The 115,343-nt window shown below is 61.7% G+C and carries 93 protein-coding genes and 2 pseudogenes (1 of these 95 cut by a window edge); 51 read left to right on the top strand and 44 right to left on the bottom strand.

Translation table 11 applies throughout. From position 1 onward, the window contains the following. Positions 1-270: 270 nt before the first annotated feature. A pseudogene (locus CAG29_RS28250) lies at positions 271-387 on the top strand (IS3 family transposase); the annotation flags it as partial. A gap of 16 nt (positions 388-403) precedes the next feature. Here the strand turns inward: CAG29_RS28250 and CAG29_RS16100 are convergent. Further along, positions 404-1,234, bottom strand: a complete 831-nt coding sequence (locus CAG29_RS16100; protein WP_085694802.1) for an ATP F0F1 synthase synthase — start codon at positions 1,232-1,234, stop codon at positions 404-406. 2 nt (positions 1,235-1,236) lie between these two features. Further along, on the bottom strand, positions 1,237-1,794 hold the full coding sequence (locus CAG29_RS16095) for a hypothetical protein (RefSeq protein WP_085694801.1): 558 nt from the start codon (positions 1,792-1,794) through the stop codon (positions 1,237-1,239). 275 nt (positions 1,795-2,069) lie between these two features. On the opposite strand from CAG29_RS16095, the gene CAG29_RS16090 reads away from it, so the two are divergent. Next, positions 2,070-2,264, top strand: a complete 195-nt coding sequence (locus CAG29_RS16090) for a hypothetical protein (RefSeq protein ID WP_178081568.1) — start codon at positions 2,070-2,072, stop codon at positions 2,262-2,264. 322 nt (positions 2,265-2,586) lie between these two features. Here CAG29_RS16090 and CAG29_RS16085 read toward each other — a convergent pair whose 3' ends face one another. From CAG29_RS16085 to CAG29_RS16075, 3 genes are all read right to left on the bottom strand, one after another. Beyond that, a complete protein-coding gene (locus tag CAG29_RS16085) occupies positions 2,587-5,553 on the bottom strand; it encodes a DEAD/DEAH box helicase (protein WP_085694797.1) in 2,967 nt (988 codons plus the stop codon). A gap of 316 nt (positions 5,554-5,869) precedes the next feature. Further along, the gene (locus tag CAG29_RS16080) at positions 5,870-6,439 is read right to left on the bottom strand and encodes a hypothetical protein (protein WP_371916630.1); all 570 of its coding nucleotides are present in this window, start codon (positions 6,437-6,439) and stop codon (positions 5,870-5,872) included. A 64-nt stretch (positions 6,440-6,503) separates the two neighbouring features. After that, positions 6,504-7,415, bottom strand: a complete 912-nt coding sequence (locus CAG29_RS16075; protein WP_256576795.1) for a WYL domain-containing protein — start codon at positions 7,413-7,415, stop codon at positions 6,504-6,506. Between the two features lie 84 nt (positions 7,416-7,499). On the opposite strand from CAG29_RS16075, the gene CAG29_RS16070 reads away from it, so the two are divergent. Genes CAG29_RS16070 through CAG29_RS16055 form a run of 4 tightly spaced genes read left to right on the top strand, consistent with a single transcriptional unit; the run spans position 7,500 to position 15,029 of the window. Then, the gene (locus CAG29_RS16070; RefSeq protein ID WP_139831498.1) at positions 7,500-8,972 is read left to right on the top strand and encodes a hypothetical protein; all 1,473 of its coding nucleotides are present in this window, start codon (positions 7,500-7,502) and stop codon (positions 8,970-8,972) included. Continuing rightward, entirely contained in the window at positions 8,965-9,675 is a 711-nt protein-coding gene (locus CAG29_RS16065; RefSeq protein WP_043243004.1) for a hypothetical protein, read from the top strand. Before CAG29_RS16070 ends, CAG29_RS16065 begins: the two co-directional genes overlap by 8 nt. A gap of 12 nt (positions 9,676-9,687) precedes the next feature. Beyond that, positions 9,688-14,022, top strand: coding sequence for a hypothetical protein (locus CAG29_RS16060; protein WP_085694794.1), 4,335 nt, complete (start codon positions 9,688-9,690; stop codon positions 14,020-14,022). Between the two features lie 2 nt (positions 14,023-14,024). Then, entirely contained in the window at positions 14,025-15,029 is a 1,005-nt protein-coding gene (locus CAG29_RS16055) for a Wadjet anti-phage system protein JetD domain-containing protein (protein ID WP_256576794.1), read from the top strand. Positions 15,030-15,856: 827 nt separating this feature from the next. On the opposite strand, the gene CAG29_RS16045 is transcribed toward CAG29_RS16055, so the two are convergent. From CAG29_RS16045 to CAG29_RS28785, 3 genes and pseudogenes are all read right to left on the bottom strand, one after another. Beyond that, positions 15,857-17,701 carry a chemotaxis protein gene (locus CAG29_RS16045; RefSeq protein WP_085694791.1) on the bottom strand — a complete coding sequence of 615 codons (1,845 nt, stop codon included), beginning with the start codon at positions 17,699-17,701 and terminating at the stop codon, positions 15,857-15,859. After that, positions 17,698-19,458: a hypothetical protein gene (locus CAG29_RS16040; protein WP_085694789.1), complete on the bottom strand. Its 1,761-nt coding sequence runs from the start codon at positions 19,456-19,458 to the stop codon at positions 17,698-17,700. The genes CAG29_RS16045 and CAG29_RS16040 overlap by 4 nt, the downstream gene beginning before the upstream one ends. A gap of 132 nt (positions 19,459-19,590) precedes the next feature. Continuing rightward, positions 19,591-19,761, bottom strand: a pseudogene (locus CAG29_RS28785) (DoxX family membrane protein); the annotation flags it as partial. Positions 19,762-20,456: 695 nt separating this feature from the next. Between CAG29_RS28785 and CAG29_RS16030 the strand changes: the two are divergent. After that, positions 20,457-21,479 carry a restriction endonuclease gene (locus CAG29_RS16030; RefSeq protein ID WP_139831497.1) on the top strand — a complete coding sequence of 341 codons (1,023 nt, stop codon included), beginning with the start codon at positions 20,457-20,459 and terminating at the stop codon, positions 21,477-21,479. 315 nt (positions 21,480-21,794) lie between these two features. Here CAG29_RS16030 and CAG29_RS16025 read toward each other — a convergent pair whose 3' ends face one another. From CAG29_RS16025 to CAG29_RS15985, 8 genes are all read right to left on the bottom strand, one after another. Then, positions 21,795-24,788, bottom strand: coding sequence for an AAA family ATPase (locus CAG29_RS16025; protein WP_085694785.1), 2,994 nt, complete (start codon positions 24,786-24,788; stop codon positions 21,795-21,797). Then, the gene (locus CAG29_RS16020) at positions 24,785-25,378 is read right to left on the bottom strand and encodes an ABC-three component system middle component 1 (protein WP_085694783.1); all 594 of its coding nucleotides are present in this window, start codon (positions 25,376-25,378) and stop codon (positions 24,785-24,787) included. Before CAG29_RS16020 ends, CAG29_RS16025 begins: the two co-directional genes overlap by 4 nt. Positions 25,379-25,380: 2 nt before the next feature. Then, positions 25,381-27,333, bottom strand: coding sequence for an ABC-three component system protein (locus CAG29_RS16015; protein WP_085694782.1), 1,953 nt, complete (start codon positions 27,331-27,333; stop codon positions 25,381-25,383). Between the two features lie 133 nt (positions 27,334-27,466). After that, on the bottom strand, positions 27,467-27,745 hold the full coding sequence (locus tag CAG29_RS16010; RefSeq protein WP_085694781.1) for a helix-turn-helix domain-containing protein: 279 nt from the start codon (positions 27,743-27,745) through the stop codon (positions 27,467-27,469). Between the two features lie 1,072 nt (positions 27,746-28,817). Beyond that, positions 28,818-29,228: a hypothetical protein gene (locus CAG29_RS16000; RefSeq protein WP_085694778.1), complete on the bottom strand. Its 411-nt coding sequence runs from the start codon at positions 29,226-29,228 to the stop codon at positions 28,818-28,820. A 515-nt stretch (positions 29,229-29,743) separates the two neighbouring features. Continuing rightward, positions 29,744-31,366 carry a hypothetical protein gene (locus tag CAG29_RS15995; RefSeq protein WP_256576793.1) on the bottom strand — a complete coding sequence of 541 codons (1,623 nt, stop codon included), beginning with the start codon at positions 31,364-31,366 and terminating at the stop codon, positions 29,744-29,746. Next, entirely contained in the window at positions 31,353-32,873 is a 1,521-nt protein-coding gene (locus CAG29_RS15990; RefSeq protein WP_085694776.1) for a tyrosine-type recombinase/integrase, read from the bottom strand. Before CAG29_RS15990 ends, CAG29_RS15995 begins: the two co-directional genes overlap by 14 nt. Positions 32,874-32,884: 11 nt before the next feature. Then, on the bottom strand, positions 32,885-34,138 hold the full coding sequence (locus CAG29_RS15985; RefSeq protein ID WP_085694774.1) for a site-specific integrase: 1,254 nt from the start codon (positions 34,136-34,138) through the stop codon (positions 32,885-32,887). Positions 34,139-34,542: 404 nt separating this feature from the next. Between CAG29_RS15985 and CAG29_RS15980 the strand changes: the two genes are divergently transcribed. Then, positions 34,543-34,812 carry a hypothetical protein gene (locus tag CAG29_RS15980; protein WP_085632559.1) on the top strand — a complete coding sequence of 90 codons (270 nt, stop codon included), beginning with the start codon at positions 34,543-34,545 and terminating at the stop codon, positions 34,810-34,812. 73 nt (positions 34,813-34,885) lie between these two features. Here CAG29_RS15980 and CAG29_RS15975 read toward each other — a convergent pair whose 3' ends face one another. Together CAG29_RS15975 and CAG29_RS15970 are read right to left on the bottom strand one after the other, a co-directional pair. Continuing rightward, on the bottom strand, positions 34,886-35,386 hold the full coding sequence (locus tag CAG29_RS15975; protein ID WP_085694773.1) for a cupin domain-containing protein: 501 nt from the start codon (positions 35,384-35,386) through the stop codon (positions 34,886-34,888). A gap of 67 nt (positions 35,387-35,453) precedes the next feature. Beyond that, positions 35,454-36,440 (bottom strand): AraC family transcriptional regulator ligand-binding domain-containing protein, encoded by a 987-nt coding sequence (locus CAG29_RS15970; protein WP_085582993.1) that lies wholly within the window; start codon positions 36,438-36,440, stop codon positions 35,454-35,456. Positions 36,441-36,508: 68 nt separating this feature from the next. Here CAG29_RS15970 and CAG29_RS15965 point away from each other — a divergent pair, with 68 nt between their 5' ends. Further along, the gene (locus tag CAG29_RS15965; RefSeq protein WP_085582995.1) at positions 36,509-37,363 is read left to right on the top strand and encodes a sterol desaturase family protein; all 855 of its coding nucleotides are present in this window, start codon (positions 36,509-36,511) and stop codon (positions 37,361-37,363) included. After that, positions 37,360-37,956, top strand: a complete 597-nt coding sequence (locus CAG29_RS15960) for an NADPH-dependent FMN reductase (protein ID WP_085694771.1) — start codon at positions 37,360-37,362, stop codon at positions 37,954-37,956. Before CAG29_RS15965 ends, CAG29_RS15960 begins: the two co-directional genes overlap by 4 nt. Positions 37,957-38,011: 55 nt before the next feature. Here the strand turns inward: CAG29_RS15960 and CAG29_RS15955 are convergent, their stop codons facing one another. Further along, the gene (locus CAG29_RS15955) at positions 38,012-38,914 is read right to left on the bottom strand and encodes a helix-turn-helix domain-containing protein (RefSeq protein ID WP_085582999.1); all 903 of its coding nucleotides are present in this window, start codon (positions 38,912-38,914) and stop codon (positions 38,012-38,014) included. A 162-nt stretch (positions 38,915-39,076) separates the two neighbouring features. Here CAG29_RS15955 and CAG29_RS15950 point away from each other — a divergent pair, with 162 nt between their 5' ends. From CAG29_RS15950 to CAG29_RS15930, 5 genes are all read left to right on the top strand, one after another. Further along, on the top strand, positions 39,077-40,435 hold the full coding sequence (locus tag CAG29_RS15950; protein WP_085694770.1) for a glutamine synthetase family protein: 1,359 nt from the start codon (positions 39,077-39,079) through the stop codon (positions 40,433-40,435). A gap of 480 nt (positions 40,436-40,915) precedes the next feature. Then, the gene (locus CAG29_RS15945) at positions 40,916-42,004 is read left to right on the top strand and encodes a polyamine ABC transporter substrate-binding protein (RefSeq protein ID WP_085694769.1); all 1,089 of its coding nucleotides are present in this window, start codon (positions 40,916-40,918) and stop codon (positions 42,002-42,004) included. Continuing rightward, entirely contained in the window at positions 42,001-43,302 is a 1,302-nt protein-coding gene (locus CAG29_RS15940; protein WP_085694767.1) for an FAD-binding oxidoreductase, read from the top strand. The genes CAG29_RS15945 and CAG29_RS15940 overlap by 4 nt, the downstream gene beginning before the upstream one ends. A gap of 105 nt (positions 43,303-43,407) precedes the next feature. Further along, a complete protein-coding gene (locus CAG29_RS15935; RefSeq protein ID WP_085632549.1) occupies positions 43,408-45,063 on the top strand; it encodes an intermembrane transport protein PqiB in 1,656 nt (551 codons plus the stop codon). Positions 45,064-45,079: 16 nt separating this feature from the next. Continuing rightward, complete coding sequence (locus CAG29_RS15930) at positions 45,080-45,628, top strand: membrane integrity-associated transporter subunit PqiC (protein ID WP_085583009.1); 549 nt, start codon at positions 45,080-45,082, stop codon at positions 45,626-45,628. On the opposite strand, the gene CAG29_RS15925 is transcribed toward CAG29_RS15930, so the two are convergent. Beyond that, entirely contained in the window at positions 45,586-46,899 is a 1,314-nt protein-coding gene (locus CAG29_RS15925) for a HAMP domain-containing sensor histidine kinase (protein WP_085694765.1), read from the bottom strand. The genes CAG29_RS15930 and CAG29_RS15925 overlap by 43 nt on opposite strands. Before the next feature lie 397 nt (positions 46,900-47,296). On the opposite strand from CAG29_RS15925, the gene CAG29_RS15920 reads away from it, so the two are divergent. From CAG29_RS15920 to CAG29_RS15895, 6 genes are all read left to right on the top strand, one after another. Then, complete coding sequence (locus tag CAG29_RS15920; RefSeq protein ID WP_085583013.1) at positions 47,297-47,908, top strand: histidine phosphatase family protein; 612 nt, start codon at positions 47,297-47,299, stop codon at positions 47,906-47,908. Positions 47,909-48,189: 281 nt separating this feature from the next. Further along, complete coding sequence (gene arnT, locus CAG29_RS15915; RefSeq protein ID WP_085694764.1) at positions 48,190-49,911, top strand: lipid IV(A) 4-amino-4-deoxy-L-arabinosyltransferase; 1,722 nt, start codon at positions 48,190-48,192, stop codon at positions 49,909-49,911. Continuing rightward, positions 49,908-51,443 carry a glycosyltransferase family 39 protein gene (locus CAG29_RS15910; RefSeq protein WP_085694762.1) on the top strand — a complete coding sequence of 512 codons (1,536 nt, stop codon included), beginning with the start codon at positions 49,908-49,910 and terminating at the stop codon, positions 51,441-51,443. The genes arnT (CAG29_RS15915) and CAG29_RS15910 overlap by 4 nt, the downstream gene beginning before the upstream one ends. A 209-nt stretch (positions 51,444-51,652) precedes the next feature. Continuing rightward, a complete protein-coding gene (locus CAG29_RS15905; protein WP_085639584.1) occupies positions 51,653-52,666 on the top strand; it encodes an iron ABC transporter substrate-binding protein in 1,014 nt (337 codons plus the stop codon). A 3-nt stretch (positions 52,667-52,669) separates the two neighbouring features. Then, the gene (locus tag CAG29_RS15900) at positions 52,670-54,265 is read left to right on the top strand and encodes an iron ABC transporter permease (protein ID WP_085632539.1); all 1,596 of its coding nucleotides are present in this window, start codon (positions 52,670-52,672) and stop codon (positions 54,263-54,265) included. Further along, entirely contained in the window at positions 54,262-55,317 is a 1,056-nt protein-coding gene (locus CAG29_RS15895) for an ABC transporter ATP-binding protein (protein WP_085694761.1), read from the top strand. Before CAG29_RS15900 ends, CAG29_RS15895 begins: the two co-directional genes overlap by 4 nt. Positions 55,318-55,334: 17 nt before the next feature. On the opposite strand, the gene xerC is transcribed toward CAG29_RS15895, so the two are convergent. Further along, complete coding sequence (xerC, locus tag CAG29_RS15890) at positions 55,335-56,225, bottom strand: tyrosine recombinase XerC (protein WP_085583023.1); 891 nt, start codon at positions 56,223-56,225, stop codon at positions 55,335-55,337. Between the two features lie 429 nt (positions 56,226-56,654). Between xerC and arnB the strand changes: the two genes are divergently transcribed. Genes arnB through CAG29_RS15840 form a run of 10 tightly spaced genes read left to right on the top strand, consistent with a single transcriptional unit; the run spans position 56,655 to position 67,642 of the window. After that, positions 56,655-57,803: a UDP-4-amino-4-deoxy-L-arabinose aminotransferase gene (arnB, locus tag CAG29_RS15885; protein WP_085583025.1), complete on the top strand. Its 1,149-nt coding sequence runs from the start codon at positions 56,655-56,657 to the stop codon at positions 57,801-57,803. After that, positions 57,800-58,834 (top strand): undecaprenyl-phosphate 4-deoxy-4-formamido-L-arabinose transferase, encoded by a 1,035-nt coding sequence (gene arnC, locus CAG29_RS15880; protein ID WP_085583027.1) that lies wholly within the window; start codon positions 57,800-57,802, stop codon positions 58,832-58,834. Before arnB ends, arnC begins: the two co-directional genes overlap by 4 nt. After that, the gene (gene arnA / locus CAG29_RS15875) at positions 58,831-60,837 is read left to right on the top strand and encodes a bifunctional UDP-4-amino-4-deoxy-L-arabinose formyltransferase/UDP-glucuronic acid oxidase ArnA (protein ID WP_085583029.1); all 2,007 of its coding nucleotides are present in this window, start codon (positions 58,831-58,833) and stop codon (positions 60,835-60,837) included. The genes arnC and arnA overlap by 4 nt, the downstream gene beginning before the upstream one ends. Then, positions 60,837-61,721, top strand: a complete 885-nt coding sequence (gene arnD / locus CAG29_RS15870) for a 4-deoxy-4-formamido-L-arabinose-phosphoundecaprenol deformylase (protein ID WP_085639587.1) — start codon at positions 60,837-60,839, stop codon at positions 61,719-61,721. The genes arnA and arnD overlap by 1 nt, the downstream gene beginning before the upstream one ends. Then, positions 61,718-63,367, top strand: coding sequence for a lipid IV(A) 4-amino-4-deoxy-L-arabinosyltransferase (gene arnT / locus CAG29_RS15865; RefSeq protein ID WP_085694759.1), 1,650 nt, complete (start codon positions 61,718-61,720; stop codon positions 63,365-63,367). The genes arnD and arnT (CAG29_RS15865) overlap by 4 nt, the downstream gene beginning before the upstream one ends. Further along, positions 63,364-63,708 (top strand): 4-amino-4-deoxy-L-arabinose-phosphoundecaprenol flippase subunit ArnE, encoded by a 345-nt coding sequence (gene arnE, locus CAG29_RS15860; protein ID WP_085583035.1) that lies wholly within the window; start codon positions 63,364-63,366, stop codon positions 63,706-63,708. Before arnT (CAG29_RS15865) ends, arnE begins: the two co-directional genes overlap by 4 nt. Beyond that, on the top strand, positions 63,705-64,118 hold the full coding sequence (gene arnF / locus CAG29_RS15855; RefSeq protein WP_085583037.1) for a 4-amino-4-deoxy-L-arabinose-phosphoundecaprenol flippase subunit ArnF: 414 nt from the start codon (positions 63,705-63,707) through the stop codon (positions 64,116-64,118). The genes arnE and arnF overlap by 4 nt, the downstream gene beginning before the upstream one ends. Beyond that, positions 64,115-65,494, top strand: coding sequence for a UDP-glucose/GDP-mannose dehydrogenase family protein (locus CAG29_RS15850; protein ID WP_085583039.1), 1,380 nt, complete (start codon positions 64,115-64,117; stop codon positions 65,492-65,494). Before arnF ends, CAG29_RS15850 begins: the two co-directional genes overlap by 4 nt. After that, positions 65,491-67,086 (top strand): glycosyltransferase family 39 protein, encoded by a 1,596-nt coding sequence (locus CAG29_RS15845; protein WP_139831370.1) that lies wholly within the window; start codon positions 65,491-65,493, stop codon positions 67,084-67,086. Before CAG29_RS15850 ends, CAG29_RS15845 begins: the two co-directional genes overlap by 4 nt. A gap of 37 nt (positions 67,087-67,123) precedes the next feature. Further along, positions 67,124-67,642 carry a GNAT family N-acetyltransferase gene (locus CAG29_RS15840; protein WP_085583043.1) on the top strand — a complete coding sequence of 173 codons (519 nt, stop codon included), beginning with the start codon at positions 67,124-67,126 and terminating at the stop codon, positions 67,640-67,642. A 2-nt stretch (positions 67,643-67,644) separates the two neighbouring features. Here the strand turns inward: CAG29_RS15840 and CAG29_RS15835 are convergent, their stop codons facing one another. Next, on the bottom strand, positions 67,645-68,610 hold the full coding sequence (locus tag CAG29_RS15835) for a LysR family transcriptional regulator (RefSeq protein WP_085583045.1): 966 nt from the start codon (positions 68,608-68,610) through the stop codon (positions 67,645-67,647). 297 nt (positions 68,611-68,907) lie between these two features. On the opposite strand from CAG29_RS15835, the gene argH reads away from it, so the two are divergent. From argH to CAG29_RS15790, 9 genes are all read left to right on the top strand, one after another. Further along, positions 68,908-70,335, top strand: coding sequence for an argininosuccinate lyase (gene argH, locus CAG29_RS15830; protein ID WP_085583047.1), 1,428 nt, complete (start codon positions 68,908-68,910; stop codon positions 70,333-70,335). A 148-nt stretch (positions 70,336-70,483) separates the two neighbouring features. Next, positions 70,484-71,362 carry an amino acid ABC transporter permease gene (locus CAG29_RS15825; RefSeq protein ID WP_085583049.1) on the top strand — a complete coding sequence of 293 codons (879 nt, stop codon included), beginning with the start codon at positions 70,484-70,486 and terminating at the stop codon, positions 71,360-71,362. A 20-nt stretch (positions 71,363-71,382) separates the two neighbouring features. Then, positions 71,383-72,147, top strand: a complete 765-nt coding sequence (locus CAG29_RS15820; protein WP_085583052.1) for an amino acid ABC transporter ATP-binding protein — start codon at positions 71,383-71,385, stop codon at positions 72,145-72,147. Between the two features lie 39 nt (positions 72,148-72,186). Further along, the gene (locus tag CAG29_RS15815; RefSeq protein ID WP_085583054.1) at positions 72,187-73,011 is read left to right on the top strand and encodes an ABC transporter substrate-binding protein; all 825 of its coding nucleotides are present in this window, start codon (positions 72,187-72,189) and stop codon (positions 73,009-73,011) included. Between the two features lie 237 nt (positions 73,012-73,248). Next, on the top strand, positions 73,249-74,097 hold the full coding sequence (locus CAG29_RS15810) for a polysaccharide deacetylase (protein ID WP_085583056.1): 849 nt from the start codon (positions 73,249-73,251) through the stop codon (positions 74,095-74,097). After that, the gene (locus CAG29_RS15805; RefSeq protein ID WP_085694757.1) at positions 74,090-74,977 is read left to right on the top strand and encodes a polysaccharide deacetylase; all 888 of its coding nucleotides are present in this window, start codon (positions 74,090-74,092) and stop codon (positions 74,975-74,977) included. The genes CAG29_RS15810 and CAG29_RS15805 overlap by 8 nt, the downstream gene beginning before the upstream one ends. Then, positions 74,974-76,323 carry an MmgE/PrpD family protein gene (locus tag CAG29_RS15800; RefSeq protein ID WP_085694755.1) on the top strand — a complete coding sequence of 450 codons (1,350 nt, stop codon included), beginning with the start codon at positions 74,974-74,976 and terminating at the stop codon, positions 76,321-76,323. The genes CAG29_RS15805 and CAG29_RS15800 overlap by 4 nt, the downstream gene beginning before the upstream one ends. Before the next feature lie 310 nt (positions 76,324-76,633). Next, positions 76,634-77,812, top strand: coding sequence for an MFS transporter (locus CAG29_RS15795; protein WP_085639607.1), 1,179 nt, complete (start codon positions 76,634-76,636; stop codon positions 77,810-77,812). Between the two features lie 169 nt (positions 77,813-77,981). Beyond that, a complete protein-coding gene (locus tag CAG29_RS15790) occupies positions 77,982-78,677 on the top strand; it encodes an HPP family protein (protein ID WP_085583064.1) in 696 nt (231 codons plus the stop codon). A 13-nt stretch (positions 78,678-78,690) separates the two neighbouring features. Here the strand turns inward: CAG29_RS15790 and astA are convergent, their stop codons facing one another. From astA to CAG29_RS15755, 7 genes are all read right to left on the bottom strand, one after another. Beyond that, positions 78,691-79,713: an arginine N-succinyltransferase gene (astA, locus tag CAG29_RS15785; RefSeq protein WP_085694754.1), complete on the bottom strand. Its 1,023-nt coding sequence runs from the start codon at positions 79,711-79,713 to the stop codon at positions 78,691-78,693. Then, on the bottom strand, positions 79,710-80,660 hold the full coding sequence (gene ctlX / locus CAG29_RS15780; RefSeq protein ID WP_085639618.1) for a citrulline utilization hydrolase CtlX: 951 nt from the start codon (positions 80,658-80,660) through the stop codon (positions 79,710-79,712). The genes astA and ctlX overlap by 4 nt, the downstream gene beginning before the upstream one ends. Before the next feature lie 184 nt (positions 80,661-80,844). After that, positions 80,845-81,324, bottom strand: coding sequence for an Lrp/AsnC family transcriptional regulator (locus tag CAG29_RS15775; RefSeq protein ID WP_085583070.1), 480 nt, complete (start codon positions 81,322-81,324; stop codon positions 80,845-80,847). 12 nt (positions 81,325-81,336) lie between these two features. Then, on the bottom strand, positions 81,337-82,098 hold the full coding sequence (locus CAG29_RS15770) for an ABC transporter ATP-binding protein (protein WP_085583072.1): 762 nt from the start codon (positions 82,096-82,098) through the stop codon (positions 81,337-81,339). A gap of 56 nt (positions 82,099-82,154) precedes the next feature. After that, positions 82,155-82,865, bottom strand: coding sequence for an ABC transporter permease (locus CAG29_RS15765; RefSeq protein WP_085632514.1), 711 nt, complete (start codon positions 82,863-82,865; stop codon positions 82,155-82,157). Beyond that, positions 82,862-83,587 (bottom strand): ABC transporter permease, encoded by a 726-nt coding sequence (locus CAG29_RS15760; RefSeq protein WP_085694753.1) that lies wholly within the window; start codon positions 83,585-83,587, stop codon positions 82,862-82,864. Before CAG29_RS15760 ends, CAG29_RS15765 begins: the two co-directional genes overlap by 4 nt. 78 nt (positions 83,588-83,665) lie before the next feature. Further along, positions 83,666-84,445 carry a transporter substrate-binding domain-containing protein gene (locus CAG29_RS15755; protein WP_085583079.1) on the bottom strand — a complete coding sequence of 260 codons (780 nt, stop codon included), beginning with the start codon at positions 84,443-84,445 and terminating at the stop codon, positions 83,666-83,668. 454 nt (positions 84,446-84,899) lie between these two features. On the opposite strand from CAG29_RS15755, the gene CAG29_RS15750 reads away from it, so the two are divergent. Both CAG29_RS15750 and CAG29_RS15745 read left to right on the top strand, forming a co-directional pair. Continuing rightward, positions 84,900-86,006 (top strand): enoyl-CoA hydratase/isomerase family protein, encoded by a 1,107-nt coding sequence (locus CAG29_RS15750; protein ID WP_085694751.1) that lies wholly within the window; start codon positions 84,900-84,902, stop codon positions 86,004-86,006. 3 nt (positions 86,007-86,009) lie between these two features. Then, positions 86,010-87,161 carry an acyl-CoA dehydrogenase family protein gene (locus CAG29_RS15745; protein ID WP_085583083.1) on the top strand — a complete coding sequence of 384 codons (1,152 nt, stop codon included), beginning with the start codon at positions 86,010-86,012 and terminating at the stop codon, positions 87,159-87,161. Between the two features lie 193 nt (positions 87,162-87,354). Here the strand turns inward: CAG29_RS15745 and CAG29_RS15740 are convergent, their stop codons facing one another. From CAG29_RS15740 to CAG29_RS15715, 6 genes are all read right to left on the bottom strand, one after another. Beyond that, positions 87,355-88,128 carry an enoyl-CoA hydratase gene (locus CAG29_RS15740; RefSeq protein ID WP_085694750.1) on the bottom strand — a complete coding sequence of 258 codons (774 nt, stop codon included), beginning with the start codon at positions 88,126-88,128 and terminating at the stop codon, positions 87,355-87,357. 14 nt (positions 88,129-88,142) lie between these two features. Next, the gene (locus CAG29_RS15735; protein WP_085694749.1) at positions 88,143-89,270 is read right to left on the bottom strand and encodes an acyl-CoA dehydrogenase; all 1,128 of its coding nucleotides are present in this window, start codon (positions 89,268-89,270) and stop codon (positions 88,143-88,145) included. A gap of 141 nt (positions 89,271-89,411) precedes the next feature. Continuing rightward, complete coding sequence (locus CAG29_RS15730; RefSeq protein ID WP_085583089.1) at positions 89,412-90,605, bottom strand: acetyl-CoA C-acyltransferase; 1,194 nt, start codon at positions 90,603-90,605, stop codon at positions 89,412-89,414. 12 nt (positions 90,606-90,617) lie between these two features. Then, positions 90,618-91,379, bottom strand: coding sequence for an SDR family NAD(P)-dependent oxidoreductase (locus CAG29_RS15725; protein WP_085583091.1), 762 nt, complete (start codon positions 91,377-91,379; stop codon positions 90,618-90,620). A gap of 16 nt (positions 91,380-91,395) precedes the next feature. Beyond that, the gene (locus CAG29_RS15720) at positions 91,396-93,060 is read right to left on the bottom strand and encodes an AMP-binding protein (RefSeq protein ID WP_085694748.1); all 1,665 of its coding nucleotides are present in this window, start codon (positions 93,058-93,060) and stop codon (positions 91,396-91,398) included. 186 nt (positions 93,061-93,246) lie between these two features. Next, positions 93,247-94,263 (bottom strand): AraC family transcriptional regulator, encoded by a 1,017-nt coding sequence (locus tag CAG29_RS15715; protein ID WP_085583095.1) that lies wholly within the window; start codon positions 94,261-94,263, stop codon positions 93,247-93,249. 281 nt (positions 94,264-94,544) lie between these two features. Between CAG29_RS15715 and efeU the strand changes: the two genes are divergently transcribed. The 4 genes from efeU to efeO (CAG29_RS15695) are packed head-to-tail and all read left to right on the top strand — an operon-like array spanning position 94,545 to position 98,770. Next, positions 94,545-95,396, top strand: coding sequence for an iron uptake transporter permease EfeU (gene efeU, locus CAG29_RS15710; RefSeq protein ID WP_085656815.1), 852 nt, complete (start codon positions 94,545-94,547; stop codon positions 95,394-95,396). A gap of 8 nt (positions 95,397-95,404) precedes the next feature. Further along, entirely contained in the window at positions 95,405-96,604 is a 1,200-nt protein-coding gene (gene efeO, locus CAG29_RS15705; protein WP_085694746.1) for an iron uptake system protein EfeO, read from the top strand. A gap of 17 nt (positions 96,605-96,621) precedes the next feature. Next, entirely contained in the window at positions 96,622-97,926 is a 1,305-nt protein-coding gene (gene efeB, locus CAG29_RS15700) for an iron uptake transporter deferrochelatase/peroxidase subunit (RefSeq protein WP_085694745.1), read from the top strand. 19 nt (positions 97,927-97,945) lie between these two features. Then, positions 97,946-98,770, top strand: coding sequence for an iron uptake system protein EfeO (gene efeO / locus CAG29_RS15695; protein ID WP_085632504.1), 825 nt, complete (start codon positions 97,946-97,948; stop codon positions 98,768-98,770). Positions 98,771-98,986: 216 nt separating this feature from the next. Here efeO (CAG29_RS15695) and pssA read toward each other — a convergent pair whose 3' ends face one another. Then, positions 98,987-100,330 (bottom strand): CDP-diacylglycerol--serine O-phosphatidyltransferase, encoded by a 1,344-nt coding sequence (gene pssA / locus CAG29_RS15690; protein ID WP_085583105.1) that lies wholly within the window; start codon positions 100,328-100,330, stop codon positions 98,987-98,989. A 237-nt stretch (positions 100,331-100,567) separates the two neighbouring features. Here pssA and CAG29_RS15685 point away from each other — a divergent pair, with 237 nt between their 5' ends. From CAG29_RS15685 to CAG29_RS15670, 4 genes are all read left to right on the top strand, one after another. Continuing rightward, entirely contained in the window at positions 100,568-101,134 is a 567-nt protein-coding gene (locus CAG29_RS15685; RefSeq protein WP_085583107.1) for a TetR/AcrR family transcriptional regulator, read from the top strand. 52 nt (positions 101,135-101,186) lie between these two features. Next, a complete protein-coding gene (locus CAG29_RS15680; RefSeq protein ID WP_085583109.1) occupies positions 101,187-101,666 on the top strand; it encodes a nuclear transport factor 2 family protein in 480 nt (159 codons plus the stop codon). Between the two features lie 133 nt (positions 101,667-101,799). Further along, positions 101,800-102,411 carry a Yip1 family protein gene (locus tag CAG29_RS15675; protein WP_085583111.1) on the top strand — a complete coding sequence of 204 codons (612 nt, stop codon included), beginning with the start codon at positions 101,800-101,802 and terminating at the stop codon, positions 102,409-102,411. A gap of 27 nt (positions 102,412-102,438) precedes the next feature. Further along, positions 102,439-103,794: a sodium:proton antiporter gene (locus tag CAG29_RS15670; RefSeq protein ID WP_085632498.1), complete on the top strand. Its 1,356-nt coding sequence runs from the start codon at positions 102,439-102,441 to the stop codon at positions 103,792-103,794. Here CAG29_RS15670 and CAG29_RS15665 read toward each other — a convergent pair. The 4 genes from CAG29_RS15665 to CAG29_RS15650 form a co-directional block, all read right to left on the bottom strand. Next, the gene (locus CAG29_RS15665; RefSeq protein WP_085694744.1) at positions 103,772-105,310 is read right to left on the bottom strand and encodes a PAS domain-containing sensor histidine kinase; all 1,539 of its coding nucleotides are present in this window, start codon (positions 105,308-105,310) and stop codon (positions 103,772-103,774) included. The genes CAG29_RS15670 and CAG29_RS15665 overlap by 23 nt on opposite strands. Positions 105,311-105,400: 90 nt before the next feature. After that, positions 105,401-106,309 carry a zeta toxin family protein gene (locus CAG29_RS15660; protein WP_085583117.1) on the bottom strand — a complete coding sequence of 303 codons (909 nt, stop codon included), beginning with the start codon at positions 106,307-106,309 and terminating at the stop codon, positions 105,401-105,403. Positions 106,310-106,467: 158 nt separating this feature from the next. After that, a complete protein-coding gene (locus tag CAG29_RS15655) occupies positions 106,468-108,768 on the bottom strand; it encodes an ATP-dependent DNA helicase (protein ID WP_085694743.1) in 2,301 nt (766 codons plus the stop codon). Then, positions 108,765-110,417: a VRR-NUC domain-containing protein gene (locus CAG29_RS15650; protein ID WP_085694742.1), complete on the bottom strand. Its 1,653-nt coding sequence runs from the start codon at positions 110,415-110,417 to the stop codon at positions 108,765-108,767. The genes CAG29_RS15655 and CAG29_RS15650 overlap by 4 nt, the downstream gene beginning before the upstream one ends. Positions 110,418-110,618: 201 nt before the next feature. Here CAG29_RS15650 and CAG29_RS15645 point away from each other — a divergent pair, with 201 nt between their 5' ends. Beyond that, positions 110,619-110,846 (top strand): YgdI/YgdR family lipoprotein, encoded by a 228-nt coding sequence (locus tag CAG29_RS15645; protein ID WP_085583123.1) that lies wholly within the window; start codon positions 110,619-110,621, stop codon positions 110,844-110,846. 45 nt (positions 110,847-110,891) lie between these two features. Here CAG29_RS15645 and CAG29_RS15640 read toward each other — a convergent pair whose 3' ends face one another. From CAG29_RS15640 to CAG29_RS15625, 4 genes are all read right to left on the bottom strand, one after another. Beyond that, entirely contained in the window at positions 110,892-111,275 is a 384-nt protein-coding gene (locus tag CAG29_RS15640; protein ID WP_085656805.1) for a hypothetical protein, read from the bottom strand. Positions 111,276-111,511: 236 nt separating this feature from the next. Further along, complete coding sequence (locus CAG29_RS15635) at positions 111,512-113,365, bottom strand: polyurethanase (protein WP_085583127.1); 1,854 nt, start codon at positions 113,363-113,365, stop codon at positions 111,512-111,514. A gap of 201 nt (positions 113,366-113,566) precedes the next feature. Continuing rightward, complete coding sequence (locus tag CAG29_RS15630; RefSeq protein WP_085583129.1) at positions 113,567-115,255, bottom strand: polyurethanase; 1,689 nt, start codon at positions 115,253-115,255, stop codon at positions 113,567-113,569. A gap of 33 nt (positions 115,256-115,288) precedes the next feature. Beyond that, on the bottom strand, positions 115,289-115,343 hold the end of the coding sequence (locus tag CAG29_RS15625; RefSeq protein ID WP_085694741.1) for an autotransporter serine protease. It continues 3,032 nt past the right edge of the window; 55 of the gene's 3,087 nt are visible here — the last part of the coding sequence; its start codon lies off the right edge, out of view — the gene reads right to left on this strand; its stop codon occupies positions 115,289-115,291.

The raw sequence follows: 115,343 nt of genomic DNA, 5'->3' as shown, positions 1-115,343 counted from the left end.
TTGAGGTGGTCAGTTAAGCTCAACGAGCATAGCGAGATGATGAAAGAAGCAAGCACCTTATTTTTCTCAGTCGATTGTGTCTGTAGTGGTCTAATGAAACCAGACACCCATTTAGGCGAGAATGCTCGACAGATCGAGGTGTCAGATAACCAAACAACTGCGCTCCTTTATTCCTGAACTCAAGCGCGAGGCCGCCGACCTCGTGCTCAAACAAAACTGCAGCTACATCGAAGCCAGCCGTTCACTCGGCATTGGAGGGCTATCGAACTGCGCGAGATCAGCCATTTTTTGATGCATCGCTACAACTGGATTCGGCCTCACCAATTCAACGAGGGGTTGGCACCAGCGCGGTCCGAGGAAAAACTTAACGTCGTGTCCGGGATTAGTGACCACTACAACTCACCTACATCAGTTGTACAGAGTTTGCCAGGCGCCTCTCATTTCCGAAAAGCGTTGTGTAAAAGCGTTGCTCGATGCCGTAGATCAGCAGCTTTAACTGATGATCGCTGCCAATATCGAAGACGCCTTTGGCTTTGTCGAAATCAAGGAGGCCGGCGCAGTAGTCGTCGATGTAGCTGACCATCGCAGCTCGCTGGCTAGACGGAAGCGCTGCAAGGGTCGCCATCGCCAATCCAATGCGCTTCCTGTTCGGTGTAGACACACGTGCCGCCTCAAAATTGTTTGAAAGCTCAATAAAGGGCTCATCAAGGAATTTTTCCACTTCCTCATGAGTTGCTTCTTTGAACAGCTGGCCGATCCCTTTAAAAATGCTAGAGATCGTGGCCAGACTCTTGAAAACCAGCGAATCTGTTTTGGGCAGGTAAATAGCGTCCGGCGTTGCGTTAATCACAATTCGCAACTGTCCGTCGTCTAGCTCCGCGACCTCTCCGAAAGTGATGCTTTTTCGGGACACTAGCAGAGACGGTGTCACTTTTTGAAAGTAGAAGGAGTCATTCTGGATACTACACAGCCATGTGATTTTATCAAACTGGTTTTTCTTGAGTTCGACATGATTTTTGCTGTCGAACGGCTCTTTCAGAAAATCGATGCAGAACGGCTGCCCTGAAAAACCAGGAATCACAAACCAGGAGTCTTCATCCAGATTATGGTCAGGCTCATAAGGTACGCAGGCTGCCGCGTCGATAACGATTTCTGCATAAAGTTTACTGTCCGAGAGAACCTTTACGATGGCATTCTTTTGGAGACGTTTGATTTTAGCGAGGACAAAGTCCATTTTCAGCCTCTATCGATTAGAGTGTAGTCATTAATGCGGTACACCTTGTCAATCACGACCTCCTTAGGAGTCCGAAAGCTTTCCTTGCTAATCAAGAAAAGCGTGACATGAGACGAGGTGCTCACGTTGTAAAACTCATATCCGTATAGCAAGAATAGAGGATTGAAATACAGCGCTTGTGATCGGTATGTGAAGATAAATAGTATCAAATACACAAACACTAGAGTCTGAAAGCTATTGATGCTGAGCGCCACGAAGAAATACCCCAAATAGCTTGGCAAAAAGCTATTATTCGCATGCTCAATGCTCACAACCTGCCCAGATTGAAAGGTGTCACTTCCCAGTCGTCTGCTTAGTCTTAAGCTGAGGCCTGTCAGTACGATAGGAATGGCAAGATACAGGACATAGGAGAGTCCATTAATGGCAGTTTTCAACCCGGACAAGCTCGGATCTGCGATAAACCCACCAAACGTGATTTCACGCTGAACCAGATACACAATCACCAGCAGGGACGTCGCGTTGAAGGTCAGCAGTAATCTGAATAGCGTGTTGAAGTCCACTCAAAAATCATCCGTAATCATTTTCATCCTCTGATGGCAGGATGCTACCAAGAAGCGTCGGGGCTCGCCAGTTCTGGCCTATGACTGTCCATTAGCTTTTTTACACCCTTTATCTAAGCCCGAGATGCCCTGCATGAGCGGACACGTGCGTTGAGATGATAGGTTCCAGGCGCGCAGGCCTACCGGATTGAAGACGCACGGGAAGGTGAGCACGTCCGCGTGCTTGTCGCGGATTCAGCTGAGTAAATCAATCAGGTACCCGCAAGATGCCGGATGTGAAGGAGATCGTCGCGGTGCTTGCAGCACAGTTCATCCATGACCCCGGACTCCAGATTCGGGTCAATGGTACGCCTCTGACCCTGGCCAAGCTTGAGCAGCATGCTCGAACGCACACCCTGAATCTGAGTGAGGGTAGGCTCACAAAAGTCATCGTCATCAATTCAACGCAGCAGAACCATTCATCTATCTGACTATACGCTCATGGGCGTTGCTCATATGTCCTTGAGCGTGTAATCAATTGGATGGGCTCGACCATGCTGGGCCATTTACGATCGGATTGACATCAGGTGCTGGGTTACTGAATAAATGCGTCGAGCAACCAGCGATGAATCGGGGAGGGCAGCGATCCATTGAGTGCATTTGGCAAATTCTCGAGGCCTCCTGGTAACCGCCGGCCATTGCAATGCAATGGCTGGGCGCCGATCTGTGGTAGTGCCAAGTAGAATTTTAGTTCTCCCTCAAGCCTGGCGGTGCGAAACCTCGACACATCGCATCTTCCAGCACCCGCTGCAGTTACTCACTCACTAGCCAGTAAGCTTTTGCCGAGCCCTGACGTGCGTAGCCTATGCAGAACGCCATCAAATCGCTCATGCGCTCATCAACCATAGTGCGCCGAATACCAGGTTGAACGCCTACCACCGTGAAGGTAAGAGCTGTTGCAGGTGTTGACCGCAGCAACTCGTAGGTTTCATCCCTGTCCCCCCTGACAAAGTACGAAGGAGATGTGTGTCTGCGATGCATGCGATCTTCCATATGATGCAGCAAGGTCGCGACGTTGCAGAAGTAAGCTGACTTTACCAGCTGTCCCGCAACCTCATACACATCAGCAACTCGCCCTCCATTAGCTAGCCCTCCTGCACCTTTACAGTGATAGAGGGTTACGTTCACTTCATGGGCTGCATTGACAGTAACGCAGATGTAGTCGGCGGCCTCGCCTGAGCGATGGTCGTAATACAAACACCGGAGATCTGGAAGCGTGAGAAGGTATTGCTCCAAGTGCTCTTGCACAGTTGCTTGGCCATCGAGCTCTGCACGTCGCGCCAGTGTGCGAGGCTCCTGATTGTTCGGCAGGAACTCCACCTCGATCGCGCAACCTGTCCAATCGATTGACTCCGCATCACCTGGAGCAAGCGCGAGGGATCTGAGAAGAGGGGCAGCGATTTTGTTTAGCCCTTCAAACGAAGACTTATCTGTTGCATAGAAAATAGGAGGGTACTCACTAAGCCAATCGGCCAATGGCATCCAGCCATCCTGGCTAGACTCGATCGTCATTGTGGCATCTGGTTCCAGGCAGCGAATCAGTTGGCCACCCTCAAGACTCAGGCGCATACGGATCTGCCCCTCAGCATGAACGATCGAAAAATCCAAGTGCCCGGCATGTGGATCGCACTCAAAGTCCTGGATATCCCACTCCACAAGCCTGGAGGTTTGTAATTCTTGTTCCTGCGTAGCCCTGAAGTGAATACGAGGATTGCGAGTGAGGCCTTGCCGCGACCAGTTGGCTGCCATCACCGCTTCTGGTAGCTCCCTAAGAGTCGTAGTGGTTCTGACCAAGTCGAGGTGTGTTTGGCTAAACGCAGCATCTCCTACGATGCGCCCATGAAGCGTCTGCACCCAGGCAAAGAAGTCAGGAACGGATAGGCGCTGATTGCTCCAGATTCTAGAGCTGCTACTGGCTCCGATGGTTTCACGCACCTGGCCGTTCATGCCACTCCCGAAGTAGTGACCCTGAGCGTAAGCGCGGCTGTCACCGGCAGTGACCGCGCGCTCGGCTTGAGGGCCAGTTAGGGTTCGATAAGTTTCGACTTGCGAATTGAAGGTCGTGTTCTGCAAGCCAACAGCAAAAAACCTCATCCCCTCCAGTCCGGCCCTCGCTCGGCTCGTTTCTTCATAGCTCAACCCTCGGCTGCCGGCACGGCAAACGATATCCATGATGGTCAGGTACAGCTTCTCTGTCCTGAGGGTTGAGCCGATGAAGCAGTAGCTCGATTCAGGAAAATACATCAGCAAGAAGGCCTCGTGCCGAATATCAGTGAGCGTGTTTGAGGTCGACCAGTTCGGAGGTGCTTCATCTGCTGTCAATACGAGAGACAGATTGCCATCTGGCGTTCCCCACTGCTTCACAATCCGAAGCACTCGACCGACCTTTTCTCCCAGCAAGTCGAAATCCGGCCTGCGACTGCAGTGAAACCCTCGGACGTGCGCGTACAAATTGAAGGACAACGCAGACACGGATTCATAGTCAGATTCAGTCATCCGACGCACCGGCAAGCTTTCGATGAATTCTTGGGCTTCAACTGCGCCCTGGATCTCAGCAAGCGCGGCATCATCAATCATCTGAGCCAGATCGACTCCCTCTCTGAGCAGAGTCGCGGTCGCCTCACGCACTCTGAATGCCGGTGCAATGAGGGTTGGGCGTCCCGTGGCATTGTCGATCCTAGCGAACCTGCCGATGAACTGGATTGTGGGTACCAGTGATTTGTGGGGTGCGTGCAACGCGGCGACCTTGAGTTTTGGGAAGTCATAGCCTTCGCCAAACATGTCTACGCAGATGATGGCCTTCAATTCACCAGAAATGAGCTTGGCTTCAATTAAGTCCTGTTGTCGTTTGGTCAGTCGGCTGCTTATGGCGGCGACGGAAACGCCCAATTGCTCGTAGATCGGGACGAGCGCTTGCGCGGAAGATATGGTCGAGGCGCGTACGAAAAGCCTATGATCAAAACCGTTAGCAATATCTTCTTCGAGCTGTGCCACTGCAGTTTGGGCAATCACCCGATCAACATGCTCATCATCAAGCTCGTTATCTATTGGGGCCTCCCGGAAGACGATAGGGTCGAACGCCCCTTCAGATACGGCTCTCATCACAGGATATCGGTAGACTAGCTTGCCCGGAATAACGCGGTCATCGCGCCGGAAGGGTGTTGCTGTCAAGAATATAAATCGAGCGGTCGAGTAGTGATCAAGATACGCTGCCCAGGAGTCCGCCGGCGCATGGTGAGCTTCATCGAAAATTATCACGTCGAAGAGGTCAGGCGCAGCGCCCGGGGCAATCATTGGCGAAGAACTACCGGGGGTTGAGATCACGACGTCGAACTCCCGCAGCTGTTCCCAAGCCTCGGGTGTTATCGGCCGCCCCGAATGCAAGTGAGCGGAAGGTAGCGGCCCGTCTTCAGGTAGCGCACCGATGCGCCTGAGTGTCGAAAGGGTGGAAAAATGCGAGTGCACCTGTTTGCGCAGAGCACTTGATGGCTCGACGACGAGGATCCGGGTTGCTCCAAGTAGAAGCGGTAGCGACATCATCAATGATGTCTTTCCATAGCCAGTGGGCAGGCAGATGATCGCGGGGTCGTCTTGCACAGAGAAATGGGCCAATGTTGCATGAATTGCGCCAAGCTGGCCCGGCCGAAAGCCGCTATTAGGTGCGTCAGCTTGCTGAAAAAGCTTTAGTGATCCCGCCTGCTCTACGAAAAACTCAGCCATTTCGACCGTCCTTGGATATTTCTAACCAATCCTAATGTGCGACGGGCTTTAAACAAGTGGTGAAGGTGCAAGTTTCTTTCAGCATTCCCTGGCTTCTGCTTGCTTCAGCAGGAGAATGAGGTGCTGGGACCCGAGTAACTCTCAATGGCTCCCCTGAGCGCGGCCCGTTCGTTGCAATTAGTATAGGTGTTGCTACTGCAGTCGCCGGCGCTCTTTGTTCCGCAAAAGGACTCCCTCATGGCGTTGCCGCTCTGGGTTTGATGCGGTGATCAGGCAAGCAAGCTCATGCCTCCTCTGTCGAGGGAGTGTTTGTATCCTACGCAGCGAGCCTCGTGCTGCCCTCCAATTTACTGAGCCAGTCTTCGGCTCCATCCATAAGTGGCGTAATCAAGGGGCACAATGGCTGCGGCTTCGTGTCCTTGGTCGTGTCCCCGTAATCGCTGATGTCGCGAACGACCAAGACAAGCACGTTCTGCCTGTCACAAGCGTCGAATACTCCGTAAGCCTCCACCTCTGCGACAATAGCTTTGCCGTGAAGACCCTGGAATCCTTCGAAAAGTTTCCAATCTCGAATCAGTAGTTCGCCGGAAGCAATGGTCGCTGGTGACACCATCAACCTGGCAGCAACTTCGCCTGCTTTGGACTCTGGCGGCATTGCAAAACCGAGTCTGTTCGCATGCTCTAGCAGGCGATCGGGTAGGGAGCCGGTCGCGAAGTAAGCATTGAGGTCTTGCTGGATGGAAAGCCCAGGTCGCGGCAACTCCGATCGCGCTGCAACCTTGCCACTGGCGAGTGCTGCAGCCCCTTCGTAGTACACGACGCGTTCGGACAAAATGACTTCACTGAGGCTCAGTTTTTTACGGCGGCCCGCTGCAACCCCCATCATCAGAACTTTTTCAGGTTTAAGCTCAGACAGGAGAAGCGTTGTGATGGCGGTTGCATTGACGTTGTCAGTCTTCAGGCTTTTTGAAGCCTGGTGCCAGCACGGCGTTCCTTACGCCATACAACACCCGCCAATTCTTCATCCACAGACGGTGCTCGTGGCCTCTCAGGCTGTGGTCGGGCGAACAGTCGACGCTCCACTTTCGGAGGGTATAGCCGACGGTTGCCGCCCTGAGATTCACTTTCAGATAGCCGTTGACCATGCCGTAGTCCAAGACAGTGACCTCCGGCCTGGGCTGATCGGGGTGAGGCACCAGGATGATCTCTACGATATGCACCCACTCGATGTCCTGGTCGCCGCGTTCGTGATCCAAGACAGGTGCATCCGGTAAAAGCTCGGCCTTGCTGATGCGTGTCAGCACAAAGTCCCTGAACTGATCGGTCTTTCTATCGTGCCCCCGTACGTGCCAGCGCAGACCGTTGTCGATCAGGGCAAAGGGTGAGATGACCCGCGTGCTCGAGCCATTGAGCGATTCATAGCTGATCAAGACAGGGCAGGGCTTGTTAATCGCTTGCGTGACCACGCTGAGAATGTCGATCTTCGGCCACGACAGCTGGTCGGGGAAATCAATCGGTATACCGGGGGCCTGCTGGCGCGGCTCCCCATCCCCCAATCCCGTCATCAGCCAGCTAATGGCCAACGCCGTGGGTGTGTCGAAAAGGGCCTTGAAGGTTTCGCTCGCGACGTAGGTTTTGCTGCTCGTGTCGTAGTCGATGTTGTCCCCGGCCAGCTCCTTGTACAGGGCGATATCTCGCGTCGCCGCGGCAGCCTGGATCTCAAACCGATCAATCAGGTGCTGGCGCCGAAGCTCGCCTAGCAGCCGCAAGCGAAGGTCGATGAAGGCTAGGCGGTCTCTTTGCGGCTGGCTTAGGTTGTGAATCATGCGCGCTGGAAATTCGGTAGTGACGACAGTTGCCATACTACACGATCATCAATAGACTGCGATCATTGTCATCAAAATGATGACCAAATTTAAAACTTGGCACGGACACTAGCCAGCCCTATGAGCGATTTAGCGCTAAATATGCTCGAGGCTCCCTCCAAAGGAGTCATCAGCGAGCTGACCGACCTGAGCTCTCAGCAGCGCAAGATGCTGCTGACCCAGCCCATGAGTCAGCTGTATTTCTCCCGGAATCGGTTCGTCTCCGAGGGTGAAACGCCGCTATTCGATGGGTTGGACACCCAGTACCTGTTTCTGTGGGCTCTGAACTTTATCATGGAAGGTTCGGCCATGGCCGCCGGCTGCACCATGGATGATGTGCGGGATTCCCTGACAGCGACCATTAGCCGGATCCGTCCAGAAAACAGCGATGCGACCTGCCGACAAGCAGCCGATGTAGTGCTTGAGGCCATTCACAACAACCATGAGGAGTTCGCTTCAGGCTATTTCCATGCCCCGAGCATGACCATGCTGACCTTCCGCTTTCGGCTCGTGATCCTGGAGCCAGATATGGAGAGCGTCTACCGGTACCGGCCGAGTAAGGAAGGCTACTTGCTGCTCATCGGTATGCTCGATATCGACGTCGAAGACCAGCAAATTCTGATGGAGCGGATGCTCCAGATTCTGATTGAGCGCGGGCGTATCCAGCAGGCCAAGGAAGTCGCCCGGAACGCGCGGGTCTTGTCCATCGAGTACGCCCAGCAGATCAATGAATTCCTCCTGCAGATGCGCCGCTCGCCGGGCAGCGTTAAATGGGAGCGGGACCTGGCACCGCGCCTCAATTCGGCCCGCTCTCACGTGAGCGAGCGACAGGGTGAAGACCTAAAGCTGAAGATGGCCGTTGAATCGCAGCTAGATGTCGTTGAGACCCAGACCTCTAAAGATGAGCTGATTGAGCTTAAAGAAATCATCAGCGCGTCTAGCGCCGTGCGGGCACGCCTGCAGAAAGACATCACAAGCACCGAAAAGAACTTTTTGGATGCGCAGATTTCAGCCTTCCGGCCCAAGAAGTACTCAGGACTTCCCGATCTGGAAACTACCATCCTCCCGACCGTGCTTAAGGCTCCGATCAAGCACTTCGCCCAGGTTGCCGAGGAGATCTATCTCAGCGTTTTCCCTGCGGTCTTTCCCAAGGTTCATGATCTATCTGATCTTCTGGCGCTGCTGCTTGAGCGCCGGAGCACCAATGAGCCTGCACCTCCCAATGATGATGGGCATATCGAAGCATTCGAGGATTGGCCTGATCCGTTCCCAGAGCAGCTGGTGGCGGAGGTGCTCGCCTGGATCAAGCTGAAACTCATGGACAACCGCCCCTGGAAGCTCGATGAGCTCATTGCCGCCGGGGAGGCGGAAGGTTTTGACCACAAACGCCTGCAGTGCATCGGCATCCTGATGTACCTCAGCTACCCGGACAGCGAGTCCGCATTCTCAGATCGACACGCTGTTGCCGATGGCACCTTTGAAAGCTTTGTGGTGTCCGGGGACAACCTTCGGTTCGACCTTAGATCAGTATCCCAGGAACCTTCTGATGGATAACCACGCCAGTGATGCTTCACGTCTGCTGTACAAGGCCCTGCAGATCAATCTTTCTCCCGCCAATGATGCCGAGTATCGCGAGCTGCTGGCGCGTTACCGAAGCAACCCTGTTTTAAAGCAGGTACTCGCCGAGGTGGCGGAGGGCATGCAGCTGCAGGTTCTGGATGTTTCAGAGCGCGGGCTGATCGTAGCCCCTACTGGCAAAGAGAGTCGCTTCTCCCTGCGCATGAGCGATCTGCGTAAACAACCGATGTCTGAGGAGCAGAAGGTTGCAACGGCCCTATGCATGTTGGCCATCTCGGCGGTTTTCTATCCCACCCAGGAGTTGCTCGACGACGAGTCGCGATTCCCAATTCCGGCGAGGGTACCCAAGTTTCGCGATTCGCTGCTGGTGCTGGCCGAGCGCATGAAGGAGCAGGATGGTGATGACAATCTGGTCATTGAAGAGATGCGGCCAGGCTGGGGTTACATCCTCCAGATAGCCCCTATGCAACCTGAACGACCTAATTCGATTAGCTCAGTCGATGGGCTCATCAGGATGGTCTTGCGACAAATGAAGGAAAGCGGTTTGGTCACCGCCACACGCGGTGAGGACGATGATGATTCGCGGGATTTCACCCCAACGCACCGGTTAAGGATCAATCTGCGCGAGCGCACTCTGCCGCGTCTTTTTGATTACATCCGCGCCCAGGTCAACGCATAAGGAAGGCTTTTCATGAACTGCATCAGCCGCTTCTTCGTCAGCAGTTTCGGTACCAACACTGCGTGGTATGACTCACATGATTTTGATCTGACCGATCCGGTGACGCGCGAGGCAGTCAACGCGATCATCAATCTGGAAAACATGGGTGGTAAAACCTCCCTGTTGTCCTATGTGTTCAGCCTTTTCGACCCGCACAAGTCGAGGTTTATTCAGCACATCCAGCAGTCGAACCACAAGATGCAGGACTACTTCGATCAGGGTGGCGAGCTGTCGTTCATCCTCGTGGAGTGGTCGATGCCTTCGCGCCGCCCAGGCGCGCCTAACACAAAGGTGATCATGGGGCAGGCTGTCGCGGTTCAAGAAGGTCTCGACCGCGAAGCCAATTTGCAGCGGGTATTTTTCGCCTTCGAATCACTGGCCGGTCTCTCCTTCGAGGATGTTCCTGCGCCCGGTCTGGGCTTGACCGCTGGTATTAAAACGTTCGCTGAGTTCATCGGTTGGATTCACCAGGCGGCGCGCAGATCCAAGGGCGATTTTTTTCACACGAGGCAAAATAACGACTGGGTCAAGCACCTAACCGAAGTCCGCAATATCGACATTGAGCTGCTTAAGATGCAGGTCAAATTCAACTCCCAGGAGGGTGGTGTCGATGAGGGCTTCCTGGCCTTCAAAGATGAGGCCGATCTGGTCAATAAACTGATGATTCTCTCCCTGCCTTCGGATCGTGTGGCTGACGTCAGGCAGATGGTCGCCAACGTGGCGGACAAGATGAAGAATAAGCCGCAAATGGATCAAACCCTGGCGCTGCTTAATCGGCTGTCGGCTCAGATGCTGCCATTCGGTCATGCCTCGAAATCCTATGTAGCCAAGAAGACTGAGCAACAAGGGCTGCTTAGCCGTGCTTCGGGCCTTGCGTTTGCCATCGAGACTTCGACGGGCGAGGTCTCTAAAGCGTTGGGTGAACTCAAGCTTTCCCTCGAATCGCTAAAGGATACGATCACTGCAAATGAGGGGATGATCAAAAGCTGCCAGGCGCAGTCCCTGACATATAAAGCCCTTGAGCTGTCCCGCATCAGTGAACGCGCCAAATCGGCGTATCTGGCTTCTGCCGCTGACCTTGAACATGGTCGTAAACGCTTGCGCCTGGTACAGGCTGCCACCGCGCACAAGAAGGTGCTCGAGGCTCAGCAAAAGCTGCGTATCGAAGAGGAATCCTTAAAAGAGGAGCAGGAAGATCTTAAGCCAATCAGGGAGAAGGTTGATGAGCAGGGAGCACTTTTGCGCGCCGCCTACGACTATCACCTGGAGCTTGCCACGACTGAGAAAGATGGCTTTGTAGACAAGCGCAAGGCTGCCGAAGCCTCCACCGAGCAAGCCAAACAAGAGATCATCGCGAATGGTTCCGAGCAAAATGTTCTGACGCGGGAGGAAAGCGACCTTGCCGCCTTTATTAAGGGTGAAGCGGCGCAGCAGGAGCGGCTGCGCAATGAAGGGGTCATCAATCCTTATGATCCAGATGCTGAATCGGCCATCACTAGGCACGAAGCTCAGGTAGAAATCCTGCACAGTAACCAGGAGCGTCTTGAGGCTGAGAAGGCCCAGCATGAGGCCAAGGCCAAGGGCTTTTCTGAACAAGCAAAAGACCTGGGCCTTAAAGCTCAGGCTACGGAGTTGGAGGAGCAGGCTGTCGCAGGCCGATTGGATTCTGCCGAGTGTCTAAAAGAGGATCTCGAGCAATCTAGCGTCCTGGCCCGTCTTCAGGAGTTGGATCTTGCCGACCCGGATGCTGAAACGCTGCCGAGGCTGCTTAACGATTACGAGCAGTCACTGACGAATGAAATCCGTCGGTGTGACATCCTCCTGGCTAATCTTGAAGAGGCAAAAAAGTCGATATCGGAAACCGGGTTGGGTGGTTATAGCCATGATGTCGAGGCTGTTGTCCGGTTTCTGACGGAGAATCGGGTGCAATCAGCCCGAGCGGCCAACACTTACCTGGCCGAGCTCGTCCCCGATGCTCAGAAGTCTCGCGATCTGGTGATTTCTGCCCCTGCTCGTTTTCTCGGGGTCTGTGTCGCACAGGGTGAGTGGGATAAGACCCGCAACCTGCTATCGAAGGCGAATCTGAGCCTTGCCGCTCCTGTCGCTGTGGCCGTCGTGACGCTGGATCAAACAGCGACTACCGAGGACCTTCTGGTCATCGGCGCCGCTGATGACGCTGCATACAACTATGAGGCTGCGAAAGGTGTTCTGGAGAATTTCGAACGCAATATCGACCGGGTAGAAGAAGAGCAAGGGGATTATAAGCGCAACCTTTCGGACGCCCGCACGGCCAGCCGAAAGCTTGACCGCTATCTGGAGCTCTACGGCCAAGCCCGTATGGCTGAGATGCGTCGCGAGAAGAATCTCCTCCACGACCAAGTCGAAGCCCTAAGGGAGAGTGAAAAGGAATGCATGGAAGACGCTGCCAAGGAAATGGAGCTCGCTAACCAGCTTAACCTGAAGCTGAGGACAATCCCGGCTGACATCACCAATATCAATCTGTTGATCACCCGGCTGACCGACTACCGTAACGATTGGGAGCAGCCTCTTGCAGGGAAGGCTGCACGACTTGTTGTTGTGCAGGGCGCGCTGGCGGAATTGTTAGCCCGCAAGCAGGTTTTGGATGATCTGGTCGAGGGCAATGGCGAAATCATCAATGACTCCCAGGAGAATTTTCACCGCCTCAGTGAGCGGATAAAGGCGCTGGAAGCACAGAAGTCTGCGGTTCAGTTCTATACGGAGGGGGAGCCAGGCGGCGCGCTCGAGCCTGGTTTTAGCCTGGAGGTGATGATCAGTACCTACGAGAGCGTCAAGTCGCTTTTCGAGTACGCGGAAAAAGACCGAATTGGAGTCCGCCTGAAGAGTGTTGAATATCATCGCCACGAGGAAGCTGAGGCGCGGAAGGCGTTCGATCAAGACTATGCCGGCGTGGCCAAGTCAGAGGTTGAGCCATTCCTCAGCCTTGAACTTGTGCAGGAGCGAAAAAACCAGGAATCCGAGAATGATCGGCTTGAGGAAGTTAGTCGCGAGCTGAGTGGTCAGTTTGCGGTGGCTGATAGCAACAGCGTGCAGTTCATCCAACTGCACAAACCAGCGCCGGTTTCCGAGGCCATGCTGCAGCTGTCCGATGACGATGTGTATCTGCGAATTGAAGCGCTTGCCGAAGATATTTCGACCCTACAGCGCACTGTCGATGCTGATAGCGTGGAGTACGAAAAAGCCAGTGGAGAGAAGGTAGGGCGAGAACTTCTACTCAAGGATCTGAACGACAACCTCAAGATGCTCCGCAATGCCATGTCGGTCGACACCGTTGCCGGCGAGTACATTGAGCTGATCGACAGCGGCAAAGACCAGGTTGGTGAACTCCTGAAGCACAATCGGGAGATCAGTGCCGCCGTAGAAACAAAAAGGTCGGATGCTAATAGCAAGTACCGATTGTATCAGGCTATCGCATCACTACCGGAATTCAGGGCACTGGCTCCAGAGCTGTCGGTGAAGCTCTATGAATTCAACTTCGATCAGGCCTGCAACGACTATGACGATCTGCAGGAGCTCGTGGACGAGCGCATTAAGGTCACCGAGTCACAATTGAGTGAAATGGTGCCTGATTTTGACCGCTGCGTAGGCGAGTTGCAGCAGCTGATCGAGCAGGGCGCCTCGGTGCTAAACCGGGCGGCGAAGGTCACGGTGCCTATCGATGCTCCGTATGTCGGCGGGAAGCCCATCATCCGGTTGAAAGAGCAAATCACGGGCATCGTGAAGGAGTCGGGCAAGGTGATTATCGCCGGTTACCTCAACAAGCTGATCGAGGATAACCACATCCCGGAGAATGGCTCGAACCTGGTGTCTGATGGGCTTGTCCTCTTCGCGCCCCAACGTGCGTTCGGGCTGCAGATCCTGCAGATGGAGCAGAACGTCAGCCACCAGTACCAGTTCGCCAACTCATTGAAAATGTCGGGCGGCCAAAGCGTGGTGATCGCCATTTTCCTGTACCTGCTGATCTCGAAGCTCCGCGCTGACTCAAGGGTCTCTTCTGGGGGCGATAGTGGTTGTCCGCTGATCCTCGATAACCCGTTTGCCAAGGTGCAGACCAGAGCCCTGATTGATGTTCAGCTGATGCTGGCTAAAGCCGTCGGTGTTCAACTGATCTTCTTCACGGCGACTAAAGAGGTGAACACACTGGCCGGCTTCCAGAAGGTCATCCGCCTGCGTAAGGGAGGGGTTAACTCGGTCACCAAGCGGACGCAGCTCCAGATGGTCAAGTCGACCGTCAACACGGTAATCCAACAACCTGCCTGGAGTGTTTAACCGTGGAATCTTTTTTTGAGGTGCTTAAGAAGCGTCGCAATAAGCGTGTAGAACTCCTCTACCTGCGCACTCTTTGGCTGGAGTTGCATCCTGAGCAACAGGAACACCCTAACCGCGACAGCCTGATTCTTAAGGCTCTGCACGTAGCCGCAGACCGTGGACTCCTGAAGCTTCCTGCACCCCGCAGCTTCGAGAGCTTTGGCTCCCTGGCGATGCCTAGATTCGTGACGATGAATATCGAAAAAATCACGGCCATCAAAATGGACTGGGCAGCGATCTCCTGGCGCCCTGAGCTCGGGTTTTGGATGAACCTGACCGAATCGGAGAAGGCGACCGCCAAGGTGATCAATGAGTGGCTGATCCAGCGCGATGGATGCTTTCAGATGGTTCCGATGCGGGAGCGCTCCCTGGATATCTTCGGCAACGAGAAATTCCTCGACCTCCGAGTTAAGGGCTCGTCGCTTTTCAGCGGGCGTCTGCCCCTCGCTGTCATAGGTGCTGAGAGGGTCGATATGCCACTTGCGTATCGGCCATCCCCAGGTCGTTCTGGTCGACCTGTGCTGGTGATCGAAAATCACCACACCTTTGCCAGCCTTGGCGCCTGGAACGTCGAAACGGGCCGTTATGCAGCGGTCGTTTACGGCAGTGGGAATGCGTTCACGTCAACGGGAACCGCGTTGGATGAGGTTCTGCTTGAGGTCGAGGGTGCTGGTGCCGAATATTTCGGCGATCTCGATCCGACGGGTATCAACATCCCGCTTCGGTACAACCGCGATCACAGCATCCAGCTAAGGCCTGCTACCTGGCTCTACAGGATGCTTCAGGATTTGGGCCAGGCGAGGCCTTTAGATGTGGTTGTTGGGGCTGGAGCTGAGCGGGTAGAGGACTGGCTCCCTGAACAAGCTCAGGAAATACTGGCGCTCTGGAAGGAAGGGCTTTTCCTGCCTCAGGAAGGCGTTGGCCGTGAGCAAGTGTTCGAGATGAACGGCAGGGCCAAGAGGTTTTGATTGAGGAGGGGCTGCCGATGTTTCAAGGCTCCCCTGTGCAACCTGGGGATCCGCTATGGATGAAAGGCCTATTTGGCGATTAGGTGCATCTCCTGTAGAGGTGGACGCCAGCCTCTTGATCAATGGCTACCTACACCTCATGGATCGAGCGTTGGCAGGCGACATCCTCACAGAGCTACCGTCATTTTTGGCGGCCGAGCACTAAGGAGCGGTAGGTTGATTGAAGTGCTCCCAGCGCATCCATTTCCTCGTTCTCCGTTGCACTTGGTCTATAGGCGGCTTCGCCACCCTTCCGCAGTTGTACGCTCCTACACAGACTTCTGTGCAGAACATTTAACCTGTACAAGGGAGAGACTGAATGACTGACGTACCCGCCGATCACAAGCTGCCCCTGTACTAACTCGGTTTAATCCAAACGCAGGCAATCCCTCCAATACTTAGGGGGGTAATCCACGTAGGCCTCAAGTACTATGGTAACGCCTTAGCCAGGCACTGCTGGGCCAGCTTCAACCTGTTTCGATCCGCCAACACATCGACCGTCGTAGATTAGCGAGAGACGTAGGTGGGGCAGGGGGTACCTTAATTCGAAATCCTGTTAATCCAGTGATGTCCGCTGCCATGGGAGCTGACTTGCGTGGGCTGCATTCTAATGACTAGGCTGAGTTTGAGTCAGGGCTGCAGTGAGGCAGTTTCTCGGGCACAGACTAGAGCCGCCTCTGCCTTGTTCACACACCTGCAAGTCGGGCTAATTTGCCACGGCAGCTCTAGCATCAGCTGAGCTGCATGGAATGCACGAAATTCCTATATAGAGATGGCTAGTCGGCCGACTAGCTGTCCCATATCGGCAAAGGTATAAAGTGAATCTTTCCATCGCCGTCCGACCTCAGGTTCGCGCCGGCACGGCGCGAATACCAGAACGCCCAATGCGCTTGGACAGTCTCATCAGTGGGCTGCCAGGAATCCGCATCCGTGTTCGTGGTTTCCTTGGCGATTACTGGGAACCAGAGCTGTGGCGGAAGTGGTAGCCGGCTATGACGGCAAGCCATGACCAGCAGCGGCCAATGTTCTAGTTGAACAGCAGAGAGGCGGGAGTAATCCCCGTCTGCAGCGCATTCTCTCTCCAGGATTTTTCTGGCTGCCTCGCCATCACCCGTGATGGGTACGTCACACAGCGCTAGCCCATGCGACGGTCTGCTGAGATACAACAGAGCCTCGGTATCTGCCCCAGGCATCCAGACCTGCTGATTGCAATGTTTCATCTCGCTTCGTACGAATTGAGCAAATCGCTCGCTATATTCCGATTCGCCATCCAGAGTGGCCCAGAGCACCATGATCGGTATGAGAACGCTACCCTTCGTTTGCTGCGCCCGGTAGGCTTCAGTCCTAGCTTGGGGGTGCCGTATTAGATCCTGGTAGCTGCCGTGGATGGTGGGGTACTGATAGTGCCTAGTGAAATTGAAGTGGTAGTAGCTCAGGAGCTCATCGCTGTAATCCCGTGCATAGCTTCGCCACTCCCGCATTATTGACAGGAACATGAAGGCGCAAGTGATTTCGATCACCTGCTCGTCGGCTATCGGGGAGAGCAGTGCGCGGTTGTTCTTGATGAGCTCGGCAATGTGGGAGGCGAGCTTCGACGCTTCCTCTGGTACCTCGGAGGCATCAAGAACTCGCAGCCCATTACCGTCCAGGTGGGGCCATAGAACCCACAGCCCCCTCACCGCGATACGCCCCAAGGTCTCAAACAGTTTGAGGTTGATGTCCACAGAACAGTGAGAGTTCACGGAGCTGCCTAGCGCATCTCGCTTTGCTGTGAGCGGCAAGATCTTCTCACCCATTAGCTCCGTCCAGATTTTGGTGTGCAAATCCAGCAGCTCGCCGAAAGTCAGACCGATACGCGTGTGTCCGGTCGATGCAGCTTCTATATCACTCTTGACCAATTCCCATGCGCGGAGAATGACCAGCTCGCTGGCTCTGTAGGGGGCTTCAAGATTTTTCTGCGTACGTGCCCAGACGAACAGCACCGAGAGACAGATGTACATTTGTCGCAGCGTGGCGAGCCGTTGCAGGGCTTCTTGGTTGTCGGCCTCCACGAGCCCTTCAATCAGTGCGGTGAAATGCTGTACCGAGACGTCAGGCTCGTCGAGCATCGCAATGGATTTTTGGAACCGCGACTGGAGGCTCTTGCTCACATGCTGGTGTTGTAATACGCCATCAGCAAGCAAGCCGGCCATGTAATCGCCGTTCCACTCCTCGAATGAGATCTTGTCAGTAGTTTCTCTTTCGATGATGCCTGTTAGATTGTCCCTCACAGCCTCTTTCACACTGCCCCCGAAGCACAGGCAGATCACGATCTTCAGTGATTCGTACTGGGGCGCGATTCGCTTGGTAACGTAACCATCAAGGATCTCGTTGATTGAGGTTCGTACCCCTTGAGGCACTGCATCCCATTCTGCCCGCGTCAGGTCGCCCTGTTTTATTGTAAAAAGGTAGAGCTTTTGCTCGCCATCCACCATAGGGCCCACGGCGGCGACATCCACGCCGAACTGGCGTGGCCCCGTCGAAGGACGCGAGATCACGTTGAAGCCAAGCTCGCTCAATAGATCGGGCAAAACGACATCCAGCTCATTGCGTTCGCGAAGCGAGGCGAGGTACTCACGGAAGACGAGTTTCATAGCATGCGCTTCTCGTGCAAGAAATTGAGTATTTGAAGCTCTAGCGTGGAGGGCTCTAGAACCGAATGCCGGGGTAACTGGAAGGTGTGTTGAATTGTTGCCAGGGATTGCTCCATGCGTCGCATCGGCCCCATTTCACCTTCGGCAATGTCCTGTGGAGGCGGGAACTCCGGTATCCAGCTGGCCATGCCAGTGCCGTAAAGCAGGATTTTTTCGCTGGCCAGATTCGCTAAGATCGAAGACTTGCGAGCCTCCACCATCTGATTTTGCATTTCCTCATTTCTTCGATAATGCTCCAGTTGACGCTCACGTTCAGAAGGCTGCAATTCGCGGATGTACTCCTCCCCAAGGCCTTCCAAATACGCCTTCAGTTCTTCCAATACTTGCTGGACTGCCTCCGACGCTGGGTCAGAGGACTCTGCCGCGATTGCATCAAGGTAATCTGCTCGCAACCCGGAGTAGTTAATCAGCACTGGATCGAACAGCAGGCCCCTCAGTGCAATTAATGTCGCATGCGTGGCGTTCCGCATCAGGCTGACGATGAGGGAGGCAACGAAGACTTGCTTTGAGAAGAAGACGCCAAGCGCTCTGCTCGCGATGAACTGGTAATCGCTTTCAGGTATGTCCGGTGCCTGGCTGAAATCAAACTTGAAGACTCGCCCCTCACTGGCTGTAAACAGGCTGCGTCTTAGAGCTAGAGACAGGTCTAGTGACTCAGTCCGAAGCCAGTCTACGACCCACTTATCCAAAATCACAGCGTCTCCGCTCTCGAGTTGATGCCGGACGGAAGTGAAGCGAGAAAACGGTACGCCTGAGTCGCCCAGGATCAGTTTCTCGACCACGTCCTTAGCCTCCGACACCTGCCCTCTCCTGATGAGCCCAGCCAGTACGTTGTCCAGCAAATGGACGACTTCGTCCTCTGGATGACCTGATGCCACAAGGGCAAGGAGATCTCGCCGGACTTGAGTTCCGTAGGGATTGGAGTCGCGCATCAACTCTAGTGCGATCGCTTTTTTTGCCGTTAACGTGATGGGGGTAGTGGCCCTCTCGACCAGCCTGTACGTTGGCTGCTCCAGTTCTGGAGGAGCATCTTTCTGCCATGCTAGTGCCAGCGTGAGGAGCGCGTCGCGCACGGAAGTCTCAGTCTCCCGATCGATCACGGCAAGGATGGTTTCAATCAGGCCGAAATCCGTGCCCCGCACCTCGACAGACAAATTACCGAGGGCTCTGGCTGCTTGGGCGCGCTGGTGAGCGTTACCATTTTCGAGAAACTCAACAGCCTTGGCCTGGTAAAAAGCTGCATCTACCGAGAGCCCGGTACTGATACAGGCCTGTACGCAAGGGAATCTTTGAGCGAGGGGGACGCCCGATTCGATCAGCCCTAGTAGCTCAAGGGGATGTTTAGGTGAAGCACGGCACCACTTCACTAACTCCGTGTACGGCGAATGCATGCACATGGGGTCGTCGAGTGGAATGGCCCCAGCCATCAGTTCGAGCAGATCGTTACCGCTGGTTGCAATAGAGCCTAAAGCAGGCAGGAGAATCGTCATACCCAGATTCAAGTCGCTTCTCTCGAACCTGGTCTGTTCAGGCAAGGGGAGCAGGGTACGCAGATCGACATCATTGGATTGATGAGCATCGATCAAGGCTTGGGAAAACGGCTCGCTGTCGTGCTGCCAGCTGTCCACAAAAATCAGATCGAGCAGTTTGCCCTCTGCAGCAGCTACAACGATTTCATCTCGTGATGGGTTGGTCATCTCAGCTCCTTCTAAGCAGTCCATTGCTCAGGCGTTGCCGAGCTTTCATATTCAGGATGTTACGGCCTCTGCTGCACGGAGGCGAGTGGCTTGCGCCTGCTTTATCACTTGTAGGCTGTCCGGTGGTTTCCTTGCTGCATCCGCTATCCAGCGCGAGTCCACGCCTAGGATCAACAAGGCACCACCGATAATTTCAAAGCCCATGACAGGCCCCGCGAGCAACCCAGAAAAGCCTACGGGTTGGAAGAACGCGGCAGTGCCTGCTGGGGTAAAGACAAAGAGTTTGGTTAGGCCGTACAACACGGGCTCCGCTTTCGCACACCAGCTGTCTCAAGCTGGTCACTTTGTGAAAGTGACCGGCCTTGAGCAGGTTGAACAGGGCAAGCTGCAGGAGACAGTCTCGGCAACGAACTTCTTACAGTGGCGAAGCAGTGCTTCCCTGTCATTGTGGTTGAGGTTAAACGAGACGTGCATGCGTAGGCTCCTGCATATTGAATTAAAGGCATGGTTTATCCGAAAATTGCCGCTGCATATACCGCTTCCGGAAGAGCACATCATGCATGATGACCTAGAGACCGAAGTCTGGCGCGGTGCTGCCGATCTCCACGGCCCGTCGCTTGAGCTGGTTTGGCGTTAGGTGCTCAGCAGCTACCAGCGCAAGTCGGGATTCGACCCACAAACCCGGCTCTATGAGAAGGAAATAGGCGCCGCTGCGTTCGGAGCTCTAAGAACAGTCATCTTTTGCGAAGCCTGTGATCCGTCCTAGACGCGATACCTCATGATCCGGGAGCGCCTGCGGTTCTACCTTCGAAATGAGCTTCTCCGCCGCCTGATGGAAAAGGGCCGTGTCAGACCCTCGCAGCAAGATACGTTGATAGCAGTCGATCTGGGGATCTGACGGCATTGCACCTCAGCAGCTTCAATTGCATCCTTTACCACGAAGGGTGACAAGTAGACATGCAGCGCAGTAGCCAGCCCGAATATAAAAGGACAGTAATTTGGACACTCAAGAACTTTCGCTGAGCGGTTGGCAAAGAGATTTCGTTACTAAATTTGCGGCCTCTACTACTCCTTGGAACACCCTTGTTGCTGGGTTTGGTCAAGGTAAGACTACCGCATCAATCCACGCAGCCTCCGCAAAATTGAAAAGTGGTCAGGCTAAGAAGGTTGCGTTCATTTCAGACCATCAGTCTCTTACGAGTCAATGGGTCGACAGGCTGGCTTCCGGGCCGATCGTCGTTGATCGACCTTCGCGAGCTTTGTTCACCGAGTCTAGTAATGGTGCTGCGCTTACGTTCCAACAGTTGGAGCAGCACGCCATCCATGATTCATTGATGGGCTATGCATCAACAGGAGAGCTGCTGTTAATTGTTGACGAAGCAGACCGTTATCAAGTCCAGGCCGTGCGTGTAGCCGACATGATCTTGGATTTGAACGCCAGCAACCAGGTACTACTTATCTCGCGAATGCCCCTCGCCAAGCACGCCAACCACTGGAAATACCAAATTGACGGGAAATTCCACGTTGATAGCGAGTGCATATTCGAGCCTGAAACTCTAATTCTTCCGAGCACACAGATTCTCCTTGCCGAGCATTCACCCAGCCTCACCATCCTGTCTAGACTGCAAAGAAAAATCCAAACTCTTGATCAACTTGGTTGGCGTGATTTTGAGATCTTGATATCTGAGCTCCTGGCATTCGATGGTTATGAAATTGAGCTGATGCGCGGCACCAAGGATGGGGGTGTCGATGTTGTTGCTGTTAAGGATCTGGGAGAGACAGGAATGTTTAAAGCTTTATGGCAGGCCAAGAAAAACCGCGCATCCAGAAAGGTTGGAATTTCAACTATCAAGGAACTGGCCGATGTTCGGAATGAGCATAAAGCGAGCAAAGCAATTCTTGTCACCACAAGCTTTCTTACACACGATGCCTTGAAGCGTGTAGAGCGCGACCGTTACTGGCTAGGCAAAGTTGATAGGAATGACCTGGATGCTTGGATCGATAGAACACTCCATGGGTAGTCCTTCAAAGAGGAACATTGGAGCATGGCAAGGGCAAGGGCTGGACGCTCAGCCCTTCGTTTTTTTCGGTGTAGTGGTCTACTAACCCTGGACACTTTTTAGGCAAGATGATCGCCATGCAGAGGTGTTCGAGGAGCAGACAACGACGTACTTTCACCCCTGCCTTCAAGCGTGAGGCTGCCAGCCTGGTGCTGGACCAGGGCTACAGCTGCCCCGAGGCCGCTACATACCTACCGCTGCGGGAAACCAAACCTTCGTTAGGGCTTGGCTCGCGCTCAGCTTGCACTTAGATCGGCGTCCGAAAAGGTATCTGCATTATTGAATGCGCTGTTTCCAGTTCCCTGCTTGCGCAGTGACCCCATTTTCAGTCGGCACGAGCGTCCAGATCTTGGCCTCAATCCCGTCGTTTTGCAGCTTGCGCAGGAAGTAGCGCGCCTGCAGAGCGTCATGGGTAGCGATCACGACCTGGAAACCATGATCAACGATGTAGTCACGCAGCAAATCGAAAACCGCAGAGGCATGCACCAGGTCGTGGTGCTGAGTCGGATCATCCAACAATAGTGCTTTCCAAGGAGACCACTGATGACTCATGGCCATTGACAGCAGGAAGGTCAATTGAAGATCCGTCAACTGTGCCTCACTCGCGATATCAGGTACCGGTACCGCTTTATTGCCAAGCGGCACAGAAACGCCGGCACGATCCTTGTTATAAGAGCTGAAGAACTTCAGGCTTGCCTCGTGGAACCTAGACTCCCGCACGACTCGTTTCAGCAGCGCCTGCCAGCGGGGTACCACCTTGCCGACATGCTTCTGAACGTTCTCAATTTCTTTCTTGAGCGAGCCGTCCAGCAAATCCATCGCGTCCGAGATCAAGGTCAATCGCAAGAAGCTGGATCGTGCTGCGTTGATGCTGTCATTGAGGAAAGCTCCGAAGGCCTCTTCTGAACGGTCAAGACGCTGAGCATCAATCAGCCGCTGGGCCAGTTGTGATTCATTCAACTTGGCCCAAGCAGAGATTTCCACTCCAATGCCTTCGAGTGCTGAAACATAGCCCTCGAGGAGGGTCAACGTGGCGCGCAGCGTCGCTTCACGGGCCTGCGCAGCTTCCGCAAGTGGGTCGCCGGTCAACTCCAGCTCTTGCCAGCTTGCTCGGAATTGCAGAAGGAGCGTTTGAACCCTTCTGATTTCTTCCTCAATCCCCTGGACAGCGGTTGATGACTCAAGCAACTGATGCTGTTGGGTGTCCAGGGCGGATTGCACAGTCCCGACCTTACCGTTCAGGTCGCTGACCTGCTGTTCCAACTGAGCTTTTGCTATTGTGAGTTGCTCGAGCGTTCGAGCCAGCGGTTCCCCAGAGGTAAGCGCGGCCAGTGCGGCGACTGCTTGATCCAATCGTGTAGCCGCTTCGCTCTGTTGAGCTCGGGCCAAGTCAAGCATGTGCTGTGCCGAAATGAAAGCTCGCTCGGTTTGTTCAAAGGCTTCAGGAGTGGGGAGGGCGTCCAATGCCGCTCGCTGATCAGCCAAACGCTTTTGGGCAGGAGCAATGCTATCGAGTTGCAGCCTGAGCGCCTCCCTTGCCAACGGGAGCGAGTCACTAGCCAAAATCGGATCGGTACGAAACTGCGTAACTTGCTGTCCCAGATCCTGGCGGCTGGACTCCAAAGCACCCAACTCCCGTCTGGTGAGGTCTAGTGCTTGCTGCGCTTTCTCAACCGCGACCTCACTGGCCGCCAACGCTTCCACCGCAGATCGCAATTGCTGCTCAGCTGCGGTCAAACTCGGGTTGATCGCTTCAAGGGCTTGAGCCACCCGGGACTGAAGCTTGGCTGCACCATGCGGCTCCAGGCAAAGTGGGCATTGATCTTGGTCAGCGGAAAGATGTTGCGCTATGGATGCAACGGCCTGACGGATTGCGTCGGCGGAAGAACTGAGCATCTCATAATGTGCCCGGGCAGTGACCTCCGCAGCTTTACATGTCTCATACGAAGAACGTTCGGCCTCCCGATCTATGCTCTGTTTATCGATGAGCAGTTCGAGAACAGTGATTTGCTGGGTAATCTCGCTGATCCGCTGCTCAGTGGCCTGCCAGTCGGCAAGCATTAGTCGACCCGCGTCCAGGCGCTGCGCGGTCTGGTTGATTCCCTGAAGCTGGATGTCAATTTGAGCATGCTGGTTACGAACACGTTGGTTGTGCTCATGCTGCTCGCGAAGTACATGAGAATTTTTTTCAGCCTCACGCAGGGCAGCAATTGCTGACGTCAACGCGTCATTACGGTGATCAATCTCCTGTTTGGCTGTGGTTTCTCCAACCAGGCGCTCAAGTTGCTGCCCGATACTGGTAAGTTCTTGCTGTGCAGAGTGGATACTAGCCTGATGCTCCTGCAATGCGGCACTGCCTTGAGCCCTTGAAGTTGTGTGGCGGTCAAACGTCTCACTCGCCGCCGTGAGGTCTGCATTGAGCTTTTCAAGCTGCTTCCGCGCCGCAACGAAGCTTTCAACAAGATCATTTACCAAGGCGAGGTTTGAGATATGCTGCCGAGCCCGCTCGACCTTTCCTTGCAAAATCTCGGACAGTGCGGAGTGTGCAAGCGTCAGCCCATCCTGGCTTACAGGTCCGGTCAACAAGCCAGGTGGAATCTGGCTCAGGCTTTGCGTCTGGTTTGCAGCGTCAGAGAGAACGTCAGCAATTCGATCGCGCGGGCGTAATGCACCTACTGCACCGGCAGCAGCGATGTCACGCTCTTGAAGTAGGCGAATCCACTCGTTCAAATCAGTCTCATGCCCGATCAACACTTCTTCCGCACGGGATTTTTGCTCGGTCAGCGACCGTCGCACAGCAGCAAGGGTGGCGCGAGCTTTAGAACCGTCGCTACCAATCGGCAGCTTAGCCAACTGGGATCCGGCTTCCTTTTCTTCCGCATTGACGATCCACCCGTTCTCCCTTTGATCCAAAAGGTGGGTTAGGCGCAGTAAGAAAGGGATGTCACTTGCGGACACATTAGGAAAGACGCTGCTTAAGTCCCCGTCCTGGCTGACCTTGCCCGCCGCAGTCACGCGTGATGTCGCGGTCAGCTCAGAAAAATTTAGACTGACTGACGCTGCGGACTGATCATCACGAATGATGTGGGCAATGTCGTCACGGAGCCGTGCGATCTTCCCGGTCAGACCAAACTCGATCGCCTCAAATACCGTTGTTTTGCCCGTACCATTGGGTGCGAGCAAAATAGTCGCCCCGGGACTCAGCTCAATGGTGACGTCAGACCCGAATTTGCGCAGGTTCGACAGGGTGATGGAATTCAACTTGCTCACGGCTGAACCTCGATTTCACTCAGCGAATCGGTGAGTACACGCACGACATCCGCTCCGTTTTTGTTGGTTAGAAGCTGCGCTCTCCACTCAGCGATATGGGGCGCCGACCAAGGGCGCGCAGCTGACAGCGTGTTCAGCGCCGATACCAACGGGTCGCTCAGCGTCTCGACATCGCCTGCAGGATCCAAGGCCGCCAGGAATGTCCGGTTAAGAAAATCACCAGTTGCTTCAGATTCGCGCACAACAACCTTGCGACAAAACCTGTCATCAGTCTCAATCCGCGCAGCGTCATCTTTCGCGATATCGCTGATCACCAGAAACATATAGAGGTCGGCAGTCTCAGGCTCCGGTAGCACATCCCGGACATCGGCAGCCCATTGGTTGGCAGCTTGCAGGGCCGTTAATGGAATCTCGATGAGCAAAACCGTCCGCCAACCCGCCCGTTCGATGTGGGAGCGCTTTAGGCGAAGAACATGCGAGTCGTACTCGACCTCAGGCAGCATAAGCTCCGTTACGTCCCTGGGACACACGTCATACCGACCCTCTACACGCTGAGTGATTGCGTTAGCCAATTCCTGCACTGTCAGCATGATTAGTGTCCTTCCCCATAAGCTTGGATTGCTGCTTCGCGCGCGTCGCGCCAAGCATCCCAATGACGTTTAAATTGCCCCTGTAGCTGGACGAGTGTCCCGGTACGCAGGTACTTGAGCACCCCAAATCGAGTCACCAGCAACCTGGGCTTTCGCTCAGCCGCCATACTATTGCTGGTTTCAAAATCATCAGCCATGCCGGACTCGAGCAGGCTCGTGGGAGACTCTTCGACGCCTGCAAGAATAACCACCGGCGCCGGTGACGGCCCCAAAACGGCCATCAGGTCATCGGCAAGAGGCCTGGGGCCGGCGTGATCGCCTGAAGCGCCTGACCAATTTTTCAACGCGATGCTGAGAACTTCCCCAAGATCTGGAATCTCGCGCCAATTGCAATCGTCATTACCGATCGCGACGCACACCAGAAGCAGCATCAAAATGGCAGTTTCCATCAGATCTGCAGTACGAGGCCCGACGCGCAGTGCGTGCTTCACGTCCAAACCTTCTGTTTTGGGATACATCAGTTGCTCAAGTAGCGAATCACGCGCAGCGGCGTCAGCTGTAAGCTCCGCGGCCCAAGAGCGCCACTTCGATTCCAATGCTGTCAGCAATGGTGTGTCGGATACCGAGTTCAACCTGTTCGTGATACGGGCTTGTAGCTGCTCCCACACAAGATCGTTCATTGCCCTGTGAAGTGCTGAAGATTCATCTCGCGTCGCCAGGATCGTCGAGAGCTCGCGACCCGACGCACAGGACAGCGCCTCAGAGTTGTCTATCCAAGGAAGCTCATCAAGGTCATTTTCGCTGATGCCAAGCGTTCTACCCAACTCATTTCCAGCGCCTTGGCGCCAAAGCGGCTCACCCAAAAGCAGACAATGACTCCCGCTTTTCAAGTGCAGGGCTAACCGAAGGATGGCCGAGGGGAGGGCCACGGTATTTGGAGTAGGCGGGCAATAGGTAGCGTGCAACCGCAGCCTTCTGTTGTTACCGCCCGCTGCCCAGTGGTGAGAAACAACTTCCGTGGCAGCATGGGCCGCTGGCAAGCTCGTCATACCATTTAAGTTGTGGGTACCGGCGACCATCCAACTCGACCCAGCCAGCGGCCTCATGAGGTACTGCGTCCAGGTCTCAGCATCTGGCCGGCGTGCGTCTTTGAGATGGTTGGCTATCGCATGACAGCTGATGGCGTTAACATCAGTTGTGCTCGTAGAAATGTACCCCACGAGCTTCTCAAGAGTTGCCCGCGGATCATTGAAGTGCCGCCCTAACGACTCGCACGCACGCGCCTCAAGGCTCTCTTCACTCCCTACAGCGTGGATCGTGAGTGTCCGCATCGTTTGTCGAACATGATCCCAGTCGGTAAAACCGCACCAGGTCGTCAACCATTTGTAGACGTTCTGCGTTGGGATATCGGGTCGGCTGGAGAGAGCCGCCAGGTCAAGGCCGTCCTGCTTGCACAGTCGACAAAACTCATGCAGGTGGTTGGCGGTGATGAAGTCACTGGATTTACCCTTGATGACGACTTCAAGGCCGAGCAAGATGAGTGAAAAAGCTCGGGCTGGCGGCTGCTTGGACTGCGGAGTGAGACTCCAGGCAGACAAGCTCTTCATGGCCTTATCAAGCTCAGAATCGATGGCGCTATCGGAAGGGACAACTGGCGTTGCACTCGCTGCCGCCTTGCCGCCGGCTTTGGGTTTATAGGACTTGATGTAGGCGGCTTTATCTATGTGCTTATCGCTGAAGGGGGTCGTCTGCCGCTTGATCTGGAAGTGCTCGTAATGCTCATCCGCGTGGTAAATGACCACGTCATCCCATTCGCCGATACCGCCCTGTTCGGCGCCGATCAGCAAGGGGGCAGTGCGTCCATCCAGGTATTTTTCCACCATGTCCGACAAACGTTGAGCAATTACCAGCTTCTCGTAGCGGCCTTTTTGCTCAAGCCGGAATCTTCTTATCATTCTGAATCCCTTCAAGCATTTCGGTACCAAAGGCACCAATGGCAGGTGGCCACATAGTAGCGACACGGCTAGGCCGAAGGAACAGGCTTTTACACGAATTGGTGGCGCTGGACAGGGGGAACCAGATCTCGGCTCACGAAAGCTCTGAAAGCTCCTTACGAACGCGACAAAGAATCTGATCAATGCTCTGATCAGAGCGATGGAGAGCATACGTATGAAGTAGCAAGGAAACTGGATGAACATCCAGTGCTTTCGCGATCTCGTCAAGCTTGTCCAGCGTTGGACTTTTCAGTCCTCTCTCCAAGGTGCTCAGGTAGGTTCTACTGCTCACCTCGGAGAAATCCTCCTGCGTCAGGCCACGGCTGGTACGGATTTGTTTCAAAGCCTGGCCAAAGGCCTTCCTCAGCTCCATTTTGCTCATCTCGCAAAATGAGTGATAAAGCCCTCTCGCGCCCTTTAGGACTACAATCTATAGTGTTCATTTTGGGCGGCGATGGCCATGTTCAGAACACATAAGCAGGCAGAGATAAGCGGATTTGACGTCGCTACGCTCTCTGGGGAGGGGGTCCAGGTATGGCGCTACATTGAGCAGGCTCTTCATTGTCCGTGGCTATATGTATGCCTTGAGCCAGATAATGAACTGCCATTGCGTAGAATGCTACTAATTGCGGATATCCATCTGTTTGAGGAATTTCTCAGGCAAGATGCCGGTGTCCGCACGGTTATTTACAGCGTCCAGCTAGTAAGTCCGGGTTGGTTAAATCTAAGTGCAAACTGGAAAATGGAAGAACTAATTAGCCTGAGCGAGGCGCAGGATCATCACGATAAGCATCTAGCGTACGTATATGGAACGGCTAATGGTCATAAGTACTGCGAGGGTCAAATCCAAAAGAAAAAGCGCATAAAATATAGGGAAATATACAAAAAGGCCTAATTCAAACACTGGGGGGGGGGGGGGAGTATGGGGGTAGGGTGCAAAACAGATGGGGAGTTTCTCTCCCTTTTCAGAAGGTTTTATAGAAGCCCTCCAAGCAACGCTTCTGTTGAGCTTTTAAAAAAACTCGCACTGGAGCTTTGGTATGGGGACCTTGACACTGAAAAACTAGTTAATAGCGAATTGTCGAACGACACTATAAGTCTTTTACAAGCGAGGAGGGCCATATACCTCGTTGATAGAATGATCAGTTTCCCGTGTTTGAGTCGCAGTAAGGCGAAAGCACTAAGGAACGTAGTTAAGATGCGGGAGGCTCAACTAAAAATTCGTGGACCCTCAAAAAGAGCTGAGCGGCTATTTAGAGAACATAAGCTAGATAAAAAAGCTTTTGGGTGGGGGCTTCAAGGAGATATAACTAGACAGATGAAAAGCCTGCTCAAATATCAGACTCGGCATTTTGCAGCAACTACAGGCAAGAAAAATGGTTACTCAGAATAGTGCGGGCAAATACACAAAATTTCTTGCAGCGTCCCTCAGTAATTCGAGGTTTTTAGGTGGCGTGATCGAATTTCTTGCGCAGCGGAATGAGAACCTCCTCTAAATCCAACCCTTTCGCCATACAGATATTTGAAATAAAATATAGGGCCTCAAAGAGTTTGTCGCGCTGTTTTACCAATTCAGAATTTTCAGCCTGCAGGTGCTTTATCCGCTCTTCGAATGTTCTACGACGGCGTTCGCGATCAGGATCCTTTCCGCTCTCCTTAAGCTGTGCAATTCTAGCTCGGTCTATGCGCTCACCTCGCTCACCTACCAAGATCCCACGACTCGTTAAACCAAGGCGCTTTTGTACCTCCGAGCGTGATATCGGCGCGAATTCAAGTCCCAAACTGATCATCTCGGCGAGGAGGGTATCAATAGCCTCATCTAGAAGAGCTCCTCTCAACAGTTTATTCTTTACCATATCCTTCTACTCCTCTGAAACTGAGCTTCGCCGATGGGTATCCCTGGAAGCGGTAATAGGGCGACCTGAAGGAAAAACTTGTCGTACACCCTTCCCAACATTAGTTGCAAGTGCTTTCTGCAAATTTTTGAGCTTGTGCTCCTGATCCTCTAGCCAGACGTCACTGCCAGCTTCACCACTACCAGCTTCGCGCATAATGATGATAGATCCCGCAAGCCGATCCGCTTGATGTTGAAGATTATTCTTCTCTGATGGCGTCCCTAGCAAGTGTAGATGTGAGCAGTCATTCCAGCATTGCAGGTGCTTAGGGCAGGGAGCCTGTGAGAAGTCGTGGACACAGCCACCAAATGGAGTTACATGCAATGCCGTGGCATGGATCGTCAAAAAAGCTTCAGCGGTGGTTATACCCTTGCTCTGCAACAGTGCATGATAGCTATCGGTCAGAGGCCCTTGGATCGCCCCCTTTCTAATTTCTGAATGTAAGAAGTCAATGCGGTCATGATAACTGTTAAATGTTAAATGTTAAATGTTAAGAATTCCTGATGCTCAGCGACATCCTCTTCAATAGTCGTATGCTGATAATACTTATTTTGCTTTAAATTCTTCCTGCCCAGCGCCAGAGCTTGCTGGACGTCGCTCATCCCTGTTAGCTGATAGATGGTATTGCGCCAGTGGCGTGGTTGGTGGCTGGTCAAACGAATTGGCGATCCATCTGCTTCGAGTAATGAGCGACGCGTAAATATCGACGGATACCTAGGTTCAGCTCCCAAGGCTCGATTGATATCAATAAGCGTAACACGCCGCGGAATCGCTCGAAACACATTCTCATCGCGCCCCCCGAAACGAAACTGACCATCAAAAGCGATAGCGAGTGTTTCGCTGGTCTTGAGTAAAATAGTATATTTGCCTGCATTGTACTCCGTAAGTGCCACGTGCTCCTTGAGTTTTGGAGCTATAAGGCGCTCAATGTCACCTGCTAAATATCTGTGCCGTTTTATCTTTCCCGCCTTCGACGAGGTTGCACCATCTTGGGGGAAAATCCCATTTCGGGTCAGATACAGATAGAGATTTCTTCCGTACTCTTGTTCGTTACTGAATCCCAGCCACTCCATGACCTGATCGTCCGTCAAAAGCTCGTCTTGCGAATATCTCCATATACGTCCTGGGTTGTTTTCTTGCCACGCCGCAATCTCCCTCTGTTCAGAAGTCAGTGCTTTTAATCGCTCAATGGCACGCTTCGCTAGGGGAATATCGCTCTCTGCTAGCCAATGCACTCGAGATTGGAATTGCTTTTCTGCAAAATATCTTATTCCGCACTCAATAATAGGTTTGCCATGGGCATCAACTACAATATTGCCATCAGTATCTTTTATATTCCTTTCAATCCAGCAATCAAAAGGTATCACCGCAACCTCATTACCCCGTTGTCCTGTTGCGATCAATAAATCGATCACACGCAGCAAGATTTCCTCGCCCTCACTGAAGGGGTTATTCGAGCATAGGGCATACGCTTCCATCGCCTCGCGAGAAGGCAGCCGGTCATTAGACTTCCGCTGCTTTGTCGCACGATCGGGATCATGCAATGAAATATAATCGTGGCGGCGCTTCTCTGGTCTCGCATCATGCTCAAAATGGATAGCTATCTCGGTTAACTGCAGACTATCAATCGTATCGGCGATTACTTGTAGATGAGAAATTGCGTCATAAAAATTTTTGTAGCCACTCTCACGGAGAAAACTTACGACACGTTCGAAATCGCCTTGTGTCAATAGTGCGGGGGCAGATACGCCGCGCTCAAATAATGGATTATAGAGTCGGCGGACGGCAATGTTGTATGCAACCACCATTGAGAACTTCAGATTTCGCGTACGTTGCAGATATACAATCAAGGCCTTGCTGAATTCTTGAAATGCTAAGGGGAGCGGCCCTTTGTTCGGGGCAGGATAACCTGTCTTCTCGAGGGAATGTCGGTGGGTCTCGAAAGTAAGTGTATGTTTGCCAGGATCCCTTTGCGGTAGCCAATTTTCGACTCTCCAAAATGCTTCCGACCACGGAGTTGAAATCGGTAATGACCGAAAAATAGCCTGTTCTTGTCTAATAAAGCTTTCGAGGTTCTGCTTCGCCTTAGACAGCGCCATCTGCGTCATCCTCTGTGTGCTGCCGACAGCGCTCAATCGTAGCGCTTACCGCCAGGATGGTTATCTGATGCTGAGCGAGGGGCCGGTTGTGGATGAGGTCTCCGGCTTGTTCTGCCAGATCAATGAATCGCTGAGCTTCTAGTTGGAGCGCTTCTCTCACTTGTTCATGACGGCCATCTGCAAAGGGGTGAAATTTTTTGCAGGTGTAGCAGGCATAGACAGGATTGTAAGGGCAGTGCGTATGCACTGGGAGGGCGCACGCACCGATGTCTCCGATGTATTGTGTATCGATGACACCGCGGACGGCTCTTTCTGAGACTGTATCCCGGCGCTGGACAATTTCCCCGGTTAATAAACTATGCATAATGCGCCGATAGGAAGGGCTCTTTCCAAGTGCTTTCTCTTTAATCCTGGCAATGTTTGGAGTTGCTGTTACATAAGCACGCGCCGCTACAGTGCTGTTATGGCCGAGTAGTTCGGCAATCATATCCATTGGGGTGCCCTGATCAGCCAGGCCTTGTCCGAGGTGATGACGCAGCAGCATGGATACCTGATTTGCCTTTTCTATCCCTGCTTCACGTAGCTCATGTTTGAGGCCTTGACCTATTTCATTAACCGAAAGGCGCCTTCCACGGCGACTGACAAATAACGGTTCGCAGCCGCTACCAAAACGGCGTTGAATTTCTGAAATGTGCCGTGAGATTTTCGCCCCAAGGAGATTGGTTATTTTGCGAGGGCGTCGCTCAGGCATGCGCTGGCCGATCTTTTTGGCCATGGGGAGCCATAGAGTATAGTAGGTCTCATGATCAGAACTTTCAATTAACTCAAAATCGACAATGTCTAGCGAATGAAATTGAATGGATCTTGGTGCTAGTTCGAAACCCAAGTGAAGCGCCATATTAAGCTGGATTTCCTCCCAAGAGCAAAATGATAAATCTCGTCCAATGCGCTTTAGCAACCGAATTTCTTCATCAAGCTCTAAGCTAGACTGCGAGAGAAAAATTCTTGCATACGGATCAACCCGATCCGATCTTGTATTCTTGACTTTTAGGTAAGATCTCGTGTCGAAGCCATTAATTCCTCTATTGTTTGCCCAACGATAAAACCCTCGAAATCCTACCAATGCTCTTCTAGATTTTTTTAACTCTTCAAGAGCTGACGTTAGTTCAATTGGCTCCCAAGGAAGCCCAGTCGCTAGGTTCGTATTAGATAAAAAGCGAAGGGAGTCTGCGAACATTGCCGCTGTTCGAGGCGCGTATTTCTCAAGTGCATAGGCCATGAAGCCCTTGCCAATTTCGATGAGCTCTGGGTTCAATTGAAGTACAGTCCAATCAATTGTCATTGCAATGCCACCGTCATACCACGTCCAGACGTTCAATCTAGTATCGACGTACCTTGGTTGGTCATTGGTGCGAGTTCGAATCGCAACATGAGCCGGTCCCTTGAACACGTAGGCTGGAGGAGAGGAGGAGGGTGATGCTTGTTCGTGATCGGCTGATTGAGTCACGACGAACCTCCTTAGCTGTCAAGTCGGCCCCAAGCTGCCGAGGCACGTTGAGCGTTATGGCGGTTGGCCGACTCGGCTAGATAACGACTTGCATAACGACGTGGCATCGCCGAAGTCTCAGCCCAACCGCAGACTCGCCGGAGTTCGTCCGTGGCGCGCTCCAGGTCGAGCCCACGCTGCTCGACCAAGTAAGCCAAGAAACGGTCGGCGAAGGTGTGGCGAAAGTCATGCGCAGAAAGAGTAGGCAACAATCCCGGATGCGCCAGTTCAATGGTCAGAAACAGCCGATCGAGGACGTTAGACAATGCGCGAATCGACAGCGGGCGACCTCTGTCAGAGATGAACAGATAGCGGTACAGCAATTTCATCGGTTTGCCGTCACGTAGAGGTCGCCGTTCGCTCTGGATGTAGTGCTCGTAGACCTCATACAGCTGTGCAGAAATACCTACGGTTCGTCCGTGGGTTTTCAGCGCAGGCTCTTCAGCACGCGGGTCGGCGGGGTCATGTTCGCGGTCATTGATGGTGACATAGGCGTGCTGAGAACCTTGGTTGATATCCGTGGTGTAGAGCTTCAGAAGCTCTCCACGACGGATACCGGTCTCCAGCAACAATTCAATCATTAGCCAATTGCGCAACTGCAATCTTTCCGGAAACGGATTCTCCGCGGCTCCCGGGCGAATCAGCGTACGAACAATCTGGAGTTGGGTATCGGTCAGGCTGCGATAACGAATGTGGTTGGGGCGAACATTGATGATATGGCTTTCAAAGCGTCGCTCAATGACGTCGGCGACATCTGCAAATGCCACCTCGATGTTAGTCAGAGTGGTTGAGTTCTGACGAGCGCGAGGGATGTATCGGGTGACAGACCAGGACAAGTACTGCTTTAACAGTCGCAGGTATTGGTCACGGGTACGCGGATCGATCTGTGGAAAAGATGCCATTGCAGTTGTGCCGATTCGGGCGACCAGATTATCGGCCTGGCGGCCGCTTTGGAGCCAGATGGTGTAACCGTCAAGTAGCGCCAGAATCGCCTCGAAGTGGCAGGCCAAGATCGCCTCATCGATATCTAGGTTTCGACTTTCGGCATAGCTGTAGAAAGCCTGAATCGCACGTAGATGAGCCGCGGCAGTGCTGTAAGCGCGATGTCTGAGCTTGAGTTGGACGTAAATGAACGGAATGAGTTTGGGCAACGGCGCGGCGTTACCAGCCTGCACGAGCAGCGGCACACGCTGACCTGAAGAGAACCGACACTGAATCAGCTTCATCGGCAGCCACCTCAATTAAGGAGTCACCATGAACACGAAGGACATGGCCCGTTGAAAGAGTGGATGTCAGAGACGGATTTGTCGAATCAGCAGCTTAGGTAACTCATGAACATCTATGACATAGCCTGTCGTTTAACATAATATACATTATGCGTACTTTTATGTGAGGCGTACCGAGCCGTCCTGCCCAGATTGAAAGCCACCACCTGGGCTACTAGAGCCTCTTTCCATTCCCTCAACCACCGGCTTGTCAATAGCACACTTGAGCGACTGTTCCGGATCCAGCCTGGTGTTAGGCTTCAATCGCGTCACCTCACGCGAATGGCCGATCTGTTCAGATTGTTGGTTCATGCAGGTCTGGCCAATGCATACGCTGCATGTCAGATAACTGAAGGGATTCGAACATGAAAAAGTCCATAGCGGCTCTGGCCGTATCCGCGACGCTCGTACTCACCGTAACGGTCGCGAACGCTTCCGTGCATCCGACCGCCATCCAGGCTCCGCAAACCGTCAATCCGGTGACAGCCTCACTGGATACGCCTTTCGGAACGCAGGCAAAAGCCGGCGAGATCAAGTTGGCGAGTCTGGCCAGAAGTTGCTCCGATGAACGCTATTCCTGGTGGGAGTACAGCGGCTGGGAAATCGTTGGCTGTCTCGTTAGCGGCCAGTGGTAACTGTTAAGGCGGCCCTGGTGCGTGAGCGCGCACCGGGCCTGTCAATTGCGCCCTGTCCCGTCCCAACTAGGCATCACAACGCCAGTCTGTCGATCAGATCCCGATGTTGCGGAAACCGCTCACAGAGCTCATCTCGTTCGCCCAGCCTCATGTCCGCATAGTCGAAACCCGGCGAGACAGCCTCGCTGATCAAGCCGAATCCGTGCTCCCCATCCAGTAACCGCGAGGCTTTCCAGACACCGCCAGGCACGTAAAGCTGCAAGTGCTGCCCGGCCAAGACATCGGCGCCCATCACGACGGTTTTCAAGGTGCCGTCAGGCAGGATCAGGCTGTACTCGATCGCGTCGCCCACATGGTAGTAATGAACGATGTCGGATCGGTTCAGATGCAAATGCCCGATGGGCGCATTCTCGGTCAGCAAGTAGTAGATCGACGACATCAGAGGACGCTTGCCACCGGGCGTGTCGATCATGGGTTCGAGATCGTTTTGATACGTGCGCCGGTAGAAACCGCCTTCGGTGTGGGGTTCCAGGTTGAGTGCGGCGGCCAGTTCCCGTGCGTCATATCGGTTCAATCGTCCAGTCCTCGCTGCGCTTGGTGTCACGATTGATATAACTACACTAAACAGTCATTTAGCGTAGTTATAATTTATTTGCATATTCGTCATCCCTATCTGCCCGCCACCGCTTGCGCGCATGCACGTAAGCCGCCAGATCGTTGTAGCCCAATTGAGCCGCGATTTCCGCCCGGCTGAGCCCCTGCAGCTCCAGATACTGTTCCGTCTCCGCGCGCACCCGGTCAAACAGCTGGCGGAAGGTCAGGCCTTCCTCTTCCAGTCGCCGGCGCAACGTCCGGGCGCTTTGGTGCAACGCTTGCGCCTGGGTTTCCAGGCTGGGCTTCTGGCTCGCGAGCAGGTCCTGGCGGATCCCCTGCGCCACCCTTCCCGCCCAACCGCTCAGTTGATGCTGACGGGCCAGGCGTCGGTCCAGTTCCTGGCACAGCACCTCCATCATCCCGACATGTGCGGTGAGCAGCGGCCGCTGCAGACTGGCGCGATCGTAATACACACGATTGTGGCCGCAGCCGAACCGTACGTCCTCGCCGAACCACTGAGTGTATTCGGCGTGATAGTCAGGCTTCTCATGCGCGAAGCAGGCTCGCTGCGGCAGGATCGCGCTGTCCATTCCGGCCCGCAGCACGCTGACTGACATCACGCAGTAGTGCTCAACCACGTAACGCACCAGGCTCGCCGGCGCATCGATGCGCAGCTCCACGCCGAGCCAATCACCCTCCTCGACCAGTTCCACGTGGTCCATGTCCGACGCCAGCGACGCGTAGCGCGCCCAGAAGCGGATCGCCTCTTCGAGATCGGCGCTGAACAGGCAGGCATGGGCCAGCACGTGCCAGTCCTGGCGGCGGAAATGGGAGAAAAGATGCAGGCCGATGGCCGGATCATGGACGGCGGCCTTGGCCCAAAGCTGTTCCAGGGCGACCATGCTGTAGTGGGTTCGCGGCTGTGAGGAACGGCTGTGGAGATAACGCTCCAGCACCCGCCCCAACGGCCCGCGGTGAAACCGCTCCGGCATCGGGTTGGCCGCTTCTCGGGTGATTCTGTCCGTTTTGCGCATATCGTGCGGCGGGCCCTTGGTTTTTTATTGTCTGGCACCGGCCTTGTCGGCCCCAACCAGAGAGTGCCATGAATACAACAACAATAACCAACAGTCCGATCCCGATCATCAGCGCCATCCTGATCGGCTTCATCGTCCTCGAAATCGCCTGCGCCTGTTTCCGGCAGCCCCGTGCCCAACGCCGTGACGCGGTCATCGAAATCATCGGCTCAGGCCTGCTGATGGGCGTCACGCTGCCGCTGGTGACATTCCTCAGCGCCTGGCTGCTCGACCGTTTCGCGCCGCAGACCAAAGACAGCCTCGCCGGCCTGCATTGGCTGCTCGGGCTGGGCCTGTTCCTGGTGCTGGACGACATGACCCAATACTGGTGGCACCGCCTCAGTCACAAGGTGCCGTTCCTGTACTCGCTGCACCGCGCCCATCATTCGGCGCCGTACATGAGCATCCGCATCGTCTACCGCAACAACAGCTTCTATTACCTGCTGATGCCTGGGCTGTGGTTCTCCGGCGCCCTGCTCTACATGGGCCTGGCCCCGGTGTATTTCGGCTACCTGATCGTCAAGATGCTGGTGATTTTCGGAGCCCACAGCAGCGTGCCGTGGGATGACCGGCTGTACCGCATTGCGGCGCTGCGCCCGTTGATGTGGCTGCTGGAACGCACCATCTCGACCCCCGCCACCCACTCGGCGCACCACGGGCTGAATGCCGACGACGGCGTGACCCACTACAAGGGCAACTTCGGCAACCTGCTGTTCTTCTGGGACGTGCTGTTCGGTTCGGCCAGGATCACCCGGCGCCGGCCTGAGCATTACGGCATCGAGGACATGCGCCCGGTCAGTTGGCAGCACGAACTGTTCTGGCCGCTGGTGCGCGACAAACGCCCGCAACCCCGGAAAACCGCCAACCAGGAGCTGGCCCAATGAGCCTGAACATCGTCCTCGTCGCCGGCTCCAGCCAGCCCGACAGCCAATCGGCGAAAGTCGCCAGGTACCTCGCGGGGCGCTTGCAAGACTTGCAACGTTGCAGCCGCCCCAGCGTCATCGACCTGGGCCGCGCGCCGCTGCCCTTATGGCCCGCCGAAGACACCCAAGGGATCTGGGCAGATCACGCCGCGTTGCTGCGCGAGGCAGACGCATTGGTTGTCCTCACCCCGGAATGGCACGGCATGGCCTGCCCGGCGCTGAAGAACCTGTTCGTCCACGCCGGCTACCGCGAACTGGGCCACAAGCCTGCGCTGCTGGTGGGCGTCTCGTCCGGCCAGGGCGGTGCCTACCCGCTCTGCGAGCTGCGTGCCTCAAGCTACAAGAACTGTCGCATCTGCTACCTGCCCGAACAGTTGATCGTGCGTCAGGTGGAAACCGTGATGAACGGCCCGGAGAGCGCCGGTCCAGACGACCAGCGTATCCGCCGCCGCGCCGACTGGGCGCTTCACGTGCTCGGCGAATACGCCAAGGCGCTGGCCGGCCTCGGCGCCCGCCTGCACCCGGACGATCCGGAATTCGCCAACGGCATGTGAGGCCTTGCGCGTAACGGTCGGCCGCCGGGCTGGCCGTTGCGCGCCGTTGCGTCGCTCAGTTCCGCCGCTTCAGTGTCTCGCTGGGCAACTCCTTGAACAGGGCCCGGTAACTGCTGGAGAACCGCCCCAAATGCCAGAACGACCAATTCATCGCCACTTCGGCCACCGTGTTGGCCCCGCCGCTGCGGCCAAGCAGTTCGCGCCGGGCGCTGTTGAGCCGGCGCAAGCGCAGCCAGTGGGTCGGGGACATGCCGGTGTAGGCCTTGAACGCCTGCTGCAACTGACGCAGCGACACCCCGGCAACCTGTGAAAGCTCCAGCAGGTTGACGGTCTCTTCCGGCGAGTCCGCCGCCCATTCGCCCACGCGCTTCATGATCCTCCGCTCATCGGCCCTGCGCTGCTGGGCGCCGCGGTCCAGGCACAGCCGGGCGTTGTCGAGGATGAACAGGCAGTCCTCCAGCAACTGGCGGGTCAGTGCGTCTTTAGTCGTCGGGTCGAAGGTCTGCGCGAGCCGGGTCAGGGTCGCGCTGAGCCAGCGGCTGAACAGCGCGTTCTGCCCGCCGTTGAGCGGCGCCATGAACAGCCCCTCCAGCCGGGCCACGTCCAGGCCGTGCTGGCGGACGAAGTCGGGGCCGAACACCACGGCGATTTCCTGGTAGTTCTCCGGAGTGATCCAGATGTTGCGGCTCTCTTCGTTGAGCAGGTAAAGCGCGTTGTCGCTGCGGTCGAAACAGAACGCCAGCGCCCCTGGCGGCGCACTGAAGTTCTGCTCGACCCGGGTGTTCATCTGCTCTTCGTAGACCTCCACACCCTGAAGGTCCAGGTAGCGGATCCGCCCGGCGAAATGCCCCGGCGACATCTGCTGGTAATGCTGCACCCAACCCGGCGTGGCGCGGATCTGTTCGGTGACGTCGGCGGTGTCGAAGGCTTGAACCTGTATCGGGTTACACGTTGTCATGGGAGACCTTGCGCACTCTTTTGGTGCGCTTTGGTGCTGCTGAAAGTGGATAGATGGAACCGCAAGGCCCGCCCAAGATAGACGTCAACGCGCCACAGGGGAAGCCTGCGGCAGATGAAACCGTATTCCCGGCGCGTCAATAAAACCAACGACGAGGTCTTTATGAACGCCCCTTTCGATCAGCTGTTCACATGGCTGAAAGATCACAAGATTACCGAAGTGGAATGCGTGGTCAGCGACCTGACCGGCATCGCCCGCGGCAAGATCGCACCGACCAACAAGTTCCTGCATGAGCGAGGCATGCGCCTGCCGGAAAGTGTGCTGCTGCAAACGGTAACCGGGGATTTCGTCGACGACGACATCTACTACGACCTGCTCGACCCGGCCGACATCGACATGGTCTGCAAACCGGTGAGCGACGCGGTGTACGTGGTGCCTTGGGCCATCGAGCCCACCGCCATCGTGATCCACGACACCTTCGACAAGTTCGGCAACCCGATCGAACTGTCGCCGCGCAACGTGCTGAAAAAGGTTCTGCAGCTGTACACCGACAAGGGCTGGAAGCCGATCGTGGCGCCGGAAATGGAGTTCTATCTGACCCAGCGCTGCGAAGACCCGGACCTGCCGCTCAAGGCGCCGCTGGGTCGCTCGGGCCGTGCCGAAAGCGGTCGCCAGTCGTTCTCCATCGACGCGGCCAACGAGTTCGATCCGCTGTTCGAAGACGTCTACGACTGGTGCGAGCTGCAAGGCCTGGACCTGGACACGCTGATCCACGAAGACGGCCCGGCGCAGATGGAAATCAACTTCCGCCATGGCGACGCGCTGGATCTGGCCGATCAGATCACTGTGTTCAAGCGCACCCTGCGCGAGGCGGCGCTCAAGCACAACGTCACCGCCACCTTCATGGCCAAGCCGATCGGCGACGAACCCGGCAGCGCCATGCACCTGCACCAGAGCGTGGTGGACATCGCCTCCGGCCAACCGATCTTCGCCGATGCCGACGGCTCCATGAGCACGCTGTTCCGCCACCACATCGGCGGCCTGCAGAAGTACATCCCCAAGGTGCTGCCGATGTTCGCGCCGAACGTGAACTCGTTCCGCCGCTTCCTGCCGGACACCTCGGCGCCGGTCAACGTCGAATGGGGCGAAGAGAACCGCACCGTCGGGCTGCGGGTGCCGACCTCGGGGCCGGAATCGATGCGCGTGGAAAACCGCCTGCCGGGCGCAGACGCCAACCCGTACCTGGCCATCGCCGCCAGCCTGCTGTGCGGCTACATCGGCATGGTCGAAGGCGTCGAGCCGAGTGCTGCCGTGGAAGGCCGGGCCTATGAGCGGCGCAACCTGCGCCTGCCGATCACCATCGAAGAGGCCCTGACCCAGATGGAAGAGTGCGAGACCGTCGCCGGCTACCTGGGCGACAAGTTCGTACGCGGCTATGTGGCGGTCAAACGGGCCGAGCACGAGAACTTCAAACGGGTGATCAGCTCCTGGGAGCGGGAATTCCTGCTGCTGAGCGTCTGAATCCCTGTAGGAGCGAGCCTGCTCGCGAGAGGCCGGCACAGCCAACATCTTCGCCGGCTGACAGACCGCTATCGCTAGCAAGCTAGCTCCCACAGGAAACACAGCAACCCGAAACACCGCATTCCCCTGTGGGAGCGGGATAGGGCCGACACAGCCAACATCGTCGTCGGCTGACAGACCGCCATCGCCAGCAAGCTAGCCCCCACAGAAAACACAGCAACCCGAAACACCGCATTCCCCTGTGGGAGCGGGATAGGGCCGACACAGCCAACATCGTCGTCGGCTGACAGACCGCCATCGCCAGCAAGCTAGCCCCCACAGAAAACACAGCAACCCGAAACACCGCATTCCCCTGTGGGAGCGGGATAGGGCCGACACAGCCAACATCGTCGTCGGCTGACAGACCGCCATCGCCAGCAAGCTAGCTCCCACAGGAAACGCAGCAACCCAAAAATTCCAACAATGCCAAGAGGTGTCGCCATGCGTCCGTTGAAATCCATGATCCCCGCCGCCCTCGCGCTGCTGTGCAGCGCCGTGGCCCAGGCTCAACCCCAGGTCAGCGTCTACAACTGGACCGACTACATCGGCGAGACCACCCTCGCCGACTTCCAGGCCGGCAGCGGGATCAAGGTGATCTACGACGTCTTCGACTCCAACGAAACCCTGGAAGGCAAACTGCTCGCCGGCCGCACCGGCTATGACGTGGTGGTGCCCTCCAACCACTTCCTGGCCCGCCAGGTGAAGGCCGGCGCGTTCCTCAAGCTCGACCGCTCGCAATTGCCGAACTGGAAGAACCTCGACCCCAAACTGCTCGCCCTGCTGGAGAAGAACGACGCCGGCAACGAACACTCCGTGCCTTACCTGTGGGGCACCAACGGCATCGGCTACAACGTCGACAAGGTCAAGCAGGTGCTGGGCGTCGACCACATCGACTCCTGGGCCGTGCTGTTCGAACCGGAGAACCTGAAGAAACTCACCCAGTGCGGCGTGTCGATGATGGACTCGGCCGACGAAGTCTTCCCCGCCGTCCTCAACTACATGGGCCTGGACCCGCGCAGCGAAAGCCCGGACGACTACAAGAAGGCCGAAGAGAAGCTGCTGAGCATCCGCCCCTACATCACCTACTTCCACTCCTCCAAGTACGTGTCGGACCTGGCCAACGGCGACATCTGCGTGGCCTTCGGCTATTCCGGCGACGTGTTCCAGGCCGCCAACCGCGCCAAGGAAGCCAAGAACGGCGTGAACATCGCTTACGCGATCCCCAAGGAAGGCGCCAACCTGTGGTTCGACCTGCTGGCGATCCCCGCCGACGCCAGCAATCCGAAGGAAGCCCACGCCTTCATCAACTACCTGCTCGACCCGCAGGTGATCGCCAAGGTCAGCGCCTCGGTCGGCTACGCCAACCCCAACCCTGCGGCCAAGCCGTACATGGACGCCGAGCTGGTCAACAACCCCGAGGTCTACCCGCCCCAGGCGGTGCTCGACAAGCTCTACATCTCCTCTACCCCGCCCCAGTCGATCATGCGTCTGATGACCCGGTCCTGGAGCAAAGTGAAGTCGAACAAATGAATCAGTCCACCCAGGAACACACCCGCTCCTACTACGCCGCTTCCGCCCGCGCGGCCACGCCCTACCCGGTGCTGGACAGCGACCTGAGCGCCGACGTCTGCGTGATCGGCGGCGGCTTCACCGGCGTCAACACCGCCATCGAACTGGCGCAGCGCGGCCTCTCGGTGGTGCTGCTGGAGGGCCGGCGGATCGGCTGGGGCGCCAGCGGGCGCAACGGCGGGCAATTGATCCGCGGCATCGGTCATGACGTCGAAAGCTTCGCCCGCCATGTCGGCAGCGACGGCGTGCGCTACCTGCAACAGGCCGGGATCGACTCGGTGGAGCTGGTGCGCCGGCGCATCGCCGAGCACGGCATCGACTGCGACCTGCGCTGGGGCTTCTGCGAGCTGGCCAACACCGCCGCGCAGTTCGAGGCGTTCAAGGCCGAACAGGACAGCCTGGCGAAGTCCGGCTATGCCCATGAGACGCGGTTGGTGGCGCCGGAACAGATCCGCCGGCAGGTGGTGAACGCCGGCGTCTACCAGGGCGGCCTGATCGACATGGGCTCGGGTCACCTGCACCCGCTGGATCTGGTGCAGGGCGAAGCCCGGGTGGCCGCTGCGCTGGGGGTGCGGATCTTCGAGCAGAGCCAGGTGCAGGAGATCACCCACGGCGACACCGTACAGGTGCGCTGCACCCACGGCACCGTGCGTGCCGGCAGCCTGGTGCTGGGCTGCAACGCGCACCTGGACGAACTCGAACAGAAACTCAGCGGCAAGGTGCTGCCCGCCGGCAGCTACATCATCGCCACCGAGCCCCTGTCGCCGGAGCGCGCCGCCGAACTGATCCCGCAGAACCTGGCGCTGTGCGACCAGAAAGTCGGCCTCGACTACTACCGGCTCTCGGCGGACCGCCACCTGCTGTTCGGCGGTGCCTGTCACTATTCCGGGCGGGATCCGGCGGACATCGCCGCGTACATGCGGCCGAAGATGCTCAAAGTGTTCCCGCAACTGGCGGACGTGCGCATCGATTACCAGTGGGGCGGCAAGATCGGCATCACCGCCAACCGCTTCCCGCAGGTGGGCCGTCTCCGGCAGCACCCGAACGTGTTCTACGCCCAGGGCTATTCCGGCCACGGCCTGAACGTCACCCACTGGTGCGCCAAACTGCTCGGCGAGGCGATCCACGCCGGCCACAGCCAAGGCATGGACGTGTTCAGCGGCGTGCCGCACATGACCTTCCCCGGCGGCCCGGCCCTGCGCTCGCCGCTGCTGGCGTTGGGCATGTTCTGGTACCGCCTGCGGGAAATCCTCGGCTGACGGCGGCGCCGGCCCGCATTTGCTCTCTCGCAAAGCACTTCTATATTGAGGAAGTGCTTTTGCGTTCCTGACGCTCATTGCCGAACACACCCCCGGAGGTCATGGATGGAGACGTCAGCCGCGAGCCCGCCGCCCGCACCCGGTCCCGCCCCGGTCAAGACCCGGCGCTTCAACGTGTCGCTGGTGTGGATCGTGCCGATCGTCGCGGTGCTGGTGGGCATTTCGCTGGTGGTGCACAACCTGATGCAGGAAGGCCCGACCATCACCGTCTCGTTCAAGACCGGCAGCGGCCTGACCGCCAACAAGACCGAGGTCAAATACCGCAACGTGGTGATCGGCCACGTGACCGACGTCGAGCTGAGCAACGACCAGAAAAGCGTCAACGCCACCCTCAAGCTGTCCAAGCAGGCCGAGACCTTCACCCGCAAGGACTCGCAGTTCTGGGTGGTGCGCCCGCGCATCGGCGCCGGCGGAGTGTCGGGCATCGACACGTTGCTCTCCGGCGACTACATCGGCGCCGACATCGGTCAGTCCGACAGCCGCGCCAAGCGCTTCACCGGGCTTGAGAACCCGCCGCCGATCACCTACGGCGAACCGGGCAAGCGCTTCAACTTGCACACCCAGGACCTGGGCTCCCTGGACATCGGCTCGCCGGTCTACTACCGCAAGATCCCGGTGGGCCAGGTCGTCGCCTACGCGCTGGACGCCGACGGCAAAGGCGTGACCGTCGAAGTGTTCATCCATGCGCCCAACGATGCCTACGTCACCGAGAACACCCGTTTCTGGAACGCCAGCGGCCTGGACGTGAACGTCGGCGCCAACGGTTTCGCGGTCAAGACCGAATCGCTGTCCACCCTGCTGGTCGGCGGCGTCGCTTTCCGCGCACCGGAGTACAGCCCCAACGACGTGGCGGCCGAAGAACTCAAGACCTTCGACCTGTTCGACGACCAGCAGACCGCCCTCGCCCCGCCCAACGGCAAGCCGCAGTACCTGAGCCTGCGGTTCGACCAGGCGCTGCGCGGGCTCAAGGTCGATGCACCGGTGGAATTCCTCGGCATGGAAGTGGGCCGGGTGGTGAGCGTGAACCTGGATTTCGACGAGAAGAAACGCAGCTTCCCGGTCAACGTCGGCATCGTGATCTACCCGCAGCGCCTGGGCCAGGCCCACATCAAGATGCTCAAGGTGCTCAAGCACAATCCCGAAGACGAAGCCGCCGCCGTGCGGCTGATCGGCACCTTCGTCGAGAACGGCCTGCGTGCCCAGGCCCGCAGCGGCAACCTGCTCACCGGCCAGCTGTACATCGCCCTGGACTTCTATCCGAAGGCCGAAAAGGTCGCGTTCGACCCAACCCTGCGCCCCGTCATGATCCCGACCCTCCCCGGCAGCCTCGAACAGCTGCAGGAAAAGCTTGAAGCCGTGATCGACAAGCTCAACAAGCTGCCGGTGGAACGGATCGCCGGCAACCTGGACAGCAACCTGGTGGAACTGCGCAAAGGCCTGACCCAGTTCAACGCCAAGACCTTGCCAGGCGTGCAGAACACCCTGTCCGACGTGAGCAAGACCTTGCAGTCGGCCAACTCGACCCTGGCCGAAGACTCGCCGCAGCGCGAACAGCTGACCCGCACGCTGGATGAACTCGGCCGCATGTCGCGTTCGCTGCGCGAACTCTCGGATTACCTGGGCCGGCACCCGGAATCCTTGATCCGCGGACGTCCCGACAACGCCGCGCCGCTGGACCTGAAAGGCCCGCCGCGCAACTGAGCATAGGAGCTGTCCCATGGCCTCACCGCTGAAAACCGCCGTGCTCGCCGCATGCCTGCTGCTCGGCGCCTGCCGCAGCGACCCGATCAGCTTCCATACCCTGACCCCGGCGCAACCGGCCGCCGGCCGCGCCGGCCCGGACATCGCCCTGGAAGGCATCAGCGTGCCGCCGCAGGTGGATCGGCCGCAGATCGTCATCCGCCAGGGCAACAGCGGCCTGGCGATCCTGGAGACCGAATGGTGGGCGGCGAGCCTGGCCGATGAATTGCGTAGCACCCTGACGGATCAGTTGGGCAATGCCGGCAGCCCGCGCAAGGCGTCGGTGCTGATCGAGGTGCAGCGCTTCGATTCGGTGCCCGGCCAGTACGGGCTTATCGACGTCAAATGGCAGCTGCGGGCAGCGGGCGGCGACGGTGCGCGGCTGGCCTGCCGTTCGACCTTGCGCACGCCGTCCGGGCCTTCGATCGACGAGTTGGTGAGCGCCCAGCAAAACAACGTCAAACGCCTGGCCGCGCTGATCATTCAGGCCGCGGGCGGCAATCGCGGTTGCCCGACGGCCTCCTGAGCCGGCGGGGTCAGTTCCACCGCGAAACGGCAACCGTTGGGCTCACGGGTGGTGAGTTCCACCGTCCAGCGCTGCCGGGTGCAGATCCGCTGCACCAGCGACAGCCCCAGACCGAGCCCTTCGCCGCGACGCTCGTCGCCGCGCACGAACGGCTGGAACATCGCCGGGCGCTGCTCCTCGGGGATGCCGATGCCGCTGTCCTCCACCACAAAACCGCTTTGCGTCAGCGTGAGGCGCACGTAGCCCTTATCCGTGTAGTGCCAGGCATTGCGCAGCAGGTTGCCCATCACCGATTGCAGAAACGTCAGGTTATAGCTCTGCGAATGGGTCGGGTTCGGGTCGTAGAAGAACTCAAGGCCCTTTTCCCGGATCAACCGGCCCCAGATTTCCGCCTGGGCGTCCGCCACCTGCCTGAGCGTGGCGCAGATGTCGTTGCCGGTGTCGTCCTGGGCGCGGGCCAGCATCAGGAAGGTGTCCACCAGTTGGCGCATCTCATGGCTGGCCCTGGCGATGCGGTTCACTTGCGCCGTGGAGCGCGGGTCAAGCGACGGATTGGCGAGCAGCAACTCGCAGGAGCCGGACAGCACCATCAGCGGCGTGCGCAGTTCGTGGCTGACGTCGGCGGTGAACAGCTTTTCCCGGCTCAGGGTCTCGCGCAGGCGCCCCAGCGTCTGGTCGAACGACAGCGCCAGCTCGCCCACTTCATCGGCCGCGTAGTCCGGGTGCAGCGGCGGCGCCAGCTCCAGCAACTGATCGCGGTGCCGCACCTGCCGCGCCAGGCGGATCACCGGCGCCATCACCCTGCGCGCCAGCAGACGCCCCAGCACCAACGCCAGCAGTACGCTGAGCAGAAACCCGACGGTCACCACGACGAACAGCAAGTGCTCGCGCTTTTCCAGGCTTTCCTGGTCGCGCAGCAGCACGTACTTGCGCCCGCCGACCAGCTCCACCATGGCAAAGAACGCATCGTCGCCGAACGTCACCTCCTGAAAGCCCGGCGGCAATGCCGCCAGCGTCGGGGTAAGCGCCAACGGTCCCGGGCCTCCCTCGAAGTAAAAAAGTTCATCTTTTTCCGGGCGATGGTTCCACCGGGTGATGTCATCCATTGCCAACAGTCGGCGTAATCCGCCGCTCAGGGCGGTGCTCGTCAGCTTGTGCTCCACCACATGGACGGTGGCCACGATGCCCACGGCAAACACGCCCGCGACGACGGCGCTCATCAGAGCAAACACGATGACGATGCGCTTGCTCAGGCTTTGCTTGAGATCCATTCGGTTCGGTGACTCCAGGGCTTTGGCAGGCGCGTTCCGGGCTGCACGGCATGGGGGCGACACACCGTCGCCCCTGTTGAAGTCGAAAAAATACAACTTCAGCCCAGCCGTCAATATTTGTAAGCCTCTAACCCAAACAAAATTCGGATTTGAGTTTATTTATCAATTACCGGATTAGTTGCGGATCTACGGCTCTGGCATTTTTTTCACATGTTCTTCACCGCGCCCCAACGAGCAGCTGCGTAGTGTTCAGCTACCGTTCATGTTTCCCGCGATCAAAGTTGATTAAATAGTTGGCACTCCCCGTGCCTGACTTATTCAGAAAGTTCTAAGGGGTCGAGCCTTGGGAGAGTCCGTGCAATTCATTTCCGCCAATAAGAAAGGGCGCTTGAAACATATGCGCATACTGGTGCTATTGGCCTGGCTCCTGCCGCTGGCCGCGCTGGTCAGCGGGTTTGTCTGGTGGCCGCGCACGCCGACCTATCTGGGCAACGCGGGGCCTGCCGAAACCAGCCGGTTGGTCATGGCCTGGAAGGCTGGCGAGGTGGTTGCGCTGGTGCGCCATACCGAACGCTGCGACCGCTCCGAGAACCTTTGCCTGGGGCCGGCCGACGGCATCACGCAGGTGGGCAGCGCGGCGGCGACCACCGTCGGGCAAGGCTTCACTCACCTGGGCATGGATCAGGCCCAAGTGCTGAGCAGCCCGATGACACGCACCGCGCAGACCGCGCACTTCATGTTCGGCCACGATGCCGCCACCCAGGAATGGCTGGCCACCTGCGGCCCCACGCTGCGCAATGACGTGGTGGCGCACAAGGTTGCGCAACATAACCTGGTGCTGGTGACCCACAGCGGCTGCATCAGCGATTTCGAGAAGCAGACCGGGTTCCCCCACGCGGCCACCGCAGAATATGGCAGCGCACTGTTCGTACGCATCGGCGGCAAGGGGCAGCTTGAAGTAATGGGCATCGTCAACGCCGACACTTGGTCGCAACTTTCCCTGAAGTAAGGCCACAACGGAAACAGTGACGTTATTTGTCAGCCTAACCACAGCGCTTTCATTGTTTTGTAAAGAAAGATGTATTACGGGCCGCCAAACTGGACATCCGTCCCATTTAGGCTTGTCTTAATCGCGAGCGCGCCTGCCTGGAGGTTGGGACGCACTCTGAATACAGGAAACATCCGTAGCCCGATCACGCGCCTGCATTCATTCAACCCGATGGCCCACCGACGCAGGAACATGTCGGCAGGACCGTTGAACCCTGCACTCCGCCCCACCAAGGCTTTGTCATGACGTCCCAAAACAATCCGCTGCGCCACGCTGCCCGCCCTATCCCCCTGAACCGCCCCGACGCCTCCTTCGAACGCTGGGCCATCCTCGGCCTGGTCCTGGCGTTCGCCATGTTCTACCTGCTGCCGTTGATGAACCACGGCCTGTGGATCCCGGACGAGACCCGCTACGGCCAGATCAGCCAGGAAATGCTCCAGAGCGGCAACTGGGTCGCTCCGCACTTCATGGGCATCCGCTACTTCGAGAAGCCCGCCGGCGGCTACTGGCTGATCGCGATCGGTCAGGCGATCTTCGGCGAGAACCTGTTCGGCGTGCGCATCGCCTCGGCCCTGAGCACCGGAGTCAGCGTCTGGCTGGCCTACCTGCTGGCCCGCCGCCTGTGGAACTCGCCGCGCATCAGCGCCGCCTGCGCCCTGCTCTACATGAGTTTCGGCCTGATCGCCGGACAAGCCGGGTACGCCAACCTCGACCCGCAGTTCACCCTGTGGGTCAACCTGAGCCTGGTGGCGGTGTGGTTCGCCCTCGACAGCCGGACGCCAAGGGGCCGATTGGGCGGCTGGGCACTGTTGGGGCTGGCCTGCGGCATGGGCTTCCTGACCAAGGGGTTCCTGGCGTTGATGCTGCCGGTGCTGATCGTGCTGCCTTACATGGTCTGGCAGCGCCGCTTCGGCGAACTGCTGCGCTACGGCCCGTTGGCCGTGCTGGTGGCGGCGCTGGTCAGCCTGCCGTGGGTGATTGCTGTCCATTATCGGGAACCGGACTTCTGGCGTTTCTTCTTCTGGCACGAGCACATCCGCCGTTTCGCCGCCGGCGACGCGGCGCAGCATGCCCGCCCGTGGTGGTTCTACCTGCCGCTGCTGTTCGCCTCCACCCTGCCATGGGCGGTGCTGCTGCCGTCGACGCTGATGCGCACGTGGCGGGAACGGCGCGAACCGAAAACCGCGTTCCTTGCCCTGTGGTTCCTCCTGCCGCTGGCCTTCTTCAGCCTCAGCAGCGGCAAGCTGCCGACCTACATCATGCCGTGCCTGCTGCCGCTGGCCCTGCTGATGGGGCACACCGTGGTGACCTGGCTGGACAACCGCAGCAGCCGCGTACTGCGCCTGAACGGCATCATCAACACCGTGCTGGCCAGCGTGGCGCTGGTGGCCCTGCTCTACCTGCAGAGCAAGCGCGAACTCTACGAAAACACCGAGATGTTCAGCCTGTCGCTGGCCTACATCGTGCTGATCGGCTGGATCATCGCCAATGCCCTGCAAACCCTGCGACCGTTGACGCTGTGGGCGATGCCGGCGCTGGGCATCGGCCTGCTGGTGGCGCTGCTGCCGGCGGCGATGCCGGCGCGGATCGTCGACAGCAAGATGCCCGACCAATTCATCGCCGAGCACCAGCAGGCGCTGGGCGAAACCGCTTCGCTGTTGAGCAACGACCTGGGCGCGGCCTCGGCCCTGTCATGGCGGCTGAACCGCCCGCAGGTAGACCTGTTCAACACCGTGGGTGAGCTGAAATACGGCCTCGATGACCCGGCGATGGCCAACCGCAAGGTCAGCCTCGAAGGCGTCGGCCAATGGATGACCGAAGCCCGCAAGAAAGGCTCGGTGGGTGTGGTGATGCGCGTCAACAGCACCCAGGAAGAGGAAGAAGTCGAACTGCTGCCAGTGGATGGCCAGCACTTCCGGCGCGGTAACCTGCACATCTTCATCTTTCCCCAGAGCCAGCCATGACCGTAAGCAATGATCGGCGCGACGACCGTCGCGCCCTGTGGCTGCTGCTGGGCGCCACCGCCCTGATGCTGATGCTGGGCCTGGGCGGCCGCGAACTCTGGGGCGCCGAAACCCGCTGGGCCAACATCGCATTGCAGATGCTGCAAAGCGGCGACTACTTCGACCCGTACCTCAAGGGCGGCGCCTATTACGACAAGCCGCTGCTCTCCTACTGGCTGATCACCGCCAGCAGCTGGCTGACCGGCGGCCTGGGCCACTGGTCGCTGCGCCTGTCGTCGGTGGTGGCGGCGTGGCTCAGCGTGTGGCTGGTCTACCTGCTGGGCGAACGCCTGTTCCGTAAGGGCACCGGGTTGATCGCCGGGTGGATGCTGGCGACCACGTTCTACTTCGTGTTCTGGGCCCGGGTCGCCACCGCCGACATCCTCACCGTGTGCGGTGTGCTGGCGGCGGTCTGGTGGTACTGGCGCGGGCCGGACGACACCCGTTTCTCGCGCTACGTGGTGTTTTGCCTGCTGCTGGCCCTGACCTCACTGTTCAAGGGGCTGATCGGCTTCATCCTGCCGGGGCTGGTGCTGCTGCCGCACCTGCTGGAGGACGGCCGCTGGAAACGTCACCTCAACCTGCGCCTGGGCGCGGCGCTGCTGGTGGCCGGGGCGTTCTACATGACGCCGTTCCTGCTCTCGCACCTGTACGGCGCACCGAACTACGGCGAAAGCGGCCTGGGCCTGGTGCTGCGGGAAAACGTGGTGCGCTTCTTCCAGCCGTTCGACAACATCGGGCCGATCTGGACCTATCTGGTCTACCTGCCGGTCTACACCCTGCCGTGGGCGCCGTGCTGGATCATTGCGCTGTGGGTGGCGGCGCGTCATTGGCGGCACATCGAGCCGGACACCCGCCGGCTGATCCAGGGCCTGGGCCTGTTGCTGCTGTTCTTCACCGCCAGCGGCAGCCGGCGCAGCTACTACGTACTGCCACTGGTGCCGTTCGCGCAGTTGCTCGGCGCCTGGTGGATCACCCGTCGCATGGCGGCGCATGAAGCCCAAGGGCGGTTCGGCGGCAATCGGCTCAAGGCCGGGTTCGCCGCCGCCACGGTGCTGACGCTCGGCGTGCTGGGCGTCCTCTACCCGTGGACCAACAGTGGCGGCGGCGTGATCCGCTTCGGCGAAACCGTACGCCAGCAAGCCAGCCTGCAAGCACCGCTCAAACAGTGGGAAATGGTGATGGTCGAGGTGGACAACAAAGTGCCGATGTACCTGCAGACCGGCGGCGCCCCCTTCTACTACGTGCAGGAAACCCAGGACTTCCCTCGCGCCGGCGACACCGCCGCGCTGATGGCCTGGCTGGAACGCACCAGCGGCCGCCACTGGGATCCGCAGCGCACGATCATCGTCGCGCAGTACCGCCCCGGCGACCCGGTGCCCCTGGATTACCTGGGCGCGGACCACCAGGTCGTCACCACCACTCCCACCCGCGGCGAACAGGTGTTCCATGTCCGCCAGGACCAGAGCGTGGCCTACATCCCCCGCAACTGACCGACAGCGCTTCTGTGTGACGCACGGCAACCCTGCAAAGGCCGAGTGACTGCTAACCTGAATGGCAATGACATGTATTAACGGTTTGTTTGACGTTTTTTTCTCATTTGCCTCTCTACATTGCCAGCCATCCGACATTTGCAACTCATTCGCATTGCTAGGCACGCGACGGGTTGCCGATCACGTCTCACCACAGGAGCTGTCCCGTCATGCGTCCACGCGTCCCGTCCTTCCTGAAACTCGCTGCGCTCACTGCCGCACTGTTGGGTGCCGGCCATGCCGTTGCCGCTGACTCGGTCGGCATCGTGGTGTACAACGCCCAGCACGAAACCCTGACCAAGGCCTGGGTCGCGGGCTTCACCGAAGAGACCGGCATCCCGGTGACCCTACGCAACGGCGACGACACCGAGATGGGCAACCAACTGGTGCAGGAAGGCAAGGCCTCTCCGGCGGACGTGTTCCTCACCGAGAACTCCCCGGCCATGGTGCTGGTGGACAACGCCAAGCTGTTCGCGCCGGTGGCCCCGGCCACGCTGGAGCAAGTGGACGCCGCCTACCGCCCGGCCCATGGCCAGTGGGTCGGCATCGCGGCCCGTTCCACCGTGTTCGTCTACAACCCGGCCAAACTGGCGGAAAAGGACTTGCCCAAATCCCTGATGGACCTGGCGGATCCGGCCTGGAAAGGCCGCTGGGCCGCCTCACCGGCCGGCGCGGACTTCCAGGCCATCGTCGCCGCCGTCCTGCAGCAGAAAGGCGAAGCCGCCACGCTGGATTGGCTCAAGGCCATGAAAACCAACGCCACCGCCTACCGCGGCAACAGCGCGGTGCTCAAGGCCGTGAACGCCGGTCAGATCGACAGCGGCGTCATCTACCACTATTACAGCTTCGTCGATCAGTCCAAGACCGGCGAGAACAGCAAGAACACCGCCCTGCACTACTTCCGGCATCAGGATCCGGGCGCCTTCGTGAGCATTTCCGGCGGCGGCGTGCTGGCGTCCAGCAAACACCAGGAGGAAGCCCAGAAATTCCTCGAGTACATCACCGGCAAACAGGGCCAGGAGGTGCTGCGCACCGGCAAGTCGTTTGAGTACGCCGTGGGCAAGGACGCCGGTTCCAACCCCAAACTGGTGCCGTTGAAGGATCTGGGCGCGCCGAAAGTCGATGCGTCGAAGCTCGACAGCAAGAAAGCCGTCGAACTGATGACCCAGGCCGGACTGTTGTAATTGATGCATGAATCTCTGCCGGCGGGAGTCGCTGCGGCGCCTTCCGTCAACCTGTCGCGTCAGTCCCGGGCCTTCAATGGGCGCGGGAGCTCGTGGGTGGTCGTGCTGGCCGTGGCGGTGTCGCTGTTGTCGCTGCTGCCGATCGGGTTTGTGATCGGCGTGTCGTGGTACACCGGCTGGGCGACCATCGAAGCGCTGGTGTTCCGCCCGCGCGTGGCCGAGCTTCTGGTCAACACCGTGCTGCTGGTGCTGATCACCTTGCCCGTGTGCATCGTGCTCGGTACGGCGCTGGCCTGGCTCACCGAGCGCACGGACCTGCCGGGCCGGCGGATCTGGTCGCTGCTGGCGGTCGCGCCGCTGGCGGTGCCGGCCTTCGTGCACAGTTACGCCTGGGTCAGCCTGGTGCCGTCGATCCACGGGTTGCCGGCCGGTGTGCTGGTGTCCGTGATCGCCTATTTCCCGTTCCTCTATTTGCCGATCGCCGCGACGCTGCGGCGCCTGGATCCGGCCATCGAAGACGTGGCCGAGTCCCTGGGCCTGAAGCCCCGGGCGGTGTTCTTCCGGGTGGTGCTGCCGCAACTGCGCCTGGCCATCTGCGGCGGCGCGCTACTGGTGGGCCTGCATCTGCTGGCCGAATACGGCCTGTACGCGATGATCCGCTTCGACACGTTCACCACGGCGATCTTCGACCAGTTCAAGTCCACCTTCAACGGCCCGGCCGCCAACATGCTGGCCGGGGTGTTGGCGCTGTGCTGCCTGGCGATGCTCACCGCCGAGTCCGCCGCCCGGGGCCAGGCTCGCTATGCGCGGGTCGGCTCCGGCAGCGCCCGCGAGCAGCGCACCGTGCGCCTGCGCCCGGCCACCACCGCCTTGGGCCTGATCCTGCAAACGGTGACGTGTCTGCTGGCCCTGGGCGTGCCGCTGCTCACGCTCGGCCGCTGGCTGATCGCCGGCGGCGCCGAGGTCTGGCAAGGCGACGAGCTGCTGCCGGCCCTGCTCCAGACCCTGTCGTTCGGCGTCACCGGCGCGCTGCTGACCAGCCTCGCGGCGATCCCCATCGCCTGGCTGTCGATCCGTGCCCCCGGCAAGCTGCAGCGCCTGCTCGAAGGCTGCAACTACATCACCAGCGCATTGCCGGGGATCGTCGTGGCCCTGGCCCTGGTCACCGTGACGATCCATTTCGCCCGGCCGATCTACCAGACCACCCTCACCGTGCTGCTGGCGTACCTGCTGATGTTCCTGCCCCGGGCGCTGGTCAGCCTGCGCGCCGGTTTCGCCCAGGCGCCGGTGGAGCTGGAGAACATCGCCCAGAGCCTGGGGCGTTCGCCGCTGCGGGCCTTGTGGCTGATCACCCTGCGCCTGGCGGCGCCCGGTGCGGCGGCGGGCGCGGCGCTGGTGTTCCTGGCGGTCACCAACGAACTCACCGCCACCTTGCTGCTCGCGCCCAACGGCACGCGCACCCTGGCCACCGGTTTCTGGGCCATGACCAGCGAAATCGACTACGCCGCCGCTGCGCCCTACGCGCTGCTGATGGTGATCCTGTCGCTGCCGCTGACGGCCATCCTCTACCACCAATCCAGGCGCAGTGCCGGCCGATGAACGCTCTCGAACTCAAATCCCTTTGCAAGACCTTCGGCGCACAGACGGCGCTGGACGACGTCAGCCTGTCGGTGCCCGCCGGCAGCCGCACGGTGATCGTCGGCCCGTCCGGCTCGGGCAAGACCACGTTGCTGCGCATGATCGCCGGCTTCGAATTCCCCGACGCCGGCAGCCTCACGCTCAACGGCCAGACGCTGGTGGACAGCACCCATGCCGTGCCCGCCTACCAGCGCCAGATCGGCTATGTGCCGCAGGACGGCGCGCTGTTCCCGCACATGACAGTGGCCGCCAACATCGGCTTCGGCCTGGCGGAGACCGGCACCGCCCGTTCCGAACGGATCGCCGAACTGATGGACAGCGTCGCGCTCGACGCGGGCATGGCCACGCGCTGGCCCCATGAGCTGTCCGGAGGCCAGCAGCAGCGGGTGTCGCTGGCACGGGCGCTGGCCCAGCAACCGCGGCTGATGCTGCTGGACGAACCATTCTCCGCCCTCGACACCGGCCTGCGCGGCGCCATGCGCAAGATGGTCGCGCGCCTGTTGGAAGCGGCCGGCGTGACCACCATCCTGGTCACCCACGATCAAAGCGAGGCGCTGTCGTTCGCCGATCAGCTGGCGGTCATGCGCGGCGGACGTCTGGTACAGTCCGGCCACCCAATGGACCTGTACCGCTACCCGGACGACGAGCAGACCGCCCGTTTTCTCGGCGAGGCGGTGGTGATGCCCGCGCGGATCGAGGCCGGTTGGGCCGATTGCGACCTGGGCCGGGTGCCGGTCAACAGCAACGGCTTCTGCGGCGATGCGCAGATCATGCTGCGCCCCGAACAGCTGCTGCTGTCTGACACGGTCGATGCGCAGGGCTGCAACGCCGTGGTCACCGAGCGGGACTTCGGCGGCAACACCTGCACCCTGACCGTGGAGCTGCGCCCGCCGGCGGCCATGGACAGCGGGCGCTCATTGCTGGTGCGCAGCACGGGCATGCACGCGCCGTCGGCCGGCAGCGCCGTGCAACTGTCGGTGCTGGGGGCGGCCCACGTCTTCGACGCGCAGTGACCGGAGGTCGAGCGTGATCAGAGATCGAAGCGGTCCACGGCCCGCCGTCGCTCGTTGTCGTCGCGCACGTCGTAGTTGGCGGTGGTCTGGATGTTGCTGTGGTGGGCCAGCTTCTGCGCGATCGACAGGTCGTGCTCCTCGATCACCCGGGTGATGAACGAGCGGCGGAAATCGTGGGGCATGATCTTCACCCCGACCTGGGTGCCGCGCTGGCGGGCGATGTAGTAGATCGCGTGCTTGGTGATGCGCTCGCGGGTGATGTGGCTGCCGCGTCGGATGCGGTTGAACAGGAACGCATCGTCGCGCTCGCCTTCCTTGAGCTGCGAACGGCGCAGTTCGAGCCAGGCGTCGAGCTTGGCGAATGCCCAGGCCGGCGCGTACTTGATCAGTTGCTTGTTGCCCTTGCCGGTGACGCACAGGCTGCGCTCGCCGAAGTCCACCTGGTGCAGGTCCAGGTCCACCGACTCCGACTTGCGCATGCCGGTGCCGTACAGCAAGGCGATGATCGCCGCGTCGCGCAGCCCCTGCGGACGCGGGTCGGCGGCGCAGACTTCCATCAGTTCGTGGATCAGGGTGCGTTTCAGATTGCGCCCCTGGGACAGCCGTGTGCCGGCGATGCCTTTGACCGAACGCATCTTCAACAGATGTTCATGACTGATCAGGCTCATGCGCCAGGCTTCGTTCATGACGCCGCGAACGGCATTCACATACAGCGAAGAAGTGTTCGGCGCGTAGTTGTCGGCGCGCAATGCGGCGACCAGCGCAACAACATCTTCCGGTTGCAGCGCGTGCCAGGGAATGTCTTCGACGTTGACGTCTTCAAACCCCAGACGGTCGGCGGCGTCTTGCAGCACATAACGCATGGTGAGTTGGCTGGAGGGCGCCAGACGCGCCAGATACAGGGACATCGGGCTGGTTGCGGAATCTTTCGAAGGTGCAGCGGGTAAGTCGATCAAACGATAGGCCTTGAATAAAAACGGTTCAGTACTGCAACTAACAACTGTAATGAGACTGATCTAAAGAGCGTTGTCCTGTAGGACTTTTCCGCAAAAGAACGCGATAAACGGTAGAAGTCTGAACACTGGCTGTATGACTTTCAGATAAACGATTCGCCGACCGGTTTTTCATATTCCTTTCACAAAATCGAGCATAACCTTAAGTTCGATTGATCCTCAGCCGGCACCGACCAACCTGCCGGGCAACGCCTGAAAAGTCAACCAAACCCCGACGTCATGTTGTTTTGGCAACTCCTTGATGCGAAGACTTTTTTTGCGTCTACGCTGGGATTGGATCCAACAGGAAACAGATCAGTCATTTTTATTCGCAGCGAGGTGCTCATGAGTCAGGCGTTTCTCCCCTTCTCCCGCCCGAGTATCGGCGAGGAGGAAATAGCAGCCGTGGAACAGGTCCTGCGTTCAGGCTGGATCACCACCGGCCCGAAGAACCAGGCACTCGAAGAGCAATTCGCGCAATACGTCGGCTGCCGCCACGCGGTGGCGCTGTCGTCGGCCACCGGCGGCATGCACATCACCCTGCTGGCCCTGGGCATCGGCCCCGGCGATGAAGTGATCACTCCGTCGCAGACCTGGGTCTCCACCGCCAACATGATCTCGCTGCTCGGCGCCACGCCGGTGTTCGTCGATGTCGACCGCGACACCCTGATGACCGACGCCGCCCGCATCGAAGCCGCCATCACCCCGCGCACCAAAGCCATCATTCCGGTGCACTACGCCGGCGCCGCGTTCGACCTGGATCCGCTCTACGCCCTGGCCGACAAGCACGGCATCGCGGTGATCGAAGACGCCGCCCACGCCGCCGGCACCCGCTACAAGGGCCGCCACGTCGGTTCCACCGGCACCGCGATCTTCTCGTTCCATGCGATCAAGAACATGACCTGCGCCGAAGGCGCGATGTTCGTCACCGACGACGAAGCCCTGGCCAACCGCGTGCGCATGCTCAAGTTCCACGGCCTGGGCGTGGATGCCTACGACCGCCTCACCCACGGCCGCAAGCCTCAGGCCCAGGTGATGGAACCGGGCTTCAAGTACAACCTGGCCGACATCAACGCCGCCATCGCCCTGGTGCAGCTGGAGCGCCTGGACGCGATCAACGCCCGCCGCACCGAACTCGCCACCCAGTACCTGCAGCGCCTCGAAGGCCTGCCGGTGCAGCCGCTGTCGCTGCCGACCTACGCGCAGCAGCACGCCTGGCACCTGTTCATCCTGCGCATCGACAGCGAACGCTGCGGCCTGGACCGCGAGGCCTTCATGAAAGGCCTGCAGGACCTTGGCATCGGCACCGGCATCCATTTCATCGCCACCCACCTGCACACCTGGTACCGCCAGCGTGACCCCGATCTGTACCTGCCCCACACCGAATGGAACTCGGCGCGGCTGTGCTCGATTCCGTTGTTCCCCGACATGACCGGCCAGGATCTTGACCGCGTCGTCGGGGCCATTGAACACGTACTGGAAAAACGCCCGTGAGACCTTACCCAATCCATTGTGTGTCGATCGTCATCCCGGTCTACAACGAAGAGGAAAGCCTGCCGGAGCTGCTGCGCCGCACCGCCGCCGCTTGCGCCCAGCTCAAGCACGAATACGAAATCGTGCTGGTGGACGACGGCAGCCGCGACCGCTCCGCGCAATTGCTCGAAGACGCGGCCCAGGCCCCGGACAGCCCGTTCGTGGCGGTGATCCTCAACCGCAACTACGGCCAGCACGCGGCGATCATGGCCGGTTTCGAGCAGTGCAAGGGCGACGTGGTCATCACCCTCGACGCCGACCTGCAGAACCCGCCGGAAGAGATCCCGCGGCTGGTGGCCGAAGCCGAGCGCGGCTACGACGTGGTCGGCACCGTGCGCAACAACCGTCAGGACTCGGCCCTGCGCCGCTGGCCGTCGAAGCTGATCAACCTCGCCGTGCAACGCTCCACCGGCGTGGCCATGAGCGACTACGGCTGCATGCTGCGCGCCTACCGCCGCACGATCATCGACGCGATGCTGGCCTGCCGCGAGCGCAGCACGTTCATTCCGATCCTGGCCAACAGCTTCGCCCGCCACACCACTGAGATCGTCGTGGCCCACGCCGAGCGTGAGCACGGCGACTCGAAGTACAGCCCGATGCGCCTGATCAACCTGATGTTCGACTTGATCACCTGCATGACCACCACACCGCTGCGCCTGCTGAGCATCGTCGGCTTCACGATGGCGGGCCTGGGCCTGCTGTTCGCCTTCGCGCTGATCGTGCTGCGCCTGGCGCTCGGCGCCGGCTGGGGTGGCGACGGCCTGTTCGTGCTGTTCGCGGTCTTGTTCGTGTTCACCGGCGGCCAGTTCATCGGCATGGGGCTTCTGGGTGAATACCTGGGCCGCATGTACAGCGACGTGCGCGCCCGCCCGCGTTTCTTCATCGAGAAGGTGCTGCGCAGCCACCCGGCCGCGCCGGCGCCTGCCGTCACCGTCGACGGTCTCTCCACTGCCCAACATCAAAACTCCACTTCTGATCAGGTTTTCCAATGAGCGCAAAAACTGTTGTCTTCGCCTATCACGATATCGGCTGCGCCGGCATTCAAGCCCTGCTCGACAGTGGTTTCGACATCGCGGCGGTGTTCACCCACGCCGACGATCCGAAGGAAAACGCCTTCTACGCGTCGGTCGCGCAGCTGTGCGCCGACAAAGGCATCCCGGTGCACGCGCCGGAAGACGCCAACCACCCGCTGTGGGTCGAGCGCATCGCCAAGCTCAACCCCGAGTACATCTTCTCGTTCTACTACCGCAACCTGCTGAGCGAGGCCTTGCTGGCCACCGCTTCCAAGGGCGCCTACAACCTGCACGGCTCGCTGCTGCCGCGCTACCGCGGCCGGGCACCGGCCAACTGGGTGCTGGTCAACGGCGAGACCGAGACCGGCGTCACCCTGCACCGCATGGTCAAGCGCGCCGATGCCGGTGCCATCGTCGCCCAGCAACGGGTGGCCATCGAGCGCAGCGACACCGGCCTGAGCCTGCACGCCAAGCTGCGCACCGCCGCCGGCGACCTGCTGCGCGACACCTTGCCGGCGCTGCTGCAAGGCAAAGTCACCGAAACCCCGCAGGACGAGTCCAAGGCCACCGTGTTCGGCCGTCGCACCCCGGCGGACGGCAAGCTGCTGTGGAACAAGCCGGCCGAAGAACTGTTCAACCTCGTGCGCGCCGTCACCCGGCCGTATCCGGGCGCGTTCTGCGCCGTGGGCGAGCACAAGCTGATCGTGTGGAGCGCCGACGTCGTCCAGGGCAACGAAGGCCAGGCCCCGGGCCGGGTGATCAGCACCGATCCGCTGCGCATCGCCTGCGGCCAGGACTCGCTGGTGATCAACGCCGGCCAGCGCAACGACAACGGCCTGTACCTGCGCGGCCCGCAACTGGCCGACGAACTGGGCCTGGTGGACGGCTCGCTGCTGCGCGGCGCCGAGTCCGGCCGCGGCCCGCGCCGCACCCGTGTGCTGATCCTCGGCGTCAACGGCTTCATCGGCAACCACTTGTCCGAGCGCCTGCTGCGTGACGACCGCTACGAAGTCTATGGCCTGGACATCGGTTCCGACGCCATCGAACGCCTGCGCAGCCATCCGCACTTCCACTTCGTCGAAGGCGACATCAGCATTCACTCCGAGTGGATCGAGTACCACATCAAGAAGTGCGACGTGGTGCTGCCGCTGGTGGCCATCGCCACGCCGATCGAATACACCCGCAACCCGCTGCGCGTGTTCGAACTCGACTTCGAGGAAAACCTGCGGCTGGTGCGCTTCTGCGTCAAGTACAACAAGCGCGTGATCTTCCCGTCGACCTCGGAGGTCTACGGCATGTGCCAGGACCCGAACTTCGACGAAGACAGCTCCAACCTGGTGGTCGGACCGATCAACAAGCAGCGCTGGATCTACTCGGTGTCCAAGCAGCTGCTGGATCGTGTGATCTGGGCCTACGGCCAGAAAGGCCTGAACTTCACCCTGTTCCGTCCGTTCAACTGGATGGGCCCGCGCCTGGACCGCCTGGACTCGGCCCGCATCGGCAGTTCCCGCGCCATCACCCAGCTGATCCTCAACCTGGTGGAAGGCACGCCGATCCGCCTGTTCGACGGCGGCGAGCAGAAACGCTGCTTCACCGACATCGCCGACGGCGTCGAGGCCCTGGCGCGGATCATCGACAACGACAACGACGTCTGCAACGGCCAGATCATCAACATCGGCAACCCGGACAACGAAGCCAGCATCCGCCAGTTGGGCGAAGAGCTGCTGCGCCAGTTCGAAGCCCACCCGCTGCGCCACAACTTCCCGCCGTTCGCCGGTTTCCGCGACGTGGAAAGCAAGGCGTTCTACGGCGGCGGCTACCAGGACGTGTCGCACCGCAAGCCGAGCATCGCCAACGCCAAGCGCCTGCTGGACTGGGCGCCGACCGTGGAGATGCGCGAGACCATCGGCAACACCCTGGACTTCTTCCTGCGCGAGGCGATGCTCGAAATCGCCCAGCGCCCTAAAGAAGAAGCGCGCTGATGCAGGCAGGCTTGCGTATTGATGTCGATACCTTCCGCGGCACCCGTGAAGGCGTGCCGCGCCTGCTGGACATCCTCGACGAGGCGCAGGTCAAGGCGACGTTCTTCTTCAGTGTCGGCCCGGACAACATGGGCCGGCACCTGTGGCGCCTGATCCGCCCGCAGTTCCTGTGGAAGATGCTGCGCTCCAACGCCGCCGGCCTGTACGGCTGGGACATCCTGCTGGCCGGCACCGCCTGGCCGGGCAAGCCGATCGGCCGCGAGCTCGGGCACCTGATGCGCCGGGCCCGCGATGCCGGCCACGAAATCGGCCTGCACGCCTGGGACCACCACGGCTGGCAGGCCAATGCCGGGCGCTGGAGCGACGCGCAGCTGATCGAACAGATCCGCCGCGGCGTGGATACCCTCGGCGACATCGTCGGCGAAAAGATCCAGTGCTCCGCCGCTGCGGGTTGGCGGGCGGATGAGCGGGTGATCGAAGCCAAGCAGGCCTTCGGCTTTCGCTACAACAGCGATTGCCGCGGGCAGCAGGTGTTCCGGCCACTGCTCGCCGACGGCTCGGCAGGCACCCCGCAGATTCCGGTGGATCTGCCGACCTTCGACGAAGTGGTGGGCCCGACCGTGGCGGCCAAGGACTTCAACGCTTTCATCCTCGACCGGTTCCGCGACCGGCAACTCAACGTCTACACCATTCATGCCGAGGTGGAAGGGATTCTGATGGCACCTGATTTTCGACAATTGCTGGCCGATGCGCGCCGGCGCGACATCGCGTTCCGACCGCTGGGCGACCTGTTGCCCGAGTTCTTGAACACACTGCCCCTGGGCCGTGTGCAACGGGGTGCCCTGGAAGGCCGCGAAGGCTGGCTGGGAGTGCAAGGGGCATGAGCAAGCGCTGGGCGTTGCCGCTGTTGCTGTTGCTCTTTCTGCTGGCCTACCTGCTGCCGCTGGGCAGCCATGGCTTGTGGATCCCCGACGAGACCCGTTACGCGCAGATCAGCCAGGACATGCTGCTGAGCGGCAACTGGGTGTCGCCGCACTTCATGGGGCTGCGCTATTTCGAGAAGCCGATCGCCGGCTACTGGATGATCGCCCTGGGGCAGGAGCTGTTCGGGCAGAACCTGTTCGGCGTGCGTTTCGCCTCGGCCCTGAGCACGGGCCTGAGCGTGTTGCTGTGCTTTTTGGTGGCCCGGCGGCTGTGGAACGATCCGCGCAAGAGTTTCGCCTGCGCCCTGCTCTACATGAGCTTCACCGTCGTGGCCGGCCAGGCCGGGTACGCCAACCTCGATCCGCAATTCACATTCTGGGTCAACCTGAGCCTGGTGGCCTTGTGGTTCGCCCTCGACAGCCGCACCACCGGCCAACGCCTGGCGGGCTGGTCGGTGCTGGGCCTGGCCTGCGGCATGGGGTTCATGACCAAGGGCTTTCTGGCCTGGGCGCTGCCGGTGCTGATCGCCTTGCCGTGGATGCTCTGGCAGAAACGCTGGCGCGAGCTGCTGGTCTTCGGGCCGGTGGCCGTCGTGGTGGCGATCGCTGTGAGCCTGCCGTGGGTGTTGGCCGTGCATGCCCAGGAACCGGACTACTGGCGGTTCTTCTTCTGGCACGAGCACATCCGCCGTTTCGCCGGCGATGACGCCCAGCACGACGCGCCTTGGTGGTTCTACCTTCCGTTGCTGCTGGCGTTCAGCCTGCCGTGGGCCGGGCTGTGGCCGACGGCGGTGCGTCAGGCCTGGCAGACCCGTCGCGAGCCGGCCATCGCGTTCCTCGGCCTGTGGCTGGTGATGCCGCTGCTGTTCTTCAGCCTGAGCAACGGCAAGCTGCCGACCTACATCCTGCCGTGCCTGCTGCCGCTGGCCCTGTTGCTGGGCCATGTGCTGGCCGAGCGGCTGCGCCTGGAGCAAGGCCGGGCCCTGGGGTTCAACGGGCTGCTGAACATGGCGCTGGGGATCGTCACCCTCATCGCCCTGGTGTACGTGCAGCTGAAAAAGCCGCTGTACGACCACGAGCTGCACAGCCTGGTGCTGGTGTTCATCGGCCTGACCGGCTGGATCATCAGCAACCTGCTGCAGGCGTTCCGTCCGTTGCAGTGCTGGGCGGCCCCGGCGTTCGGCAGTCTGCTGTTCATCGCGCTGCTGCCGGCGGCGCTGCCCAAGTCGGTGGTGGCCAACAAGACTCCGGACCAGTTCATCCTGCATCACCAGGACGAACTGGCCGGCACCACCCACCTGCTGAGCAACGACCTCGGTGCGGCCTCGGCGCTGGCCTGGCGCCTGCAGCGCCCGAACGTGGCGTTGTACAACACCGTAGGCGAACTGAAATATGGCTTGGCCTATCCTGAGGGCATCGAGCGGCGGATCGACTCTTTCCGGGTCGAACAGTGGATGCGCGAAGCCCGCCGAACCGGTTCGGTCGGCGTGGTGATGCGCGTCAAGGGGCAGGATGAACTGGACGAAATCGATCGTCTTCCCAAGGACGGCGTCCGCTACGAACAGGGCAACCTGGTGATCATGATCCTGCCGAAGGTGGCGTCATGAGCCTGTTGCTGCTGTTGACCGCTTGCCTGCTGACGTGCCTGGGCCAGGTGGCGCAGAAATACGCCGTGGAGAGCTGGCGCGGCGTCGACTCGTCCTGGGTCGACAAGCTGCGCTCGCCCTGGCTGTGGCTGGCGCTGTTCGCCCTGGGTTCCGGCCTACTGGTGTGGCTGCTGGTGTTGCAGCGCATGGATGTGGGCATCGCCTACCCGATGCTCAGCCTCAACTTCGTCTTCATCACTCTGATCGCCCGCTTCGTGTTCCGTGAGCCCATCGACCGCCGCCACTGGTTCGGCGTGTTGCTGGTGATCGGCGGCGTGGCGCTGCTGGGGCAACAGTCATGAGCCAGAAACGCGGAATCGCCTTCGCCCTGGGCAGTGTGGCGCTGGCCAGCGGCGCGCAACTGGGCATGCGCTGGAGCATGGTGCGCCTGCCGCAGCCCCAGCAATGGCTGGAGGCGCTTGGCGCCGGCGGCATCGACCTGACCGCGCTGGCGTTGGTGGCCGCCGCGATCCTGGCCTACGCCCTGTCGATGCTCTGCTGGCTCGCCGCTCTGCGCGACGTGCCGCTGGGGCGGGCGTACTCGCTGCTCAGCGTCAGCTACGCATTGGTTTACCTGCTGGCGGCCAGCCTGCCGCTGTTCAACGAATCCTTCAGCGTTACCAAATCCCTGGGCGTGGCCTTGGTCATGCTCGGCGTCATCACCATCAACACTCGTCCGGCATGTGCGCCTGAATTGAGGAGTACCCCATGAAAATCACAGTATTCGGTAGCGGTTACGTCGGTCTGGTGCAGGCGGCCGTGCTGGCCGAGGTCGGCCACGACGTGGTGTGCATGGACATCGACGAGAAGAAAGTCGAACTGTTGCGCCAAGGCCACGTGAGCATCTTCGAACCGGGGCTGGCCAGCCTGGTGCGCGAGGGCCTGGACGGCCAGCGGCTGCAATTCACCAGCGACGAAAAGCTCGCGGTGCAGCACGGCCAGGTGGCGTTCATCGCCGTCGGCACGCCCTCTCAGGAGGACGGCTCGGCCGACCTGCGCTACGTGCTGTCGGTGGGCGACGCGGTGGCCCGCCACCGTGAGAAGCCGCTGATCCTGGTGGAGAAATCCACCGTGCCGGTGGGCACCGGCGACACCCTGCGCACGCACATCGAAAAAGCCTTGGTCAAGGCCGGCAAGCTGCTGCAGTTCGATATCGTGTCCAACCCCGAATTCCTCAAGGAAGGCTCGGCGGTCAGCGATTGCCGCCGTCCGGACCGGATCGTCATCGGCTGCGAACGCGAAGAGGTGCGCGATGTGATGCGCGACCTGTACTCGCCGTTCAACCGCAACCACGACCGCATCATGTTCATGGACCTGCGCAGCGCCGAACTGACCAAGTACGCCGCCAACTGCATGCTGGCGACCAAGATCAGCTTCATCAACCAGATCGCCGAACTGGCCGAACACCTGGGGGCCGACATCGAGTCGGTGCGTCAGGGCATCGGCGCCGACACCCGCATCGGCTACCACTTCATCTACCCCGGCTGCGGCTACGGCGGCTCGTGCTTCCCCAAAGACATGCGCGCCCTGATCCACAGCGCCGAGGAAGCCCACTGCTCCAGCGACCTGCTGCAAGCGGTGGAAGCCATCAACCAGCGGCAGAAGCACAAGCTGTTCGAACGCATCAACGCGTTCTACAAGGGTGAACTGCGCGGCAAGACCTTCGCCCTCTGGGGCCTGGCGTTCAAGCCCAACACCGACGACATGCGCGACGCGCCGAGCCGGGTGCTGCTCGAATCGCTGTGGGCCGCCGGCGCCAACGTGCGGGCGTTCGACCCCGAAGCGATGCAGGAAACCCAGCACCTGTACCCGGACGAGTCGAAGCTGATGCTGATGGGCACCCCCGAATCGGTGCTGGCCGGTTCCGACGCGCTGATCATCTGCACCGAATGGCAGCAGTTCAAGGCGCCGGACTTCGACCTGATCAAGCAGCGCCTCAAGGATCCGGTGATCTTCGACGGCCGCAACCTGTACGACGCCGAACGCCTGGCCCGCAACGGCTTCCATTACTTCCCGATGGGCCGGGGGGAATCGCGCACGCTGCCGATTCCGCTGCAGCAGTGGCCTCACACCTCGGACGTCGCTTGACCGCGCTGTCGCCTGCCGTCCGCCGGCAGTCCCTGGTTGCGGGGCTGCTGGCGTTGCTGCTGTTCATCGCCGGGGTGTACGGGCAGGCCCCCATCGGTTTCGATTCACGGTTCGTGCTGTTCGCCCAGGAGATGCTGCGCCACGGGCCGACGGTGTTCCCCACCACTTACGGCGAGCCGTATGCCGACTACTCGGCGCTGTCGACGCTGTTCGTCTGGCTGCTGTCCCTGCCCTTCGGCGCGGTCAACAGCCTGACGGCGTGGTTGCCCAGCGCCGTGGCGGGCGCGGTGACCGTGACCTTGATGTACCGGCTGCTGGCGGTGCATTCGGTTCGCTGGGCGCTGACCGCCGTCGCCCTGCTGATGCTGACTGTCACCTTCGTCACCGAAGTGCGGGCGGTGTCCCAGGACCTGATGCTTGCGGCGGTGGCGCTGGCGGTGTTTTACCTCGGCTACGCCCATGACCATTTCGGCGCCGGCCGGCGCTGGCCGCTGGTCTTTGCGTTGCTGCTGCTCGGTTTCGGCATCCGCGGGCCCATCGGCCTGGTGGTGCCGACCGGCATGCTGTGCAGCTATTACTTGCTCGAACGCCAATGGGTGCGGTTGCTGCTGTTCGGCGTGCTGGCCTCGGTGCTGCTGGCGGCGTGCGTCGGCCTGCTGTTGTGGCTGGCCAAGGTCAGCGGCGGCCCGGCGTTCGTCCAGGACGTGATCCGCATGCAGTTCATGGGGCGCATGGACGGCAGCGAAGGCGTCAGCGGCTCGCTCTATTACTTCACCAGTTCGCTGGGCAACTATGCGCTGGCCTATCCGCTGGCGTTGCTGGCCCTGGCGGCGGCGTGGCTGAGCAAGCCCCGCCAGCGCGGACCGGCCTTGCGCCTGGTGCAGTATTGCGCGGCGGCGGGGTTGATCGTGATGGTCGGCCTGTCGATCCCACAGGCGAAGAAGGCCCGTTACCTGCTGCCGATGCTGCCGATGGCGGCGATCATTGCGGCGTATCCGTTCCAGGTCGCCCATGGCCGGGTGTTCGCTTGGCTGCGCGGGGTGATTCAAGGCCTGTGGCTGGTGACGCCGGGGTTGCTGATGGTGGCTTTGCTGGTTGCCCGGAAGAGATTTCCGGAGCATCTGACGGGGTTGCTTCCGGTGCTGATCGTGTTGGGCGTCCTGCAACTGGCGGCGTTGTCGCGGCTGTGGCGGCCGCGCTGGCGGGCCGAGACGCTGGCCTTCAGCGCGGTGCTGGCGTTGTGGGCGGTGTATGCGCTGGTGTTCGAACCGGTGGAGCGTCAGCTCTACGACACCCGCACCTTCAGCCGGGCCGTGCTCGCCCAGGTGGAGCAGAACCCTGCGCCGCTGGTGCTGCAAGGCATGGGCAAGGACGCCAAGGCGATCAAGTTCATGGTCAACGTCGAGAAGGACCTGCAACCGCAGTTCAGCGATTCCCTCCAGGCGCTGGAAACCCTCAAGGGACCGGCCTGGCTGATGATGGACCGCAGCGACTACCAGACCTTGAAAGGCACGCCGTTGGGTGACGCGCCGCCGGTGCTGAGCGGCCGTTTCGACAAAAACGACTATGTGCTGCTGTGGCTGAAGCCGTAACCTGCGGGTTTTCCCTGCGACTGGAGCGGCTTCTCCCATGACATTCAGCGTGCGCCCGGCCCGTGAATCGGACGCCAGCGCCCTGCCCGCCCTGGAGCGGTCGGCGGCGCGGCTGTTCCGCCTCGACCCTTCCCTTGCCTGGCTGGCCGACGCCCCGGTGCCCGACGCCGAACAGCATCGGCAGGCCATTCGAACGGCACGGGTGTGGGTGGCGCAAGGCATTGACGGACAACTTTCAGGCTTCTTGCGGGCGGTGCAAACCGATCGTCAACTGCATATCGAAGAATTGTCCGTTGGGCAGGACTTCCAGGGTCTGGGCATCGGCCGCAAGTTATTGTCGGCGGCCATTGAACAGGCACGCCACGAGCAACTTGCCGCGGTGACGCTGACCACCTTTCGCGATGTGCCGTGGAATGCGCCGTTCTATCAACGGATGGGATTCGAGTTGTTGAGCCCGGAACAAACCGGCCCGCGTCTGAGCGAAGTTCTGAACAACGAAATCGCCCACGGATTGCCTGGTGAGCGCCGTTGCGCAATGGCACTGACGCTGGGCTGAGATCAGGCCGACGCCTTCAGATCGACGCCCAAGGCGTGGGCGAACGCCTTCACCAACGGGCTGCGCACGGTGTTGTGGCGCAGGATCAGACTGAACGGCGTGACGATGTTGATCACCTGCGGGCGCACCGCCCGGAACTGCCCGGCCGCCACCCATGAGGCGGCGTAGTGCTGGGGCAGGAAACCCACGAAACGCCCGGTCTTGATCAGCAGCGCCACGGCTTCGACCTGGGTCGCCGACGCGGAAAAACTGTCGTAGCGCGCATGGTTGAGCTTGTCCCGGTGGATCGCGTAGCGGTGGTTGATGCAGGCATGGTCCAGCAGCACGTCACTGCCCATCTGCGCCTCCGGCATGTCGAACAGCGGGTGGCCGACTGCGCAGTAGACTTCCGAGCGCTCTTCGTACAACGGGTAATAATCAAACTCTTCCCGCCGTTGATAGACCGGCACGATTCCGGCAACTAAGCGACCTTCCACAACGCCTCTTTCGACTTCATCTAGCTGGGTCGCCTGAAGTTGAAACCTTACTTTCGGCGATTCTTCATTCATGCGTTTAAGCGCTGCAACTAACGGCGAATTAACGTCGCTGATCGTATTGTCGATGACGCCAATACCAAGGTCGCCGATCAGTTCATTCTGCGCAGAACTAAGCCGATCCCGAAAGTTGTCGACCGAGGCAAACAGGTCAATCGACGCCTGATACACCAGACGCCCTTCCTCGGTCAGGTGGAACCCCTCGCGCCCGCGGGTGCACAGGCGCATGCCGATGCGGATCTCAAGGTCGGAGATCTGCTTGCTGATGGCCGCAAGGCCCACGTTCAGCTCATTCTGGGCGGCACTGAAGCCGCCGGCCTCGACCACGGCCTTGAACACCTTGAGCAGTTTGAAGTCCAGTCCGCTGAGGGCCAGCGGCGCCCGGTGGGCAGTCTTCACCGGCGGGTTTCCGGAATTGGAAAGTGGGGTTTCCATAATGCTGATTTACCTCTGGCGCAATGTTCAACAATCTGTGTCCAACAACAAAAACATCGCCGACCAATAATAATGAACACAGAAAACAAGGCTTGGCAACCGCCAAAAAATCCCGCACATCAGTGCCAACTCACTGATCGCAAAACATTAAAAGCTGACACTTCGATCAGCTCTCGCGACATTGCAACTGCCCTCTTGAAGACTGCTTCGGCCTGATTCCGTCCGCTGTTTTTTCAGCGTGAGCGGCAGGCCGTGCACACCGATTTCAGTTCGCGTTACCGACGAGGAAAACAACACATGTCACAAGCCACCGACCGTCTCTGGGGCGCCCGTTTCAAAAGCGGTCCGTCCGCTGCCCTGGCGGCCCTGTCCCGTTGCCCCGAGCGCTATTTCCGCCTCACCCCGTACGACCTGGCGGGCTCCAAGGCCCACGCCGGCGAACTGCAGCGGGCCGGCCTGCTCGACGGGCAGGAAACCCGCACGATGATCGAGGCCCTGGACGCCATCGGCGCCGACTTCGCCGCCGGGCGCATCGCCCCGACCCTGGACGACGAAGACGTCCACACCTTCATCGAACGCCTGCTGACCGAACGCCTCGGCGCCTTGGGCGGCAAGCTGCGCGCCGGCCGTTCGCGCAACGACCAGACCGCCAACGACCTGCGTCTGTTCCTGCGTGACCACGTGCGCACCCTGGCCGTGGAAGTCCTGGCCCTGCAACAGGCCCTGGTGGACCAGGCCGAGCAACATGTGGAGAGCATCTGCCCCGGCTTCACCCACCTGCAGCAGGCCCAACCGATCGTGTTCGCCCATCACCTGCTGGCCCACGCCCAAGCGATGCTGCGTGACGTGCAGCGGCTGGCGGACTGGGATGCGCGCACGTCGCTGTCGCCTTTGGGCGCCGCGGCCATGGCCGGCTCCGCCATCGCCCGCCAGCCACAGCAGTCGGCCAAGGAAATGGGCTACGCCGGCGTCTGCGAGAACTCCATCGACGCCGTCGCCAGCCGCGACCACGTCGCCGAATTCCTGTTCATCGCCAGCATGCTGGGGATCAACATCTCGCGCCTGGCCGAAGAGTTCTGCCTGTGGTCGTCGCGCCAGTTCCGCTGGGTCGACCTGGACGACGCCTATGCCACCGGCAGCTCGATCATGCCGCAGAAGAAAAACCCGGACATCGCCGAACTGGCGCGGGGCAAGGCCGGGCGCCTGATCGGCAACCTGACCGGCCTGCTGTCCACCCTCAAGTCCCTGCCGCTGTCGTACAACCGCGACCTGAGCGAGGACAAGAACGGCGTGCTCGACAGCGTCGACACCCTGCTGCTGGTGCTGCCGGCCATGGCCGGGATGGTCGCGACCATGACCGTCAACGTCGAGGAACTGCGGCGCCAGGCACCGTTGGGCTTCACCCTCGCCACTGAAGTCGCCGACTGGCTGGCGGTGCGCGGCGTGCCGTTCAAGGAAGCCCACGAGATCACCGGTGCCCTGGTGCAGGCCTGCGAGAAGCACGGCATCGAGCTGTGGGAAGCCTCGCCGGCCCTGCTGGCGGAAATCGACCCGCGCCTGACCGCCGACGTGCGCGACAGCCTGACCCTGGAAGCCGCCATCGCCGCCCGCAGCGGCTGGGGCGGCACCGCGCCGCAGCAGGTGCGCGAGCAGATCGGCCGGCTCAAGACCGCCCTCGCTGCGCAGCAGGCGTGGACAGAAGACTACCGGGGCTTGCGCCTCTAAGACACGACCGCGGCCCCTGTGGGAGCTGGCTTGCCAGCGATAGCGTCCAGACCGTCGACATCGATGCCGGATGACCACCGCAATCGCTGGCAAGCCAGCTCCCACAAGGACCGGTGTCGGATTTGAAAGTACAGTTCGGAGAAACACCATGAGCCAGACTCAGGCAGAACGACTCCAGGCGGAGCGCAAACTGGCGGAGAACCAGTTCGACATCACCCAGTACCAACATGTGCCGCGGCGCTACTACGGGCGGATCTTCTTCGCCACCGTGATCGTCATCGCACTCATCGGCCTGGTGCGGGCCTTCGCCGAAGGCAAGATCGAATGGTCGTACATCGGCCAGTTCCTCACCTCCGAAGCGATCATGTGGGGCCTGTTCAACACCATCGTCATGGCCGTGCTGGCCATGGCCCTGGGCATCGTGTTCGGGGTGATCACGGCGATCATGCGCATGTCGGCCAACCCGATCCTGCGCTACGTGGCGCTGACCTACACCTGGCTGTTCCGGGGCACGCCGCTGATCCTGCAGCTGCTGCTGTGGTTCAACCTGGCGCTGATCTTCCCCACGGTCGGCATTCCCGGCCTGTTCGAGCTCGACACCGTGAGCCTGATGACGCCGTTCGTGGCCGCCCTGCTCGGCCTGAGCATCAACCAGGGCGCCTACACCGCCGAAGTGGTGCGCGCCGGCCTGCTGTCGGTGGACACCGGGCAATACGAGGCGGCCAAGTCGATCGGCATGCCGCGCCTGCAGGCGCTGCGCCGGATCATCCTGCCCCAGGCCATGCGCATCATCATTCCGCCGGTGGGCAACGAATTCATCGGCATGGTCAAGATGACCTCGCTGGCCAGCGTCATCCAGTACTCGGAACTGCTCTACAACGCCCAGAACATCTACTACGCCAACGCCCGGGTGATGGAGCTGCTGATCGTCGCCGGCATCTGGTACCTGGCCACCGTCACGGTGCTGTCCTTTGGTCAAAGCCGCCTGGAGCGCCGTTTCGCTCGCGGCGCCGGCAAGCGCTCGTAAGCCGCGCAGGAGAATCGAACATGAGAAGCATCGTCAAGGCCGTGGCCCTGAACAAGTATTACGACCAGTACCACGCCCTCAAGGACATCAACATCGAGGTCGAGCAAGGCGAAGTGCTGTGCATCATCGGCCCGTCGGGCTCGGGCAAGAGCACCCTGCTGCGCTGCGTCAACCAGCTGGAGAAGATCGACAAGGGCGGCCTGTGGGTCGACGGCGAACTGGTGGGCTACCGCGTCGTCGGGCACAAGCTGCACGAGCTGACCGAGACCCAGATCGCCCGCCAGCGCCTGGCCACCGGCATGGTGTTCCAGCGCTTCAACCTGTTTCCGCACATGACCGTGCTGCAAAACATCATCGAAGGCCCGTGCCAGGTGCTCAAGCGTTCGCCCAAGGAGGCCCACGAAGAGGCCCTGGAACTGCTGGCCCGGGTCGGCCTGGCCGACAAGCGCAACAGCTACCCGATCGAACTGTCGGGCGGCCAGCAGCAACGGGTGGCGATCGCCCGCGCCCTGGCCATGCGGCCCAAGCTGATGCTGTTCGATGAACCCACTTCGGCACTCGACCCGGAACTGGTCGGTGAGGTGCTGTCGGTGATGCGCGACCTGGCGCAGACCGGCATGACCATGATCGTCGTCACCCATGAACTGGGCTTCGCCCGGGAGGTTTCCAACCGCATGGTGTTCATGGACGGCGGCCAGATCGTGGAGGCTGGAAGCCCCGAAGAAATACTAATAAGCCCGCAAAACCCGCGCACCCAAAGCTTCATTTCTGCCGTTCGAACCTGAGGCCCCCTTGGCCTTCACAACACTCATAAGAGAACGTCCATGAAGAACTTCGTCATTCCAGCAGTACTCGCTTCGTTCATGTCTTGCGGTTTCGCCACCGCCGCCGACTTGCCGGCCAGCATCAAGGCCAAGGGCGAGATCGTCGTGGCGATCATGCCCAACTACCCGCCGATGGATTTCAAGGATCCGGCCACCAACCAGCTCACCGGCCTGGACTACGACCTGGGCAACGCCCTGGCCGAGCGCCTGGGGGTCAAGATCAAATGGCAGGAGACCGGCTTCGAGCAGATGATCAACGCCCTGACCACCGACCGCGTGGACATGGTGCTGTCGGGCATGACCGACACCGCCGAGCGCCAGGCCAGCGTGACCTTCGTCGACTACTTCACCAGCGGGCCGCAGTTCTACACCTTGCAGAAGAACGCCGCGACCAACGAGATCATCGACCTGTGCGGCAAGAAAGTCGGCACCAGCCGCCGCACCACCTTCCCGTCGGAGATCGCCGAATGGAGCAAGGCCAACTGCGAGGCGGCGGGCAAGCCTGCGATCACGGTGATCGGCACCGAAGGCTCGGCCGACGCCCGCGCCCAGCTGCGCCAGAGCCGGATCGACGCGGCGATGCAGGGCAGCGAAACCCTGTCGTACCTCAAGACCCAGGAAAAGGACATGTACAAGACCGTCGGCCAGCCGATCTCCGTGCAGTTCACCGGCCTTGGCGTGAGCAAGAAGAAGCCTGAGCTGAGCGAGGCGGTGAAAGTCGCGTTGCAGAGCATGGTGGATGACGGCAGCTACGGCGCGATCCTGAAGAAATGGGACCTGGAACTGGGCGCGATCAAGAACGTGACCGTCAACGCCGGCAAGTGAGCCTGCGGGAGCGGGCCTGATCGCGATGGCGGTGTCGGCTGTACCGGCCTCATCGCGGGCAAGCCCGCTCCCACAGGAATCCCGGTCGTACACAGAACCCGGGCCCGACATTTAACCCTGTGGGAGCGGGCTTGCCCGCGATAGGGCCGGATCAGGCGAAATCTCCGGCCAATGACACACCGCAAGGCCGCCCCCGCAAGGTCTTGTGTTTATCCATTGATGGTTGGAGTGCCTGTGATGTCCTCCCCGCTTCCCCCCACCTGGCCCGACGGGCACAAAGCCTGTCTGGCCCTGGCCTTCGACCTCGACGGCCCCACCGGCGACGCCATGCTCAACGGCTCGATCTGGCGCAAGCCCGAGTATTTCGGCTTCGGCGGCTACGGCCCTTACCGTGCCTTGCCGCGCCTGTTGGACCTGCTCGACGCGTTCAGGCTGCCGACCACGTTCTTCGTCCCGGCCTGGGTCGTGGAGAACTGGCCAAGGCAATGCCAGGCCATCGTCGAGCGCGGCCATGAGGTGGCCTACCACGGCTACAAGCACGAATCCTTCTACGCCCTGACGCTCGACGAGCAGCAGGCCGTCATGCAGAAATCCCGCGAGGTGTTCTGGCAGCACCTGCACATCCGCGCCGAGGGTTTCCGCACCCCGTCCGGCGACTGGCGCGCCGAGACCCCGAAGATGCTCGCCGACAACGGCGTCATCTATTCCAGCAGCATGCGCGGCGACGACCGCCCGTACCTGGTCGACGTGCCGGGCCACGCCACGCCGCTGGTGGAGATCCCCGGCCGCTGGGAAATGGACGACTACGCCTCCCTCGCCTACACCCGCGCGCCGAACTTCCCGTCCGGCCTGGACCGCACCGCCAGCTACGCCCTGACCCTGGACAACTGGCGGCGCGAGTACGACGGCGCGATGGACGAAGGGCTGTGCCTGACCACCCTGTTCCACCCGAAAATCACCGGCAAGCCTGGGCGCATCCTGCTGCTGGAACAACTCTTCGAACACATGCGCGAGCGTGACGACGTGTGGTTCGCCACCTGCCGCGACGTCGCCCGCTGGTGGCTCAAGGAGCATCACCATGACTGACGCCACCGTCTGGCCTGCCGGCCGCCGCTGCGCCGTGGCGCTGACCGTCGACTACAACGACATCCACGGCATTCTCACCCAGGCCCCCGAAGTGGCCGGGCGCGACAAGACCCTGTCGGTGTGGCGCTACGGCACCCAACGGGGCATCGAACGGCTGTTGCGGCTGTTCAAGGAACTGGAAGTGACCGCCACCTGGTTCGTCCCCGGCATCGTCGCCGAAGAGAACCCGCAGCACATCGCCGCGATCCTGGCCGACGGGCACGAAATCGCCTGTGCCGGCTACCGCCACCAGGACTACGACACCCTGGACCTGGCGGCGCAACGCGCCGAGGTGGCCAAGGGCTGCGCGGCGCTGCAAACGCTGACCGGGCAACGCCCGACCGGTTTCCGCATTCCGGCCGGCAACGGCGCGCCGGGGTTCATCGAAGCGCTGCGCGACGAAGGCATTCGCTGGTCGTCCTCATGGCGCGGCGATGACCTGCCGTTCGCCCACCCGACGGCGCCGGACGTAATCGAGCTGCCGCTGCACTACGAACTGGAAGACGAACCCTACTTCGCCTTCAACCTGAGCCCCGCCGTACCGCCGGCCCAGTCGCGGATCGCCTCCTACAGCCACACGCTGCGCAACCTGCTGCTGGACTTCGCCGGTTTCCACCGGTTCGGCCTGTGCTACGTGCTGCGCCTGCACCCGGAAATCATCGCCACGCCGGGCCGGATCGGCGTGCTGCGCGAGCTGCTGGAGAGCATCCGCCAGCACGGCGACGTGTGGATCGCCAGCGGCGCCGACATCGCCCGATGGTGGGCACAGAAGGCTGAAGCGGTGGGCGCGGATCATCCCGCCTCGGTGTATGAGCGGCATTATCGGGATTACCTCACATGACCGAATCGATGCAGCGGTTGGCGCAGTTCTGCGTCGAAACCCGGTTCGAAGCACTGCCCGAGGCGCTGGTGGCCCAGGCCAAGCGGCACATCCTCGACACTTTCGGCGCAGCGCTCGCCGGGGCGGACAGCCGCGTGGCGCTTCAGGCGCAACGGCTGTTCGCCAGCGCCCCCGGAACCGTGCCGGTCTGGGGCACTTCACAGCGGGTCGGGGCCGGCGATGCCGCATTGCTCAACGGCATCGCCGCCCACGCGCTGGAGCTGGACGACACCGGCGGCTGCGACCACTCCGGCGCCGTGGTGCTGCCGGCGGCGATGGCCGCACTGTCGCTGGCGGAGCGCCCGGTGAGCGGTCGCGAGTTCATCACCGCCGTGGTGATCGGCTACGAGATCGGCCGACGGGTGCTGGAAGCCTGCGGCAGCTATTCGGCCCACAACGGCGCCGGCTGGCACTCGACCGCCACCTGCGGGGTGTTCGGCGCGGCGGCGGCCAGCGCGCGGATCTTCGGCCTGGACGCGGCGCAGACCGTGTCGGCACTGGGCATCGCCGGCAGTTTCAGCGGCGGTCTGTGGGCGTTCATCCACGACGGCTCGCAGAGCAAGAAACTGCACAGCGGCCGCGCCGCCGAGGGCGGGTTGCTCGCCGCCCGCTTCGCCCGCGAAGGGATCAGCGGACCGTCGCAACTGTTCGATGACGTGTGGGGCGGCTTTCTCAAGACTCTCGCGCCAGGCACCGCGCAACCGGCGGCGCTGGTGGCGGACCTGGGCCAGGTGTGGAAACTCGCCCGCTGTTCGATCAAGCCTTATGCGGCGTGCCGAGGGACGCATTCGGCGATCGATGCGTTGGGGCTGCTGATGGCGCAGCTCAAGGTCGAGGCGCCTCAGGTGGAAGACGTCCAAGTGCGCCTGTGCGGCTTTTTGCAGGCCATGTGCGGCGGGCGCGACACCGCTTCGCTGGCGGCGGCGCAGATGAGCCTGCCCTACGCCCTCGCGGCGCGGCTGGCGCATGGGCATTGCCGGCTCTCGGCCTACGACGACGCCCGGCGCGACGATCCGGACATTGCCCGGTGGATGACGCGGATTCGCCTTGAAGTGGACGGGCAACTGTCCGAGGATGGCGAGCCGGTCGTCAGCGTGCGCACCGTGGACGGGCGTGAGGCCAGCCTGTGCGTCGAGGTGCCGTTGGGGGCGCCGGGCAATCCGCTGAGCGATGCGGCGCTGGAGGAGAAGTTCTTCAGCCTGGCGCTGCGGGCGTTGCCTCAGGAGCGGGCCGAAGGGTTGCTGGAACGATTGCGGCATCTGGAGTCGCTGGAATCGGTATCGGGGCTTGAGCCGTGGCTGACGTGATTGTTGGGGGGCCGCATTTGGCCTCATCGCTGGCAAGCCAGCTCCCACAGGTTTTTGCGGCGGGCTCAGGTCCTGCATCCAGCCGAAATTCCTGTAGGAGCCAGCCTGCTGGCGATGGCGATCCGGCAGGCGACATCGAGGCTAGATGTGCCGGCCTCATCGCCAGCAGGCTGGCTCCCACAAGGGTTGTGTGCCGGGCTCAGGTTCTGCGTCCGGCCGGGATTCCTGTGGGAGCTGGCTTGCCAGCGATGAAGGCCACGCGGTTTCCAGTTGAGCAAAACACTAAATGAATAAGGACATTTGATTTTCCGTGGCCAAGTATTCGCTCGTTATCCGCCGTCTGATGATCGTCTCGCTGACCATCGTCGTCAGCCGCGCCATCACCAGCCCGCTGCTCACCCTGTTCCTGAGCCAGAAGCTGGGCCTCAACCAGCAGGACGTCGGCCTGCTGCTGGGCATCGCGGTGTTCATCGCCACCCTGCTCGCGCTGTACGGCGGCTACATCATCGACCGCCTGGAAAAGCGCCGGTTGCTGATCCTGGCGATGCTCTCCAGCGCCATCGGCTTCGTGCTGCTGACGTTCGCCCACAATCTGTACCTGACCACCGCCACCCTGGTGATCACCGAAACCGCCTCGGCCCTGTTCCTGATCGGCTCCAAGGCGATCCTCAGCGAACACCTGCCGATCAACCAGCGGGCCAAGGCGTTCTCCCTGCGCTACACCCTGACCAACATCGGCTACGCCACCGGCCCGATGCTCGGGGTGGTGATCGCCGGGGTCTATCCGATCGCGCCGTTCCTGATCGCCGCCGCCATCGCTTTCGCCAGCATCTTCCTGATGGTCGGCATCCCCAAGGACGCCAACCCCGTGGCCGTGATCGGCCAGCCCCAGAGCTTTCTCAAGACCCTGGTGACCCTGAAGAACGACCGCACCCTGATCATGTTCACCTGCGGCTGCCTGCTCAGCACCGTGGTGCACGGGCGCTTCACCCTGTACCTGTCGCAGTACCTGCTGGTGGTCGAGGATTCGCAGCAGGCCCTCAAGACCATGGCCGCCCTGCTCGCCTGCAACGCCATCGCGGTGATCCTGCTGCAATACCAGATCGGCCGGTTCCTGAGCCGGGAAAAGCTGCGCTACTGGATCGTCGCCGGCACGGGCCTGTTCATCGCCGGCCTGATCGGCTTCAGCCTGGCCGACAGCCTGGTGAGCTGGTGCGTCGCCATGTTCATCTTCACCCTCGGCGAGATGATCATTTACCCGTCCGAGTTCCTGTTCGTCGACACCCTGGCCCCGGAAGAACTGCGCGGCAGCTACTACGGCGCGCAGAACCTGGCGGCCCTGGGCGGCGCCCTGAGCCCGGTGATCTGCGGCTTCCTGCTGATGCACACCCCGGCGCCGACCATGTTCTACGCCTTGAGCGGGTTGACCGCGATGGGCGGCTTCCTGTGCTTCATGAGCGGACGGCGGGTGGCCTTACTGCAAAAATAGTGCACTGAAACTGCATTTATATGAATTTGTCAGCATCCAGTTTGCTTGGCACACTGTGCGCGTTCCTCCCCCAATAGTTGGAACGTTTCGAAGGACTTTCCGGACATCACGGACAAGTCCTTTTTTTTGCCTTGCGCTTTTCTGCCCGATCCACGAGGAACGTCTTCACATGCTCGCCCGCTGGTTGCCTGCCGCCGTCAACACCCGTCCCACCGAATGGAGCCGCGCCGCCGTCGGCATGGCCCTGGGCACGCTGGTCAGCGTCTGGGTGTGCAGCCAGGTGTTCGGCATCCAGGCGGCCTATCACGTGATGGGCCCGCTGGGCGCTTCGGCGGTGCTGCTGTTTGCGGTGTCCTCCGGTGCCCTGGCGCAACCCTGGTCGATCGTCGGCGGCTACCTGTGCGCCGGCACAGTCGCGCTGTTGGTGGCCCATGTGCTGGGCCGCACCCTGGGCAGCGCTTGCCTGGCGGCCGGCATGGCGCTGATCGTGATGTGCTGGCTGCGCTGCCTGCACCCCCCGGCCGGTGCCGTGGCCCTGACGATGGTGCTGGCCGACCCCGCCACCGTGGCCATGGACTGGACGGCCCTGGGGCCTGTGATGCTCAGCGCGGTGAGCCTGGTGGTCTGCGCGCTGGCCTACAACAACCTGACGCGCATCCACTACCCCAAGCGCCCCGCCGAACCGGCCCCCGCCGTCGCCCCCGTGGACGCCCTGGCCATCACCGCCGACGACCTCAAACTGGCCCTGGCCGATATGGAAGCCTTCATCGACGTCACCCCGGAAGACCTTGAGCAACTGATCCATGCCAGCGAGCTGCACGCCAAACGGCGCAGCATCGGCGAAGTGCTCGGCGCCAAGCCCTGACCTCGGGCCGAGCTCACGCCGCCGCTTGCTGCCGCGCCGGCACCGCCCGCACCGACGCCCCGGCCGTCAGCCCCAGCGTGCCGGCGGTCTGCGCATCGACGATCAAGGTGCCCGCCGCCACCCGCGCCGGCGCGGCCGTGATCTTGCAGTCGGCGAACCCACGGTTGTGGATCAGCCAGGTATCCGCCCCGTCCCCCGGTGTGCCGAGGCTCAGTTGCAGCACCTGGCTGTCGCGCACGGCGCGGATCTGGCCGGTGTCGCATTCGATCAGCGGACCGCCGTCGAAGATGTCGATGTAGTCGCGGTGTTCGAAGCCTTCGGCCTTGAGCATGCCCAGCGCCGGTTCGGTGTTGGGGTGGACGCGACCGATCACCGCGCGGGCGGCTTCCGGCAGCAGGCAGGTGGGCAGCGGGAACTTGGGCATCAGTTCGGCGATGAAGGTCTTGTTGCCCAGGCCTGTGAGGTAGTCGGCATCAGCGAAGTCCATCTTGAAGAAGTGCCGGCCCAACCCTTCCCAGAACGGCGACACCCCGTTCTCGTCCGAATAGCCGCGCATTTCGGCGATGACCTTGTCGCCGAAGCGCTCGCGGAACTCCGCCAGGAACAGGAACCGCGCCTTGGACAGCAACCGGCCGTTGAGGCCGCTGCGGTGGTCGGCGTGCAGGAACAGCGAGCACAGCTCCGATTGGCCGGTCATGTCGTTGCCCAGGAACAGCGTGGGCAGTTGCTGGTTGATGCCGAGGTTCTTCGACGCCGCCACGAACAGCCCCAAGCGGTAGTTGTACCAGGGCTCGCGCAGGCCCACCGCGCCGGCCAGGGCGCAGATGCCGATGGCCTCGCCGTGCGGGTTCTGCAGCACGAACAGGTAATCGGCATCGGCTCGGGAGGCTTCTTTCGCGAAGGTTTTCGCCGCCCAGTCCAGGCGCTGGCGCAAACGGGCCGCGTCGGCGGGCAAGGTGGTCAAACCGGCGCCGGCGCTGTGGGCCAGGGCCAGCAAGGCGGGCAAGTCATCGGGGGTGGCTGGACGGACGATCATCGGGTGCGCTCCTTGGCGGTCAGCGGTTGCGGCTCGCGTTTGGGGAAAAACACCTCGGCCAGCATGCAGCGTGCGCTGCCGCCGCCGATGCGTTCGATGGTGTCGATGTTCACCGGCAGCGGCGTGGCCAGGCTTTCGAGGGTGCGGCGCTGGGCGGCGTTCAGCGATTGCCACGCGGTGCGCGACATCACCAGCAGCGGCTCGCCGGCGTCGTTGTGGACTTCCAGCATGTTGCCGGCGAAGGATTCGAGCTGGGCCCAGTCCAGGGCGATCACCTGCTTGCCGCTCTCCTCCAGCCGCGAACGCAGCGCCCGGCGCTCGCCGGCATCGGCGACGCTGTCCAGGCACGCTACAGCCAGCCGGGTGCCGACGCTCATCATCACGTTGGTGTGATAGATCGCCACGCCCTGGCGGTCGACGGCGTTGAAGGCGCACAGCGAATACCCCAACTGCTCGACCGCCTGCTCCAGGGCATGGCCGTGGGTGCGGGTCGAATAGCCGGCGTAGCAGATGCGCTGCTGACGGTCGAGCACCATGCTGCCGGTGCCCTCCAGAAACACCGCTTGGCGCTCCAGCCCGGAAAGGTCCACCAGGCGCTCGACCCGGTAGGTTTCGCCCAGCCAGTCGAGCACGCCTTTGTCGCGCTCCAGCCGGCGGTTCTGCCCTTGCATCGGGTACAGCACCAGCGTGCCGTCGGGGTGGCTGCTCCACCAGTTGTTGGGGAAGATCGAGTCGGGGGTGTGCGGGGCCTCGCGGTCGTTGTGCACCAGCACCTCGACCCCGTGCCCGCGCAGCGCGGCGACGTAGCCGTCGAATTCCTGCAAGGCCTTGAGCTGCACGTCTTCGGCGTGCTCCGCCGGGCGCTGGAAGCGGTTGTTCGCCGCCGTGTCCTGGTTGAAGGAAAAGCGTGTCGGGCGAATCATCAAAACGGTGTTGGTGGTCTGCATGGGCACGGAACCGATGAGGGTTGGGAGGTGCCCATTGTCTGTTCCGGCCCGGAACAAACCCGGTTGTTGCGCCGACCGCCAGTGATGGAAACGGTCGAAATCGGCTGTTTGCCCAGCCGATTCGGCAGGCGCCCGGGCAAAAAAAACCGCAGCCTGCGGGCTGCGGTCTTGGTGTCGGGCCGGCTCACTCCATCGTGGTCTTCACCGTCGCCAGTTCCGGGTGGCTGACCAGTTTGTCGATGTGCAGGTCCGGGTCGTCGAACCACACTTCCGTCAGCACCCGGTAGTGCTCCATGTCCCGGCAGCGCATGCGCAGGCTGTAGTCGAACGCACCGCTGATCAGCCGGCATTCAAGCACTTGCGGGCAGGCGCGCACCTTGGCCTCGAAGGCCTTCTGCGCCGCGCGCCCGCTCTGGTTCGACAGCGCCACCAGCACCAGCAGCGAGAGCCCCGGCGTCAGCTTCTTCTCGTCGAGAATCGCCCCGTAGCCCCGGATGACGCCGAGCTGTTCAAGTTTGCGCACCCGTTCCAGGCAAGGCCTGGGCGTCAGGTGCACGCGCTCGGAGAGCTTTTGATAGGTGATGCGCCCTTCGTGGCGCAGCACTTCGATGATGGCCTGATCGATCCGATCAAGCACGATCGTCAGATCGCGGATGTCCGCCATGTATCCCTTGCCTCACTTCAAACGACCCGATAGGAATTGCTGCAAACGCTCGCTGCGCGGCCGGTCGAGCAGGCTCGCGTCGCCCTGCTCCTCCACCCGTCCCTGGTGCAGGAACAGCACCTGGCTGGACACCTGCCGGGCAAAGCCCATTTCGTGGGTGACCATCAGCATGGTGCGCCCCTCTTCGGCCAGGGCCTGAATCACTTTCAGCACTTCGCCGACCAGTTCCGGATCCAGCGCCGAGGTCGGCTCGTCGAACAGCAGGATCTCCGGCTCCACCGCCAATGCCCGGGCGATCGCCACCCGCTGCTGCTGGCCGCCGGAGAGGAACGCCGGGTACTGCTGCGCCACCCGCTGCGGCAGGCCGACCTTGTCCAGGTAGGCCAGCGCCCGCTCTTCGGCCTCCTTGCGGGTTTCGCCCAACACCCGGCAGGGCGCAAGCACGATGTTCTCCAGCACGGTCAGGTGGCTCCACAGGTTGAAATGCTGGAACACCATCGCCAGACGCGTGCGCAGCGACTGCAATTGTTTGGGGTTGGCCACCCGCATGCCGCCGGCGCCCTGCCGCGTGAGGATCCGTTCGCCGTCCAGGGTGATGGCGCCCTCGTCCGCCCGCTCCAGAAAGTTGATGCAACGCAGCATAGTGCTTTTGCCCGAACCGCTGGCGCCGATCATGCTCACCACATCACCGGCCCGCGCGTTCAACGAGACGCCCTTGAGCACTTCGTTGTCACCGAAGCGCTTGTACAGATTTTCTACCGTCAGTTTGTACATGGATCAAACTCCTGGAGCCGCCCTGCACCGGCGCGGCTCTGGATCAAAAGAAAGGATCAGTGGGCCGGGCCGAGGAAGTTCAGCCAGCGCCGCTCCGCCAGGCGGAATGCGCCGACCAGGCCGAACGACAGCGCGAGGTACAGCAGGCCGGCGATGCCGAACGCCTGAAAGGTCATGAACGTCGCGGCGTTGGCGTCCCGGGCGACCTTGAGGATGTCGGGGATGGTGGCCGTGAACGCCACCGAGGTGGCGTGCAGCATCAGGATCACTTCGTTGCTGTAGTACGGCAGCGCCCGGCGCAGCGCCGACGGCAGGATCAGCCGCCGGTACAGGCGCCAGCCGCTGAGGCCGTAGGCATGGGCCGCTTCGATCTCGCCGTAGGGAATGCTGCGGATCGCCCCGGCGAAGATCTCCACGGTGTAGGCGCAGGTGTTCAGGGTGAACGCCAGCAACGTGCAGTTCATCGCGTCGCGAAAGAACGCTTCGAGCAACGGCTGCGAGCGCACCGCAGCGATGCCGTAGATCCCGCTGTAGCAGATCAGCAACTGGATATACAGCGGCGTGCCGCGGAACACGTAGGTGAACAGCTGCACCGGCCAGCGCACCACACCCAGGCGCGAGACGCGCATGACCGCCAAAGGCAGCGACAGGCAGAACCCCATCGCGATGCTCGCCACCAGCAGCCAGAGGGTCATCGCCAGGCCGGTCAGGGCCTCGCCGTCGCTGAACAGGAAGGGTTTCCAGTACTCGGCAATCAGTTCGATCATCGCGCCATCCCCCGCACGCCCAGGTTGTAGCGGCGCTCCAGCGCGCGCAGCACGTAATTGGAGACGCTGGTGATCAGCAGGTACAGCGCCGCCGCCAGCAGCAGGAAGTCGAGCATGTTGAACGTGCTCTTGCCCGCCTCCTGGGCCACCTTGACCAGGTCCGACAGGCCGATGATCGACACCAGCGCCGTGGCCTTGAGCAGCACCAGCCAGTTGTTGCCCAGGCTCGGCAAGGCGAAGCGCATCATCTGCGGGAACACCACGAAGCGGAAACGCTGCCAGCGGTCGAGGCCGAAGCACGCGGCGGCCTCTTGCTGACCCCGCGGCACGCTGAGGATCGCCCCGCGGAAGGTTTCGGTGAAGTACGCGCCGTAGATGAAACCGAGGGTGACGATGCCCGCCACGAACGGATCGATCTCCAGGTACGGCCAGCCCATCAGTTCAGTGAGGCTGCTCACCCAGCCCTGCAGGCTGTAGAAGATCAGCAGCATCAGCACCAGATCCGGCACGCCGCGGATCAGCGTGGTGTAGAACGTCGCCGGCAGGTTCAGCAGCTTGAGCGGCGACAGCTTGGCCGCCGCCCCCAACAGGCCCAGGGCCATGCTCACCAGCAGCGCCAGCGCCGACAGTTGCAGGGTCACCCATGTGCCGTGCAGCAACAGCGGGCCGTAGCCTTGCAGGCTCGACAGATCGAGCCCGGTCCAACTCAGGAATTCATTCACGCCAGTCACCTGTCGTTTGCCGCCCGCCTCTGTGCGCTGCGCGCTTGGACAGCACACAGGGCGCGGCGGGCGCGGGGATCAGTTGTTGTAGAGGTCCAGGTCGCCGAAGTGCTTGCGCTGGATCTGCGCGTAGATGCCCTTGTCATGCAGGGCCTTGATGGCGGCGTTGAGCATGCCCTTGAGCTCGTCGTTGCCCTGGCGCACGCCGATGGCGATGTCCGACGGGATCATCGGGTCGCTGATGCCTTCGCTGTTCTGGAACGGCGCGCCCTGGGGGGATGCGAGGAAACTCATCTGCGCCTGCAGCTTGTCCTGGATCGACGCGTCGAGGCGGCCGAACACCAAGTCGGCGTAGACCTGGTCCTGGTTCTGGTAGGCCCGCAGCTTCACCCCGGCCGGCCCCAGACGGGCCTTGGCGTAGGCCTCCTGGATCGTGCCCTGCATGTAGCCGATGGTCTTGCCCTTGAGGGATTCGCCGGTGGGCAGCAGGCCCGAGTCCTTGCGGGTGACGATGGCGGTCGGTCCTGCATACAGGCGGTCGGTGAAGTCGATCTGCTTCTTGCGTGCGTCGGTCACGGTCATCGACGACTCGATGGCGTCGAACTTGCCGGCCTTGAGCGCCGGGATCAGCCCGTCGAAGTCATTGCTGACCCACACGCACTTGACCTTCAGCTCGGCGCAGATCGCATTGCCCAGATCCACGCCGAAGCCCTGCACGCCGCCGTCGGCGGTGGTCGATTCAAATGGCGGGTAACTGGGGTTGACGCCGAACCGCAGCTCTTTCCATTCCTTCGCATGGGCGCCGGTTGTGCAGCACAGCAACGCGAGTACGGACACGCTCAGCCATTTGGTTTTCATCTTCTTGAGTCCTGATCTGTCTGGAATTGTCGCGGCCGCGCCGGTCGGCCGCCTTTATGGGCAGGAACAGAAAGTCGATGCGGCATCGGCCGCAACAGCGTTCTTGTTGTTTTTGTTCCGGGACATGCGTGATGCCCGGGCTGAAACCCTTGGCGCAGAGCGCTCGGGATCCGGGGGCCAGAATGCCAACAGACCGTCGGCGGCAGGTGTCGTCTGGGGCGGCGGCGACCCCTCTATTGTGCTGATAACGGCACGTTCACAGCCGATTCTGTCGCGGGCGCCGAAGATCCGGCACTTGCGACGGGACACGGTCGCCGGCATGACAAAAATGCAGACACCCCCTGCACGGATCCCGGTTGTGCACGGCAAATTTGCACTGTTACGATCCGGCAACGCTCGCGCGCGAGCACACCGCACACACCGCACAAAAAACAATAAAAGCAGGGAGTTACTGATGACTGCTCAGGCTTCATCCCCGCGGACGCCGTCCATGGATGCCACACAGAACGACGTGCTGGCCGAGGTTCGCAATCACATCGGTCACCTGACCCTCAACCGCCCCGCCGGGCTCAACGCCCTGACCCTGGACATGGTCCGCCAGTTGCAGCGCCACCTCGACGCCTGGGCGGGCGATGACCGCATCCGCGCCGTCGTGCTGCGCGGCGCCGGCGAAAAGGCGTTCTGCGCCGGCGGCGACATCCGTTCCCTGTACGACAGCCACAAGAGCGGCGACACGCTGCACGAAGACTTCTTCGTCGAGGAATACGCCCTCGACCTGACGATCCACCGCTACCGCAAACCGGTGCTGGCGCTGATGGACGGTTTCGTCCTGGGCGGCGGCATGGGCCTGGTGCAAGGCGCCGACCTGCGGGTGGTCACCGAGAAAAGCCGCCTGGCGATGCCGGAAACGGCCATCGGTTACTTCCCGGACGTGGGCGGCAGCTATTTCCTGCCACGCATCCCCGGCGAGCTGGGGATCTACTTGGGCGTCACCGGCGTGCAGGTCCGTGCCGCCGATGCGCTGTACTGCGGGTTGGCGGACTGGTATCTGGAGAGCGCCGCACTGGCGACCCTCGACGAGCGGCTCGACCGCCTGCAATGGCACGACACGCCGCTCAAGGACCTGCAGAGCCTGCTGGCCGGGCTCGCCGTGCAGACCCTGCCCGACGCGCCGCTCCAGGCCCTGCGCCCGGCCATCGACCATTTCTTTGCCCTGCCGGACGTCCCGGCCATCGTCGAACAGTTGCGCACCGTGACCGTCGCCGACAGCCATGAATGGGCCACCGCCACCGCGGACCTGATGGAGACCCGTTCGCCGCTGGCCATGGCCGTGACCCTGGAAATGCTGCGCCGGGGCCGGCACCTGAGCCTGGACAATTGCTTCGCCCTCGAACTGCACCTGGACCGGCAGTGGTTCGAACGCGGCGACCTGATCGAGGGCGTGCGCGCCCTGCTGATCGACAAAGACAAATCCCCACGCTGGAACCCGCCCACCCTCAAGGCGCTGGACGCCGCACAGGTCGCGGGTTTCTTCCAAGGTTTCACTGAGAGCGGGAGCTGAGCCATGCACGATCTCGAACTGACTGAAGAACAAGTGATGATCCGCGACATGGCCCGGGACTTTGCCCGCGGCGAAATCGCGCCCCACGCGCAAGCCTGGGAAAAGGCCGGCTGGATCGACGACGGCCTGGTGGCGAAGATGGGCGAACTGGGCCTGCTCGGCATGGTGGTGCCGGAGGAATGGGGCGGCAGCTATGTCGATTACGTCGCCTATGCCCTGGCGGTGGAAGAGATTTCCGCCGGCGACGGTGCCACCGGCGCGTTCATGAGCATCCACAACTCGGTAGGCTGCGGCCCGGTGCTCAACTACGGCAGCCAGGCCCAGAAAGAGACCTGGCTGACGGACCTGGCCAGCGGTCAGGTGATCGGCTGCTTCTGCCTGACCGAACCCCAGGCCGGCTCCGAGGCGCACAACCTGCGCACCCGCGCCGAACTGCGCGACGGCCAGTGGGTGATCAACGGCGCCAAGCAGTTCGTCAGCAATGGCAAGCGGGCCAAGCTGGCCATCGTGTTTGCGGTGACCGACCCGGAGCTGGGCAAGAAAGGTATCTCGGCGTTCCTGGTGCCCACCGACACCCCGGGCTTCACCGTTGACCGCAGCGAACACAAGATGGGCATCCGCGCCTCCGACACCTGCGCCGTGACCCTCAACGATTGCCGCATCCCCGAGGCCAACCTGCTGGGCGAGCGCGGCAAGGGCCTGGCCATCGCCCTGTCCAACCTCGAAGGCGGCCGCATCGGCATCGCCGCCCAGGCTTTGGGCATCGCCCGCGCAGCCTTCGAAGCGGCGCTGGCCTACGCCCGTGAGCGCGTGCAGTTCGGCACGCCGATCATCGAGCACCAGAGCATCGCCAACCTGCTGGCCGACATGCACATGCAACTGAACGCCGCACGGCTGATGATCCTGCACGCCGCCCGCCTGCGCACCGCCGGCAAGCCGTGCCTGTCCGAAGCCTCCCAGGCCAAGCTGTTCGCCTCGGAAATGGCCGAGAAGGTCTGCTCCTCGGCGATCCAGATCCATGGCGGGTACGGGTACCTGGAGGATTACCCGGTGGAGAAATACTACCGGGACGCGCGGATCACCCAGATCTACGAAGGGTCGAGCGAGATCCAGCGCATGGTCATCGCCCGCGAGCTCAAGCACTACCTGATCTGAAAGCAAAAGACCGCAGCCTGCATGAGGCTGCGGTCTTTCTCTGAACCGTGTCGACTGACACTCCGCCATCGCTGGCAAGCCAGCTCCCACAGGGTCTGTGTCGAGCACACCATCTGTGAACGGCCCGGTTAACTGTGGAAGTTGCTGTGCGACGATTCGGCTTGCCAGCGACGGCGTCAGCAGCGGCGCCGCCTCACTGGCCCTTGAACTCAGCCTCGCGCTTGGCGATGAACGCCGCCATGCCTTCTTTCTGGTCATGGGTGGCGAACGCCGCATGGAACACCCGGCGCTCGAAGCGCACGCCTTCGGTCAGGTTCACTTCGAAGGCGCGGTTGACGCTTTCCTTGACCATCATGGCAATCGGCAGCGACTTGCTGGCGATCACCGCCGCCACTTTCAGCGCCTCGTCCAGCAGTTCGTCGCTCGGCACGATGCGCGCCACGATGCCGCAACGCTCGGCCTCTTCGGCGCCGATCAGACGGCCGCTCAGGCACATCTCCATGGCCTTTGCCTTGCCCACCGCACGGGTCAGGCGCTGGGTGCCGCCCATGCCCGGCAGCACGCCGAGGTTGATTTCCGGCTGGCCGAACTTCGCGTTGTCGCCGGCCAGGATGAAGTCGCACATCAGCGCCAGCTCACAGCCGCCGCCCAGGGCGAAACCGTTGACCGCCGCGATGATCGGCTTGCGCCGGTTGGCCACCCGGTCGCTGTCGCTGAACAGGTCATCCATGTAGATCTGCGGATAGGTCAGCTCCGCCATTTCCTTGATGTCGGCGCCGGCGGCGAAGGCCTTCTTGGAACCGGTGATGATGATGCAGCCGATGTTCGCATCGGCTTCCAGACCGTCCAGGGCACGGTTCACTTCGCTGACCAGTTGCGCGTTCAGGGCGTTGAGCGCCTGCGGCCGGTTCAGGGTGATCAGGCCGACGCGGCCATGGGTTTCCAGCAGGATCGTTTCATAGCTCATGTGTGGATTCCTTCTCAAAGATTGCGCGAAATGACCATGCGCTGAATGTCGCTGGTGCCTTCGTAGATCTGGCAGACCCGCACGTCGCGGTAGATGCGCTCCAGCGGGAAGTCGTTGAGGTAACCGTAACCGCCGAGGGTCTGCAGCGCCATCGAGCAGACCTTCTCGGCCATTTCCGAGGCGAACAGCTTGGCCATCGACGCCTCGACCAGCGCCGGCTGGCCGCTGTCGCGCAAGGCGGCGGCGTAATGCACCATTTGCCGGGCCACGGCGACCTGGGTGGCCATGTCCGCCAGGCGGAAGGCCACGGCCTGGTGCTCGATGATCGGCTTGCCGAAGCTGTCGCGCTCACGGGCGTAATCACGGGCGGCCTCGAACGCGGCGCGGGCCATGCCCACCGATTGCGAAGCGATGCCGATGCGCCCGCCTTCCAGGTTGGCCAGGGCGATCCTGTAGCCCTCGCCCTCTTCGCCCAGTCGGTTGGCCACCGGCACCTTCACGTCCTCGAAGAGGATCTGGCAGGTGTCGGAGGCGTGCTGGCCGAGCTTGTCCTCGACCCGCGCGACGCTGTAGCCCGGCGAGTCGGTGGGCACGATGAACGCGCTGATGCCGCGCTTGCCGGCGCCCGGATCGGTTACCGCGAACACGATCACGACCCCGGCGTTCTGCCCGGAGGTGATGAACTGCTTGCAGCCGTTGAGCACGTAGTGGTCGCCTTCCAGCCGCGCCCGGGTCTTCAGGCTGCTGGCGTCGGAACCGGCCTGGGGCTCGGTCAGGGCGAAGGCGCCGAGCATCTGGCCGCTGGCCAGCGGCTTGAGGAAGCGTTCGCGCTGGTCGTCGTTGCCGAACTTGAGGATCGGCACGCAGCCCACCGAGTTGTGCACGCTCATGATGGTCGAGCAGGCGCCGTCGCCGGCGGCGATCTCTTCCAGGGCCATGGCGTAGGCCAGGTAACCGGTGTCGCAACCGCCCCACTGCTCCGGCACCAGCATGCCGAAGAAGCCCAGGTCGGCCATTTCGCCGATGGCTTCCTTGGGGAAACGGTGCTCGCGGTCCCACTCGGCGGCGAACGGCTTGAGCCGCTCCTCGGCGAACTGCCGGGCCATGTCGCGGATCTGTTGTTGGTCTTCGTTGGGAATCATGGTGAATCCTTAAAAAGTCACGCCGACTGCTTCGTGTGGGAGCCAGCCTGCTGGCGATAGCGGTGTGTCAGTCGACAGAGAGGTCGATGATCCGCCGCCATCGCCAGCAGGCTGGCTCCTACAGGGGTTGGGACCTGGCGATCAGTAGAGGCATTCCACGGCCATCGCCGTGGCTTCGCCGCCGCCGATGCAGATCGCCGCCACGCCGCGCTTCAGGCCCCTTTGGCGCAGGGCCGAGAGCAGCGTCACCAGGATCCGCGCGCCGGACGCGCCGATCGGGTGGCCCAGGGCACAGGCGCCGCCATGGACGTTGAGCTTTTCGTGGGGGATCTCCAGGTGGGTCATGGCGGCCATGCCGACCACGGCGAAGGCCTCGTTGACTTCCACCAGGTCGACCTGCTCCAGGGACCAGCCGGTTTTCTTCATCAGCTTCTTGATCGCACCGATGGGCGCCACCGGGAACAGGCCCGGCGTGTCGGCGAACGCCGAATGGCCGTGGATCACCGCCAGCGGCTTGAGGCCCAGCGTCTGCGCCTGGGACTGGCGCATCAGCACCAGCGCCGCCGCGCCGTCGGAGATCGAGCTGGAGTTGGCCGCCGTCACGGTGCCGCCCTCGCGGAACGCCGGCTTGAGCGAAGCGATCTTGTCCAGCTTGGCCTTGGGTGGCTGCTCGTCGTTGCTGATCACCACCTGTTCCTTGCCGACGGTCACGGTCAGCGGAACGATCTCATCCTTGAACGCGCCGTCCTTGATCGCCTGCTGGGCGCGGGTGGTCGAGGCGATAGCGAAGGCATCCTGGGCCTCGCGGGTGAAGCCGTTGGTCTCGGCGCAGTCCTCGGCGAAGGTGCCCATCAGGCGGCCCTTGTCGTAGGCGTCTTCGAGGCCGTCGAGGAACATCGAGTCCAGCACCCGGCCATGGCCCATGCGGTAGCCGCTGCGGGCGCGGTCGAGCAGGTACGGCGCGTTGGACATGCTTTCCATGCCGCCGGCGATGACCACGTCGGCGCTGCCGGCCACGAGCATGTCGTGGGCCAGGATGGTGGTCTCCATGCCGGAGCCGCACATCTTGTTGACGGTGGTGCAGCGGGTCGACTTGTTCAGCCCCGCGCCCAGCGCGGCCTGGCGCGCCGGGGCCTGGCCGAGGCCGGCGGGCAGCACGCAGCCGAACAGGACTTCATCGACGGCATCGGCCCGGATGCCGGCGCGTTCGACGGCGGCCTTGATGGCGGCGGCGCCCAGCTGCGGCGCGGTGAGGCTTTTCAGTTCGCCCTGGAAGCCGCCCATCGGGGTGCGGACGGCGCTGACGATGACGATCGGATCGTTGGCGGTGGTCATGACAAATCCTCCTTACTTGGCGGCCATGCGCAAGGCGCCGTCGAGACGGATCACCTCGCCGTTGAGCATGCTGTTCTCAATGATATGCCGAACCAGCGCGGCGTACTCGGCAGGCTTGCCCAGGCGCGGCGGGAACGGCACGCCGGCGGCCAGGGAGTCGCGCACCTCGGGGGTCATGCCGGCCATCATCGGGGTCTCGAAGATGCCCGGGGCGATGGTCATCACACGGATGCCGAACCGCGCCAGCTCGCGGGCGGCGGGCAAGGTCAGGCTGGCGATCGCGCCTTTGGAGGCCGAGTACGCGGCCTGGCCGATCTGGCCGTCGAACGCGGCGACCGACGCGGTGTTGATGATCACCCCGCGTTCGCCGTCGGCGTTGGCTTCGCTTTCGGCGATGGCCGCAGCGGCCAGGCGCAGCATGTTGAAGCTGCCGATCAGGTTGACGTTGATCACCTGGCTGAAGCTGGCCAGCGCGTGCGGGCCGTTCTTGCCCAGGATCTTCTCGCCGCGCACGATGCCGGCGCAGTTGACCAGCCCGTTGAGGCTGCCGAACGCTTTGAGCGTCGCCTGCACGGCGGCTTCGGCGGCGGCCTCGTTGCTGATGTCCGCCACCGTGCTGTGGGCGCCGAGGCGCTGGGCCTGGGCGGCGACGGCTTCGGCGTTCATGTCCACCAGCATCACCTTGGCGCCGGCCTTGACCAGCGATTCGGCGGTGGCGGCCCCTAGGCCGGACGCGCCGCCGGTGACGATAAATACCTTGTTCTCGATCTGCATGACGGTTTCCTTGGATTCAAGCTGAAACGTTTTTCGCCGCGGCCTCTTGAGCCTTGGCGATTTCCTGGTTGCGCAGGATGAAGCGCTGCAACTTGCCGCTCGGGGTCTTGGGCAAGTCGCTGACGAATTCGATTTCACGGGGGTACGAGTGCGCGGCCAGGCGCTTGCGCACGTGTTGGCGCAGTTCTTCGGCCAACGCAGGTTCGGCGCGGTACTGCGGGTTGAGCACCACGAAGGCTTTGACCAGTTCGGTGCGCTCAGGGTCGGGCTTGCCGACCACCGCCGCCTCGATCACCGCCGGGTGTTCGATCAGCGCGCTTTCCACGTCGAACGGGCCGACCCGGTAGCCGGACGTGGTGATCACGTCGTCGCTGCGGCCGACGAAGCTGATGCTGCCGTCGGGGTTCCACTCCACAGTGTCGCCGCTCAGGTAGTAGTGGCCGACGAAAGCCTTGGTCGGCGCACCTTCGTAGCCGGCGAACCAGCACATCGGCGAGCGGTCGCGGTCGATGGCGAGGATGCCGGGCTGGCCGACGCCCAGTTCGGTGTTTTGCTCGTCGAGCACCACGATGCGGTGGCCCGGCGAGGCGAAACCGGCGGCGCCCAGGTGGATCGGGTGCTCCAGGCCATGGTGGTTGCACAGCACCATGCCCAGTTCGGTCTGGCCGTAGTGGTCGTGGATGGCCACGCCCAGGTTGTCCGCGAACCAGCGGATCACCTCCGGGTTCAGTGGCTCGCCGGCGCTGCTGACGATGCGCAGCTTGCCCTTGATCGACTTGGCGAACTCGTCGCCGCCGGCGATCAGCAGACGGTACGCGGTCGGCGAGCCGGTCAGGTTGGTGATGCCGAGCTTGTTGATCACCCGGCAGGTGCTTTCGAGGGTGAACGGGCCGTCGTAGAACGTGATCGGGTGCCCCATCGACAACGGCCCCGTGACGCCGAAATAGATGCCGTAGGCCCAGCCCGGATCGGCCACGTTCCAGAACGCGTCTTCCGGGCGCAGGTCCACGGCGTCGCGGGTGTAGCTCTGGAAGGCGACGATGGCCTTGAGCGGCACCGACAGCGCCTTGGACGGGCCGGTGGTGCCGGAGGTGAACATCAGCAGGAACGGGTCTTCGCCGGTGAGCAGCACCGGTTCGCAGACGTTGGAATGGTGGGCCAGTTCGGCCCAGAAACTGAAATCGCCCCGCACGATGCCCTGGCCCTTGGCGCCGCCGACGGTGACCACGGTCGGGCAACCGTCGACTTCGGCGAGCTTGGGCCGGTTCACGGCATCGGTGACCACCACTTTGGCGCCGGAACTGTTCAGGCGATGTTCCAGGGCCTTGGGCCCGAACGCGGTGAACAGCGGTTGGTACACCGCACCGATGCGCCAGGTGGCGAACACGGTGATGAGCAGTTCGATGTTGCGCGGCAGCAGGCCGGCGACCCTGTCGCCCTTGCGCACGCCCTGGGCGAGCAGGAAATTGGCGAAGCACGCGGCCTGATCCTGCAGGTCGCTGAAGGTGTAGGTCGCGCTGGCGCCGTCGCGGCCTTCCCAGAACAACGCGATGCGACCCGGCAAGGCGTGACGGTCACAGCATTCGACACAGGCGTTGAGCGCCTCCAGCGTGCCGCTGAGGGCGGCGTCCACGGTGTGCTGATAGTTGAACTGTTCGGTGGCGGACAAGTAATCGCGCATTGCCAGAATCCCTCTGTGTTCTTATTAGGTTGGGGAACCGTAAACAACACCGGGATAGTCGCTCCGCACAGGGAGCGCGGCAATGGTCAAAGGCGTCAAGTTGGATGACCGGTTTGGCCAAGGCTCAGGCCCTGCGGGAGCCGGCCTGCTGGCGATGAGGCCGGTCAATTCATCGCAGAATCCAGATCAGACCGCCTCATTCAGGATCAGGCTGCGGTAATGCCCGGGATTGCTCCCCGACCACTTGCGAAACGCCTTGTAGAACGAACTGGCATCGGCAAACCCCAGGCGCGCCGCGATTTCGGCGAAACTGATCGAAGGCTCCGCCAGCCAGGCGATCGCCAGTTCCTTGCGCACGCCGTCCTTGAGGCCCTGCCAGGTCTGCCCTTCTTCCGCCAGCCGGCGGCGCAGGGTCGAGGCCGACATGCACAACTGCTGGGCCAGGGCTTCGGTTTCCGGCCACTGCTCGGCGGGCAACTGGCGCAGGTCGTGACGGATCCGACTGGCCAGGCTTTGCGGGTCGCGGTACTTCACCAGGATGTTGGCCGGGGCATGGGCCAGGAAGCGCTTGAGCTCATCGGCGCTGCGCTTGATCGGCAGGTCCAGGCAATCGGCGGCGAAGATCATCCGGGTACGCGGTCGGTCGAAGCGCAGGTTCTGCGAGAACATCACCCGGTAGTCGTCGCAGAAGTCCGGCTGCGCGCAACGCAGCTCGATGGACAGGATCGGGATCCGCCGCCCGGCCAGCCAGCAGGCCACGCCGTGGACGATCATCCAGTAGGTGAAATAGGTGAACGCCCGGCGCGGCTCGGGGTCCTCCTCCAGCAGAACGATCTCCGCCAGGCTCTGCTGATGCACCAGTTGCGCCGGCAGTTTGTCCAGCATCAGCGACAGGAAACTCAGCCCGCTGGCCAATCCCAAGGCAAGGTTGGGTTGCGCCATCGCAGTGCGACAGAGGAACGCCAAGCTGCCGGACTTGAGCCGGCGCGGATCCATGCCGAAGAACTCGTCATCGCCGCGCCGGGCCAGCAGCCGCCAAAGCCTGGCGTACTGCGAGGCCGGCACCCGGCTGTGGTCGGTCTGCAGCAGCGCCGGGGCGATCCCGACCTTGTTCAGCACTTCTTCCGTGGCCTGGCCCGGTGCGCAGCTTTGCAGCAGCGCCTCGCGCACAAGCTGAATGGCGATGGTGTCTTTTTCCGACATGGAGCGCGGCTGATCCGTGGTTGTTCGAGTGCCGGCATCTTAACGCAGCGGCTCAAGGCCGGCACATTTCCTGGTGAGCAGCAGCCCTATAGCGCCTTCGCTGATGTCATCGCCAGCAGGCTGGCTCCCACAAGGATCTCCTTCTACGGCCACCGCTGTTTCGGCCATGCAAAAACAGGTTGTTCAGCTAAGGTTCAGGTAAATGTCAACGGATGCCATATGAGAATGAATTTCATTATGTTACAACTTGTAACTACATTTCCCGACCCCATGGACACCGAATGCTCGTCCCTTTTTTGATCATGTTGCGCGAAGGCATCGAAGCCGCGCTGATCGTCGGCATCATCGCCAGTTACCTGCAACAGACCGGCCGCGGGCAATGGATGCCGGCGGTGTGGATCGGCGTGTTTCTCGCGGCGGCCCTGGCCTTGCTGGTGGGTGGCGGCCTGGAGCTGGTCAGCGCCGAGTTTCCGCAGAAGCAGCAGGAACTGTTCGAAGGCGTGGTCGGCCTGGTGGCCGTGGGCATCCTCAGCTCCATGGTGTTCTGGATGCGCAAGGTGGCGCGCTCGATCAAGCACTCCTTGCAGGCGTCCCTCGACCAGGCCCTGACCGCCTCCAAGCACCAGGTCATCGCGCTGATCGCCATGGTGTTCTTCGCCGTCGCCCGGGAAGGCCTGGAAACCGTGTTCTTCCTGCTGGCGGTGTTCCAGCAGAGCGAAGGCCCGGCCGCGCCGATCGGCGCCCTGCTCGGCCTGGTCCTGGCGGTCATCGTCGGCTTCCTGATCTACACCGGCAGCATGCGCCTGAACCTTTCGGCGTTCTTCCGCTGGACCGGGCTGTTCATCCTCGTGGTCGCTGCCGGGATCCTCGCCAATTCCGTGCAGGCCCTGCATGAGGCCGGGCTGTGGAACCACTTGCAGACCGTACTGTTCGACGTCAGCGAGACATTGCCGATGGACGGCCCCGTGGGTTCGGTGCTGGCCGGCATGTTCGGCTATCAGGACGCGCCGACCGTCAGCACCTTGGGTGCCTACGTGATCTATCTGGCGGTGGCGCTGGCGGTGTTCTTCTATCCGGCGGCGGCCGTCGGCCCCCAGTCCGCCGACAAATCTCCTTCCGTTTCCAGCCAGTAAGGGCCTTCATGTCAAAGCCATCCTCTCTTCAGGCCTCCCCTCCCCGCGCCCTGCGCTGGGCGGTGGCCGGCTCGGTGATCGTGATGATCGCCGCCGGCGGCCTGTTCTACTACGCCTCGAAACTGGCGGCGGCCAAGCGTCAACTCAACCACGACGAAGTGGTGGTCAACATCCATCCGCGCAGTTGCGAGCCGAATGAACTGACCGTGCCGGCCGGCCACTCCAGTTTCCGCATCGTCAACCGCTCCGACCGGGCGGTGGAATGGGAAATCCTCAGCGGCGTGCTGGTGATCGAGGAACGGGAAAACATCGCGCCGGGCCTGAGCCAGGTGATCAACGCCAACCTTGCGCCCGGCACCTACACCATCACCTGCGGCCTGCTCAGCAACCCGCGCGGAACGCTGACCGTGACGCCCACCGCCGCTTCCGAGGCCGCCGCCAAGGCCAAGCCGTCGATGGTCGCGTTCGTCGGGCCGCTGTCGGAGTTCCGTGTGTACGTGGCCATGCACAGCAGTGCGTTGATCAACGCCGTCAAGGCACTGAACCAGGCCATCGACAGCGGCGACCTGGCCCAGGCCCAGGCGCTGTACGTGCCGGCCCGTGCCGCCTATCAACGCCTGGCCCCTGCCGCCCAGCGCCTGGGCGAGCTGGACAACGCCATCAGCGCCCGCGCCGACTATTTCGAGCAACGCGAACAGGATCCGGGGTTCACCGGGTTCCATCGCCTGGAGTACGGGCTCTTCCAGCAACGCAAGCTCGACGGCCTGGCCCCGGTGGCCAAACGGCTGCTGGACGACGTGACCACGCTCAAGCTGCAGTTGCTGGCCCAGTCGCTGCCGCCGGAGCAACTGGTGGAAATCGTGGTGCGCAACCTCAACACCCTGGCCGACGTGCGCATGGCCAGCGGCGAAGAGGAACGCTACAGCCACAGCGACCTCAACGGGTTTGCGGCCAACGTCGAGACCGCCCGCAAGGTCATCGACCTGCTGCGCCCGATGCTGGCCAAATCCGCCGCCGACCTGGTGCCCAAGATTGACCAGGCACTCGCCGACGTCGACGCCGAACTCAACGGCCTGAAGGCCGATGGCGCCTACGTGCGCTACGACACCGTCAGCGGCGAAAAGCGCAAGCAGCTCGCCGACAAGGCCAAGACCCTGGCCGACACCCTCGACGCCATTGACCCCGCCCTCGGCCTCTCCGGCCTGTAAGCAGAAGACGACCCGCGATGAACGATACAGAAGACTTCAACCTGCAACGCCGCCGCCTCCTGATGGGCATGGGCGCCGCCGGCGTTGCGCTGGCAGGCTCCACCCTGAGCTGCCCGGCGATGGCCGCAGCGGCCGAACCTGCGCAAGTGACCGAAGCGCCCAGCAGCGACAAGACCCAGGACCGCCACGACTTCCATGGCGTGCACCAGACCGGCATCGTCACCCCGCGCCCGGTGGCCGGCATGCTGGTGGCCTTCGACGTGCTGGCCACCGACCGTGACGACCTGGAGCGCCTGTTCCGCACCCTCAACGAGCGCATCGCGTTCCTGATGAAGGGCGGCCCGGTGACCCAGGTCGACCCGAAGCTGCCGCCGCTGGATTCCGGCATCCTGGGGCCGGTGGTGACGCCGGACAACCTGACCATCACCGTCTCGGTGGGCGAATCGCTGTTCGACGAGCGCTTCGGCCTGGCTGGCGCCAAGCCCAAGCGGCTGATACGCATGGTCGGTTTCCCCAACGACGCCCTCGAAGCCGACTGCTGCCACGGCGACCTCAGCCTGCAGTTCTGCTCCAACACCGCCGACACCAACATCCACGCCCTGCGCGACATCGTGAAGAACCTGCCGGACCTGCTGCTGGTGCGCTGGAAGCAAGAAGGCAGCGTGCCGCCCCAGGCCCCGGCGAAACCCGGTACGCCTGCGCAGTCGGCCCGTAACTTCCTGGGCTTTCGCGACGGCTCGGCCAACCCGGACTCCACCGACGCCAGCGTCATGGACCGCATCGTCTGGGTGCAGCCGGGCAGCGACGAACCGGCCTGGGCCGCCCACGGCAGCTATCAGGCGGTGCGGATCATCCGCAACTTCGTCGAGCGCTGGGACCGCACGCCGCTGCAGGAACAGGAAAGTATCATCGGCCGGGTGAAGACCACCGGCGCCCCGATAGGCGCCCATCACGAGACCGAAGTGCCGGACTACGGCCAGGATCCCCACGGCAAGCTGACCAAGCTCGACGCCCACATCCGCCTGGCCAACCCGCGCACCGCCGCCACCCAGGCCAACCTGATCCTGCGCCGGCCGTTCAACTATTCCAACGGCGTGAACAAGAACGGTCAGCTCGACATGGGCCTGCTGTTCATCTGTTACCAGGCCGACCTGGAAAAAGGCTTCATCACCGTACAGACCCGCCTCAACGGCGAACCGCTGGAGGAATACCTCAAGCCGATCGGCGGCGGTTACTTCTTCACCCTGCCGGGTGTCACGGGCGACAAGGACTTCATCGGTCGCTCGCTGCTCAACGCTACCCAACCCAAAACAACTGCATAAGCCCAGGAGCCGCCACCCCATGAAGAAAACGCCTCTCGCGTTGCTGCTGACCTTAGGTCTGCTCAACACCCCGCTTTCGGCCTTCGCCGCCACCGCGCCGCTGGACCTGGTGGGGCCGGTGTCGGACTACAAGATCTACGTCACCGAGCAACTGGATGAACTGGCCAGCCACACCCAGCAGTTCACCGACGCCGTGAAGAAAGGCGACCTGGCCACCGCGCAGAAGCTCTATGCGCCGACCCGGGTGTTCTACGAGTCCATCGAGCCGATCGCCGAGCTGTTCAGCGACCTCGACGCCTCCATCGATTCTCGGGTGGACGACCACGAGAAAGGCGTGAAGGCCGAAGACTTCACCGGGTTCCACCGCATCGAGTATTCGCTGTTCTCCGAGAAGAGCACCGACGGCCTGGATGCCCTGGCGGACGGCTTGAACAAGGACGTCAAGGACCTGCAGGCCCGTGTCGCCGGCCTGACCTTCCCGCCGGAGAAAGTGGTGGGCGGCGCGGCGGCGCTGCTGGAGGAAGTGGCGGCGACCAAGATTTCCGGTGAGGAGGACCGCTACAGCCACACCGACCTGTACGACTTCCAGGGCAACATCGACGGCGCGAAGAAGATCGTCGACCTGTTCCGCCCGCAGATCGAGAAGCAGGACAAGGCGTTCGTGGCCAAGGTCGACAAGAACTTCGCCACCGTGGACAAGATCCTGGCCAAGTACCGCACCCAGGACGGCGGGTTCGAGACGTATGACAAAGTGAAGGAGAACGACCGCAAGGCGTTGGTGGGGCCGGTCAATACCTTGGCGGAAGACCTTTCCACCTTGCGCGGGAAGCTGGGTCTGAACTGAGTCTTGTAGTGTTCTGAAGGGCCCTATCGCGGGCAAGCCCGCTCCCACAGGATTTTGCAGTGGTCACATTTCTGCATCCACCAAGATTCCTGTGGGAGCTGCGGTGCGACGACTCGACTTGCCAGCGAAGGCGTCATTCAAGGCGCCGCAGAACAGAAGCAAGACAGTTGCTCCCACAAAGGATCCCCGTAAAGGTGAACGGGCCTTTGTAGAGCGCTACAGAATGCGGTACAGCAGGCGCTCCACCCTCACCCGGCTCACACGCTTGAGGAACTTGGCCACCCCGGCCGGGTAGTCCGGCAACGCTTCCAGGCTCTGGAAATGCGCGATCCGCGTGGTGTGGCGCATGATGTTGTCCAGTTCCTGCTGCCGCGGCTGCAGCCACTCCCCCTTCGGATCGTCGATCAGCAGCGCGTTTTCCAGGTCAAGACGGAACGCCCGCGGGTTGAGGTTGTTGCCGGTCAGCAAGGTGCGGCGCTCGTCGATCCACATGCCCTTGAGGTGATAGCTGTTGTCGCCCTCGCGCCACAGGTGCAGGTTCAGCTGGCCGCTGTCGATCGAGCGCTGATGGCGCTTGGCGAACCGCCGCAGGCTGATCTCGTACAGGTACGGCAGCGCCGCGATCACCTTGAACGGCTCGCTCGGCGGGATGTAGAAGTCGTTGGCGGTCTTGTCGCCCACCACGATGTCGATCTTCACCCCACGGGCCAGCGCCCGGTTGATCTCGCGGACCACCCCCAGCGGCAGGTTGAAGTACGGCGTGCAGATGGTCAGCTGCCGCTGGGCGCTGGCGATCAGTTCCAGGATCACCCGGTTCAGCGGATTGTTCTTGCCCACCCCAAGCACCGGGCTGACCGACAGTCCGTTGCGCTCGGTGCTGCCGGCCGTGGTGTCGTAGGCCGCGTGCTTGAGGCGGCTGCGCAGGTCGCCGATGTCGTTGCGCAGGCTGCGGGTGGTCGGCAGTTTCGGCAGATCCAGGCGGTGCACGGCCTTCGACTCGATCAGGCCATGCTTGACCAGATGGTGCATCGAATCCGCCAGTTCGCGGCTGTGCAGCAGGTGATAGCGGTCGAAGCGGTACTTGTCGAACTTGTGCAGATAGACGTTGTTCAGGCTCGCGCCGCTGTACACCACGCAGTCGTCGATCACGAAGCCTTTGAGGTGCAGCACGCCGAACAGCTCGCGGGTCTGCACCGGCACGCCGTAGATCGGCACCGTGCTCTGGTGGGTGCGGGTCATCTCCTGATACCACGCCGCGTTGCCCGGCTGCTTGCCGGCGCCGATCAGCCCGCGCTGGGCGCGCAGCCAGTCGACCACCACGGCGATCTCAAGCTCGGGGCGCTTGAGCTTGGCGGCATGCAAGGCATCGAGGATTTCCTGGCCGGCCTCATCGTGCTGCAGATAGAGCGCAACGATGTAGATGCGTTGGGTCGCCTGGGCGATCTTCTCCAGCAGGCAACGGCGGAACTCGGCAGCGCCGGACAGCACGGTCACGGCCTCGGCGGTCAGCGGAAAGCTGCGCAACTTGGGCAGCAGGGAGCGTTTGAAAAGCAACGGCATAGGGCTCGCTATGGGTCGAATCCGAAGAACCCGAGAGCTTACACCATCGATTCGGCCCGGTCTTGTGAGTGTCTGTAAAGACCTCCTGTGGGAGCCAGCCTGCGGGCGATGGCGTCAATGAAAGCGCCACAGAACAAGAACCCCACCCCTGCGCCCGGGACGATCCGCCAAAACGATCGAGAAGATTCACAAAATATCTTCTTGACCAAGGAGAACGATCGTTCTACTGTTTGCCGCATGAACGAAATCAATAGCAACGACACGACCCGCGACATCATCCTGGATGTCACCGAAAAGTTGATCTACAAAAGTGGCATCGCCGCCACCGGCATGGATCTCCTGGTGAAGACCGCCGGTGTCTCCAGAAAAAGTATCTACCGCTACTTCGCCAACAAGGAGGAGCTCACCGTCGCCGCCCTGCAACGCCGCGACGTGCGTTGGATGCACTGGTACAGAACCGCGGTGGATCAGGCCGAAACCCCGGCCGACCGCCTGCTCAACCTGTTCACCGTGCTCAAGGGCTGGTTCGCCTCCGAAGGCTTCCGGGGCTGCGCCTTCATCAACACCAGCGGCGAGACCGGCGACCCCGAGGATCCGGTGCGCCAGGTCGCCAAAGACCACAAACAGAAACTGCTCGACTACCTGTTCGAGCTGTGCACCGAACATGGCGCCGAGGATCCGCAACAGCTGGCCAGACAGTTGCTGATCCTGATCGACGGCGCCATTACCGTAGCGCTTGTGATGGGTGATCACAGTGCCGCCGATAATGCGCAATGCATGGCGCGAAAGTTATTGGACCTGTAACGCCGAAACAAGCCGACAAGTTGTTTAACTGTTAATTGATCGGGAGACAAATATGTCTACTGCAGCCGAAGTTCGTCCGCCATTGCCGCCGTTCAACCGTGAATCGGCCATCGAGAAAGTTCGCCTGGCCGAGGATGGCTGGAACTCCCGCGACCCGGAACGCGTGTCGCTGGCCTACACCCTGGACACCCAATGGCGCAACCGCGCCGAATTCGCCCACAACCGCGCCGAAGCCAAGGCGTTCCTGACCCGCAAGTGGGCCAAGGAGCTGGACTACCGTCTGATCAAGGAGCTGTGGGCGTTCTCCGATACCCGCATCGCCGTGCGTTACGCCTACGAATGGCACGACGACTCGGGCAACTGGTTCCGTTCTTACGGCAACGAGAACTGGGAGTTCGATGAGAACGGCCTGATGTTCAACCGCTACGCCTGCATCAACGACATGCCGATCAAGGAAAGCGAACGCAAGTTCCACTGGCCGCTGGGCCGGCGTCCGGATGACCATCCGGGCCTCTCGGAGCTGGGCCTGTAAGCCCGCGCAGCCTTGACGACACGGCGCCCCGTCCCTGACGGGGCGTCCGCCGTCGAAAAAACTGAACCGCCGCACCAGGCGCCTCTCAATACTTTTATAGCCCTGCCCGGGCCGTGAAAGATCGGAGGTCGTCATGTCCGCGCCCATCATCAAGCTCTTCACCCAGCCCAACTTCGCCTGGAGCGACATCCGCCGCGAAGAAGAGGCCCATCCCCGGCATTACCTCGCCCACCTGCTGTTGCTCGCCCTGATACCCGCCGTCTGCCTGTTCATCGGCACCACCTCGGTCGGCTGGAGCCTGGCGGCTGGGGAAACGGTCTGGCTCAGCAACGCCAGCGCCTTGCAATTGAGCCTTCTGCTGTACCTCACCACCATCGCCGGTGTGGCGATCATGGGCGGGTTCATCCGCTGGATGTCGCGCACGTTCGACGCGCGGCCGACGCTCAACCAGTGCATCGGCTTCGCCGCCTACACCGTCACGCCGTTTTTCATCGCCGGGATCGCCGGCCTGTACCCCAGTCGCTGGCTCGCCATTCTGGTGTTGGGCGCGGCTTCGGTGTACTCCACATTCTTGCTGTTCGTCGGCTTGCCGACCTTCATGCATGAACGCAAGGAACAAGGCCTGCTCTATGCGGCCAGCGTCTGGGGCGTCGGCCTGCTGGTGCTAGTGACCATTCTGGTGTCGATGATCCTGCTGTGGTTCAACGTGCTGACGCCGGAGTACCTGCGCGCGCCGCTCGGCTAGGCGCGGTCGGGGCGCCGGCCGCTCGCCGTGAGTTTCATCGATTGGGTCGCGGTGCTCGGCGCCGTGCTGCTGGCCCTCGCCCTGACGTCTTCATACCTGCGCTGGCTGCCGGTGACGACCTCGGCGGTGTGCCTGTTGCTGGGCATCGCCATCGGCCCCGCCGGGCTGGGCCTGCTGAAGCTTTCGCTGGACGGCGCCTCTCTGTGGATGGAGCATCTGACCGAAGTCGCCGTGCTGTTCTCGCTGTTCATCTGCGGGCTGAAACTGCGCCTGCCCTTGCGTGACCGGAACTGGCGGATCGCCGCCGGACTGGCTGGACCTGTGATGGTGCTGACCATCCTCGGCGTCTGCCTGCTGCTGCATTACGGCCTGGGGCTGGGCTGGGGCCCTGCGCTGCTGGTCGGCGCGATCCTGGCGCCGACCGACCCGGTGCTCGCCGCGCTGGTTCAGGTCAACGATGCCCGCGACGTCGACAGCGTGCGCTTCGGCCTGTCGGGCGAGGCCGGGCTCAACGACGGCATCGCCTTTCCGTTCGTGCTGCTGGGCTTGTTGCTGTTGCCGGCAGGTGACCTGTCGGACAGGTGGGCCGACTGGGCCTTGCGCAGCCTGCTGTGGGCCGTGCCCGCCGGCCTGCTCAGCGGCTATTGGCTGGGGCGCGGCATCGGCCGGATCACCTTGTCGCTGCGCCTGCGCCACGACGACAGCACGGTCAGCCCCAACGATTACCTGGCCCTGGCATTGATCGCCCTCGCCTATGTGGTGGCCGAATCCTTGGGCGGCTACGGTTTTCTCTCGGTGTTCGCCGCAGGCCTGGGCCTGCGCCAGGTAGAGGTACGATCCACCGGGGCGGAACAACCACCGGCCGAACACCTGGTGCAACCGGTGGTGGGCCATCAGAACGTCGAACCGCAGCACGCGGTGCACGGCGACACCGAGCGCCTGGAGGACAGCCAGGTGGCCGCCGGCATCATGATGGGCGACATGCTGGCCTTCGGCAGCCTGGTGGAGCGGGCGCTGGAAGTGTTCCTGCTCACCCTGCTCGGGGTGGTGCTCATGCCCCATTGGGACTGGCGCGCGCTGGTGGTCGGTGGCGTGCTGTTCGGCCTGATCCGACCGGCCTGCGTGGCGCTCCTGCCGTGGGGATCGCTGTTGACGGGGCATCAGCGCCTGCTGATCGGCTGGTTCGGCATCCGCGGCATCGGCAGCCTGTTCTACCTGTTCTATGCCCAGAACCACGGCTTGAACGACGCGCTGACGGCCTTGTGCACCGACCTGACCCTGTCGGTCGTGGCGCTGAGCATCCTGTTGCACGGCGTCAGCACCCAGCCGCTGCTGGCCCGCTATGAGCGGCGCAAGCGCCCTACTTCATCGTCCGGGCGATGATCTCCAGCAGGTTGACCTGGGTGAAGGGTTTCGACAGCCGCGGCAATTGCGCCGCAAACCCTTCCAGGCGCTCGGCATAGCCGGTGGCGAGGACGATCGGCAGGTCGGGCTTGAGCACCCGCACCGCATGGGCCAACTGGGCGCCGGTCATGTTCGGCATGGCCATGTCGGTGATCATCAGGTCGATGACTTCCCCCTGATCGAACAGCGTCAGCGCTTGGGCTCCGGACGTCACGCCGATCACCCGGTGGCCCAGGTCCTCCAGCAGCAGCGTCGTGCTGGTGAGCACCAGGCTGTCGTCGTCCACCACCAGCACGCGCAGCCGCGTGACCACCGGCGAATCCTCGGCGCAGGCCAGCGGCTTGCCAGCCACTGCGTCGTCGGCCACCGGCAACCAGAGCTCGGCGGTGGTGCCCTGCCCCTTTTCGCTCTTGAGCACGAACCGCCCGCCCAGTTGCTCGACGAGCCCGTGCACCATCGACAGCCCGAGCCCCGTCCCTTTGCCGAGCCCTTTGGTGGTGAAGAACGGATCCTTGGCCGACGCCAGCGTCGCATCGTCCATGCCTTCGCCGCTGTCGGCGAAGCTCAGGCACACATACCGCCCGGCCATCACCGGGGCTTGAGCATGCTCCAGCACGACCTCCGGCCGCGTGCTGATGATCACGCTACCGCCTTCCGGCATCGCGTCGCGGGCGTTGGTCGCCAGGTTCAGCACCGCCAGCTCCAGCTGGTTGACATCGGCCATCACCGGATCGAGCCCCTGCGCAAAGCGGGTCTCGATCCGGATCCCCGGCCCCAGGGAACTGCGCAGCAGGCCGGTGATGCCCTGGATCAGCGCGGCCACGTCCACCGGTTCAGTCTTGAGTTCCTGGCGGCGAGCGAACGCCAGCATGCGTTGGGTCAGGGATACGCCGCGTAGCACGCCCTCGGTGGCGTTCTCCAGCAGGCGGCTGACCTTCGGGTCGTCCCCCACCCGTTTGCGCACGATCTCCAGGTTGCCGAGGATCACCGTCAACAGGTTGTTGAAATCGTGGGCGATGCCGCCGGTGAGCTGGCCGATGGCTTGCATCTTCTGCGCCTGGAACAGCGCTTCGCGGGTTTTCTCCAGGGCCTCCTGGGCCTTCTTGCGGTCGGTCAGGTCGCGGGTGATCTTGGCGAACCCGAGCAGTTGCCCGCCGGGGCTGAAGATCGGATCGATCACCACATGGCACCAGAACTGCGTGCCGTCCTTGCGCACGCGCCACCCTTCGCCCTCGAACCGCCCCTCACGGATGGCGGTGTCGAGTGCGCGCTGCGGCAAGCCGGCGGCGCGGTCGCGCTCGGTGTAGAACCGCGAGAAGTGCTCACCGAGGATCTCCGCCTTCTCGTACCCTTTGAAGCGCTTGGCCCCGGAGTTCCAGCTGGTGATGACGCCATGTGGGTCGATCATGTAGATCGCGTAGTCGACCACCGCATCGATCAACAGGCGAAAACGCGTTTCTTCACTGATCGAATTCTTGCTGAAATTTTCGCTCATCGGCTCACACACCCGTCATGACTCTCAGGAGTATGCGTCAAACCACGGGATTGAGAAGCGGCCCGTGCAGATCGACGCCCCCGAATGCGGTCAACGGTAGACGTGCTTCACGATTCGGGCGTGAAGTGCGTTGTAGACAAACATCGGAACCTGATCCACATGCGCGGCCGTCTTGCTCAGGGCCAGGTGGCATTCCCTGATCATTTCGTCGCGTTCAGCCGTCGTGTTGACCGTATTGCCGCTGACCTGCTCGTAGTCGCTGTAGCGGTAGGGTTCGAGCATCGAGGTCACCGTGAGTTTTTTCGACTCATCCAGGCTGTAGGTGCTTTGCCGGCGCAGCACACGGTCATTGAGGGCGCCCAGGCCCCGTTCGTACAGGTGGATCTGCGATCCGTCGACCGTTTTGGCCGCGCTTTCCAGGGCAAAGAGCACCGCGTGGGAATTGCCCAGGCTCGAACGCAGGTCCGACGGCCGCACGAACCGCTCCAGCTCCTGCTTTTCAAGGCTTCTGAATGCCCGCTTGACCCCCGAGATGAACGCGAACGGCAGGCTGCAGGCGACGATGTGCGCTTCGATCCGGTAGCCGGCGCCTGCAGCGAAGGCCGGCAGATTCGCAAAATCGATGTCGTCGAAGGCGCACTCCACGATCATGGAATACCGGCCGGTGAAGGCCTCTTCGAACAGTTTCGCGCAGACTTCGCGCACGAACGACTCCGTGTGTTCGTACGCGTGCAGCACGCCCTTGCGCAGCATGGTGTCGTATTGCGGATGCTTCTTTCGAAAGTCCGGCGAGTACAGCCGGATGTAGTTCGCGTACTGCCCCGACGGCAGCAGCGTCTTTTCCAGCAAGTAGGTCTTGCCGGAGCCTTGCAGTCCGGCGGTGATCAGCAACTGCGGGACTTCGCTGGCCTCTTTGCCGGTGAACAACGCTTCGCGGATGTCGGTATACGCAGCGTTCACGTCGGCAGGGGTGTAGGCATAGGTCGCAAGTTCGGACATGTCATTGATTTCCTTATCAAGGTTCTGTCGTGAGTGACGGCACCGATAAGGCCTGATGTCTGCGACATTTTCAAAGCCGAAAGATTTACCGGATATCTCTTTGATTTTATTAATGAAAAATCCTACAAGCCCAGTTCCATAACACACGAGTGAGAGGGTCAACGACCTACAGGCACAAGGGCTTTTGCAGACGCCTCCTCAGAGGCGTCGAGCGCCCACCACTGCGGCAGCAATTGCCGGATCCGGGCTTCGGCGAACCGATCGTCGATCAGCGTCACCACGCCGCGGTCCTCCTGGGTGCGGATCACCCGCCCGGCGGCCTGCACCACCTTCTGCACACCGGGAAACAGGTAAACGTAGTCATGGCCGGCGCCGAACACCGCCGCCATGCGCCGCTTCATCTGCTCGTTCACCGGGTTGAGCTGCGGCAGGCCCAGGGTGGCGATGAAGGCGCCGATCAAACGCGCACCGGGCAAATCGATGCCTTCGCCGAACGCGCCGCCCAGCACGGCGAACCCGACGCCTTGGCCGTCAGCCGTGAAACGGTCGAGAAACGCCTGGCGCCGCTCTTCTGTCATGCCCCGCGCCTGCTGCCATTGCGCAATGTGCGGATGGCGCTCGGCCAACAGCTGCGCCACTTGCTGCAGGTAATCGAAACTGCTGAAGAACGCCAGGTAATTGCCCGGACGCTCGCCGAACTGGCGGGCGATCAATTCGGTGATCGGCGCCAGCGACGCCTGACGATGGTTGAACCGCGTTGAGATCCGGCTTTCGATCCGCACCTGCAACTGCTCGGCGCAGAACGGCGATTCGACGTCGATCGACACCGTGTCGGCCGGCGTGCCGAGCAGATCGGTGTAGAACCGGCGCGGGGCGAGCGTCGCGGAAAACAGCACGGCGCTGCGGGCGGCGCCGAGGCGCGGGCCGATGAACGCCGCAGGCACCACATTGCGCAGGCACAGCTGTGAGCGCGGGCGCTTGCGGTCGAGGTCGCGTTTGCTGATGTCGAACAGGTAGTGCGCGTCGAACAGTTCCGCCACCCGGCCGAACTGGAGCATCTCGAAGTAGAAGTTCTGCAGGCCGCTGTCGAGCCCCTGCGGGTGATCGTTGAGGTAGTCGCCGATGCTCGCGCAGCACAGGGAAACGGCCTGAAGCAGTTTCTCCCCCACCTTGTCGTAGGCCTGGTACGGCGCCGTCTGGTCGCTGTGCAGGGCGTTCCACTCGCGGTTGACCCGCTGCAGCGGCTTTTTCAGGGCCTCGGGCGCAGCCTTGCGCACGCTGTCCAGGGTCGCCTGGTCGAGGCTCGCGCTGTACATCTGCCGCCCGCGCTCGACCAGGTTGTGCGCCTCATCCACCAGTACGGCGACCTTCCACTGATTGAACTGGGCCAGGCCGAACAGCAGCGCACTGAAATCGAAGTAATAGTTGTAGTCCGCAACGACCACGTCAGCCCAGCGGGCCATTTCCTGGCTCAGGTAATACGGACAGACCGCATGTTGCCGGGCGATCTCGCGGATCGCCGCCTGATCCAGCAGGCGCACTTGGCTGGCCGCCTGCCGCGCGGCCGGCAAACGGTCGTAGAAGCCCCGGGCCAAGGGGCAGGATTCGCCGTGGCAGGCCTTGTCCGGATGCTCGCAGGCCTTGTCCCGGGCGACCATTTCCAGCACCCGCAACGGCAAGGCTTCGTTGCGCTCGAACAGCACGTGCGCGGCGTCCAGGGCCAGTTGCCGTCCCGGTGTCTTGGCGGTGAGGAAATACACCTTGTCCAGTTGCTGCGGCGCCAACGCCTTGAGCATCGGAAACAGGGTGCCGAGGGTCTTGCCGATGCCGGTGGGCGCCTGGGCCATCAGGCAGCGGCCGGTGCTGACGGCCTTGAACACCGACTCGGCCAGGTGCCGCTGCCCGGGCCGGAAGCCTGTGTGGGGAAACCCCAGTTGTTGCGCGCCGAGGTCGCGGGCCTGGCGGTGGGCCAGTTCCTGTTCGGCCCACTGCAGGAACAATCCGCATTGCTGCTCGAAGAAACGTTGCAGGTCGTCGGCGCTGCAGGCCTCGACCAGGCAGGTTTCCTTCTCGCTGACGATGTCGAAGTACACCAGCGCCACGTTGATCCGCGAGAGCCCGAGCCTGCGGCACATGAGCCAGCCGTAGACCTTGGCTTGGGCCCAGTGCAGTTGGCGATGGTTGGGCGGTTGCGTGGCCAGGTCGCCCCGGAAGGTCTTGACCTCTTCGAGGCAGTTCTGCGCCGGGTCGTAGCCGTCCGCCCTGCCCTTGACCTTCAGGTGGCGGAATTCGCCTTCCAGCGCCACTTCGCTCTGATAGTTGTCGTTGCGGCGGGATGCGACGGTGCGGTGGCCGGCGATGCCCTCCAGCGCCGTCGGCGACGGTGTGAAACGCAGGTCGAGGTCGCCGCACTTGGCGGTGAACTCGCACAGCGCCCGCACCGCGATGCTGTAGCTCACAGGTCCGGCTCCTGCCACTGGACATAGCAGACCGCCACGGGCATGCGGTGCAGGTCGCAGAACTCCAGCCAGCGCAATTGGTTGTCTTGCAGGCGGTCGCCGGGGCCTTTGACCTCGATCATCCGGTAGGCCCGTTGCCCGGGCCAGAACTGGATCAGGTCGGGCATGCCGGCGCGGTTGGCCTTGATGTCCAGCAGCAGGCGGTCGAACCAGTGCCGCAGGTGTTCGGCGGGCAGGCAGGCCAACGCCTGCTCCAGCAGCGCTTCGGTCAATGCCCCCCAGAACACGAACGGCGATTGGAGGCCCCACTTGGCGACGAAGCGAGTGCGGATCGTGTCGATGTAGCGGCCGTCGTCGAGTTCGGCCAGGCAGGCCCGGAACAGCTCGGCGCGGCGCGGCTGGAAATCCTCATGGTGCAGGTCCGCCGGGCCGCGCTGGAACGGGTGGAAGAACGCCCCCGGCAGCGGCGCGAAGATCGCCGGCCAGCACAGCAGGCCGAACAGCGAATTGATCAGGCTGTTTTCCACGTAGTGCACCGGGCCGTCGTCTTCATGCAGGTGCAACTGGACGCACTGCTCGACCGACAGCGCCGGATCCAGGCGCGGCAGGTGCAGGTCCAGACGCTCCACAGGCCTGGCCGCCGCACGCTTGACCGGCGGGCCGCCGAGCTTGCGCCGTAGCCTCGGCAGCACCCGTTGCAGGCCCTGCGCTTCGGCCGCGCTTTCCGGCGACTGCTCGGCGAGGTCGCCCGCCTCCAGCGCCAGGCCGTATTCCCCGCAGCGCTCCAGCACCCGGATCATCCGCAGCCGCGCACCGGGGTACGCGCAGTCGCGGTAGATGCCCAATGCCTGGGCGAACTCGCCGAGGCGTTCGCAATACTGGGCGATCTGGAACAGCAGCTTGCCGCGTCGGCGCTGCAGCCACGGGTTGTCGAACGCCAGCGCGGCGAGTTGCCCGACAATCGCTTGCAGCGGCTCGCCGCGCTCGAAACGCTGCTGGCAGTCATGCAGGAACAGGCAGGCATCGACGTCGGCCCGGCTGCGCAGGCTGCGGGAGTCGGCGCTGAGTTCGACCTTTTCGTAGGCGTAGATGCCAAGGTCGGCGAGCACGAACTCCGACCAGTCCTGATGCAGGTTGCCGAAGAACATCAGGCGCAGGCGGTCGCACAGCCCCATCACCGTCAGGCTGAACAGGCGCTCGTCCAGCTCGGGGCACCAGCCGCGCAGCGGGCGCGCTTCGGGGAAGCGTTCGTCCAACGACGCCAGCCACTCGGTTTTCTTGCCTTTGGGCCGGTCGATGTACGGGCCGAAGGCCTGCAGGATCTCATCCTTGAGCAGCACGTCGAACAGCTCGGCCATCGACAGCGGTGCGCATTCGTCGAGCCAGCCCCGCTCCAGCAGCGCCAGGGACGCCTCGCCGATGTCGCCGATCTCCGCGTAGCCGAGCTTGCCCGCCCGGAAATGCACGCCCTTGCGCATGACCAGCCGCACCAGCAGGCCCTGGGAGGCCTGGGGCAGCGCCTTGAAGCCGTGGATGAACGCGTGTTCCGCCTCGTCCATCACATCGGCATAACGAAGCTCAAGCCAATCAAGCACTTGCCGAAAATTGTTAAGGTAATAGAACGGATCGTCGAGGGGATTGGCTGTCACGGTGATGTCGGGTCGTCGCGTACGGATACTGGTTATGCGTACAGATACCAGCTCGGGCAAGCCTGGCGCAAACGAAAAAGGATCAATGGCCTGCGCCGACGGTTTTTTTCGCCAGTCCATCGAACTTTTCCGAGCCTTATGGCACCAACCGCGTTAGAAGGCCGACAACGGCCGGACCGAATGAATCGAGGACATGAAACGATGGGAATCAAAACCAAACTGCTGGGCGCCTCACTGGCGGCGGCCCTGCTGGCGCTGGCCGGCTGCTCGACCCCGACCGTGGTGACGCTGCAGAACGGCACCCAGTACCTGACCAAGGACATGCCGGAGACCAAGACCAAGGACGGTTTCTATGAGTTCGAGGACATTTCCGGCGCCAAGATCAAAGTGCGCGGCGATGAAGTGGCCACCGTGCGCAAGCAGGACTGACCGGCCCGCAAGGAGCTGCCGGGCGGCAGCTCCCGGGCATTGCCCTCAATGCGGCGACGGCGGCGCCATCCCCGGAAGGCTGTTGTCGCAACGGATGTATTGACCGCCGCGCCGGGCCACTTCGGCCTGCATGCGCTGGCAGCGTTCGAGGTCCTGACGGGCCATGTTGTCGATGCTGAGGTTGCCGGTGGGCTCTTGCGGCGGCTTGCCGTCGCCCAGACGCACGGTCACCAAAGGCTGCTCCGGCTGGAGCTGAAAACGGCTTTTCTCTTCGACGGGTTCGGCGGGCTCGGTCTCGGCCGGTGCCGGCAACTCATCGGTGCTGACCCCGTAACGGCTCAGAATCGAGCTGTGAGGCAGATCGGCCCAGGCCTGGGCCGTCATCAGCGCCATGCCCGCAACAACGACATACCCCTTGAAACGTTTCACGTTTGAATCTCCTGTACTCAATGGCGGCATCTAAATGACGACTGCGCATGCGCAGGATTTAGTGCCGCGTTCCTGTTGGTGCAGGGGTTTGAGTCAGGAAATGGCCAGCAGGTCACTTTCTGTATGCATTGTGGCGAAGGCGCTTGCTCCCGCTGGACTGCAAAGCCGTCCCCAGCAAGAGGGGTGGCTGCGCGTCCCTGCCGGAGCAAACTCCCTCGCCACGGGGTTTGCGGCGGTCAGGCGATGACGATGCTGTCAGCGCTGAGGCCGCTCAGCGACACCCCCACCAGCGTCACCGTATCGGCGCCGAACTTCAGCACGGTGTCCTGCCCGACTGCGGTGGCATGGGCGCGGAAGTCCTCGTTGGGCAGCACGCCCTGCACGCCGAGGAACACCAGCTTGTCGTTGCCGGTGAAGCCCACCACCCGGTCCTGGCCGAACGCGCCGTTGAACAGGAACGTATCCGCCCCGCCCCCCGACTCCATCAGGTCGTTGCCGGTGCCGCCGACGAACACGTCGTTGCCCGCCCCGCCGATCAGGTGGTCGTTGCCGTCCTGGCCGAACAGCCAACTGCCGCCGGCGCCCGCCTTGAGCGTATCGGCGCCGGCGCCGCCCTTCACGCTCGACGCGTATTGCGTGACGTTGTTGCCCACCTTCAGGCCGTCGGCGGTCACGGTGTGGGTGACGTCGTCCTTGAACAGGCCCCAGAGGAACCCCGGCTCCTTGGTGACGATGCTGCCGATGTCGCGGGTGATGCTGATGCCGCCGTTGGCGTCGCGCACGTACAGGTTGCCGGCGCCGTCGTTGGCGAAGGTGAACTTGCTCACCGACTGCTGCAGGTCGAGGGTGTTGTTGCCCGCGCCGCCGAGCAGGATGTTGTAGCCGCCGCTGTCGCGGAACGTGTCGTTGCCGGCGCGGCCTTCCAGGTAGTCGTTGCCGCTGCCGCCCTGGATCAGGTCATTGCCGTCGCTGCCGATGATGAAGGTGCTGCCCTTGTGGGTTTCGGCGTTGCGGTTCAGGTCCTGCACCCAGGTGTTGGCCCGCGCCGGATCCGACAGGTTGGCGACGATGATCGTCGAGTCCTTGCTGGTCAGGTCGTAGAACTTCGACTCCATGATCCGGTTCATGCCGTCGCCGTAGGCGGTGGGCAGGTGCGAGATCCAGGTCGGGATGTTGGCGATGGAGTACGGCAGCAGGTTCCACGCGGTGGAGGCGTAGTGGTCGTTGAAGCTGACGATGTTGTCGGTGGCCGATTCCTTCGGCGCATCGTGCACGCCCAGGGTGGCGCCGGTGAAGGACGAGCCGTCCAGCGCGCGGAACACCGGGTCGTTCTCGTAGCCGATGTTGAGCACCTTGTCGGTACTGCTCTGGGTCGGCGAGGCGTAGGCGATGTAGTTGGAGTCCTTGAAGAACCCGCCCCACTTGTCGCCGCTCAAGTCCGCCAGGCTGTTGACCGCCAGCCCGCCCAGGCTGTGGCCGCTGACCAGCACGTCTTTGCCGGTCAAGCCGTTGGCCTTGGCGAACGCCACCACATCGGCGAGCAGATCGTTGAACGCATTGCCGACGTAGTTCTTCGCGTAGTCCTTGGGCCCGAACGCCGCCATCAGGTCGTTGATCACGTCGCCGATGGAGTCGCGCAGGAGGATTTCACGGGGACCGCTGGTGCCGCGGAAGGCGATGCCGATTTCCGTGAGGTGGCCCTGGGCGTCGTATTTGCCGAGGATCTCCACCTGGGCGCTGGTGTAGCCGGCCTTTTCGCCGAAGAAGGTTCCCCGGGCGTCGGTCTTGCCGTCGTAGCCCAGCTGCGAGGCGGTGATGGGGGTCCAGCCGGCCTTCTTCACCGCGTCGAGCGCGGCCTTTTCCGAATCCGGGTTCCAGGGGATGCCGGGAATCACCCCTTGCGAGTCGGTGCCGCCGACCAACGCCTTGATCAGCGTCAGCGGCAGGCCGATGCCGAAGCCGTTCTGCTGGTAACCCACGGCGAAGCCGTTGTCGAGGTTATGGTAGGAATACAGCGTAATGGCCATGGCATCGCTGAACAGCGCCTTGGATTCCGCCGTACTGAAGTTCTTGTAGTCATACACACCCATTGCTGTTGCCTCTCTTTTTTTGGAATTGTCAGAGATAGCCCACAACCAAGGCGCCCCACGGGGACGCCCCGGAGCATTTCACTACGTTTTGCACTGCGCTCATGCGGGAGGTGCGGCGGCCTTGCAGCCGCCATCGCCAGCAGGCTGGCTCCCACAGAGTTGCTGCCTGCGGAAGCGGGCGAACCCGCTCCCACATGCCTTTTACGCGAACACGAAACTCGAATCCGACAGATTACCGACTCCAACCCCAACAAGAGTCACGGCATAGTCGCCAATCTTCAGCACGGTATCGCCACCGGACTGCGACGCATGCTGCTTGTAGTCGTAGCCCTGCCCCGCGCCCTGAACGCCCATGAACACCAGTTTGTCGCCGCCCTGGTAGCCGTTGATCGTGTCGAAGCCGAACGCGCCGCTGAACAGGAAGGTGTTGTTGCCTCCCATCGCCGTCATCACGTCGTTGCCGGCGCCGCCGACGAAGGTCACATGACCCTTGTCGCTGATCAGCCGGTCGTCACCGCCTAGGCCGAACAGCCAGTCGCCGTCGGCGGTGGCGTGCAACGCATTTCCGTAGCCGTCGCCGCTGAGCGAATGGTTGTACTGGGTCAGTTCGCTGCCGTTGCTCAGGCCTTTGGCGGTGACGGTCCAGGTGATTTCCTTGCTGCCCCACCACGAGCCCGACTCCTTGCTCACCAGCGCCCCGATGTCGCGGGTCAGGCTGATGCCGCCGTAGGCGTCGCGCACATACAGCGTGCCGTCGCCGTCGTTGGCGAAGCTGAAGTTCTGCAGCGGCTTCTGCAGCTCGAAGGTGTTGTGGCCCTGGCCGCCGAGCAGGATGTTGAACCCGCCGTCGTCACGGAAGCGGTCGTCGCCGGCGCGGCCTTCCAGGAAGTCGTTGCCCGCCCCGCCCTTGAGCCAGTCGTTGCTGTCGGTGCCGATGATGAACGTGCTGCCGGTGTGCGGCTCGCCGCTGCGGCCCAGGTCCTCCACCCAGGTCTTGCCCCGGGAGGCCTCTTCCAGGTTGGAGACGATGATGGTCGAGTCCTTGCCAGTGAGGTTGTAGAACGATGAGCCGATCACCCGGTTCAGGCCGTCGGCGTACCCCAGCGAGCCGTGGGCCGACCAGTTCAGCGGATTGAGGATGCTGAACGGCACCAGGTTCTGCGCGGTGGACGCGTACTGGTCGTTGAAGTTGACGATGTTGTCGGTGGTCGAGTCGTGCGGCGCGTCGTGCTTGCCCAGCGAGGCGCTGCTGAACGTGGTGCCGTCCAGCACCCGGAACACCGGGTCATTCTCGAACCCGATGTTCAGCACGTTGTTGCCGGTGCTGCTCTGGGTCGGCGAGGCGAACGAAATGTAGTTCGCGTCCTTGAAGAACCCGCCCCAGTTGCTTGCGCTCAGCTCGGCCACGCTGTTGACGCCCAACCCGCCCAGGCTGTGGCCGCTGAACAGCACGTCCTTGGCCGCGATGCCGTTGGCGGCGGCGAACGCCGCCACCGCCTTGAGCAGGTTGTCGAAGGCGTTCTTGGCGTAGTTGGTCGCGTAGTCCACCGGACCGATCGCCGCCAGCAGGTTGTTCTTCATGTCGCCGAAGGTGTCGCTGTAGCCCAGCCCGCCGGTGCCCCGGAAGGCCACGCCGATGCCGATCAGCTTGCCGGCGGCGTCGTACTTGCCGAGCACCTCGGCCTCGGCGCTGGTGAACCCGTCCTTCTCGCCGAAGAACGTGCCCTGCGCGCCGACCTTGCCCTGATACCCCAACGCCTTGGCGGTGACCGGCGCCCAGCCGGTGGCCGGTAGCGGTTTGCCGGTCGGCGTGTAGGCATACAGCGTCAATGCGATGGCATCGCTGTACAACGCTTTGCCGTCGGCATTCTTATAGTCAAACACTCCCATGTCGCACTCTCTCTTCCATCAAAAAACAGCGTCTCAGAATGCCCAGTCGAGGGTCAGGCCCACGCCGTGGTCCTTTTCCCGCTCGCCG

This window comes from Pseudomonas sp. B7(2017) (assembly GCF_002112745.1).
GTDB lineage: Bacteria > Pseudomonadota > Gammaproteobacteria > Pseudomonadales > Pseudomonadaceae > Aquipseudomonas > Aquipseudomonas ekonensis.
This window is presented reverse-complemented; position numbering and strand designations above follow the sequence as displayed.

Excerpts from the sequence above, each read along its gene's own strand:
- CAG29_RS15900 (WP_085632539.1), top strand. The coding sequence starts at position 52,670 with ATGCATGAATCTCTGCCGGCGGGAGTCGCTGCGGCGCCTTCCGTCAAC.
- CAG29_RS16075 (WP_256576795.1), bottom strand. The coding sequence starts at position 7,415 with ATGGCAACTGTCGTCACTACCGAATTTCCAGCGCGCATGATTCACAAC.
- efeO (WP_085694746.1), top strand. The coding sequence starts at position 95,405 with ATGTCAAAGCCATCCTCTCTTCAGGCCTCCCCTCCCCGCGCCCTGCGC.
- CAG29_RS15770 (WP_085583072.1), bottom strand. The coding sequence starts at position 82,098 with ATGTACAAACTGACGGTAGAAAATCTGTACAAGCGCTTCGGTGACAAC.
- CAG29_RS15685 (WP_085583107.1), top strand. The coding sequence starts at position 100,568 with ATGAACGAAATCAATAGCAACGACACGACCCGCGACATCATCCTGGAT.
- CAG29_RS15985 (WP_085694774.1), bottom strand. The coding sequence starts at position 34,138 with ATGAAGCTGATTCAGTGTCGGTTCTCTTCAGGTCAGCGTGTGCCGCTG.
- arnF (WP_085583037.1), top strand. The coding sequence starts at position 63,705 with ATGAGCCAGAAACGCGGAATCGCCTTCGCCCTGGGCAGTGTGGCGCTG.
- CAG29_RS15970 (WP_085582993.1), bottom strand. The coding sequence starts at position 36,440 with ATGCGCAAAACGGACAGAATCACCCGAGAAGCGGCCAACCCGATGCCG.
- arnD (WP_085639587.1), top strand. The coding sequence starts at position 60,837 with ATGCAGGCAGGCTTGCGTATTGATGTCGATACCTTCCGCGGCACCCGT.
- CAG29_RS15925 (WP_085694765.1), bottom strand. The coding sequence starts at position 46,899 with ATGGATCTCAAGCAAAGCCTGAGCAAGCGCATCGTCATCGTGTTTGCT.
- CAG29_RS15810 (WP_085583056.1), top strand. The coding sequence starts at position 73,249 with ATGTCCTCCCCGCTTCCCCCCACCTGGCCCGACGGGCACAAAGCCTGT.
- CAG29_RS15635 (WP_085583127.1), bottom strand. The coding sequence starts at position 113,365 with ATGGGTGTGTATGACTACAAGAACTTCAGTACGGCGGAATCCAAGGCG.
- CAG29_RS15945 (WP_085694769.1), top strand. The coding sequence starts at position 40,916 with ATGCGTCCGTTGAAATCCATGATCCCCGCCGCCCTCGCGCTGCTGTGC.
- CAG29_RS15995 (WP_256576793.1), bottom strand. The coding sequence starts at position 31,366 with ATGGCGCTGTCTAAGGCGAAGCAGAACCTCGAAAGCTTTATTAGACAA.
- CAG29_RS15850 (WP_085583039.1), top strand. The coding sequence starts at position 64,115 with ATGAAAATCACAGTATTCGGTAGCGGTTACGTCGGTCTGGTGCAGGCG.
- CAG29_RS15805 (WP_085694757.1), top strand. The coding sequence starts at position 74,090 with ATGACTGACGCCACCGTCTGGCCTGCCGGCCGCCGCTGCGCCGTGGCG.
- CAG29_RS15630 (WP_085583129.1), bottom strand. The coding sequence starts at position 115,255 with ATGGGAGTGTTTGACTATAAGAATGCCGACGGCAAAGCGTTGTACAGC.
- efeB (WP_085694745.1), top strand. The coding sequence starts at position 96,622 with ATGAACGATACAGAAGACTTCAACCTGCAACGCCGCCGCCTCCTGATG.
- CAG29_RS15935 (WP_085632549.1), top strand. The coding sequence starts at position 43,408 with ATGGAGACGTCAGCCGCGAGCCCGCCGCCCGCACCCGGTCCCGCCCCG.
- CAG29_RS16040 (WP_085694789.1), bottom strand. The coding sequence starts at position 19,458 with ATGACCAACCCATCACGAGATGAAATCGTTGTAGCTGCTGCAGAGGGC.
- CAG29_RS16070 (WP_139831498.1), top strand. The coding sequence starts at position 7,500 with ATGAGCGATTTAGCGCTAAATATGCTCGAGGCTCCCTCCAAAGGAGTC.
- CAG29_RS15775 (WP_085583070.1), bottom strand. The coding sequence starts at position 81,324 with ATGGCGGACATCCGCGATCTGACGATCGTGCTTGATCGGATCGATCAG.
- CAG29_RS15755 (WP_085583079.1), bottom strand. The coding sequence starts at position 84,445 with ATGAAAACCAAATGGCTGAGCGTGTCCGTACTCGCGTTGCTGTGCTGC.
- CAG29_RS15675 (WP_085583111.1), top strand. The coding sequence starts at position 101,800 with ATGTCCGCGCCCATCATCAAGCTCTTCACCCAGCCCAACTTCGCCTGG.
- CAG29_RS15955 (WP_085582999.1), bottom strand. The coding sequence starts at position 38,914 with ATGACAACGTGTAACCCGATACAGGTTCAAGCCTTCGACACCGCCGAC.
- CAG29_RS15665 (WP_085694744.1), bottom strand. The coding sequence starts at position 105,310 with ATGAGCGAAAATTTCAGCAAGAATTCGATCAGTGAAGAAACGCGTTTT.
- CAG29_RS16045 (WP_085694791.1), bottom strand. The coding sequence starts at position 17,701 with ATGAAACTCGTCTTCCGTGAGTACCTCGCCTCGCTTCGCGAACGCAAT.
- CAG29_RS15920 (WP_085583013.1), top strand. The coding sequence starts at position 47,297 with ATGCGCATACTGGTGCTATTGGCCTGGCTCCTGCCGCTGGCCGCGCTG.
- ctlX (WP_085639618.1), bottom strand. The coding sequence starts at position 80,660 with ATGCAGACCACCAACACCGTTTTGATGATTCGCCCGACACGCTTTTCC.
- CAG29_RS15750 (WP_085694751.1), top strand. The coding sequence starts at position 84,900 with ATGACTGCTCAGGCTTCATCCCCGCGGACGCCGTCCATGGATGCCACA.
- arnT (WP_085694764.1), top strand. The coding sequence starts at position 48,190 with ATGACGTCCCAAAACAATCCGCTGCGCCACGCTGCCCGCCCTATCCCC.
- arnB (WP_085583025.1), top strand. The coding sequence starts at position 56,655 with ATGAGTCAGGCGTTTCTCCCCTTCTCCCGCCCGAGTATCGGCGAGGAG.
- CAG29_RS16000 (WP_085694778.1), bottom strand. The coding sequence starts at position 29,228 with ATGGTAAAGAATAAACTGTTGAGAGGAGCTCTTCTAGATGAGGCTATT.
- CAG29_RS16015 (WP_085694782.1), bottom strand. The coding sequence starts at position 27,333 with ATGATAAGAAGATTCCGGCTTGAGCAAAAAGGCCGCTACGAGAAGCTG.
- CAG29_RS15825 (WP_085583049.1), top strand. The coding sequence starts at position 70,484 with ATGAGCCAGACTCAGGCAGAACGACTCCAGGCGGAGCGCAAACTGGCG.
- CAG29_RS15765 (WP_085632514.1), bottom strand. The coding sequence starts at position 82,865 with ATGATCGAACTGATTGCCGAGTACTGGAAACCCTTCCTGTTCAGCGAC.
- CAG29_RS15790 (WP_085583064.1), top strand. The coding sequence starts at position 77,982 with ATGCTCGCCCGCTGGTTGCCTGCCGCCGTCAACACCCGTCCCACCGAA.
- CAG29_RS15835 (WP_085583045.1), bottom strand. The coding sequence starts at position 68,610 with ATGGAAACCCCACTTTCCAATTCCGGAAACCCGCCGGTGAAGACTGCC.
- CAG29_RS15950 (WP_085694770.1), top strand. The coding sequence starts at position 39,077 with ATGAACGCCCCTTTCGATCAGCTGTTCACATGGCTGAAAGATCACAAG.
- CAG29_RS15715 (WP_085583095.1), bottom strand. The coding sequence starts at position 94,263 with ATGTCGGAAAAAGACACCATCGCCATTCAGCTTGTGCGCGAGGCGCTG.
- CAG29_RS16020 (WP_085694783.1), bottom strand. The coding sequence starts at position 25,378 with ATGCTGACAGTGCAGGAATTGGCTAACGCAATCACTCAGCGTGTAGAG.
- xerC (WP_085583023.1), bottom strand. The coding sequence starts at position 56,225 with ATGTCCCTGTATCTGGCGCGTCTGGCGCCCTCCAGCCAACTCACCATG.
- CAG29_RS15660 (WP_085583117.1), bottom strand. The coding sequence starts at position 106,309 with ATGTCCGAACTTGCGACCTATGCCTACACCCCTGCCGACGTGAACGCT.
- CAG29_RS15980 (WP_085632559.1), top strand. The coding sequence starts at position 34,543 with ATGAAAAAGTCCATAGCGGCTCTGGCCGTATCCGCGACGCTCGTACTC.
- argH (WP_085583047.1), top strand. The coding sequence starts at position 68,908 with ATGTCACAAGCCACCGACCGTCTCTGGGGCGCCCGTTTCAAAAGCGGT.
- CAG29_RS15725 (WP_085583091.1), bottom strand. The coding sequence starts at position 91,379 with ATGCAGATCGAGAACAAGGTATTTATCGTCACCGGCGGCGCGTCCGGC.
- CAG29_RS15745 (WP_085583083.1), top strand. The coding sequence starts at position 86,010 with ATGCACGATCTCGAACTGACTGAAGAACAAGTGATGATCCGCGACATG.
- CAG29_RS15820 (WP_085583052.1), top strand. The coding sequence starts at position 71,383 with ATGAGAAGCATCGTCAAGGCCGTGGCCCTGAACAAGTATTACGACCAG.
- astA (WP_085694754.1), bottom strand. The coding sequence starts at position 79,713 with ATGATCGTCCGTCCAGCCACCCCCGATGACTTGCCCGCCTTGCTGGCC.
- efeO (WP_085632504.1), top strand. The coding sequence starts at position 97,946 with ATGAAGAAAACGCCTCTCGCGTTGCTGCTGACCTTAGGTCTGCTCAAC.
- CAG29_RS16080 (WP_371916630.1), bottom strand. The coding sequence starts at position 6,439 with ATGATGGGGGTTGCAGCGGGCCGCCGTAAAAAACTGAGCCTCAGTGAA.
- CAG29_RS15730 (WP_085583089.1), bottom strand. The coding sequence starts at position 90,605 with ATGACCACCGCCAACGATCCGATCGTCATCGTCAGCGCCGTCCGCACC.
- CAG29_RS15930 (WP_085583009.1), top strand. The coding sequence starts at position 45,080 with ATGGCCTCACCGCTGAAAACCGCCGTGCTCGCCGCATGCCTGCTGCTC.
- CAG29_RS16100 (WP_085694802.1), bottom strand. The coding sequence starts at position 1,234 with ATGGACTTTGTCCTCGCTAAAATCAAACGTCTCCAAAAGAATGCCATC.
- CAG29_RS15895 (WP_085694761.1), top strand. The coding sequence starts at position 54,262 with ATGAACGCTCTCGAACTCAAATCCCTTTGCAAGACCTTCGGCGCACAG.
- arnE (WP_085583035.1), top strand. The coding sequence starts at position 63,364 with ATGAGCCTGTTGCTGCTGTTGACCGCTTGCCTGCTGACGTGCCTGGGC.
- CAG29_RS15815 (WP_085583054.1), top strand. The coding sequence starts at position 72,187 with ATGAAGAACTTCGTCATTCCAGCAGTACTCGCTTCGTTCATGTCTTGC.
- CAG29_RS15905 (WP_085639584.1), top strand. The coding sequence starts at position 51,653 with ATGCGTCCACGCGTCCCGTCCTTCCTGAAACTCGCTGCGCTCACTGCC.
- CAG29_RS15965 (WP_085582995.1), top strand. The coding sequence starts at position 36,509 with ATGAATACAACAACAATAACCAACAGTCCGATCCCGATCATCAGCGCC.
- CAG29_RS15960 (WP_085694771.1), top strand. The coding sequence starts at position 37,360 with ATGAGCCTGAACATCGTCCTCGTCGCCGGCTCCAGCCAGCCCGACAGC.
- CAG29_RS16060 (WP_085694794.1), top strand. The coding sequence starts at position 9,688 with ATGAACTGCATCAGCCGCTTCTTCGTCAGCAGTTTCGGTACCAACACT.
- CAG29_RS15680 (WP_085583109.1), top strand. The coding sequence starts at position 101,187 with ATGTCTACTGCAGCCGAAGTTCGTCCGCCATTGCCGCCGTTCAACCGT.
- CAG29_RS15720 (WP_085694748.1), bottom strand. The coding sequence starts at position 93,060 with ATGCGCGATTACTTGTCCGCCACCGAACAGTTCAACTATCAGCACACC.
- CAG29_RS15735 (WP_085694749.1), bottom strand. The coding sequence starts at position 89,270 with ATGATTCCCAACGAAGACCAACAACAGATCCGCGACATGGCCCGGCAG.
- CAG29_RS15800 (WP_085694755.1), top strand. The coding sequence starts at position 74,974 with ATGACCGAATCGATGCAGCGGTTGGCGCAGTTCTGCGTCGAAACCCGG.
- CAG29_RS15940 (WP_085694767.1), top strand. The coding sequence starts at position 42,001 with ATGAATCAGTCCACCCAGGAACACACCCGCTCCTACTACGCCGCTTCC.
- CAG29_RS16085 (WP_085694797.1), bottom strand. The coding sequence starts at position 5,553 with ATGGCTGAGTTTTTCGTAGAGCAGGCGGGATCACTAAAGCTTTTTCAG.
- CAG29_RS16065 (WP_043243004.1), top strand. The coding sequence starts at position 8,965 with ATGGATAACCACGCCAGTGATGCTTCACGTCTGCTGTACAAGGCCCTG.
- arnT (WP_085694759.1), top strand. The coding sequence starts at position 61,718 with ATGAGCAAGCGCTGGGCGTTGCCGCTGTTGCTGTTGCTCTTTCTGCTG.
- CAG29_RS15910 (WP_085694762.1), top strand. The coding sequence starts at position 49,908 with ATGACCGTAAGCAATGATCGGCGCGACGACCGTCGCGCCCTGTGGCTG.
- CAG29_RS16010 (WP_085694781.1), bottom strand. The coding sequence starts at position 27,745 with ATGGAGCTGAGGAAGGCCTTTGGCCAGGCTTTGAAACAAATCCGTACC.
- efeU (WP_085656815.1), top strand. The coding sequence starts at position 94,545 with ATGCTCGTCCCTTTTTTGATCATGTTGCGCGAAGGCATCGAAGCCGCG.
- arnA (WP_085583029.1), top strand. The coding sequence starts at position 58,831 with ATGAGCGCAAAAACTGTTGTCTTCGCCTATCACGATATCGGCTGCGCC.
- CAG29_RS15740 (WP_085694750.1), bottom strand. The coding sequence starts at position 88,128 with ATGAGCTATGAAACGATCCTGCTGGAAACCCATGGCCGCGTCGGCCTG.
- CAG29_RS15840 (WP_085583043.1), top strand. The coding sequence starts at position 67,124 with ATGACATTCAGCGTGCGCCCGGCCCGTGAATCGGACGCCAGCGCCCTG.
- pssA (WP_085583105.1), bottom strand. The coding sequence starts at position 100,330 with ATGCCGTTGCTTTTCAAACGCTCCCTGCTGCCCAAGTTGCGCAGCTTT.
- CAG29_RS15645 (WP_085583123.1), top strand. The coding sequence starts at position 110,619 with ATGGGAATCAAAACCAAACTGCTGGGCGCCTCACTGGCGGCGGCCCTG.